This is a genomic window from Stenotrophomonas sp. FW305-C-20-S1, assembly GCF_058783335.1.
Genome location: NZ_JBYTEK010000003.1, coordinates 1 through 112,178, shown reverse-complemented (window position 1 = coordinate 112,178; position 112,178 = coordinate 1). Strand labels below are relative to the sequence as shown.

The window sequence follows — 112,178 nt, the reverse complement described above, 5'->3', positions numbered from 1 at the left end:
GGAAGCAACCTCCTTTGAAGGCCCAGCAGATATGGAAATGCGGCCATTGCTTCCCTTTTCTGGATCCGCATAAGCAACACACTGGTTCTTGTATGTAATAGCCGTCGAGCAGTCAGTGGCGCCGTATGTTGCGCAGCGACCCCGCGCCTCCTTCTCCGCCTCTGACTTGGAGCGTTTTCCAACCGACGCGCCCATGCTGCCTGTAGCGTCCGACATGGAAATTGCCCCCCAGGTCTTGATCCATCGCCCATTAGGGCGCAAATCACCACCGCCGCTACCAGCGCTCGGAATCGGCGCGCAGCCCTGCACACCCTGCCCACCGATTGGATATTGACCAGCAGGACAGCCACCTTCAGCAAAGGCAACATGCGATGCGCCGAGAAGAAGCAAGGTGAATAGTGCCTTCATCCTCATGTGACTCTCACCCATCAGACCGACAAGACAGATCATTGATCTTGATCATTTAGATGCAGAATTCAGCATTCGGAGCAGCGACCCATACTGACTGCAAACCAACCAAGACCGGCCGATCAGTTCTGCAAGATGCTCGAGAGAAGTTCGGGCAAGCGCTCCGATGATCATCGACAGCTTTGAGACCCGTTTATTCAAGGAAACAATAATCCGAAATATTGACGACAAAGGAGGAAGCAAAATCACCTCCATCCGATCATTCCTACAGCGTGGGGACGCATCAAAAACCATCAACCTACTCTCACCAAGGCATACCTCTCAATAAGAGTGGAAAAGTGGCTCCGTGCAATCGCTGTACAGAACCTCACACTGGTTTTCGTTACGAGTTGCGCAGAGCTTTAGCACTTCAGTCGAAGCCACTTCCTTTGTTGGCCCCCTCACCGCAGAAACTCGCCCTCCCCCGCTGCTTTTTTTCGGATATGCATAGGCAACACACTGATTCTTATAGGCGATCAAAGCCGTGCAGTCGCTAGCGCCGTAGGTAGTACAGCGATCCTTTGCTTCCTTCTCTGCTTCTGCTTTGGTTCGCTTCCCAACAGATGCCCCCATGGCACCCGTAGCGTCAGACTGGTAGATCGCTCCCCAGGTCTTAATCCAACGACCGTTCGGTTGCAGATCACCACCGCCACCTCCTCCCGGAATCGGGGCGCAGCCTTGAACACCTTGTCCTCCGACTGGATACTGCCCAGCCGGACACCCACCCTCCGCGTAGGCTGCACAGGACAAACCGAGAAGAGAGAGAGTAAGTAGTGCCTTCATCTTCTTCATACAATTTCCATCATCAAGCAAATCAGAAAGACCACTGGCGCTAGCGATTGAGACCACGGAGGCCGGTTTCCTGAGGAGTGACCGATGTTGACTGCGGAGTAACCAGCACAGGCGAGGGAGCACTTGCACCTCTGCTACCTGAATCAGCTCCGACCTCACCACCCTTCGATGGAGCCGACGGCGTATAGGTACCCGCCGGTCTACCATCCGAACTCGGCGCACCGGCGGCACCGCCACCTATCTGCGAATATGCCATGAAGGTACCCAGTGTGCCCTGGAAGAACATCGCGGCCATTGGGGGCGCAGTCAGGATCAAGGTTGTGAGAATCAGCCCCATACCGCCCTGTTGCATGGCCTGGCTGGTCATGCCGTCGGCCAGTGCGCCGTCAAGCAGATACTTGTCCACCAACGCTGTCGCCCAGAACGAACCTGCAACGCGGATGACCATGTCCAGCGCGATCGACACCATCGCCGCCAGAACCGCCATCGAGAACATCGTTCCGATTCCGTAGAACAACCATCGCTGGAACAGCTGCTTGGTCTGCTCGAACAGCAGGCAAAGGATGAACAGTGGTCCCAAACCGATGAAGAGTGCCATCGCGATCTGGTACAACAGCAACATCGCACCCGCAGTGATCGCCGGACCACCTGTACCCAGTCCTATGAAAATCTGTGCCTGGGTTTTCTGACCCTGCAGGCTTTCGTCCTTCAGCACCTGGATCGCGTCGATGCTGGACAGGGCAACCTGCATCCAGGCAAGGGATTGGTCGATCTGCTTTTCCGGCGGGTCGTCCTTGCCGGTCACCACGTGGGAGATCAGTCCTTTCACGTCCTTGTTGAGGAAGTCCTGCACGTTCTGACCGAACATCGCCATGGTAGTGGCAACGCTGACGATCAGCGCAGCACGCGCCATATTGGTAACCAGCACCATCATTGAATCACGGCTGCGCCCTGTGACGATGCGGAACCCCTGGATCAGCACCCACAGCGTCATGAGGGTGAGGGCCATGAAGCCAACCCACTTCATCATATTGCCCAACAGCTTGATGCCAAAGTCATTGATACGGTCCTGGAGGAACTCCAGGATCAGCCGGAAGAACATGAAGTCGCCGATTGACTGGATGCGTACCGCATATCCAAGCAACTCGTGCAGGCCTCCGGAGAAGTCAAAGCTGGCAATCAGCGCGATGTTCATTTCCACAATCCTTTGGCGATTCCACTTGCCTCCGACCGGACACCCTGCCCGGCCGGTGCTTCATAGGTCCAGCTGCGATCAATCAATGCTCAGGGCGGTCTTCAGCGCAGCCGTGCGCACCAGATCACTCGCAAGCTTCTTCTTCGGATCTCCCTTCAGCGCGGCCTGGGCGATCACGTTCTGGTTGGCCTCCATCACGGCGATGTAGGCGTCATATGCCTGCATGCGACCAACCCACTGCTGCGACATTGCCTGCAACTGGTTGCCGAGCCGCTTGGCGTCGCTGTCGGCGGCCTGCACGTTGCCAATCTTGTCGCTCTTCAGGCGCGCCATGAAATTCTCGTACAACGCCTTTTCCATTTCCTCGGACGTGGTCGTCATGAAATCGACCGAATCGTTGAACTTGCGATTCTGCATCATGCGAATGTTCACGCAGATCTGCTTCTGCTGCTCCTTGATGTCCTTGTCGGCCTTGAAGCCGACGGCATCAAAGAGATTGGTCAGACTGAGTCCAACCGCGTCCTGGCCGCACGTCTCAGCCACCAGGTAGTCCTCCTTCACGCGCTTGAGTTCCTGCGCCTGCGGCATGTTCATCAGGAAGTTCATCGCACTGAACAGTGCTCGCGCGTCATCGATCTGCTGCTTGATCTGCTTCCAGCGAGTCGCCTCCTTGCCATACTCGATGGTCTGATCAATCCATGCGCGGAACTCCTGCATGATCGAGGAGTAGTCGATCACCGGCAGACCTGCATTTGCGTTCTGCGCACTGAACAGCAAAGCACCGGAAAGCACGATCGCACCAAGACGCGAGCGGCGCGGAGTGCGGCCAGCGCTGCGAGTCTGCATCGCGTTGTTCATTTCAATCTCCATGTTCGAAATAGTCATCTGCGACCTCCCTGCTGCCGCGGTCACGCGGCGTCCGAACGGGCAGCCTTACCGGAGCCCTTTCTGTTCTTGTAGAAATCTTCCAGCCACTGTTCCGGCGTCAGCTCATCCACCGTGACCCGCGCGCGCACCGCCGCGGTCTGCAGCACACGGTGCATGATGTCGATGTTGTCGGTCGAGGCCGAGATCACCGAGAGAATGTCATCCATTCCACGCAAGTTGAGCTGGCAGACGCTGGACGCGTGGCCCTGCTTGACCAAGAAGCATCGGGAGCGCTCATCAAGGGCGGTAACCACCCTGAACTCGGCTTCAGTCAGCTTCAGGCCCTCCATGTAGTCGCTCTTGCTGGCGTTGGGGTTCGGCAGCAGGATCAACGTCGCGGTCTGTTCGATCAACGCTGCGGAGATATCGCTCTTCAGCGCATCCTCCGGGCTCTGGGTGGCGAAGATACCCATGCCGTTCTGCTTACGGATGGTCTTCTGCTTGTTCTTGGCGAATTCCTTCAGACCACCCTCACCGTCAAGGATCTTCCAGAATTCGTCCATCACGTAGATCAATGGGCGACCATCGATCAACGACTCCAAGCGGTGCAGCAGGTAGTTGATGACGGGCACGCGCACTTCAGGGTTGTCGATGATGTCGGTGTAGTCAAAACCAATGATGTTGGCCTTGCTCAGGTCCACGGTATCGACAGGGTTGTCAAACACCCAGCCCAGCGAGTTGCCGGACGTCCAGCGACGCATGCGCGCGTATAGCCCATCGTCACCCATATTGGGCAGACTCTTCTGGAAATTGGTCATGCTACGCAGGTGCATTGGCGTGTCGAGCATGCTCTCGACCGCGCGATAGATATCCTCTTCTTCGCGGGAGCTGTACTCACGCTTGCCTGCCAGCACCTTGATCAGGTCAGCCAGGAACTGCACATTGCTCTCGTTGTTCTCGCACTGGAATGGATTGAAGCCGGTCGGCGCACCGTTCTCCAGTGCCAGATAGTTGCCTCCGCAGGCGCGCACGAAAATCTCCGCGCCGCGATCCTTGTCAAAGAAGAAAATCGTGGGCGACGGTTCGTACTTCTGCACCTGGCTGAGCAGGAAGTTGATCAGGGCGGTCTTACCGGTACCTGACTTACCGATCACCATGGTGTTGGCGATCGCCTTCTCACCCAGCGAATTTTCCGACGGGTGGGTGGCATGGAAGTTGAAGTAGTACGGCTGGCCGTTGGTCGTCTGCAGCGTGGTGACGCAGTCGCCCCACGGATTGTTGTGCTGCTTGCCTGTGGCGAAGTTGTGCAACGGCGACAAGCCGAGGAAGTTCAGCGAGCTGACGTTGGCCAGACGAGTACGGAAGCGCCAGTTGGCTGGAATCTGCGAGTAGAACGATGAGGTGACCGCAAGGTCTTCCTTGGTGGAAACGAAGCCTGCATTCGACAGTTCAGCGCGGGTCGTCGCCACGTTCTGCGACAGCTTGGCCTGGCTGTCGCCATAAACCGCCATGATGAAATGGTACTCGCCCAGTACGAAATTGCCCGAGGACAACTGATCCATCGCCTGGTCGAGCTCGACGATCTGACTGACAGCCTTGTCGCCGGAGGAGATCATCATGCCCTTGGTGCGGTCCAGCACCTTCAGTGCATCCTGGCGCCCCATCGGACTGAAAGAGTGGGTGATGACGTACTCGAAGTCGAGATACTTCAGGCCATTGAGGATGCCTGGGTATGTGCCCTCGGCATACTCCTTGATGTTCAGGATCGCACCAAAGTGATTGGCACCATTCGGCGTATTGATCACGAAGTCGCCGGTCTTGGCCGAGAACATATGCCGGCTGACCGGCAGATAGTCCTTCACAGGGGCCGAAAGCACCGGCACCGGCTCATCGATACGATTGATCAGGTAGCCGAACAACTCAAGTGTTTCAGAAAACACCACGCCATTCTTTGCCTCGTACATGCCGAGGCGGTACGGCGCGTAGTCGCGGATGACGGCCTCGACATTGCCAGCCAATTCCATCAGTTTTTCGACCGCCTGCTCCTGCTCGGCGCGCAGCCTGTCCACATTTGCGGACTTTTCCACGAAGCGCTTACCGGCCACCACCGGACGATAGATCATCGTCAGGTACAGCTCGTTCTGCATGATGCGCTGGGAGGACAGCATTCCCATGTACTGATCGGATACGTCCTGGTTGAAGCGCTGTTTGAATTGGCTCTTGCCCTTGAGCGTGCGACGCCGACGGATGTCATGCACCCAGAAGGCGACATTGACGAAATCCGGCGCGCGCAGCGTCTGCAGCAGACGATTGAAAGTGTTGTGGCGATGTTCCAGCTCCCATTCCTCGCGGCCGACGAACGGCAGCCCCTCCAGATGCCAGGTCAACAGGTAGTCGCCGCCCGTGGTCTTCACCACGTTCGGAGCCACATGCGATGACAGGGGAACAAATTCGCTGATGGAGGTATCTGGGCTGAACATGCGACTGCTTCCAAAGGGGTACTGCCGACAAAAATTCGGAGTGGCTGCGGCGGGCAGCTGCTGCCCGCCGCGGCCGTTCCGGCCCTCAATCCATTCGGGCCGGCTTGTTGCGGTACTGATTCGGGTTGAACACCCACATGCCATCGTGTTCCTGGACGTTGCGGACCCTCAGCTTGAACATCAGACGTAGGCCCAACAAACGGAAGATCATCTCGTCACGCCTGGCCATCTGCCGCATGATGAAGATGGCCACCGGGATGGTCAGCAGGAACCAGAAGTTCGTGTACATGCTGAGCAGCAACAAACCACCTGCCACCATGAAAAAGGGCAGGTAGGGAACGCCCAGAAACATCGCTGGGCGCGTGCAACCCCGGAACAGAACGTTCTTATGCACTGTAGTAGAGGATGGCGTTCTGGATGTGCAGCGCCATGCCACCGCCAGTCGTGCCACCACCACACTTGCCATCGCTGCCGTCACCCAGCAGCATGCGGGCGATCTGACCGGCTGCGCCGATCAGCACGCCACCGATCAGGATCGGCGCAACATCGGCAATGCGCTTGTGCGCAAAAGCAATCTGGTAGCCGGCGAAGATGACCGCGATGGTCACCACGGCGATCGAGGCGATGTTCAACAGCCCGTTGATGTTGTTGAAGAAGCCACAGACTTTCTTGTCGGTACCGCCAAAATCGGTGGCGCCGGAGGCAAACACCTGCGGGGCGAACACGGCGCCCACGAAGACGGTGGCCATCAGCAGGGTCTTCAGCGTGCGCTGGGCCTGGACGAGGTCGATATTGATACGCTTCATGGATTGATTTCCTTGTTGATGGACTAACACAACTGAATCGACCAGCCGGGGGACTGGCCGTACCACGACTTCGTCAGAACACGAAGGCCGCATCCCCTGCGGGAATCTGTTGCGCCGGCATGGACTGCGCCGGCGCGTTATACATGTTGCCTGGGGGGGCCGAGGCGCCCTGCTGACCCCAGGGCTGCAGCATCACTGGGCTTTCGCCGCCGCCGGCCGTCGCGCCTGGCAGCTGCTGCGGCATCATCGGCGGCTGACCCGCCCGCCCTGCAGCAGCCTGCTGCGGATAGCCCTGCTGCTGCGGGTAGCCGCTCTCCGGCTGCGCCTGCGGCTGCATCATGCGGTCGACTGAGCCCAGCACGACCCGCGACAATGCCTGATCGGCAAGATTGGCCAGGCTCCCGCGTGCCATCGCGCCGGCAGACGGATAAACGGTATAGGCGCGCGCCGGGTCGTTGGACGGAACATAGACCGGACCATTGGCCTGGGCGACGATCCGCGCCTGCGCCGGGGAGGCGAGCTGCGGATGATGTTCGACCTTGACTGTACGGCGCTCTCCGCGGGCTACGACGTCAATGGGCGCCACGCCATTGGACGCAACCTGCTGCCCACGACGAATCGAGTCATAAACCTTCTGCACATAGCCGTGACGGAAACCGGTCTCGAAGTTGCCCGAGTAGTAGCAGCTGAACGACTTGCCCCAATCCTTGCCGGAACGCTTATAGCATTCGGCGAGGATGCGCGACCCGGCCTGCAGGTTCGGGCACTGCTGGAAGGCTTTCTCGTAGGAGTCCAGACCATACTTGGCCAGGTTGTAACGGTTCACCTGGGCCAGGCCAATAGAAAAGTTGTAACCCTTCTCCTCCAGCATGCGCACAGTGGCGAGCGCCTCGTCCAGTGCCTTGGGCTGACGCACCAGTGCGCCGCCAACCACGCCGATTGCGTACGGGTTGCGCGAGGATTCGACGTTGATCACGTGTTGCATCACGTCCATCGAGACGGCCATCTCCGGGCACGCCATCATTTCCAGTCCTGGCAACATAGTTCAGCCCTCCTGCCCCTGGGCGCGCCCAGGATTGAAGTCGATGCCGGTGATGTAGCGGGCACCAGCATGCGCCTTGATATGCACGACGATATCGATGGTCATCATCAACAGACGCTTGATGACGTTGAATTCCAGACCTGAGCCCTCGGTCGACGCTTTCACCATCAGCGCCAGCTGGTCCCACGTCTGCTCCGGGCTGCCGGCGTGGCAGCTGGTGATCGAACCGGGGTGACCCGAGGCGCAGTTGCGGATGAAGTAGAACGCTTCATCGCCGCGCAGCTCGGCCAGGATGATGCGCTCGGGCTTCATGCGCAGACAGGCTTCCATGCAGCTCTTGGCCGTGACGTTGCTGGCGCTCTGCCCGCCTTTCGAGTACAGCAGGTGCACCACATTGGGCTGGGTCAGGAACAGCTCGCGCGCGTCCTCGATAGTGACCAGACGCTCACTGTCCGGGATATGGTTTACCAAGGCTTTCATGAAGGTGGTTTTGCCGCTGCCGGTAGCGCCGGACACGACGATGTTCTTGCGGTACATCACCGCCCGCCGGAAGAACTCGGCGTACTCACGCTGTTGCCGCAATTCAAGCAACTCGCGATCCTGCTCACTCAGGCTGCCATCCTGCTCAAGGATCTGATTGAAGAAACCATCCTCGTGGTACTGGGTGAGCGACTTGGTGTGCTTGGAGGGTAGTCGGATCGTGATCGACACCTTGCCCGCATCGCAGGCAGGCGGGATCACGAATTGCGCACGCTGCCCAGTCGGGAAGGTCAACGACACCACCGGGTCCGCATCGGTGATGCGCTGGCCCGTGTTGCTTTCGTTGACCACCGCGGTACAGAACTGCCGCGCGCGTTCGAACGTCAGGCTTGGCACATCCATGCGCTGCCACCCTGCCCGCGTCTCCAGATACAGCTCACCCGGACGGTTGATGCAGATTTCCGTCACTTCGGGCGAAGTCATGTACTCGGCGATGCCCAGCACTTCGTACTGATAGCGCAGGAAATCGCTGGAGACGAGGGCGAGGGGTGACACTTCGGCGTCCATGGTCGTTCTACGTTTACCGGCGGGTGCGCAGCACATCGCTGAAGTCAACGTCCTTTGCGACGTAGACGTTCACGACCGTGCCCTGGTTGATGGTGACCGTCGGCGGACGGCGCTGGCTCATGGCCTCGTTGGCCAAACGCTCCATTGAACGTGCCGTGGCACTCTCATAGGGCGACTGCACCGCCATGCCGCTGTTGGTGATAGTGGTGGTCTCCGGGCCATGCTCGGCCGCAGCGTATTTGAAGGCGTCCGCAATAAGGCTGATCATCAACGCCTGCGCGATACGACTTCCCCAATGCGCGCTGTATTGACCTGGGTGCCCAGCACCGCCAAGGCCATCAACGCCGGGACTGGACATGGCCACGTCAATGCCATTGGGCGTGGTGATGCGATCCCAGATCACTTCTACGCGCTTGCCCACCGGACCACCACCATAAGCGCCATAGATCTTCGAGCCCTTCGGCAGCAACAGCGTACGGCCATTGATCGAATAGACAGGTTCGGTCAGAAGGCACGAGGTGTATCCGGCCAGATCGGTGACGATGCGGGTTTCCAGCACACAGCGCAGGTAAGTACCGCGCACCAGCAGTGCATCGGGACTGTGGATGAAACTGGCGTTGGAAATGTCCTCCACATCCGGACCACGACGAGTTTTCGTGGTGACCGGCTGCGGATTGCCTGCCTGCATCGCGGCAATCATCGCCTTGCTGTACTGGTCTGCGGAGTTCTGCGCGCCTTCTGTTTCATCGCCAGCACCCACGCCGCTCCCAGCACCGATACGTCGATCCATCAGGCTGGGACCGCGTTCCAATTCGCGCTCGGGATCGCGATCTGGCAACTGATAAACCGAACGACCAGTCTGTCCTGGATCCTGCGGCAGCTGCGGCAGCATCGGGATGGGCTCGGCCGGCCCCGAGGGCACCGACGGCGCCGGATCTACGCTCGGCAACTGCGGCGTGGCAACGCGGGCGGTGTCAGGCAGTTTGGCTGGTGCATCGCTATCGCCCTTGCTATTACGGAAAACCAGCAGCCCCATCGCCACCAAGAGCACGACGATGCCACCAAGGAACAGCAGTGCCTTGCGGTTGAGCCGCTGCTCTTCAGCCGAGCGCAACTGTGGCGCGCCAGCATCCAGGTCAGGCGTAGCCTCAGCCTGAGTGTTACCGAAATAAGGGTTGGACGGAGCCTGTGGGCTCTGGTCCGGCGTGTTGCCGTACGGGCCCGGATCCTCGCGCCCGTTGTTCGGATCGTTTCCGGGAGTGTTCTGCTGGCTCATTTCTTCACGTTCCTTCGCAGACCAACGACGTAGTCGCCGTGGCGGATGACCAGGTACGGGTAGGTCCCGTGGACGATCAAAGTGTTCCCTTCGACTGTGGTGTTCACCACGAAGTCTTCACCGTACTCCTTCTCGCGACCGAACACGGCTGGGAAGATGCCAGTCTTGTATTCGGGCGAATTGGGCAATTTCAGGTAGGTGAAACGACCATCGTCATAGGCATTGACCGGAATCAACCACCCCATCTTCTTCGCTTTGCTGGTCGAATAGGAGTAATTGAAGTTGTACTGGCGATCCTTGGCCAGCTCGGTGCTCAGCAGAGGTTGCGCTTCTTCTTCGACCGCTTCCTGGGCCAACCCGAACTCGGTGTCGCTCGGGTAGGTGAAGGCGATCTTGTATTGCACGCCCGCGCGACGGGCCTGCTCAAGCTGACGCCAATCGGTCGCCACCACCTTCAGTTCGAAGATGTACGAATGGGTCTCGGTGCGCACCATCATGTTGGTGTCAACGTCAACGTTCTTCGGCTTGATGTAGAACACGTTTTCGCGACGGGTAAGCTCCCAGCCATTGCTGAAACCAGTGCTGTAGTCGAGGATCTTCTCGTTCGGGCTCAGTTCGATCTGGGTGGTCAGGCCCAAACCTGTGCGTACCGGATAGATGCGATCCTTCTCGTACTCGTAATGGTCCACTGCCTGTGCCATCGCTGTGGTGGAAAACACCAGCGACAGCAACGACAGCAGCGCCAATGCGCTCCCCCTGACTTTTCGACTACTCATCGGTTGCTTGCTCCATCAGCATTTCCGGTGGAATTGTTCTGTACCGGCCTCATGGCCGGCTGACCAGGCATGACCTGCCCTGGCATCGGTTGGCCCTGCACCGGCTGGCCTTGGATGGGCTGCCCCTGCATCGGTGGCACCTGGCCACCCACTGGGGCTGCCACGGGTTGCCCGGTAGCCGGATCAATCATGGTGGCTGCGGCAGGGTTGTTGGGATCATAGATACCCTGCGCCTGCTGTGCAGCCTGCTGGGCCTGCGCCTGGATCGCATTGTCGTCCGGAACGGGCACACCGCGCGCGTAATCGTTGTCCACGCGGTACTCGGTGACCTGGAAGGCCAGCGGATTGAGCACACGATCCTGCTCGGACAGCGCCAGGTTCTGGTTGTACTCGAAGCGCATTGTCACCAGCTGGTTGTCCAGGAAGTTGCTAACTCCCGAACGCTTGTCCAGCAGGCTGCGTTGGATGCGCACCGACGCGCCGCGGAAGCTGCCATTCGGTTCCGCCCCCAACGGGGTGATGCTCAGGATTTTTACCCGGATGGCCTTCTCGCGACCATACATTACGAAGGGATTCTGCGGATTGTTGCCCGCGTAACGGGCACGCATGGTCTGCGACACAGGGTCCGTCGACATGACGAAGACCAGCTCCCAGTCGCGCAGTCCCATCACAGCTGAGTCATACGACTCTCGCGCCATCACATACTGGGCGACGTTGCTGCGGTTGATGGCTTCGTTGGCCGTAATCGTCTCGCCACGGAAGGTGCCACTAAGACGGGCGACCGTCGCATTGCCCGTATAGGCATCAGCCATCACCAGGAACGGCACCTTCTCCTTCAACGGCAGCATGTAGTAGTAGCCACCGGCCAGCGCCAGCGACATCAGCAACGAACCGGTGGCGACCCACCAGGCACGACGCTCGCTGCGCCGGGCCATGTCGGCCACGGTGATCTCGTAGCTGACCGCCTTGGCGACCGACTGCTCGACCTTGGGGCTGTTGCCTGCATCCTTCTTGCGGAACATGGGTTCTTCCGTACTGCTGAAACATCAATGGGCGCGACGCCCCTGCGCCAGGCGCGGGGTGCGGCACGTTCGATGATTTCGACGCGGTCTCAGCTGCCGCTGCTGGCTTCAGGATCCTGGGCCGACGCGGTCGGCGTCGATCCAGCGCTCTGCACGACGATCTGGTTGCCGACGATGGAGACGGAAACGCCCTGCGCCGCATAGGCCGCCGTGAGATCGATCACTGCCTGCTGTGCGTTGGTGGTGTCGATCTCCGACACCGCGCCATACAGGGTGAAATCCGAACTGAGGCGATAGTCCAGCGTGCGGCCGGAATCCTTGGCCCAGCGCTCGAGCATGGCCTTCAGCGTGCGATCCATCGGCGACGCCTGATAGACGTAGCTGGAGTACAGCGGAATCTCGGTCGGAGCCGTCGCGAAACGGTTGACCGGCTTCCAACGCCCTCCAAAGTCGGGTGCGGGCTTGGTAGCACAACCTGCCACCATCAACGCCGCCACTGCGGCGATGGACATTTTTGCAATAAACGCCTGATTCATACGGGCTTCACTTTGACGTACGAAAAAGCAGTCCCGATGTTGGTCCCTTGGTCGTCCGGCACTGCGCGATGCACGCCGGAAACGTAACGAATGCACTGCTTAACAGCACATGGGCACGGTTCCCCTGCAGCTCGAAAGCTGCCAACCAAGTCGCGTGAAGCAACCTCATCCGAGGCCCCTCTCACGCACCCTCACCAACGTCGGAACCATCCCTGTTCCCATGGCTGAAACTCCTGGCCACTCTGAAAGCATGACGAATCACACAGATCCGCAAGCCACGCATAGAGTCGCACAACTACGCGTCAATTCGATGTCAGACAAATCTGAATTTTGACCAACGTATGGCGTTTCTTTGACGCGCTTCACTAATTCACCTCAATGAATGCGTGCATGCGTCACACTTTCAAGTTTGCAACTTAGACATCAAGCATCGGCACGTCAACCTTTGGCAGTAGACGTGACGTGAAATAGCGGTCCTTGTAATAGCGAATCTTGTCGCACTTGACCGGATGCGGGATGCCTTCGTACAGGAAGACTTCCTTGTCCGGCCCCATCGCCTTGAGCTCCTGCGGCAGCATCAGCGCGCGACGCTCCTCGGTGAAGCTGTGGGTCTTTTCGCGCGCGTGGGTGACGTTCTTCTTGCGGATGGTGGTGTAGCCCAGCATGTCCGAATAGTCGTTGGCGTCCTGCTGCTCGCGTGGTGCGTACAGGATCTGCAGCGCGTGGTTGGTGATGATCGTGCGCGAGACCTCGCGGCCATAGGTGGCATCCAGCTGCGACATGCTCTGGATGATCGGCAGCAGGCGCACGTTGTAACCGGCCATGTAGGACACCGCCGAGGCGATGATTTCGACCTTGCCGATCGAGGTGAATTCGTCCATCAACAGCAGGCACTGGTACTTCAGGTCCGGATTGGACTTGGGCAGTTCCTTGGTGTTGAGGTTGATCAGCTGGCTGAAGAACAGGTTGATGATCAATCGGCTTTCGGCCAGCTTGTTGGGCTGGATGCCGATGTAGATGGTCATCTTCTTCTTGCGCACGTCGGTGAGCAGGAAGTCGTTGGTGCTGGTGGCCTTGTCCAGGACCGGATTGATCCAGGGATTCAGCGGTTCCTTGAAGGTACCCAGGATCGAGGCGAAGGTCTCGTCGGCCTGGGACAGCATGTTGGCAAACGCCGAGCGCGCGTTGCTGCTGAGGAATGGGCGCTCGGACAGGCCCTTGAGGAACTTCTTCAGGTCACTGCCATCGCCGGAGGACAGGCGGTACACCGCACCCAGGGTCGGCGTGCCCTGCCCGCCCGGGAAGCCGCTGCTGCGCTCGTCATCCCAGTTCTCGAACAGGTACAGGGTGAAGGCGATGAAGGCATTGCGCGCCTGGCTGATCCAGAACTTCTGGTCTTCCGAGCCATCCGGATACAGCATCGCACCGATGCTCATCAGGTCCGAGACACGGAACGCCGGGTCGTCGGAGACATAGCTGAGCGGGTTCCAGCGATGGGTGCGGCGATCTTCGGCGAAGGGGTTGAACAGGTAGATCTCCTGCCCCTGGCTGGCGCGCCAACCACTGGTCAGGTCGAAGTTTTCCTGCTTGATGTCCAGCACCACCAGCGATTCGCCGTACTCCAGCAGGTTCGGGATGACCACGCCGACGCCCTTGCCCGAACGGGTCGGGGCGGCCAGGATGACGAACTGCTGGCCATCCAGGCGCACCAGCTTGCCGCCATGGCTGCCGACCACGATGCTCTGGCCGCTCTTCTTGAACATGCCGTGCTTGGCGAGATCGGCGCCGGTGGCAAAGCGCGCGTCACCGTGCAGCGAGCGCTTGTCCTTCTTCAGCAGCACGACCAGGCCGACGATGGCCAGCACCAGCAGCGGCAGGCCGAAGCCGAGGTAGCCGGCCCATTTGATCTTGCCCACGAACGGGGCAACCTGCGGCTGGCCGATGGCGTGGAAATACTGGTAATAGGTATTCCAGGTGAGCAGCTTGGTATCCAGACCAAGCAGCAGCAGCGTCAGGTAACCGGAAAGCACGAACCCGAGCAGCAGGGTCGCCAGCGTGATGATGGCGATGAGCAGATACTTCTTACTGGACAACACCCGAATCCTCCATGATGCGCCCGAGGGCGCGACGGCTTAGCGGCGGCGTCGCTGCGACGCCTTCCTCCGCAGGTTGACTTCATTCTCCAGCCCGGGCTCCACGCCCTCTTCCCGCACCAGTTCCTCAAGGTACCGGCGCGCATCGGCCAACGACATCAGGTCGGTCAGACGTTCCCCACCGTCGACGATGACCGCATGGCCGACCACATCGCCGGGAGCGTACACCGGCTCGTGGGTCACCGCTACTAGACGGAAGCGGCCGCGTAGTTCCAGCTGATGGGTGTATTCCTGCATGTCTCATCTCCCTGATGGAATCCAGATGCCATTCCTGCAGCGTCCGATGATGCCTGCACGGCCGTGGTGGCGGCATGCAGACAGTCCGTACGACAATACACGCTTGCACCGGGGAGATCGCAATGGACTGGGTAGAACGTGCACGCATGCTGGCGCTGGAGGCCCATGCCGGCCAGGTCGACAAGGCAGGGCACCCCTACATCGGCCACGTTGGCCGGGTGGCCGCTGCCGTGCGCGGCGATGATGAAGCAGAGGTGGTGGCCTGGCTGCATGATGTGATCGAGGACTGCCCGGCCTTCGCTGGGCAGGTGCAGGCCTTTCCCGCTCCGTTGCAGGACGCGGTCCGGCTGCTGAGCCGGACGTCTGCGGCGGATGCCGACACGTACTACGCACGAATTTCGGCGGATCCGCTGGCACTGAAGGTCAAGCTGGCCGACATCGCCGACAATGCCGATGAAGCGCGGCTGGCATCGCTGGATGCCGCCACCGCCGAGCGCCTGCGTGACAAATACCGACGGGCCTTGGCGGCGCTTGGCCAGCCGGCCACGCCGGCAGCACCACCCATCGAACACTGATTTACCCTCAGCCCGGCTGATGCCTGTTGCGGTGCAGCAGTACAATGGGGCGCTTCCCCCGCCCCTTTGCGCCCCCGAATGAGCCCCAACTCTCCCCTGGCCGCTCGGCTGACGCCGCGCCAGCGCACCCTGATCATCCTCGCCCTGTCGTTGGGCGGCTTCGCCATCGGCACCAGTGAATTCGCCAGCATGGGCCTGATGCTGGAGATCAGCCGCGGCCTGTCGATCAGCGAGACGCAGGTCGGCCACCTGATCAGCGCATACGCCATCGGCGTGGTGGTGGGCGCACCGATCCTGGCCTTCGTCGGCGCCAGCTTCCCGCGCCGCAAGCTGCTACTGGCGCTGATGGGCTTCTATGCCGTCGGTAATCTGGCCAGCGCGTTGGCCCCGAACTACGGCACGATGCTGGTGGCGCGCTTCGTCGCTGGCCTGCCGCATGGCGCCTACTTTGGCGTGGCGATGCTGGTGGCCGCAGCGATCAGCCCGGCCGGCCAGCGCGGCCAAGCAATGTCGCGCGTGCTGTTGGGGCTGTCGGTGGCGATCCTGATCGGCAATCCGCTGACCACCTGGCTGGGCCAGCAGCTGAGCTGGCGCACCGCCTTCGCCTTGGTCAGCGTGCTGGCCATCGCCACGGTGGCGATGATCGCGCGCTTCCTGCTACCCGATCCGGATGAGGTGCGGACCTCGCCGATGCGCGAGCTGCGCGCATTCAACACCACCCAGGTTTGGCTGGCGCTGTCGATCGGTGCGGTGGGCTTTGCCGGCATGTTCTGCGTGTTCACCTACCTGGCACCGACCCTGGTGCAGGTGACCGGCGTGGCCGAGTCGTGGATGCCGCTGGCGGTGGGCGTATTCGGCATCGGTGCGATCATCGGCAACATCGCTGGTGGCTGGCTGGTCGACAAGTTCCACTTCAAGGCCGCTGCAGTGGTGCTGGTGTGGTCGATCATGATGCTGCTGCTGTACCCGCTGGCCGCCGAATCGGTGTGGACCATCGGCCCGATGATCATCACCGTGGGTACGATGGGCGCCCTGGCTGCGGTACTGCAGACGCGCCTGATGGACGTGGCCGGCGAGGCGCAGACCCTGGCCGCCGCCTCCAACCATGCGGCGTTCAATACCGCCAATGCGCTCGGCCCGTGGCTGGGCGGCATGGCGATCAGCGCCGGCTTCAGCCCGGCCACCACCGGTTACGTAGGTGCGGCGACGGCGGTCGGCGGCCTGCTGCTGTGGTGCGTGTCGGTGATGCTGGAGAAGCGCAGGGTTGCCATCGCCGGCAGCCGCTGAACTGCGCACGGTTCGTCAGCCGTCGCCCAGGCGACGGTGTTGCCCTGGAGGCAACAGGTAGCACCGCGCTGGCAGCGGCTGCACACCGAACCTACCGCAGGCAATAGCTGAAGCGTTCGCCCAGTGCCATGGCCTCATCCTGGCGCTGCACCCGCTCAAGCACGTCGACGATCTGCTGGAAGCGAGGCCCCAGCGCCTCTCTGGAAACCTGATGGCCGTTCCAGGTCAGCTGCAGCGGGCGCTCGACGCTGGCACTCAGCAGATCCCAGAGGGCGTCGAGATTGTTCCCATAACCGCGCTCGACACCCAGTGCGAGCGCCAGCGTCTCGTGGAATGCCCGCTCGCTGCGGATGCGGTTGCCGTCCAGTTCGATGTCCATTGCGGGCTACTCCGTTGCCAGCGGCGAGTGGAAATTCAACCTGCATGCTATCCCAGCCGCATGCGCAGTCCTGAAGCGTAGCAGCGGACCTCGTTGACTTCGCCACCGCGCTGGCCTGACAGCCTCATCACGGTGGGAAAACGAGGATGGAGACACCTGTCTGCAACCGAGAACACCATGCCGGACACCGGCCACTTCGCCATCCATGCCTTCGAGGCCGCGTTCAATATTTCCGGCGACGTGGAGCGAATCATTTCGCTTACCGTGTCATGCCGTCATTGTGCGGAAATCACCTGCGCCCAGGATGCAAACCTGTTGCACCTGCCGGGCGGTACGCTGTTCCGTTGTGATGCCTGTGGCTGCCATCAGGCCATCAGCAATGCGCGCCTTTCGGACTGGCAACTGCCGCCCCTGCTGGGCGTATGAGGGCGTACCATGCCGTTGACTGAAGACCAGCTCACCATCCTGCGCGCCATTGCCGATGCGCGCCCTGTGGGAAGCGATGCGGCGACGTGGGCCGTGAAGGAAGGCCTGGCGGTGCAGGCGGAAGATGCGGATATCGATCTGACCCCACACGGGCGCGACATGCTGGCCTCCCAACCGGTGCGCTGACCGGGCAGCACTGGCATTCAGCAAGCACATGCCGCGGTGAGCTCATCACGGCATTTGCGCGTTGGCGGTGCGACGAACACGCGGCGTAGATCCGCCTTGCTGCAGAGTTGCACACGCCAGCCCCCACGCGCGACACAGTCCTCATGCACCGCCAGCTTTCCCCCACCTGCCACGATGCGATTGCCCTGCGGGCCGGCGCGCTGGGCAGCGTGCTGGGCGTGGCGCTGTTCAAGGTCTTTGCGCTGTCTGCCGCAGCGGCCGGCTCGATGATGACGGTCGGGCTGTGGCTGCTGGGATGTGCACTGCTGGCGGCCTGGGCGTTGGCGGCCTGCCTGACCTGCCTGGCCTTGAGCCGGCGCGTGTTCGTGCTGATGCTCGCGCTGTCGACGGTGTTCCTGATCTGCATCGCCTGATTGGCAATCGCCCGCCTCTGAGCACTCCCACAATTGTTACTTAATAACAAGTGCTGCCAGTCGGATTGCGCGTGAGCCAGGTCACGGATTGAATTCGATGGCCAGACCGGCCCTCTTGAGATCCCCCCATGCGCCTGCCGCAGCCCCTGCTCCGCTCCGCTCTCTGTTTCCTTGCTCTCGCTTCGATCAGCGCCTGTGCCACTTATGACGATTCGGCCATGCACGCAGCCTGCCAGGAGTCGCCGCATGTGAAGGACCTGCCGCCTGAGGTTGCCGCCCGCGAAAGCCGATGCAGCAAGAGCGTTGAGGTCTGGTCGAGCGAGCGCAAAGGCAATGACCAGCCGCTGGACTTGAGCGGCAAGAAGAAGGATCTCTGAAAGATGGCGGCGCAGCCCTGCGCGGGCTGCGCCGGAACTCAGGCAATCGCTTCCCTGCCAGCTGAGCCCGTCCATTCCTGTACCGCCCGCGCCAGTCCTGCCGCATCGGCGCCATCACTGGCCCAGGCGACAATGCCGTCCGGACGAACCAGCAGCGCCGACAGGCCCAGCGAATCGACAGCGGGCTGCGCGATGGACAGGATGCGGGCCCGTTCAACATCAACCGCCTCGCACAACGAGGCAGCAGCATCGAACACCAGCAGCACCGCCTGCCCTGCCCGCAGTAGTTCACCCATGCGGCGACCATCGACCAGCAGGAAATCCGGCGTGCTGCGGCCCACCAGCGGATGGGTATGGCCGAGGTCCAGCTGCTGGCCCACACCCCACACGCGCTCGGCGAGATACGTGGCGCCATCACGTGTTTCTGCCAGATCGGCGACGATGGCAGCCAGTGCACGTGAGCCCGCGCTTGGGCGCATCAATGCGACCTGCGCGCGCGACCATTCCAGCACGCGCGCGCCGATCGGATGGCGTTCGGCCTGATAGGTATCCAACAGCGCATCAGCTGCCTCGCCGCGCACGACGGCGGCGAGCTTCCAGCCAAGGTTCATCGCATCGCCCAGGCCCAGATTCAGACCCTGCCCACCCAGCGGCGAATGCACATGTGCGGCATCGCCGGCCAGCAGCACGCGGCCACGACGATAGGCGGTGGCCTGCCGTGCGCCGTCGGTCCAGGTGGTGGCCAGATGCAGTGCGGTGATCGTTGCTTCGCGGCCGGAGATGCGGCGCAGCAGCGCCTGTGCCGATTCGCGATCAAGTGGCTGGCGGTGGCCCGCGCCGCCGTCGAAGTCGGCCAGGGCGATCGTGCCCGGCGGATTGAAGTTGCACATGCCCTGCGCGGTGGTGTGACGCCCCGGGCTGAGTACCGTCGGATCTTCCAGTTCAACACTGAGCGAGTGGCCGGTGAACTCTGGATCGGTACCAGCAAAGCTGAAACCACACTGCTTGCGTACGGTGCTGCGGCCTCCATCGCAGCCGACCAGCCAGCGCCCGCGGAAGGTCTGCCCACCCGCCTCGATCTGGACCTCGTCGCCCCCCATCTGCACACTCTGCACGCCCGCACCACGCAGGATCACTGCGCCCAGCGCCTGCGCGCGCTCGGCCAGCACGGCCTCCAGCGCCTGCAGTTCCACCGCCATCTGCGTGCCGACCGGGCTGTGCAGGCGCCAGGGCCAGCGACCGCTGTCGACATTGTCCAGTGCAAACGGAATACCCGCAAAGTGACCACCCAGCTTGCGTGGCTGCGAGAGCCAGTGCGCGGTTCCCGGCGGCGGCGGGCCCTTCTCCGGCTTCAGCACCTGGCCGGCTGCCACCGCGTCCAGCAGACCGCGCCGGTCGAGCGCCTCCAGCGTCGGGGCATTCAAACCGCGCAGCCCGAACGGCAGGCGCTTCAGCGGCGAATCCGGCGAGGCCGCCGCCTTCTCCAGCACCAGCACCGCGCTTCCTGCCTGACACAGTTCACAGGCCAGCAGCAGTCCCACCGGGCCAGCCCCGGCAATGACGACGTCGTACCGCATTGGAAATCCTCATGAGCACCGGGTCGGCGCTCTGGCGGTCGCAATGTTACACTCGGTGCACTTTTCCACAAGTGACCCGCCCATGCCCCCGCCACCCGGCCGCCGCGAGCAGCGCAAAGCCGAGACCCGACAGGCGATTTCCGACGTCGCCACCCGGCTGATCATCGAGCGCGGCTTCGAGGCGGCGTCAATGAGCGAGATCGCCGACGCCGCCGGGGTTTCGCGCAAAACGGTGTTCAACTACTTCGCCAGCAAGGAACAGCTGGTGTTCGACCGTGACGAGGAAGCGCGCCAGTTGCTGCGCGAGGGCATGGCCGCGCGCACGTCGATGACGCCGCTGGCCGCCTTCCAAGGACTGGTGCGGGAACTGCTGGACACCGGCCATCCGCTGCTGCGGATCAACGCCGGTGCGGCGTCGTTCTGGAAAACCGTGACCCAGAGCGCCGTACTGGTGGCCCATGCGCGGCAGCTGCAGGCGCTGCTGACCGATGACCTGGCGCAGTTGATGGCTGAGTCAGCGGGGCGACCCGCCGGCGACGCCGACGCACGACTGGGTGCGACGATGCTGATGGCGTCGATGGTGGCCGCCTACGAACAGGGGCTGCGCGCCCTGTCGTTCGGCGGTGATCCGCGGCAGGCGATGGTGCCGCTGATCGTGCGCGGCGCGACGGGGACGCTGGTGGCATTGGCCGGTACGCCGTATACGGATCCGTCCGCGCGTCCATGACGCAATCGGGGGATGGGCACCCGCTCATTGCAAATGCTAATCTTTCTCATTTGCAGACAAGCCTGATACGCCCATGCCCCACTTCCTGCCCCGCCGCAGCATTCTGTGCCTGGCGACGACACTGCCTTTTGCCACCCCCGGATACGCCGCCGACGCCCCGCCCAGCCGCGTGCAGGAGCTGGACAAGGTGGAGGTGCGTGGCCGCGCACAGACGTTGTACCGGGTGGATGACGCGGCTGTCGGCACCCGCACCGATACACCGCTGGAACTGGTGCCGCAGTCCATCCAGGTATTGCCGCGCGAGCTGATCGACGACCAGGCTGCACGCCAGGTGACCGATCTCTATCGCAGCATCAGCGGCATCAGCTACTTCAGCTATGCCGGGGTGACCCTGCGTGGTTTCCGCCAGGAGAACGTGCTGTATGACGGTCTGCGGGGCGACCCCTATGCGGGATTCTCGGTACCGCAGTTGTTCAACATCGAGCGGGTGGAGGTGCTGAAGGGACCGGCCGGCGCGCTGTACGGGGGCGGCGACGCTGGCGGCGTCATCAACTATGTGACCCGCAAGCCGAAAGCCACTGCCGAACACCGCGTTGAACTGCAGATGGGAAACAAGGATTTCCGCGCCGGCTCGATCGAAGGTACCGGGCCGTTGAATGCAGCCGGCACGGTGCGCTACCGCGCCGGCCTGTATGGCGACAACGAGCAGGGCGTGCGCTGGAACACCGACAGTGAAAGCGTGATCGGCGATGCCTCGCTGGCCTTCGACGTGGGCGACACCGGCGAGCTGGTGCTGCAGTTCACCGACATTGCCCAGAACCTGGGCGGCAATCGCCTGCGCGGTGTTCCGGTCGATGATAGGGGCAATTTCCTGACCGACCGTCGCTGGAACCACAACGAGGCCAGCGACTTCCTGGACATGCGGGCCAAGGTGGCGCTGGCACAGTACCGTTTCGCGCCGCGCGACAACCTGGACGTGGATATTGCCGCGCGCTGGTTCAGCAACAACGAACACCAGATGTACCACGAGCCGATGGGCCTGATCGACCGCGACCGCGATGGCGTGGCCGAATGGATGACCCGGCAGCTGCGCAACCAGATCCGCGACAACGAGGCGTTCACCGCCAACGCCAATGCGGTGTGGCGGGTAAGCACCGGTCCGGTGGAACACAAGGTGCTGTTCGGTGCGGACGTATACCAGCTGGATGCGGACTTCACCGCGCAGACCGCCAACAGCGCCGACCTCGCGCGCGGCGCCGGCCCGGTGCGTGGCATCGACCTGTTCAATCCGGTGTATGGCGCCAGCACCTGGCACGATTACAACCTGTCCAGCCTGCCCTGGCGCAGCACCAGCACGCGCAGCAGGCGCTATGGCGGTTACCTGCAGGACGAGCTGGCCCTGACCCCGCGCTGGCACGTGCTGGCCGGCCTGCGCTGGGACGGTTTCAAGGACGATGACCGCCTTGCCGGCAGCAGCGTGGATGGCAACGACATCAGCTGGCGCCTGGGCAGTACGTTCATCGTTCGCGATGGACTGAACCTGTATGCCAACGTGGCCAGCGGCTTCGTGCCGCAGTCGGCGGCCAACCAGAATTCCGCCGCAGGCGGCCCGTTCGATGCCGAGCGCAGCAGGCAGTGGGAAGTGGGCATGAAATCGCTGCTGGCCGAGCGCCTGAGCCTGAACCTGGCGGCCTACCGTATCGACCGCAGCAACATCGTGCAGGCCACTGGCGAGGTCATCGATGGAGTGAACCAGCTGGCGGCGTTGGGCCTGGTGCGCAGCACCGGCATGGAACTGGATCTTCTGGCCGACGTGACCGAGCGCTGGGTGCTGAACCTGACCTACGCCTACAACGACGCGCGGGTGAAGGACGCGGGCCCCAATGGCATCACCAATGCCTCCGGCGATCGCTTCGCCAATGCACCGCGCAACAAGCTGGGCCTGTGGACGCGCTACGACCTGCCGGCGATCAACTCGGCCGTTGGCTTCGGTGCCGACTACGTGGATGAGCGCATCAGCCTGGATGGCCAGCGCGTGAAGCCGTACACCGTGTTCGACATGAGCTGGAAAACCACGTGGAAGCAGTGGCAGTTCCAGGCCAACGTCAAGAACCTGTTCGACAAGGTGTATGCCGCCAGCGGATTCATCGAGCGCAACGGCCATTTCCCGGGCGAGCCGCGCCGGGTGTATGTGCAGGCCGGTTACAGCTTCTAGGCCAGCGCTGCAGAGCAACGCGACGGGGAAGTGGCATGGCCACTTCCCCGACCGGCGTCAGCCCGAGCAGGACACCAGCATCGAGCGGGTGACCATCTGGGTGGAGGTGAAGCCGTTCTTGTTGCCGACCGCGATGGCATTGCCCTCATCGCCATCCTTGCTGAAGACCACGTAGCCGCCCGGGCACATCTGCCCGGCCTTCTCGTAGCAACCGCTCCAGGAACTGGAGCCGCTGCAGTCGATGGAAACGCCGCGGCGGCCATCCGGGGTGACGGTCATCTTGGCGGTGGTGCAGCCGGTCAGCGTGGCGAGCAACAGCAGCGGAACGAACAACTTCATGGTGACTCCAGGGATGGGAACTGCGAATGGGCGCCAAGGCTGCAGCGCCTGGATTGCGTGAACCTTGCGCCGTCCCCGCGGCGTCATCGCATCCCTGCATGACCTGCCGGTGGCTGTGCAGGCACGCCATGTTCACGCAATGTTCCTGTAATACGGTGCCGGCGCGTGCCGAACCGCCCTTCTGCGGCCCCACCCTGCCCAAGCCCTGCTGATGCACATCCTGCTGATCGAAGACGAAGCCGAACTGGCCGCCACCCTCAAGTCTGCCCTGCAGCGCGAGCGCTACGTGGTGGACGTGGCCAATACCCTGGCACTGGCGCGGGAGGCGGCCCTGTGCGGCCTGCACGATCTGGTGCTGTTGGACCGCACCCTGCCTGATGGCGATGGCCTGGCGTTGATTTCCCCGCTGCGCGAGCGCAACCCCGGGGTGCCGATCATCGTGCTGAGCGCGCTGGGCCAGTTGCCGGACCGGATTGCCGGGCTGGATGAAGGCGCCGATGACTACCTGGCCAAGCCCTTCGCGCTGGAGGAGCTGTTCGCGCGGATCCGTGCTGCGGGCCGTCGCCCAAGCGGATTGCAGGTGGAGTCCATCAGCATCGGCCGATTGGTGTTCGACCCCGCCTCGGGCGAGGCCAGTGTGGGCGGCCAGCGGCTGGAGCTGCCGCGGCGCGAGATCCGGGTGCTGGCCGCCCTCGCACGGCGCCTGGGCCGCACCGTGCTGCGCGAATCCATCGAGATGGCGGTGTATGGCTTCGACGACGGCATCCATTCCAACACCCTCGATTCGCACGTCTCGCGCCTGCGCCGAAAACTCGCTGACGCCGATGCGGGCGTGGAGATCCACGCCATTCGCGGGGTTGGCTATCTGATGCGGGAAAGCAAGTGATGGCGCGTCGCCCGTCGTTGAAGCGACCGCTGATCGTCAAGACGCTGATCTACCAGTTGCTGGCCCTGCTGGTGGCCTTCTTCGCCCTGCTGATGGTGCTGGTGCGTGCCGACAGCGGTGGCTACTACACCATCCAGACCTTCGCACCGGTGGCGGCCGAGGCGGTGCACCGCGACCGCAACGGCGAACTGTACGTGCAGCACACGCCGGAGCTGGCGGAACTGCTGAAGCTCGTCCCCGGTGCCTGGTTCATCGCCGAGGACGAGCATGGGCACTACGTCACCTTCGGTCATGTGCCACCGGCCTATGCCTCGCTGGTCGGCGCCCTCGATGGCATCCCCTATGGCGACCTGCGCGGGCGTGATCGCAGCGATGGCCTGGCGGTGGTAGTGCGCCAGCACAGCGGACCGGCCGGCAAGCTGACCATCATGGCCCATGGCGAAACCGATTCGCTGACCATGCAGATGGCGTTGGCCGCGCACATCATCACCCTGCCGATCTTCCTGCTGCTGGCGCTGGTCACCATCATCCTGACGCCGATCATCGTGCGGCGGGCACTGGCCGGTGTCGAGCGCATCGCGCAGGAAGCCCGCAACATCTCGGCCAGCCGTCGTGGCATCCGCCTGACCGAGACCGCGGTGCCGGTGGAGATCGCGCCGCTGGTGACCGCCGTCAACGATGCATTGGGTCGGTTGGATGAAGGACACGAGCGGCAACGCCGTTTCATCGCCGCAGCGGCGCATGAGTTGCGCACGCCGATCGCGATCCTGCGGGTAAAGATCGATGCCGCGGATGATTCGACTTCGCGCAGCCTTGCCGTGGAAGTCGCGCGTCTGGCGACCCTGGCCGAGCAGCTGCTGGACCTTCACCGCATGGAAGAGGACGGTCCAAAGGAAACCCTCAACCTGGCCCGGGTGGCCAAACGGGTGGCCGCCGATCTTGCGCCCCTGCTGATCCAGTCGGACAAGACGGTGGCGGTGGCGGTGGAACCACACTTCCCGGTGCTGGGTGAGGCTGGCGCGGTCGAACGGGTGATCTCCAACCTGGTGTTGAATGCCGCCGAGCACGGTGGCCGCCAGATCATCGTGCGGGTGCAGGGCAGCTGCCTGGAAGTGGAAGACGATGGACCCGGCATTCCGGTGGACCAGCGCGAGCGTGTGTTCGAGCCGTTCCAGCGACTGCGCCCACGCCAGACCGGCGCGGGCCTGGGACTGAACCTGGTGCGGCAGGTGATCGACCGTCACGGTGGCCATGTCACGATTCTGGATGCCCCCGGTGGCGGCGCGCTGATCCGCGTCGAATTCCCACAGCACCCGGGCGTTGCCTCTGCGCCATCGCTAGAGCACTGAGGACGTCCGCACATCGGTGACTGCCGCCTGTCCGTGCGCTGCAGACAGCGATGACACGCAAGGTTGCGGCAATGTTCGCTGCGCAGCATCGAATCGATGGCATCTGCGGTGCCATCGCGTTCCATCCTGACAGGAAGCCTGCACGTGACCAAAGGAGTTCCTCCACCCTCCTCTTCTACCCGATCCCGCGCGACACCAGCTACATCGGGTTTGACCGCGGCTGCGTGGAATAGACGCTCGCATGCCGATCGCGCGCGCGGACTGCCGCATTGGCCACAGTGGCTGCGCGCGATCCCTGCGGCGAAGCGTCCGAACGTGCTGATGCGCCTTTTTGCCGCGCTGTTCCTGTTGCTGCCCGGCAGTGCACTGGTGGCTTCAACGCACCGCCATGCACACGCAGCCCTGACCATCGCGGTGCTGCTCTTCGTCGTCGCACATGCCGCGCTGCACGCGCTGTCCGCATGGCGATCCACCACAGAGCGAACCCTCCCCGCGCCTATGCGCACCGTCGACAGGCATGCAGCGTGGATGATGCTGGCCAGCGCGTGGGTCCCGCTGGTGATACATCGCGTGCACGCGCAGCCGACCAGCACACTCGCTGCCGCAGGGCTGGTGATCGGCACGCTGTGCCAGCTCTGCAGCCTGCGCATGACATCCGACCGTCTGCGCAGCGCATTGCTGGTGCTGGGCAGTGCCTTGCAGTTCGTCGCCGTGGCGCTGGTCATCGCCATGGAAGTGACCTGACAACCACGACAGCGCCGCAAGGTTCACGCAATCCATCACCTTGAGACTCGACGGCCATCCACGCCCGGTACCCGGCGCGTGCATCTCTCCTGCCGCGAGGACCACCGATGACCTGCCCCTTCTGGATGCTGTGCGAATGAGCACGGCACCGCGTAAACACCGCCGACTGCTGATGACCGCCGGTACCGTACTGTGCACTGCCATTGCCGTCTGGTTCTGGCTCCGACCGGCACCGCCGCCACCGCTGCAGCTCGCGTCCGTGGTGCGTGGGAACATCGAGCAGGTGGTGGAAGCCACCGGCACCATCAAGCCATCGCGGCTGGTGAGCGTGGGCGCGCAGGTTTCCGGACGCATCGAAACCCTGTACGTGAAGCTGGGCGACAAGGTGAAGGCAGGTGACCCGATTGCCGACATCGACTCCCGTACCCAGCGCAATGCACTGCTGAGTGCGCAGGCAGCGCAGCGCACCGCACGCGCCAACCGCGATGCACTGGCCACCGATCTGCGCCAGCTCGAACTGACCCTGCGGCGGCAGCAACGGCTGGTCGCATCGCAGCTGGTTGCCCGCGCCGACTTCGACGCAGCCATCGCCAAGGTGGAGGCGACACGCGAACAGATCAAAGCGCTGGATGGAGAGATCGTGCAGCGGCAGACCGAGGTGGACATCGCGCAGACCAATCTGGAATACACCCGCATCACCGCGCCTACCGATGGCACGGTGCTGGCGGTGGTCGCCCGTCAGGGGCAGACGGTGAACGCGGTACAGAGCGCACCCACCATCGTCATGCTGGGCAACCAGGACGTGATGACCGTCTATGCCGAAATCTCCGAGGCCGACGTTGTGCACACCACGGTCGGCCAGGAAGCCTTCTTCACCATCCTTGGCGATGCGGGCCGCCGCTACAGCAGCACGCTGCGCGACATTGCGCCAGCGCCCGAATCGATCACCAACGAAGATGCATCCAGCCTCACGTCACCGGCGTTGTCCGCCGGCAGCCGTACCGCCATGTACTACAACGGCCAGTTCGACGTGGACAACAGTGATGGGCGCCTGCGCAGCTACATGACCGCCCAGGTACGCATCGTGCTCGGCCGTGCCAACAACGTGCTGACCATCCCCTCCGCCGCGCTGGGTGCGCGGGCCGGCGATGGCAGCTACAGCGTGCAGGTTCGCGGTGCAGACGGGCGCGCCGTGGCGCGGCGCATCGCCATCGGGCTGGATGACCAGATCCAGGTGGAAGTACGCAGCGGCTTGAAGCAAGGCGAGCAGGTGGTTCTGGCTCAAGCCGGCGACGAAGACGCCGCCGCACCCGCGCAGCCCCGATGAGCGCCCCCATGAGCGAGCCTCTGCTGAGCGTACGTGGGCTGCGCCGTGAATTCGCCGCCGGCGAGCAGGCGCTGGTGGTACTGGACGGTGTGGACCTGGACATCCATGCCGGTGAACTGGTGGCCATTGTCGGCCAGTCCGGCTCGGGCAAGTCGACGCTGATGAACATCCTCGGCTGCCTCAATCGCCCCTCTGCCGGCGAATACCAGATTGCAGGACGCCAGACCGCGCAGATGTCGCCCGACGAACTGGCCGAACTGCGCCGCGAACACTTCGGCTTCATCTTCCAGCGTTACCACCTGCTGGCAGACCTGACCGCGCTGGGCAACGTGGAAGTGCCGGCGATCTATGCCGGCATGCCCTCCACCGCGCGCCACGCGCGGGCCGCCCAACTGCTGGCGCGGCTGGGCCTGGGTGAACGCATGCAGCATCTGCCCGGCGAGCTGTCTGGGGGCCAGCAGCAACGCGTGTCGATTGCCCGCGCACTGATGAATGGCGGTGCGGTGATTTTCGCCGACGAACCGACCGGCGCCCTGGATACACAGTCGGGCAAGGAAGTGATGAAGATCCTCGGCGAGCTGCATGCCGAAGGCCACACCGTGGTGCTGGTGACCCATGACATGGCGGTGGCCGAACACGCCCAGCGCATCATCGAGATCCGCGATGGTCGGATTGTCGATGATCGTGCCACGGGTGCTGGCTCGGCAGCGGGCATGGCGCCGACCGCGATGCCGCAACGCAACGATGGCATCGGCTGGCAGGCCGTGCGTGATCGCTTCTCCGAGGCCTTCCGCATGGCCCTGCGCGCCATGAACGCACACCGCATGCGTACCTTCCTGACCATGCTCGGCATCATCATCGGCATCGCCTCGGTGGTGTCGGTGGTCGCGCTGGGTACGGGCGCGCGTCAGGCCATCCTGTCCAACATCTCTTCGCTGGGTACCAGCACCATCGAGATCTATCCAGGCTCCGGCTTTGGCGACCTGCACGCGGCGCGGGTGGAGACCCTTACCCCAGGTGACAGCGTGGCCCTGGCCGGGCAACCGTTCGTGGACAGTGCCACCCCTGGCGTAGCCACCACGGGTACCGCGATGCGCGGCAACCGCTCCGCCAGCGTGCAGGTGCAGGGCGTCAGCGAACAGTACTTCCGCGTGCATGGATTGAAGCTGGGCGAAGGCACCTTCTTCGGCGCGCAGGGTGTGGCTGGCTATCAGCAGGTGGCGATCATCGACGCCAACACCCGCGCGCGCTTCTTCGCCGCAGCCGAGAATCCCATCGGGCAGACCCTGCTGCTGGGCACCGTGCCGGTGCGCGTGGTGGGTGTGGTGAAGAAAGATGCCGGCGCCGCCGGCGACGCCTCGCTGCTACGGGTGTGGATGCCCTACACCACCGCCATGGCGCGGGTGTTGGGCCAGAGCCATGTATCCAGCATCACCGTGCGCGTATCCGATGCGACCAGCATGGACGCGGCCGAGCAGGCCATTGCGCGGTTGCTGACCCGCCGCCACGGCAGTACCGACTTCTACATGAGCAACAACGCGCAGATCCGCCACTCGATTGAACAGACCACCGGCATCCTCACCATGATGATCAGCTCCATTGCCGCCATCGCGCTGGTGGTCGGCGGTATAGGAGTGATGAACATCATGCTGGTATCAGTGACCGAGCGCACCCGTGAGATCGGCGTACGCATGGCCGTGGGGGCGCGGCGCAGCGACATCCTGCAGCAGTTCCTGATCGAGTCGGTGCTGGTGTGCCTGCTTGGTGGTGTGCTGGGCATTGGCGTGGCGTTGCTGCTGGGCACGGTGCTGGCACTGGCCGACGTGGGCTTCAGCCTGGTGTTTTCAGCAAGTTCAATCATTGCGGCGTTCGCGTGTTCCAGCCTGATCGGCATCGGCTTCGGCTTCCTGCCGGCACGTCGCGCGGCGCAGCTGGATCCGGTGGAAGCTCTGGTCCGGTAGGCGCTGCAATTACCTGTCGTGACGGCAGGTTCGCGCAATGTCTGCGGTGTGTACTGCAGCTACCGACGATGTCCGCACAAGAGCTGGACGATGTTTCTGAAAACAGGAAGGACTGTGCTGCTGCTTGTGGCGGCCGCACAACTGCTGGTGCTGCTGCCCTACTCGGGCGATGCCCATGCGCAGCGTGGCGACCGCCACAACCCGCAGTGGAACCAGGACTATCGTGACCGCGAGCGCGATGACTGGCAGCGCCGCGAGCGCGAGCGGGAGCGTGACCGGGAACGTGAGCGCCGACACGACGCCAAGGCCACAGGCGTAGTGGTAGGCGTCGTGGGTGCGGCCGTGGTGGCGGGCGTGATTGCGGCAGCGGCGAAGCGCGAGCGGGAAACACGTGAGCGCGCCGATTACTGCATGAACCGCTACGGCAACTACGACCGCCGTACCGACAGCTATCGCGACCGCGATGGCTACACCTACCCCTGCCGCTGACTCCCTCGCTCAAGGACTACATGCAATGCATATGAACAAGACCGCCCTGCTGATCGCGCTATGCGCCGCCCCGCTGCTTGCACAGGCGGCGCCAGCCGACCCGAAACAGGCCTATATCGATTCCACCTTCACCGCGATGGACAGCAACAAGGACGGTCGCGTCGACAAGGGCGAGTTTGCTACGTATCAGCAGGCACGCTTCAGCAAGCAGGCTGACTCGATCGATGCCGCGTTCGCTGCGATGGACAAGGACAAGGACGGAAAGATCAGCAAGGAAGAAGCGACCGTGGTGCCGGAAATTGCGAAGTACTTCACGGGGCTGGATACCGACGGCGATGGCTACCTGTCGCTGAAGGAAATGCAGCAGGCGATGGTGGCGGCGCAGACTGCCGACGCACCGGGCAAGTGACGGGTGCGGGGACAATGGGAATACCCCACTGCCCCTTGCTGTGCACTATGCCAGGCGCATTGCCGGCTGCTCGCGCACCTGGTTGTCCAGTTCCTGCTGCTGACGCTGGGACTGGGCCTGTTGCCGTTCTGCACTGGCCAGCTCCAGACGCTGCAACGACTGCTCTACCGGCGTCTGCACGGCCACATCGGTGGGCATGGAAGCCCTCAGGTGTGCCGGGTCGTTCATCTCGCCCTGCACCACGAACACGTTGCGGCCAGCTGGGCTGTCCGCCGTCTGCGCGCTGAGCAGCACATGGTCGGCACGGTCCAGGTTGTTCTGCCGGGCCAGGACCATCACGCTGGCGGTCAGACGTTCACTGCTTTCATCCGGCGTGCGTCCTGCTCTGGCATCGATGCCGGCGACATGCCCGCTGACCTGCTGCAGCAGACTGTACTCGGCGTGGCCCGGGCCAATGTCCGCCAAACGCGTTGGCGAACGCTGGGGGCCTGGCATGCCATCGACCGATGCAGTGAGCGGGCTGCGGGTGATGGAGCGGTAGGGATCTTCCGGGTGGAAGTGGGTGGCCTTCTGCTGGCGCTCAAGGCGGACTTCGCGCGCGTCGTTGAGCTCGGCGATGCGGGTCGGATCGGTGACATCGCGTTTGATCAGCAGGCCATCCAGTGAGCGAAAGTGAACCCACTTGTTGTCCTGTTCGAAGTACAGCGAAAAATCGTCATGCCTGCCGATAGCATTGGGACTGACTGCGGAAAGCTCGCCAACGGCTTGGAACTCATGCCCACCGAGCTTCGTCAGATACTCCCCTCCCGCCTTCCAGCCCAACTGGGTAATGGCATCCACGCTGGTGTTCTTTACGCGCGGGATGCCAGCCCCGTCGTTGTCGAGCATGTTGCTCCAGATCTGCTCGAGCTTCTGCGGGCCACTCTTTTCCATTGCGGCCTGAAGCAGCACGCGGGGTGTCCAGCAATTGGGATCCAGATGATGCTGATCGAAGGCGCGATCATGGGCCAGCATCACGTCAGCCCCAGGCAGGTTCAGCGCCAGGTCCGGGCGGCGTTCGGCCATCCACTTCTGCCGTAGCTCCAGATCTCTATCAAGCAGTGTCTGCCCAAACGATTCCCACTGGCGCTCGGTCAATTCGGCGTTGGGGAACCGGGAACCTTCATCTTGCTGGGTCCTGGCGAAGCTCTGCGCATAGCTGTTCGCAACCCTTCCTGGCAGGCTGTCATTCCTGACGACACCCAATGCCAGCGTTCCGTATCCGTCGGCGCCCGGCAACTGCGACAGGTAGTTCCAATAGAGCTCGCGGTTGCCATCCCTGGCATAGCTGCCAAGGATCCTGAGGTCATGTTCGGTCAATCCACTCATGCCTGAATCCTTCCTTGGATCAATTGGATCGGGTGCGCGTGATGACATCTCTGATAGCGTCTTCCATACGCTTCCAGTCCTTCAGGAAGGCTCTCTTGTAGTCCAGGGTGACGGAGAGCTTGTTGTCACCATCCACGAAGTAGTGAACACAGCCGGCGGCAACCTCACCTTGCACGCTGATCACCTGATCACCCTCCAGCCGCACGCCGTCCTGACGAAAGTCCTCGGCATCACACTTGATGAACGTGCTGATACGGCCATCGGCCTGGCGTGCGACGTACCAGTCCCTTTCGTAAGCTGGATTCCGGACGGGAGCCTTCCCATATCGCGCCTCGTAGCGCTTTGCGAACTCCTTCATTGCCGCCTCGTCGATGGCGTACGGCGTCAACCCCATCGTCTCAGACAGCGGGATTCGGAGATCGAGCCTATCCCTGGGATCTCCGCGTTCCACCGAATCCGCCTCGGTAAGAGCCTCGTTGGACGCGTAGCGCTCCATCAAGCCCTCGATGGGAACGCGATCAACGTAATTGATCCGAACGGAAATTTCCTTGCGGAAGTCATTGGTCCTTGGATTAGCCCGCGCCCCCGGCAACGTCGGCGTCATGTCCGGCCATTCAATGACCAGCGAAACGCCTTCACCGGGCCAAGGCGCAATCTGGCTGTCCAGATAATTGGCAGGGATGCGGAAGGTATTCGGCCCCAGCTTCACATCCACGGGCGCGTCGGTGTAGGTGTGGCCGTTGAGGGTACGACCGGTCTGCGTTGCGCCAGGCATGGCGGGATTCCTTTCGTGTTCGGTGGATGGCGGTCGTGCGCAGGCACTGGCGCTCACAGCGACGGCGATTGCGAGTGCCAGGCACCGGCCGGAGGACATCGGGTGCATCGGGCCATTCCATTGCAGAGTTTGGCTCCACTATAGAAAGATTGAGATCGGTGGAACAGGCCCCGGGAATATCCCTTCAGGCATTTCGAACACTTCCGAAGTCGGCGTGACCTCGGTCCTCCGGTTCACAGACTGCTCAACGATCGAGCGACCCGGGATCCAGGTTCCGATGAATGAATCGACCAGCTTCATCCCACTCGGGCGGTGAAAGGTCCATTGATTCCGGATCGACAGCGTATTGATCCTCTGTCAGCGCCTGCAGGCTCTGCTGAATCGCTGTACGGAATGAGGAGACGTCAAAGTCCTTCGGCTTGCGTGACTGGCGACTCCAGTTGTCGACCGCGTACAGTAGAGTGGAGCTATAGGCAACCCATTGAGCGACTGCATCGAGATGGCAGACCTGCGTCCATTCAAGCTGACCAACCGCCAGGAACGCGTGTTTGGATCGGTAATAGCGCGTCAGATCGCGTGTCGCCGCCATGGATTGCAGAACGGCTTCATCGTCCAGCACACCGCCCATGCGATGCATCTCAAATCCGAAAATGAAACGGGTAACGGCGGTACCGAACTCCTGGGCGGCCAGATCCTTCTGCAGGTGCGCTTCTACCCGGTTGATGTCGATCCGCCAAAGTCCTTGACTGGCATCGAAACGCCATCCCTCCCTGAGGGCAGTGGCTTCGAAACATCCAGTTGACCAGGTTATCCGGTGCTGGAATTCCATCGGGGAATGTTCCTCTGCGATCCGTGCAAGGGCTACAAGAGGCAGCGCGTCGGCTTTGCCGGGAAAATGCCCCGCAACTTACTGGTCTCGGGTCAGGCGAAGATTACCGTCGGAGGGAAGCAGCACGCGGTACACCTGACGCTCGCCCGCGCCCAGCGTCAGATTCTGCGAGGTGGAAATGTTCGGGCAGAGACCACCGCCCGTTTCCAGTTTGAGGAAGTAGGCTCCCGGAACAACATGGAGCGTGGCTGCCTCGCCCTGCCTGATTGCCATCACCTTCTCGTTGTTGAGAGAGATGTCATGCGAGCAACCGGAGCCAAAGTAACCTTTGTCACGGCTGATATAGATCGTCGCCGAGCGCTCAGCAGACTTCTGCAAGTACTGCGGCAGGTAGACCCGCTCGGAAGGGATCGGTTTGGCCTGGGCCTCCGTCACTGGCACCGTAGAGCATCCGGCCAGCGAGAAAAGAGCGGCTGCAAATGTCAGCGCTACGACGTTCCTCATCCATTTCCCCAGATCGTTTTCCCGGAGTTTACCTGAGAGTCCAGCGGATCAGAGGGCGGGGAGCACGGGTTCACCGCCCTCATCCTGTCCGTGGCAATGCGCCGGCAAGTCAAGGGTCAAGACAGCGCTCTACCTGTAGTGACAGCGCCTCGCAGGCATCAAACAGACCATCGACCAGCGCTGCTGACGGATAGGAGCCCGGATCGTCGTTCTCCCGCGCTACGTGTGCGGCGTGCAACATGGCAGTGAGCGCGGTGATGCCCGATGCGCTTCGAGTGGCCAAGGCCAAGTCGAAAGCACGACCGGGCGTGAGGCGGTTTTCGGACCACGGTGTGCCGTCCGCACGATGGCCTTTGCCGTGGCCTTGCAGGAACGTGAAGAACGCAGAGGGAGGCGCGGACTCGGCGACATCGCTGAGTGCGTCTTCCATCTTTTCGGCGAGAGCATTGGGAAGATCGCGCACGGAATCGCCGAGCAGCGCGTGCAGACGGGGATAGTCGGGAAGCAGGTCAGACATGGCGGCAACCTCACGGTGTGGCCACCTGCAGATGCAAGGTGGCGGACGGTGCGGGTTGGCGTGCCGGATACGTACCACTAAAGCCGGCGGATCGAGAGATCCCCACGCACCGCCCGCCATGGACTGGCAGACGGTGCATTGTCGTGATTACAGTTGCGGCTGCAACACGATCCGTAGTGATACGTAAGTTCGGGACGCCAATCCCGGCCTAGGCAGGTGCCTTGGCGAGGCCATGGTTGACTCGTTGCGACGGCGATGAAAAGCAAGGAAAGCTTGTATCAGTGCGTACTTGCGGATGTTGCGTCATGAGATGCCGACTTGCGCATTGAATGGCGCACTTTGCATACCAGAAACCGCTGAGGATCTGGACGGGCCATACGCAGCGTGTTGTCAAAAGCGACACGTACCGCGCGAAACGCTGCGAGATACGGGCACACCTATCCTCAATGCGCAGAACGTCGCAATCTGCCCCGTCTGCGCTTGGTGTGTCGACCCGCCAAGGTGTCGTGGATACTTACAGAAAACGCTTCCACCGCAAGGGCTCAAAGGCCACCAAGTGACGCGCTTACTCCACGGCCATCAAGTCCGCTACCTCTCATGTCAGTAAGGTCGCCTGCTTCAATCGATTTGGAGCTGACCGTGAATTTCACTTCCTGGCGCAACATTCTCGTCGCCGCTGGTGTGGCTATCGCACTCTCTGTGGTGGCCTACAAAGACCATCATCGCCATGCCCTTACCGACGGGCTCGACGGGCGGGATGCCGTGGGCTTGGTCACCGAAGTCACCTGGGACGAGCGAAAGGGGCGAGAGAACAATTTCGTCCTGAATGTCGAGTTCGAAACTGAAGACGGCCAGGAGCGGGTGGAGAAGATTGCGGTATCCAACAGGCTCGGCAATCAGATGCGCGCTTCCGACGAGGCCGAGGAGATTGATATCCGCTATTACCTCCACGATCCGTCCGTGGCGGTGGCCGCCGGAGATACTGATAATTCACTGCTGATGCTATGGCTGGCCATTGCCTCAGGACTGGTCGCGCTGGGCCTGGCCACGGCGCGGCTCGTCAAGGGGCGGAAGGTTCAACGCGCCTGAACCAACGCTCTTGAATCGTCAGCGACCGCTCGTAGGTCGCTGCGACAGGTGGGCTCTACCTTGCCCCCCGGACGTCCTGTCCGAGACCGTCAAGCGCGCCAGATCTACGACAAGGCCAGGCCGCCTTCAAGCGAGGCTCAGTGCTGGTGAAGAGGCGCCGCATGACGACGGAATGGGCCAACTTCTGCGGGTACGCATTGCCGTAGACATCCGAATGGCTCCGCAGGCTCTCGCGCCTCAATCATCTGCGCCGCCATCGGAAAATAGCCATGGGGTAAGGCATTCTGAATGTGTGATCCAGCGCTCATACCTTGGCATGAAGGGTCGAGACCTTGGAGCCCAACCGATGCGGGCCGTATAGTCAGATGACGCAGAGCAATGGAGCGCCGGTGAACATCGTCTCGCAAAGCCCCGAATCATCGGGTCGGATGGATGAAGGCCATGGAAATGAACAGTCAGCGAGACTAGGGCTGTCGCGTCTGCCCCCAGGTCTGGCGCAAGGCGCCGTGTCCCACAACGGAACCCCGTGTCGGGCCCACAAGCGATCAGGCAAGCCCTGTCTGCGGTTTCACGCTTTGAGAACCACGCTCCGTAGTCGCCCTGTACAAGCCTACCCCCGTAGTACTTCAATCAGCGACATGGACCGCTCATGCTGAAATTTCTTCCAGCTCTTCCACACGTGGCATTGATCGCGTTGATCACCCTGGCCGTTCCGGGCTGCAACAAGGAACGCTCGTACCCGGTCTACCGCGAGAATCCCGCACCCAAGGATGCGCTGCCGATTGTGATCCGGGTCCATGACGCGCCTGTGGACGTCCCAACCCCAAAAGTAACCGTCTTGTACGAGATAGACCCGCTTTGCCTCCCCCCGATCAACAACTACGAGGGCGTGCATTACGAACCTAAGTGGCACTCTGTTCAATTGCAGGTACAGCGCGTCAGCCCAACCGATTTCACCACCACAGCGTTCAAAGATGGGATGGCGGTCGCTGACTATTACGGGCGTGGCCCATGCAAATGGACGCCAAACACCCTGCAAGCTGCATTCCCAATGATCATTGATGGGCGCTCAATCTACGCAACAGTCGGCGTCTCTTTCCGGAGAATTGAAGAGGAAGGAGGCTCTACTACTTACGTAGAGAAGGCACTAAAACCCCTGATCCCAGGGCAGACACCTGAACGGGCGTGGACATTGTCTAAGACTATGTTCGATAAGCGCCCACTCGCTGATCACCCGAAGTACTTCCCAATTGAGATCTCCACACGGATTCAAGGAGACGCTCCATGAACCCTATTACCAGCGCCACGCTCTCGGACCATGCCTACAATGAGCTATCTCCGGATGCTACGTCCGTCACCATTGCAGGAATCGAGTACGAGATATTGGCTAGACGGGATTCCAGCACCGGCTACCAAGGTATTGTCTATCGCAAAGTTGAAACCGACGAAGTCATCATTGCCCATCGCGGCACCGAGTTCGATCGTCAGGCACTGCTTGATGGCGGCATCGACGCTGCGATGGTTACCGCGAGAATCAACGCACAACTCGACGACGCCCTGGCACTGACCCGGCAAGCTATCAAGCTGACCGATGAAAGGGGGATTGGGGCCGTGTACGTCACCGGCCATTCACTGGGTGGCGCGCTCGCACAGATCACTGCACACCATTACAACCTCCCTGGCGATGCCTTCAATCCTTACGGTGCTGCCGGGTTGGCGTACCGCATGCCCGAAGGCCAACCCGCCAATGCGGCGCCCTTCACCAACCATGTGATGGCAGGCGACCTGGTCAGCGCTGGCGGCCCGCACTACGGCAAGGTTGAGATGTACGCGCTCCCGAAGGAACTCGAGGTTCTTCGCAATGCCGAGCAGGGCCAACGCGTCGCGTCCCTCATAGCACCCGGATTGAGGAGCGGCCACGCCATCTCCGCTGCCGTGGCGGTCCAGCTGGGTGACTCCCATCGAATGGTTCATTTCCTTGACCGCATGACCGACAAGGGGCCAGTGCAGTCCGTGTTGGATGACCCCAATGCCCGGGTTACAGATCCTGAAGACCTGCGCCGGATTGCCGACTATCGCAGTGACATCCATCAACTGCGCGCGGGAGTCACGGTGCTTGCAGGCGGTGGACCTGGCCTCCTGCGCGACGGGATCAATTACCTGCGTGGCACCGAGGATGCAGGCGCATACGCTCGCCGCGAGGCCGAAGCGGAGCAGCAGCCCCGCATTGCGCTCAAACCCGGTGAGCGAATGGCACAGGACTCAACTGAGAAGGGCTCTCCCTCTCTCAGCAATCCGGGCTTCTCTCCCAAGAGCCCGTTGCAGCAAAGCATCGAATCCACCTTGGACAAGGCAGGTTTGGATCCCAGGAAGGAAGGCCACCCCGACCATTCGCTCTACCTGCAGATTCGCGACGGCGTATCCGCCGTGGATGCCAAGCACGGGCGCAGCTTCGATGAAACCAGTGAGCGGGTAACAGCCAGCTTGCTGGCAACGGCCAAGAGCAACCGGCTGGAGCGCGTGGATCATGTGGTACTGGGCAACCCGCCCAGCAACGAGTCTGGCCCGCGCATGTTCGTCGTGCAGGGCGAACTCAACAACCCGGCACACCTGCGCGCATCGGTGGCGGTCAGCGAGGCGGTCAACACGCCCGTAGAGCATTCGCTTGCCAAGGTCGAGCAAGTTTCGCAGGCTCAGCAGGTCGCGCAGCACGACCACGCCCAGGAGCAGACGCAAGCGGCGATGCGCATGGGCTGAATGCAGTCATTCGAAGGCGGTGTGGATCGATACCCCTCCCGGCAGAATTCATCAGCGAAACACCCATCTGATAGTCAAACTCAGAGTTACTTAAGGCGACCTGCTGGCGAAAACCGACGTTCCTGTAGAGCCATGGACGACGGTACCTCAGCTTCCTGTAAAGTCGCGCCAACAGAGCGAGCTTTCGCGCTGGGACAGGTCTTTTCTACAGGGAGGGAAGCATGTATCGCAGAACCGCCAAGATCATGATGCGTACCGCGATGTGCGCCGTTCCACTACTGGCCACGAGCTGCGCCTTGCCTACTCGGCAGCCCGAGGTCGCTGACGTAAGGCCAGTGCCCGCTGAGCGGGCATTCCCCCTGGCCGATCAGGGGCCTTCAACCGGCAATGTCGTAGTGACACGCGATATAGGTGCGATCAACGGAATGTGCGCCGTGGGCGTCATGGTTGACGAAAAGATGGCCGCCCATCTCAACACTGCTGAAACGGTGACGTTTGCCTTGAAGCCAGGTCGGCATCTGATGACCGCAACGGTGCTTGAGGCCCCCGGCCTGTGCGCGCTGGGCGTGACCAAGGCTGCGATCGCCAGGCGACGCTCCATCGAGATCCTCGTGGATGTGGACACCACGCGGAAGTATCGGCTTTCCTATCCGACGGTTGATTCTTCTCCGGTGATCGAGCCTGCGTTCTGACGACATTGTGTCGTTGCTGCACAAATGCAAACGCCCCTTTCGGGGCGTTTTTGCATTCTTGGCGGAGAGAGTGGGATTCGAACCCACGGAAGGTTTAACCCTTCGCCGGTTTTCAAGACCGGTGCCTTAAACCGCTCGGCCATCTCTCCGTATCGGCCCAGCCTGCTGGCCGGGCACGCATTCTCGCACGGCCGGGCGATTTGCCCAAGACCGTTGTTCCGTCGGAGGCAGGCCTCAGCCCGCGTCCACCGCCAACGCACCCAGCGCACTGGCCTTGATCCGCTCCTTGGCCTTCTCGCAGGCGCCACCGCAATCCAGGCGCGAGGCCTCCAGCTGCGGCGGCAGGTGTTCGGCCAGGAAGTCGATGAATACCCGCACCGCCGGCAGCAGGCCGCGACGCGAGGCGAACACGGCATGGCACACGCCCTGCGGCAGCGACCAGTCCGGCAGCACCACTTCCAGCTCGCCGTTGCGCACGGCATCGGCGCAGACGGTTTCCGGCAGCATGGTGATGCCGAAACCGTCCTTCACCATGCTCTGCAGCAGCGGGAAGTCAAAACCGGCCACGCGCGGCTGCAGGTCCACCCGGCGCACCGCGCCTTCCGGCCCATGCAGTTCCCAGCGCTGGCGCGCTTCGTCCTCGCTGATGCTCAAGGTGACATGGTTCGCCAGCTCTTCCGGGTCCTTCGGGCGACCGGCGCGGTCCAGGTACTTCGGGCTGGCCACCAGCAGTTCCTGCACCTGGCCGAAGCTGCGCATCACCAGGCTGCCGTCGTCATCCAGCCGCGAGCGCACGCGCAGGGCCACGTCGTAGCCTTCGTTGATGATGTCCACGCGGCGGTTGCTGATGTTCAGCTGCAGCCGCACCTTCGGGTACTGCTCGAGGAACTTGGGCAGCAGCTTGGGCAGCTGCATCTGCGCCAGCGACACCGGCACGCTGGCGCGTACCAGGCCGCGCGGCTCGGCGCTGAGGCGGTCCACCACCTCGCGCGCGGCCTGCGCCTCGGCCAGCATGGTCTGGGCGTGGCGGTGCACGCTGGTACCGACGTCGGTGACGGCGAAGCGGCGCGTGGAGCGCTGCAGCAGGCGCACGCCCAGGTCGGTTTCCAGCTGGCTGATACGGCGGCTCAGGCGCGACTTGGGGATGCCCAGTGCGCGCTCGGCGGCGGCGAAACCGCCGTGGTCGACCACCATCGCGAAGTAGTACAGATCATTCAGGTCATGCATACCCGAGTTCCATTGGTAGAACAATACGTGGCATTCAACCACCTTTATCCCGTCGATGCAACAACCTATCGTTCTCTCCGTCGGCGGCAAGCCCGCCACCTCTCCCGAACATAGGTACTGCCATGAAGCTTCTGCACATCGACGCCAGCGTGCTTGGCGACAACTCCGTCTCCCGCCACCTGACCGCCGCCGTGGTGGCCCAGTTCAAGCAGCAGATCAACGGCCTGCAGGTTGATTATCGCGATCTTGACGCCAATCCGGTACCGCATCTGCGCAGCGGTTCGCTGGCCAAGACCGACCCGGTCGAGGCCGCTGATGCTGAACAGGTGCTCGAGCAGTTCCTGGCCGCAGACATCGTGGTGATCGGTGCGCCGATGTACAACTTCAGCGTGCCCTCCACCCTGAAGGCCTGGATCGACCGCGTGGCGGTGGCCGGGCGCACCTTCAAGTACACCGAGAACGGCCCGGTGGGCCTGGCCGGTGGCAAGCGGGTGATCGTGGTCAGCAGCCGTGGCGGCATCTATACCGATTCGCCGGCGGATTTCCAGGAGCCCTTCCTGCGCCAGACGTTTGCCTTCTGGGGCATCAACGACATCGAGTTCGTGCGTGCCGAGGGCATCGCCTATTCGCCGCAGCATCGCGAAGACGCCATTGCCGGTGCACTGGCAGCGCTGCCGTCGCATGAGACGGCGGAAGTGGCAGCGGCGTAACACGTTCCAGCGTTCGGCGCCTCTCTCCCTCGTCTGGGCGCTGAACGCGGGCCGGGATCCCCTCCCCCATCCCGGCCCACCCTGGCGGCCCTGCTTTTGCGGGGCCGCTTTTTTTTGCCACCATGGGGCAATGGACTACATCGTGATGGCTGCGCACCGCAGCGAATTTCCGCACCCGATCACCCTGCACCGTGGGCAGGCGCTGGTGGTGGGCGATCGTTATGAGGGGCCCGAGGGTTGGGAGGACTGGTTTCTGTGCGAGGCCGAGGGACAGCAGCCGGGGTTCGTGCCGGCGCCGGTGATCGGTCGCGATGCGCAGGGTGGCGCGTTTGCCACGGAGGATTACTGCGCACGGGAGCTTGATGTGGACCCGGGGCAGCACCTGCGCGGCGTGCGCACGCTCAATGGGTGGGCGTGGTGTGTGCCGGCGGCTGGCGAGGCCGGTTGGGTACCGCTGGAGAAGCTGCGCATAGCAGGTTGATGGATTGCGTCATCCACGCATGGCGTGGATCTACTGCAAAGCCCAAGCCTCCAGCGCGTGGATGCCACACCGCCTCAGTAGATCCACGCCATGCGTGGATGCAGCATCGCTTCAGTAGATCCACGCCATGCGTGGATGCAGCGTCGCGTCAGTAGATCCACGCCATGCGTGGATGCCGCACCGCCTCAGTAGATCCACGCCATGCGTGGATGCGGTGCCGACATGGCCGGCACCCATCAAAAGGCCGCCGGGCATGGCCCGGCGCTACCGGCTGATCAGCCGATGGTTTCGATGCCGCCCATGTACGGGCGCAGGGCTTCGGGCACGGTGATGCTGCCGTCGGCGTTCTGGTAGTTCTCCATCACCGCGATCATCGCGCGGCCGACGGCCACGCCCGAGCCGTTCAGGGTGTGCGCCAGCTCCGGCTTGCCGGTGGCCGGGTTGCGCCAGCGGGCCTGCATGCGACGGGCCTGGAAGTCACCACAGTTCGAGCACGAGGAAATCTCGCGGTAGGTCTCCTGCGACGGCAGCCAGACTTCCAGGTCGTAGGTCTTGATGGCCGAGAAGCCCATGTCGCCGGTGCACAGCAGCACCTTGCGGTACGGCAGGCCCAGCTTCTCCAGCACCACTTCGGCGCAGCGGGTCATGCGCTGGTGCTCGGCGTCGCTGTCTTCCGGGCGGCAGATCGAAACCAGCTCGACCTTCTCGAACTGATGCTGGCGGATCATGCCGCGCACGTCGCGGCCACCGCTGCCGGCTTCGGAACGGAAGCACAGCGAATGGGCGGTCATGCGCAGCGGCAGGCGCTCGGCGTCGAGGATCTCGTCGCGGGCGATGTTGGTCAGCGAGATTTCCGAGGTCGAGATGAGGTAACGCTTCTGCTCACCCAGCTGGGTGATGAACATGTCCTCTTCGAACTTGGGCAGCTGGCCGGTGCCGTACAGGCTGTCGGCGTTGACGATCACCGGCACGTTGGTTTCCTGGTACTCGTGCTCGCCGCTGTGCAGGTCGAGCATGAACTGGGCCAGGGCGCGATGCAGGCGGGCGATCGGGCCACGCAGCACGGTGAAGCGCGAACCGGACAGCTTGGCGGCGGTCTCGCCGTCCAGCCACTTGTTGCGGGCGCCCAGTTCGACGTGGTCGAGCACCTTGAAATCGAACTGGCGCGGCGTACCCCAGCGCGACTGCTCGACGTTCTCGCTCTCGTCGGCGCCGGCCGGTACGTCATCGGCGGGAATGTTCGGGATGCCCATGGAGATCGTGTCGATCTTCTCGCGCAGCTCGTCCAGGGCCACTTCCGAGGCCTTCAGCTCATCGGCGAACGCGGCAACCTCGGCCATGATGGCCGAAACGTCCTCGCCCCTGGCCTTGGCCTGGCCGATGGCCTTGGAGCGGCTGTTGCGCAGGCTCTGCAGCTCCTGGGTACGCACCTGGATGCGCTTGCGATCGGCCTCCAGTGACTCCAGGGCAGACACGTCGAGCTCGAAGCCGCGGCTGGTGCGCAGGCGTTCGGCGAGGTCGGCGGGCTGGTGGCGGAGCAGGGCTGGATCAAGCATGGCAGGCGTCGTGGTGGGTAACAGGAACGGGATTATCGCCTGTTATACGGAATTCTGCCGCCCGGTTCATTCCGGCCGTGGCAGAATCGAGGCATTCCGTACTGGTCTGGTCCATGTCTGCTCCCCGTCCGTCGCCTGCCAAGTCGTTCACCGTGCATATCCCGCGCAACGCCCTGAAGATCGCCGGCATCGCCTTCGGCGTGGGCATCCTGCTGTTCGTGCTGGTCTGGCTGACCGGACGCGACAAGGAATTCTTCCGTGCCGACCCGGCCGCGCAGACGCCGCAGGAAACCGCCCAGGTGGAACCACTGCCCGAACCCCTGGCCGCAGCGGCCGGTTCCAGCGACATGCCAGACGCCAAGCCGGCCCCGGTGCCGGACGAAGAAGATGCGCCGAAGCTGGTGGAAACCGCCCCGCCGCCGCCACCGGCCACGGTTGAACCCGCTCCGGCCGCGCCGGGCACTGCGGCACCGGCAACCGCCAATGCGCAGCCGATGCCGATTGCCGGCCAGTCGCCGCCGCCCGCCTACCCGGCCGCCGCCCTGCGACGCGGTGAAGCGGGCAGCGTGGTGGTGCGGGTGGAGGTGGACGCCACCGGCTACCCGAACAACGTGACGGTGATCCAGCGCAGCGGTTCGCGTGAACTGGATCGCGCGGCAACGGACGCGGTGCGTCGCTGGCGCTTCAGCCCGGCGGTCAGCAATGGCCAGCCGGTGCCGGGCAGCATTGAAGTGCCGTTCGACTTCAAGCCGCAGTAACTGAACGCTTCCCCGCAGAAAAGCTGAACCTTGCAGGTTGCGTTGACGCAATGCTGACACGCTGCGACGCCGCCTCGGGCAACACTCTGGGCGTCGTTACTGACGTGAGGAGTTTGCGATGACTGCCACCACCCACGAGAACCTTCATTCGCCGCAACTGCAGCAGGACGGCGCGCTCGAGCCGCGCTCGACCTCCCCTTGGCTGTGGCTGGCCCTGATTGTGGCGATGTTCGCCGCAGCACTGGTCTGGCTGCGCTTCTCCAGCCATGACGACGTTGCGCCTGCGCCGGTAAGCGAGCGCATGCTGCCGGCCACGGAAGCCCCGGTTGCCACCACGCCCGCCCCCGCTGCGCGGCAGGCCGCGCCCGCGCAGAGCGAGCGCAAGGCAGCCCCGGCCGTACGCAACCGTGAGGCGCGTCCGCTGGCCAGCAACAGCAAGCCGAACTATCCGGCCGCCGCGCTGCGCAGTGGCGTGCAGGGCAGCGTGGTTGCCAGCTTGAACGTGGATACGCGTGGCAACGTGACCGACGCTGCGATCGTGTCGCGCAGTGGTGAGCGCAGCCGCGACCTGGACCGTGCCGTGCTGAACACCGTGCAGGGCTGGAAGTTCGAGCCGGCCATGCATCAGGGCCGTGCGGTGGCCAGCGTGGTTCGCGTGCCGGTGGATTTCCGTACCGAACAGCGTTGATCACCGGCTGACGCCTGAAATGAAAACGGAGGCCTCGGCCTCCGTTTTTTTTCGCGCGCGTTGGGATTCCGCCGGGCATGGCCCGGCGCTACCGGAACAGGCGCCGAAGGGTAGCGCCGGGCCATGCCCGGCGCGCGCAGCGGCGCCGGGACTACCTCAGGCCAGGTTGAAGCCGGCGCTGCGAGCCAGTCCGTCGAAATCCGGGAAGGACGTTGCGACGTTGGCGATGTCGTTGATGCGCACTTCGCCGTGGCTGATCTGGCCGGCAATGGCGAAGGCCATCGCGATGCGATGATCACCGTGGCTTTCAATGGTGCCATTGCCCAGCGATACGCCGCCGTGCAGGGTGGCGCCATCTTCGGTTTCGTCCACCTGCATGCCCAGCGCGCGCAGGCCGGTCGCCATCGCGGCCAGGCGATCGGATTCCTTCACCCGCAGTTCGGCGGCGCCGGTTACCACAGTCTGGCCTTCGGCGGCAGCAGCGGCCACGAACAATGCCGGGAACTCGTCGATCATGTCCGGCACCAGCTCCTCGGGAATGCGCGCACCCTTCAGCGGCGCGTAGCGCACCAGCAGATCGGCCACCGGTTCGCCGCCCTGCTCTGCCGGGTTCTGTTCGGTGATGTCCGCGCCCATCAGGCGCAGCGCGTGCAGCAGGCCGGTACGGCGCGGATTGAGGCCGACCTGCTTCAGGCGCAGTTCGGAGCCGGGAATGATGCTGGCCGCGACCAGGAAAAACGCGGCCGAGGAGAAGTCGGCCGGCACCACGATATCGGTCGCGCGCAGGCGCTGGCCACCACGCAGGCGGGCCTTGCCCGGCGAGAACGCGATGTCCACGCCGAACGCGGACAGCATGCGCTCGGTGTAGTCCCGGGTCGGGTGCGGCTCAGTGACGCTGGTTTCGCCGTGCGCGTACAGGCCGGCCAGCAGCACGGCGGACTTGATCTGCGCACTGGCCACCGGCGAGGCAAAGTCGATGCCGTGCAGCGTCTGCCCGCCATGCACGTGCAGCGGCGGCGTGCCGTCTGCCTCGGTGTCGATCTTCGCGCCCATCTGCGACAGCGGACCGGTGACGCGGCGCATCGGACGGCCGGACAACGATTCGTCGCCGACCAGCGTGCAGTCGAATGCCTGACCGGCCAGCAGGCCGGCCAGCAGGCGCATGCCGGTGCCGGCATTGCCACAGTCGAGCGGTGCGCTGGGTGCCTGCAGGCCATCGATGCCGACGCCGTGCACGACGCGCTGCGACGCACTGGGGGTTTCGATGCGCACGCCCAGCTGGCTGAAGATGCGCGCGGTGGCGCGGGTGTCTTCGCCTTCCAGGAAGCCTTCGATATGCGAGGTGCCATCGGCCAGCGCGGCGAACATCACCGAGCGGTGCGAGACCGACTTGTCGCCGGGAATGGTCAGGCTGCCCTGCAGGGGCTGGCCCTTGCGGGCGATCCAGTGCTGCGCGTTGCTCATCGTTGAATGGTTCCGTAAACGCCGGCTCGCCGGCGGTGCATCAGGGGCGGCGGCCGCAGCCGCCGCAGCAGGGATCAGGGCACGGCTACCGGATAGGAGCCAAGCACCTTGATCTGCGCCGAGTGCGCTTCCAGTTCGGCCAGTGCGGCCTGCATCGGCGCGTCGTCGATGTGACCGGCCAGGTCGATGAAGAAGCCGTATTCCCACTTGCCGTGGTGCGAGGGACGCGACTCGATGCGGTTCATGCTGATGCCATGGCGCGCGAACGGGCTGAGCACATCGAACAGCGCGCCGGGCTTGTCATGGATGAACACCAGCACCGAGGTGCGGTCATGGCCGGAGGTCGGGAAGATGTTGCGCCCCACCACCAGGAAACGGGTGGTGTTGTCGGCATCGTTCTGGATCGGCTTGGTGACGACCTTCTTCAGGCCGTACACATGGCCGGCGCTCTCGCCGCCAATGGCCGCGGCATCGTCGGCATTGCGTGCACGGCGCGCGCCTTCGGCGTTGCTGGCCACCGGGATCTTCTCGGCCTTGGGCAGGTTGGCGCGCATCCATGCCGAGGTCTGCATGAACGACTGCGGATGGCCGTAGACGCGCTCGATGTCCTCGATGCGGCCACTGCGCGACATCAGGTACTGCTGCACGCGCAGTTCCACTTCGCCGCAGATCTTCAGGTTGGAGGTGAGGAACATGTCCAGGGTGATCTGGATGGTGCCCTGCCCCGAGTTTTCCACCGGCACCACGCCGAAATCGGCGTTGCCCGCTTCCACTTCCTGGAACACTTCTTCGATGCTGGCCATCGGCAGGCCCAGCGCCGAGCGGCCGAAGTGCTTGAGCACGGCCTGCTGGCTGAAGGTACCTTCCGGGCCGAGGTAGCCGATCTTCAACGGCTCCTGCTGGGCCAGGCAGGCCGACATGATTTCGCGGTAGACGTGCACCAGCAGCTCATCGCTGAGCGGGCCTTCGTTGCGATCCACCACCATGCGCAGCACCTGCGCCTCGCGCTCGGGGCGGTAGTAGTCGACGGCAGCGGCGAGCTTGCCCTTGGCCTTGCCGACCTGGTGGGCGAACTGTGCGCGTTCAGCGATCAGGCTCTGGATGTCACGGTCGATCTGGTCGATCTTCGAACGCACATCGGCCAGTGCCAGTGGCGCCAGGGTGGGCACTGCGGTTGCCTTCGACTTGCCCTTGGGCTTGGAAGTGGCGCTGTCCTTGGCCGGCTCGGCCTTCTTCGACGCCTTCTTGCTGGGTTTGCTTGCCATCGGAATTCCTTGTTGCGGGGCGCGCACCCGACGATGCGCGCCGTTCATTGCTCAGCCGTGACGCTGCTGGAAATCGGCCATGAAGGCGACCAGCGCCTCCGCCCCGGCCAGCGGCATGGCGTTGTAAAGCGAGGCGCGGATGCCACCGACCACCTTGTGACCCTTCAGCGCCAGCAGGCCGGCGGCCTTGGCATCGGCGACGAAACGGGCATCGAGGTCGGTGCTGGGCAGGAAGAACGGGATGTTCATCCGCGAGCGCGCCGAATGGGCGACCTCGTTGAGATAGAAGCCGCCGGAGGCATCGATGGCGCCGTACACCAGCGCGGCCTTGGCGGCGTTGCGCTTGGCGAACTCGACCACGCCACCTTCGGCCAGCATCCACTTGAACACCAGACCGGCCAGGTACCAGTTCCAGGTGGGCGGGGTGTTGAGCATGGAATCGCGGGCGACGTGCGAGCGGTAATCGAAGATGTCCGCGCGTGGCTGGCCAGTACGCTCCAGCAGGTCGCGACGGATGATCATCACCGCGATGCCGACCGGGCCCAGGTTCTTCTGCGCACCGGCATAGATGACACCGTAGCGGCGCACATCCAGCGGCTCGCTGGCGATGGATGAACTGAAGTCGGCCACCAGCGGCACGTTGCCGGTCTCGGGCACATCACGGAACTCGACGCCGTGGATGGTCTCGTTGGCAGTGATGTGCACGTACGCGGCATCGGGAGAGAGCTGCCAACCGGCGCGCTCGGGCAGCTGGCGATACCCTTCGGCCTCGCTGCTGGCGGCGATGTTGACGTCCACATAGGGGCTGGCCTGCTTGACCGCGGTCTTGCCCCAGTGGCCGGTGACCACGTAGTCGGCACGCTGGCCGGGGCTGGCGAAGTTGAGCGGGATCAACGCCTGCTGGGTGGTGGCACCACCGGGCAGGAACAGCACCGCATAGTCCTCGGGAATGTCGAGCAGGCGACGCAGGTCGGCCTCGGCCTCGGCGGCCACGGACATGAACTCCGGACCGCGATGGCTCATTTCCACGATGGAGGCACCGCTACCGTGCCAGTCCAGCATTTCCGCCTGCGCCTGGCGCAGGACCGATTCCGGCAACGTTGCAGGGCCGGCACTGAAGTTGAACGCGCGCGTCATGGCACACCTGTGGGGCAAGACCCCTAGTATGCCGCACTGCACCAGCCTTGCGGCCTTGTGGCGCAAGGGAAATTTGGTTGCATCCGTATCCATTGCCGCGGCGGCACTGGTAGTGCCGGCCGCTGGCCGGCAACTGCAATCACCTTGGTTCACCGAGGTTGCCGGCCAGCGGCCGGCACTACCCAAAGCGGGTTGGTCCGGGCGGTAGCTCCGGGCCATGCCCGGCGGAACGAGTTCAGCGCGCGCCGAACCAGAGCAGCAGGCTGAGCACGGCTGCCAGCAGCAATGCACTGCCCAGCAGCCAAGGCCAGCGCCGCACCCGACGCGGGGCGACCGGCACCACCGGTGCCTGTTCGGCTTCGTCGCTGCCTTCGTCATCGGCCAGTGGCGGTCGCCGGCGCGGGTCGTGCGGCACTTCCAGCACGAACCGGTGCTGACCGTCGAACACGACCTGGTCGCCCGCCTGCAGCCAGCAGTGGCGTACGGCAACGCCGTTGACCCGGGTGCCATCGGCACTGCCCAGGTCGCGCAGCAGTACCCGCTCGCCATGGACTTCCACCCGCGCGTGCTGTTCGGCGAAGGCGGGCTCATCGATCTCGATGTCGACATCGTTGCCACGGCCGATCACCCGCGCGCGCGACAAGGGGTAGCTGCGGCCGTGGTGCAGGCCGCCCACACCGCGCAGCAGGCGCTGCTCGTCACCGCTGCCTTCGACGTTGGCTGCCGGCGCCGGTGCCTGCAGCAGGGTGTCGACCTCGCCTTGCAGGACCATTTCCACGCCATCGACGTAGACCGCGTCGCCCGCCCTCAGCAGGGCCATGCGCCGCACCGGGCGACCATTCACATGGATGCCACGGATACCGTTGCCGACCTGCAGCCAGAGGCCGCGGTCGTCCATGCAGAACTGCGCAAGCAGCAGCGCGCCGTTGCCGGCATCACCGAGGCGCACGCTGCCGTTTGCCTGGCGCACGATGCGCTGCACCCCGGGCCGCAGCGGCTGGTCGGGCTGTTGTTGTTGACTGAAGTGAACTAGCAGGTTCTGCACGCGGCGCAGACTAGCAGGTTGGCCGCCCACGAAGAAGAACCTGCGATGAGCGCTTGGCGTGGGCGCCGTCGATGCGCACAATGCTCGCCCTCTCAATTGATCCCCGCCCTGCGCCAGGAGCCTGCATGTCCACCATCGATGTCCGCCACGCCCACACCCTGCCCGACACCCAGGCACGTGAAGCGATCGAGCAGGTTGCCGCCAAGCTGGGCGAACGCTTCGGCCTGAAGTCGTCGTGGGCCGCCGACGTGCTGAATTTCTCCGGCAGTGGCGTGGACGGTGCGATCGAACTGCAGCCGGGCGCGGTGCGGGTCACGGCCAAGCTGGGCTTCCTGCTGTCGGCAATGAAGGGCATGGTGGAAAGCGAGATCCAGCGCGTGTTGAAGGAAAAGCTGGGCTGAACCTGCGCTGCGGCCATCACGGCCCAGCAACGGCGCGCCGCGCTACTCTCGGGGATAGGCCCAACTCCCACGGGGAATGCAATGAACCGTTACGAGAATGACGATCGCCGCGACGACGATGCCGGCTTCGGCGACCAGGCAGAACGCTTTTCGCGCAAGCTGAGCGATTCGGCACAGCAGGTCTGGCTGGCTGGTCTGGGCGCCCTCGGGCGCGCGCAGGCAGAGGGAGGCCGTTTCTTCGATGGCCTGGTGAAGGAAGGCGAAGCCTGGGAGGCCCGCCGCCGTGAACGCAGCGGCGAGCAGGAACCGGGCTGGCGCGACAACGTCGAGCACTCGCTGGACGAAGCCCGCGAGAAGGCGTCCGGAACCTGGGACAAGGTCAACAAGGCCTTCGATGACCAGGTGCAGGGCGTACTCAAGCGACTGCACGTGCCGACCGCCGATCAGGTGACCGCGCTGGAAGCCCGCATCGATGCCCTGACCGCGCGCCTGGCCAAGCTCGAACACCGTGCCTCCACCGACGTGGACGCCCCCTCGCCGGGCAGCCATCAGTCGCCGGGCAGCACGCCCTGAACCGCCTTTGTTGCAACGCAATAAATTTTCGTTGACAATCGCGTAGAACCCGCCAATCGCTTCGGCTGCCGTTTGTTCCCTCCCCTCACGGCTTCAGGATTGGCGGGTTTTTTCGTGTCTGGCGCATGCAGATCTGCGGGCTGCATCACGGTTGTTGTCGGGAACACCCTGACGCAATCAACCGGTCGGCCCTTTACACTGTGGGCTTCCGTTTTCGCCCCTTCCGTCGTCGCCCTGCATGCTTCCCTGGATTCTGGCCCTGCTGTCGGCCCTGCTTACCTGCACCCTGGCCACCGTGTACCTGTGGTGGTTCAAGCGTCGACGTACCGAAATGCAACTGGGCCTGCAGGCCCTGGCGGGCATGCACTGGCGTGAGTTTTCCACGCTGATCAAGCGCATGCTGCGCGAGCAGCGCGGCCTGCGTGAACTGCAGGATCCGAGCGAGGAAAGCCGTGAGCCGAGCAGCGATTTCCTGCTCAGCGATGGACCGAACACCTGGCGGGTATCGTGCAAGCACGGCCTGGCCTATCGCATCGGCACCGCTGCGGTGAACGAACTGGGTGCTGCCGCGCGGCTGGCAGGCGCCAAGGGCGGCATGCTGATCACCGAAGGCCGGGTTGAACGCGATGGCCTGGGCGCGGCGGAAAAGCAGGCAGTGGAAGTAATCGATGGTCCGCGCCTGTGGCCACTGCTGCAGCCCTACCTGCCGGCCGATGTTGAGACCCGCGTGCGCGCGATCGCCCGCCATGAGGCGCTGCGCCGCATCGCCATTGCCGCACTGGCCTCAGTGACGCTGGGCCTGCTGGTCGGGCTTGGCCTGCAGGGCCTGCGCCCGGAACAGGCGGACTCGGTCCCAGCACCGGCCGTTGCACCTGTAGCGCCGCCGGCTGCACGTCCTGTGCCGACGCCCGCCGCGCCGGAAAGCGCCGCGAATGCGCCCGCTCCCATGGTCGCCGCAGCCGCGGCGCAGAATGGCGACGACACGCGCAGCAATCCCAACCCGGACGCTGCCACGCTGGACCGCTACCAGGCCGAACTGGCCCGCGCGCTGGCGGGGCAATCCGGTATCGCCAGCGGCGTCTGGCTGACCCGGCAGACGCTGGCCATCAACCGCACCGGTGAACTGGAAACGGTGTGGCCACGCGTGTGCCAGGAAGTGCTGCGCTACCCCGCCCTGCGCAACGTGCGCGTGCAGCTCAACGCCCGCCCCGGCGTGGATGAGCCGGTGCGCTGGCGGCAGTGCGCGACGTATTGATGGGCTGCCGGGTGTAGCGGCGGGCGCGTGCCCGGTCGCCGTATCGTCAGCCCCGTGATGCCAGGTGCGCGATGTAACTGGAGCGCGACTCGCCGGCCGCCTTGGCCTGCGCATCCAGGCGCGCAAGGACACGGCGCGGCAAGCTGATGTTGACGCGCTCAATGGTGTCATCCAGCAACGAAGGGTCGATGCAGATGTAAGCGAGGATCCACCCTGCTGCAGCTCCGGCCTCGGCTACCACCTTCTGTGGCGATGAAGGGCGTGGAATCGAGCGGCCGGCATCCAGCGCGGCGTCGATCCATGCCAGTGCCGCCTCTTCGGCAGACGTCAATGCATCGTCGAGTGTGTCGGCAGCCGAGAAGCAGCCAGGCAGGTCCGGCACGATCACGCTCCACGCGGTGCGTTCATCACCGGCCTCGATCAAGACTGGATATCGCATGAGGGCCTCCTACGTCAGTCCCGCAAGCTTCCGCAGTGCCTGCACCAACCCTCTTCCCAGATCCTTTTTGGGATGAGGAACGGTGATGATGTGAGGCCGGTACGGATGCACGAATACATGATGGGATCCGCGGATCCGGTTGCAGTACCAGCCCGCCGCTTCCAGCTCCCGGATGAGGTCCCTGCTTTTCATGCAGGAACCATACACATCGTACACACGCACCGACAGAGCGCAAGACGACAGAGCCTGCAACGCCACGGCGAATGGGATGTCCGCCCCTATCGCGCCCCAGGCGCGAAACGGGCGACCAGATCCCAGGCATCGCCCAGGAACATCTGTCGCACGCGGGTGATCGGCTGTTCGCCGCGCCAGGTCAGGCGCTCGATCACCAGGCAGGCGGTACCGGGCTTCACGTCCAGCAGCTTGGCGGTGGGCGCATCGGCGCCCCAGGCGCTGATGCGGTGCTGGGCGCGCGTCCACGACACGTTCTGCAGCAGCCAGCTGCCCGGCGCGGTGGTGCTGAAATCCACCTCCAGCACCTCGGGCACGCCGACCGGGCTGATCAGGCGATGCTCCAACGCCAGCGGCCGGCCATCGGCCAGATGCAGGCAGCGCATCGCCAGCAACTGCTCACTGCCGGCCAGTTCCACTTCGCCGGCATTGGCTGCCTCGGCCAGGCGCAGTTCACGCTGCAGCAGCCGGTAGCCGTACTGATGTCCGCGCGATCCGACCTCCATTGCGATGTCAGGGATCTCCAGCGCCACCTGCTCCAGATGCGGTGGCTGCCGAGCCACGAAGGAGCCCGCTCGGCGGCGGCGCTCGATCATGCCGCTCTCGGCCAGCGCCGTCAGCACCTTGTTCACCGTCATCCGCGAGCAACCGTACTGCTCCATCAGTTCGTGCTCGTACGGGATACGGAAGCCCGGCGCCCACTCTCCGCTGAGGATGCGGCTTTCCAGGTCGCTGCGGATGCGCTGGTTGAGCGTGGCGGACTTGCTGGCCTTCACGTGGTGGAGTCTCGATGGTGGGAGGCGATCAGCCCAGCACGCCACGCAGGGCAGCGGCGAAGGCGCTGGTGATGGCCTCGCGCTGCAGGTGGCGGCCGTCGGCCACGCACTGGCGGCCATGGCGCCAGACCGATCGCAGCGCGCCATTACGTGCGGCGAACACCCAGCTGTCAAGCCATGCGTCACCGTGTCGCGCCTGCAACGCGGGGTACGCGGCATCCAGTTCAACCATGTCTGCGCTGGCACCCACCTGCAGGCCGGCAGCCACGCCAAGCGCCTGGGCACCGCCCTGCAATGCCCCTTCAAACAGGAAGCGCCCGGTGCTGCGGCCGGCATCCGGGGCCAACACGTTGCGACCTCGCAGGGCCAGCCGCTGGCCGTATTCCAGCAGGCGCAGCTCTTCTGCGGCATCGATCAGCACGTTGGAATCGGAGCCCACGCCGAAGCGTCCGCCCTCGCGCGCGAAGGCCTGCATCGGGAACAGGCCGTCGCCCAGGTTGGCCTCGGTGATCGGGCACAGCCCGGCCACGGCCTTGCTGGCGACCATCTGCTCGCGCTCGTCGTCGGTGATGTGGGTGGCGTGCACCAGGCACCAGCGCGCATCCACCGGGGCATGCTCGTACAGCCACTGCACCGGTCGCCGGCCACTCCACGCCAGGCAGGCCTCGACCTCGCGCACCTGCTCGGCGATATGGATGTGTATCGGGCCATCGGTCAGCGGCAGCAGTGCGCTCAGCTCCTCGCCCGTCACCGCGCGCAGGCTGTGCGGGGCGATGCCCAGCACCGCATCGGGCAGCGTGGCCAGCGCGGTGCGGGCGCCATCAAGCAGCTGCGCGAACCCGTCTACGTCATGGATGAGGCGGCGCTGTGCCGGGTTCGGCGGCGCCCCACCAAAATCGGCGTGGGCGTAGAACACCGGCAGCAGGGTCAGGCCGATGCCGGTCTGCGCGGCCGCAGCAGCGATCTGCACACTCATCTCGGCGCGATTGGCGTAGGGGCGGCCATCGGCATCGTGGTGCAGGTAGTGGAATTCGCCGACACGGGTGAAGCCGCTTTCCAGCATCTCCATGTAGGCCTGGGCGGCGATGGCCTGCACTGCATCCGGGCGCAGATGGGCCAGGAAGCGGTACATCAGTTCACGCCAGCTCCAGAAACTATCGCCGTCGCCGCCACCGATCTCGGTCAGGCCGGCCATGCCGCGCTGGAAGGCGTGGCTGTGCAGGTTCGGCAGGCCCGGTACCAGAATGCCCACGCGGGTATCGCCCTGCTGCGCAGCCTGCCCACGCGTGACCTCGGCGATGCGCCCGTCCTGCACCTGCAGGCGGACGTCGGCGGCCCAGCCGTCGGACAGCAGGGCATGGGTGGCATGGAAGGAGTGCGCGGAACGCGAATCGGACATGGCTGGACAACCCGAATTGGACGCCTATATTGTATAGACATATAAGCACAGCCGCGTTCTGGATGCCATGCACGTCGATACCCTCTGGTCCAACGTCCACCTGATGACCCTCGATGGCGAGGGCCTGGGTGTCCTGCGCGATGGAGTACTGGCCGCCTCCGATGGCCGCATCGTGCACGTCGGCCCCGCCGGCAGCGATGCCGACCTGCAGCCGACCACCCGCATCGACGGCGAAGGCCGATGGATCTCGCCTGGTCTGATCGATTGCCACACCCACCTGGTCTACGCCGGCAACCGCGCCAACGAATTCGAGCAGCGCCTGCAGGGCGTGAGCTATGCCGAGATCGCCCGTGCCGGTGGCGGTATCGTCTCTACGGTGCGCGCCACCCGTGCTGCCTCGCCAGAGCAGTTGGCACGCGAGAGCCGCCCGCGCCTGCTGGCGATGCGCGCCGAAGGCGTAACCACCATCGAGATCAAGTCCGGCTACGGCCTGACCCTGCAGGACGAGCGCAAGCAGTTGCAGGTGGCACGAGCGCTGGGCGAGGAATGCCGGGTGAACGTGGTGCCGACCTTCCTCGGTGCGCACGCGGTGCCGCCCGGTCGCGAGGCGCAGGAATACACCGATGAGGTGTGCGAGGTGATGATTCCGGCCATCGCTGCAGAAGGCCTGGCCGAGGCCGTGGACATCTTCTGCGAGAACATCGCGTTCTCGCCGGCGCAGGCCCGCCAGGTATTCGACGCTGCGCGTGCGCATGGTCTGGCGATCAAGATCCACGCCGAACAACTGAGCAACCAGCATGGCGCCGAACTGGCGGCCGGTTTCGGCGCGCTGTCGGCGGACCATATCGAACACCTGGACGACGCCGGCATCGCCGCGATGGCCGCCGCCGGTACCGTCGCCGTGCTGCTGCCGGGCGCGTTCTACTTCACCCGCGATACCACCCTGCCGCCGATCGCCGCGCTGCGTGCGGCCGGCGTGCCGCTGGCACTGGCCACCGACAGCAACCCCGGCACCTCGCCGCTGACCAGCCCGCTGCTGGCAATGAACATGGGCGCCACCCTGTTCCGCCTGACCGTGGACGAGTGCATCGCCGGCTTCACCCGTGAAGCGGCGCGTGCGCTGGGCCATGGCGAGCGCATCGGCCGCCTGGCCGTCGGCATGGACTGCGACCTGGCGATCTGGGACATCGACGCCCCCGCCGACCTGGTCTATCGCATTGGATTCAACCCGCTGCACGCGCGCGTGGTGCGCGGACAGCCCGACCTGCCTGCCTCCTGGAGCAACACATGAGCAACACCCTGGTTCTTCGCCCCGGCCATGTCACCCTCGCCCAGTGGCGGCAGGCGTATCGCGGTGCGCCGCTGTCGCTTGACCCGGCCGCGTTGCCGGCGGTGCGTGCCAGTGCCGCAACGGTGGCTGCCATCGTCGCCAAGGGCGCACCGGTGTATGGCATCAACACCGGTTTCGGCAAGCTGGCCAGCGTGCGCATCGAACGCGAGGACCTGGCCACCCTGCAGCGGAACATCGTGCTCTCGCATGCCGCGGGCGTGGGCGAGCCGATGCCGGCGAATGTGGTGCGGCTGATGATGGCGTTGAAGCTGGTCAGCCTGGCCCAGGGTGCTTCCGGCGTGCGCGAGGAAACGCTGCTGCTGCTGGAAGCAATGCTGGTGAAGGGCGTGCTGCCGGTGGTGCCGGCGCAGGGCTCGGTCGGTGCCTCGGGCGACCTGGCACCGCTCTCGCATCTGGCCAGCGTGATGATCGGCGTCGGCGAGGCCTTCGTCGGCGAAGAACGCCTGCCCGCCATGGACGCACTGGCTCGCGCCGGCCTGCAGCCGGTGGAACTGGGCGCGAAGGAAGGCTTGGCCCTGCTCAACGGCACCCAGTTCTCCACCGCGTACGCACTGGCCGGTCTGTTTGAAATTGAAACGGTGTTCCAGGCCGCACTGGTCACCGGCGCGCTGTCGGTGGAAGCGGCCAAGGGCTCGGATACGCCGTTCGATCCGCGTATCCATGCGCTGCGTGGCCAGCGTGGGCAGATCGCCACCGCCGCCACCCTGCGCACGCTGATGCAGGATTCGGGCATCCGCGAATCGCACCGCGACAACGACGTGCGCGTGCAGGACCCGTACTGCCTGCGTTGCCAGCCGCAGGTGATGGGCGCGGCGCTGGACATCCTGCGCCAGGCTGCGACCACGCTGGAAATCGAAGCCAACGGCGTGTCCGACAACCCGCTGGTGTTCACCGATACCGGTGAGGCGCTGTCCGGCGGCAACTTCCACGCCGAGCCGGTGGCCTTCGCCGCCGACATGCTGGCGATGGCCGTGTGCGAGATCGGCTCGATCAGCGAGCGCCGCTTGGCGATGCTGGTCGACCCTGCGCTGTCCGGTCTGCCAGCCTTCCTGACCCCGCGCCCGGGCTTGAACTCCGGCTTCATGATTCCGCAGGTGACCGCCGCTGCGCTGGTCTCGGAAAACAAGCAGCGCGCCTACCCCGCCAGCGTCGATTCGATTCCCACCTCGGCCAACCAGGAAGACCACGTGTCGATGGCCGCGCACGGTGCGCGCCGCCTGATGCAGATGGCCGAGAACGCAGCCAACGTAATCGGTATCGAGCTGCTGGCCGCTGCGCAGGGCTGCGACTTCCATGCGCCGCTGCGCTCCAGCAAGGCACTGGAAAACGTGCGCGCCACGCTGCGTGCACAGGTGCCGATGTTGCAGGACGACCGCTATTTCCACCCGGACATGGTGATCGCAACCGATCTGGTCCGCAGCGGCGCATTGGCCAAGGGTCTGGCCGAGCTGTTGCCCACGGTGGAACCGCAGGCATGAACGGCCATCCCGAATGGCTGACCGTGCACGAAGGCGACGCGCCGCTGATCGTCAGCTTCCCGCACACCGGCAGCGAGCTGCCGCATGACCTGATCGGCGATTTCCACTCGCCGTGGCTGGCGCGCCGCGATGCCGACTGGTGGGTGCATGAGCTGTACGACTTCGCACGCGGCATGGGCGCGACCACCGTGCGCTCGGCAATCTCGCGTTCGGTGATCGACCTCAACCGCGACCCCAGCGGCGTGTCGCTGTACCCGGGGCAAAACACCACCGGCCTGTGCCCGCTGACCACCTTCGACAACCAGCCGCTGTACCACGCCGGTCGCGAGCCGGACGACGCTGAGATTGCCCGGCGCCGCGACACGTATTTCGCGCCGTACCACAACGCACTGGCCACGCAGATCGCACGCCTGCGTGCACGCCACGGCACCGTGGTGGTGTACGACGCGCATTCGATCCGTTCGCACATCCCGCACCTGTTCGAGGGCGAGTTGCCGCAGTTCAATCTCGGCACCGCCGGGCCGTCCGGTGCACCGGACACCTCCTGCGACAACGCACTGAGCGATGTGGTGGAGAACCTGCTGGCGCTCAGCGGCATGAGCCAGGTGCGCAACGGCCGCTTCAAGGGCGGCTGGATCACCCGCCACTACAGCAGCATTGCCGGTGGTGTGCACAGCCTGCAGATGGAACTGGCCTGCCGCGGCTACATGCACGAACCACTACCCGACCAGGTGGACGAGCACAGCTGGCCCACCCCGCTCGACCCCGAACACGCCGCACCGCTGCGCCACACCCTGGCGCAGGTGCTCAATGCCTGCCTTGAATTCGCTACGAACCGGAGCGCCGCATGACCCGCAACGACCCGTCCCGCACCATTGCCGCACCGACCGGCACCACGCTCACCGCCAAGAGCTGGCTCACCGAAGCGCCGCTGCGCATGCTGATGAACAACCTGCACCCGGACGTGGCCGAGCGGCCGCAGGAGCTGGTGGTGTACGGCGGCATCGGCCGTGCCGCACGCGATTGGGAGAGCTTCGACGCCATCGTCGAAACCCTCAAGCGCCTGGACGATGACCAGACGCTGCTGGTGCAGTCGGGCAAGCCGGTGGGCGTGTTCCGCACCCATGCCGATGCACCGCGCGTGCTGATCGCCAACTCCAACCTGGTGCCGCGCTGGGCCAACTGGGATCACTTCAACGAGCTGGATAAGAAAGGTCTGGCGATGTATGGGCAGATGACTGCCGGCAGCTGGATCTACATCGGCGCACAGGGCATCGTCCAGGGCACCTACGAAACCTTCGTGGAAATGGGCCGCCAGCATTACAACGGCAGCCTGGCCGGCAAGTGGCTGTTCACCGGCGGGCTGGGCGGCATGGGTGGCGCGCAGCCGCTGGCCGCGGTGATGGCCGGCGCCTCCTGCCTGGCGGTGGAATGCCGCAAGAGCAGCATCGAGATGCGCCTGCGCACCGGCTACCTGGATACCTGGACCGACGATCTGGACGAGGCCCTGCGCCTGATCGAAGAATCGTGCACCGCCAAAAAGCCGCTGTCGGTGGGCCTGCTCGGTAACGTTGCCGACGTGCTGGACGAACTGCTGATCCGCGGCGTGAAGCCGGACCTGCTGACCGACCAGACCTCCGCCCACGACCCGGTGAACGGCTACCTGCCGCAGGGCTGGACGGTGGAAGAATGGGATGCCAAGCGCGTGACCGCCCCGAAGGAAGTGGAAAAGGCCGCGCGTGCGTCGATGGCCAACCACATCCGCGCCATGCTCGGTTTCCACTCGCTGGGCGTGCCTACCGTGGATTACGGCAACAACCTGCGGCAGATGGCGCTGGAAGAAGGTGTCGAGGATGCGTTCGATTTCCCGGGTTTCGTGCCGGCCTACATCCGGCCGCTGTTCTGCCGTGGCATCGGCCCGTTCCGTTGGGCGGCGCTGAGCGGCGACCCGGAAGACATCGCCAAGACCGATGCCAAGGTGAAGGAGCTGATTCCGGACAACCCGCACCTGCACCGCTGGCTGGACATGGCCGCCGAGAAGATCAAGTTCCAGGGCCTGCCGGCGCGCATCTGCTGGGTCGGTCTGGGCGATCGTGATCGACTGGGCCTGGCCTTCAACGAGATGGTGGCCAACGGTGAACTGAAGGCGCCGGTGGTGATCGGCCGCGACCATCTGGACAGCGGCAGCGTGGCCTCGCCGAACCGCGAAACCGAAGCGATGGCCGACGGCTCCGATGCTGTGTCCGACTGGCCGCTGCTGAATGCCCTGCTCAACACCGCCAGTGGCGCGACGTGGGTGTCACTGCACCATGGCGGCGGCGTGGGTATGGGCTTCTCGCAGCACGCCGGCATGGTGATCGTCTGCGATGGCACTGAAGCGGCGGCCAAGCGCATTGCACGCGTGCTGTGGAACGACCCAGCCACCGGCGTGATGCGCCATGCCGATGCGGGGTATGAGATCGCGATTGAGTGCGCGAAGGAGAAGGGTCTGGATCTGCCGGGCATCCTCGGCTGACCCAGCACCCGGGTAGTGCCGGCCGCTGGCCGGCTCTTCCTGATGGCCATCGCTCTGGTGGATGCCGACCTTGGTCGGCACAACCCTCCTGGCTTGACCCTATCCCCCGCCGTGACCAAGATGCGCCATCGCCGCTGACGGATCACCGCGATGTACCGCACGCTCGCTGCTGCATTGCTCTGTGCCTTGGCCATCGCCCTTCCCGCCTCGGCGCGTGACGTCCCTGCCGGCCTTTCTTCCCAGCTCAACACCCAGCTCCAGGCCAACCGCGAACGCTACGGCATCGCCGGCCAGGCGGTGCTTGTCGCACACAACGGCCAGGTGCTCTACCAAGGCGCCAGCGGTGAGCGCGACCCGGCCACCCACGCGCCCACCACCGTCGATACCATCTTCGCTGCTCAGTCGATGGCCAAGCTTCTGACCAGCACGCTGGTGATGCAGCTGGTCGACCAGGGCAAGGTGGATCTGGATGCCCCCGCCAGTCGTTATGTGCCGGACCTGCCGACCGCGTGGCAGGCCATCCACGTGCGTGACTTCCTCAACCACAGCTCTGGCATCGGCGAATACTACGACCGCGTGGACAACCGCTGGGTGAGCAAAGGCTACCCGGGCGTGGCACCCGATCTTGCTGCTGCGTTGAAGGTGGCCGGTTCGGCGCCGCTGCAGTTCAGAACCGGCAGCCGCGTGCAGTACACGCAGGCCAACTACCTGGTGCTGACTGCGTTGCTGGAGGCGCAGTACCGCCAGCCCTATCCGGTCATTGCACGCGAACGCATCCTGCAGCCGCTGAAAATGACCAGCACCTCGTGGGGAGCAGCCAGCGTGCCGGCGCAGCGCGCGGCAATGCCGTACATCGGCAAGGACGGCCAGCTGCAGCCGGCCAATGAAGATCCATGGCCGAACTACGGTTGGGGCCACGCCGATCTGCAGACCACCGTGGGCGACATGAACCGTTTCCTGCAGGCACTGGCGACCGGCAAGCTGGTGCGCACTGCCACGCTGGAAGCGCTGTGGCAGCCACAGACACTGACCGGCGGTGGCAGCAACTTCTTCTCCACCGGCTGGGATACGACCCGCAGCGATGGCTACACACAGGTCGGCCACGACGGTGGCACCCGCGTGCGCGCGCGGCTGGCCTTCAAGCGCACGCTGGCCAGCGGCTACTGGGTGTTCGTGTACCTGACCAATGGCAGCGCCCGCAATGTCTGGTCGAGCACGCTGGTGGAAAGCACGATGGTAGTGGCTGCGCCAGGCGAGTTTCCGCATGCAGCACTGTCCGAACGTTTGATCGGCTATGCCTTGACCGGCGACAGCAGCAGTGAAAGCAGCCTGCGTGCGTGGCTGAGCGAAAGCAGTGGCATTGCATCCGACGAACTGGAGCGGGCCATCAATGCAACCGGCTACGCGATCCGCAACAATCTGGGCAACCGGCCCGCGCTGAAGGTCTTCGCCCTCAACACGGCCCTGTATCCCACCTCGGCCAATGCCTGGGACAGCCTTGCCGAATGCCATGCTGCGCTCGGTAACGCTGAGATGGCCAAAACGCTATACGCCAAATCAAAAGCACTGGTGAAATCCGCTTTGTAGAGTCGAGCCTCTTCTACTGGAATTTGCTGTGGGGCACACCGGAAAACCAATCGGAAGGCTCGACTGAACAATGGCGAGCACGTCGGAGAAAAATGCATGGGACGCAGGCGCAACAGTCTTCTGGATGTCATGGCCACATGGCCGTGGTACATCAACGCAGCGGTGGGCGGGCTCGGCTTCGCCACTCTGCGCTGGTTGTTACCGGCTTGGCGCCAACCTGTCACTGCCCCCACTGGCGACATCCTCCTTCAGGTTCTTGCCCAACCGGTATTTGCCTGGGCCTGGTTGGCGATCTGCATGCTTGCCACCTTGCTTTCCTTGGCTGGCGCCTATAAGCGACGCCAGCTGCTGGATACCCGAACCGGGTTGGAAAGCCTGGCCACGACGGGCTGGCGCAACTTCGAGCTTCTTGTCGGCGAAGCCTTCCGGCGCCAAGGCTATGCAGTCGAAGAAACCGGACTGGGCGGCGCGGACGGTGGCATCGACCTGATCCTGCGACGCAACGGCAAGCGCACGCTGGTGCAATGCAAGCAATGGCGACGGCAGCAGGTAGGCGTGACGGTCGTGCGCGAGCTTTACGGGCTGCTCGCGCACCACAAGGCGGACGCGGCAATGGTTGTCAGCTCGGGCAAGTTCAGCCGTGATGCCCAAGCCTTCGTGGCGGGCAAACCCGTCGCATTGGTGCCCGGCGCCGAGCTACTGCGGATGATCCGCGAAGTGCAGACTCGGCCGATCACCGAACCGTTGGAACGGCTGGAGCCAACCCTGGCAACGCCCACGCAAGCCGCAACTGCCGCGACCTGCCGGAAGTGCGCTGCGCCGCTGGTTGAGCGCAAGAACCGGACTACTGGCGAGTTGTTCATGGGATGTAGCCGATTCCCGGCCTGCCGGGGGTGACGTACGGCATCTGACCTGTTAACTTTCGCGCCTGTTTTTTGGTTTACAGACTCTCCGCATGCCCTTCCTGCCGCACCGCCCCACCCGCTCCCCGATGTCGCTGGCCATCCTGCTTGGCCTTTCCACCACCGCCCACGCCGCCCCACAGGCCACCACGCTGGACGCGGTGCAGGTCACTGCCGCCGACGCCAGCATGCAGGCGCGCGAGGCGCTGAAGCGAGTGCCGGGCGCCAGCAACGTGATCGACGTGGCCAAGGCGGACAGCCGCCTGTCCAGCAGCGCCGACGTATTGGCCTACCAGCCCGGCATCAGCGCGCAGTCGCCGGGCAACGAAGGCACCAAGGTGTCGATCCGCGGCTCGGGCATCAACCGCGGCCCGGGTGCACACGCTTCCGGCATCGCGGTGTCGATCGACGGCCTTCCACTGACTGGCCCGGGCGGCACACCTTACGAACTGCTGGAACCGTTGTGGCTGTCGCGCGTGGAAGTGCTGCGCGGTGCCAACGGCTTCGAACGCGGCACGCTGGCACTGGGCGGAGCCATCGACTACATCAGCCGCAGCGGTCGCGACTCGGCGGGCGTGCAGCTGCACTACGAAGCCGGCAGCCGCGGCTACCAGAAGCGCGGGATCAGCTGGGGCGGCGTCAGCGGCGATGTCGATTACTTCCTGGCCTATACCGATACCGAATTCGATGGCTACCAGCGCCATGCGGCCGGCGATGGCAAGGGCGCGATGGCCAACATCGGCTGGCAGATCACCCCCGATCTGCAGACCCGCTTCTTCGTGCGCTACCGCGAAACCAACCACGAGACACCCGGGCGCCTGACCCGCGAGCAGATCCGCAATGATCCGCGCGCGGCGAACGCGGCCAACCTGGCCATCGATGCGCGCCGTCCGCAGCCGGGCAGCACCTGGGTGGGCAATCTCACCACCCTGCAGATCGACGAGGATTCCTCGCTGCAGGCCGGGCTGGTCTATCACAAATACCCGATGGACTTGAACGAGAGCCTGTACCGCCAGCAGCTGGACTACGCCAACCTCAATGCCACGCTGGACTACCGTCGCCGGCACACGCTGTTCGGTTTGGACAGCGAGACCACCATCGGGCTGCGCATTACCCACGACCTGGATGCCGATGTGCGCGAGTCGCTGCGCTTTGCCAACAACGGTTATGCCGCCGGCACCCGCACGCGCGACTTCCGCCACCACGGCACCGACAGCACGCTGCACATCGGCAACAACCTGGCCGTGAATGATCGCCTGCGCGTACAGACCGGTTTTGCGCTGATCAACACCCGCCGCGATGTGCAGGTCACGTGGCCGAGCAGCGGCGGCCGCCTGCGCGACCACGACTGGGACTACGCGCCGCGGCTGGGCTTCACTTGGCAGCAGACGCCACAGACGCAGTGGTTCGGCAACCTCAGCCGCTCAGTGGAAGCGCCGCACCCGTGGTCGATGATCTGGGGCTCGAACCAGTACTTCGGCGCGGGCAATGGTCCTTCCACCGGCCGCCAGCGTGCGCCGGTGCCGATGCAGAACCAGACCGCCACCACGCTGGAACTGGGTGCACGCGGTGAAGCGGCCCTGGGCCGCTGGGAACTGACCGGCTACTACGCGCACGTGAACCACGAGCTGCTGAGCGTGGAACTGCAGCCGGTGCCGAACCTGTTCATCGCTGAGAACAACGCCAGCCCCACCGTGCACCGTGGCATCGAGGCCGGGTTGGACAGCACCTTGTGGCATGCCGCACCGGGTCGTTTGTCGCTGCGCCAGGCGTATACCTTCAGCGACTTCCGCTACCGCCACGATGCACGTTTTGGCAGCAACCGCCTGCCCGGCCTGCCGCGCCACGCTTACCAGGCCGAACTGCGCTTCGACCACGCCTCGGGCCTGTATGCCGCACTGAACACCGCGTACGCCTCACGCATCGCGGTGGACTACGCCAACAGCTATTGGGCGGACAGCCACGTCATCTTCGGTAGTCGCATTGGTTACGACGCACCGGGCGGCCGCTGGCAGCTGTGGGCGGAGATGCGCAACATCGCTGACCGCCATTACGCCGCCACCGTCACTCCCGGTTACAACGATGCCGGCAAGGACGTGGCGCGCTCGACGCCCGGCGAAGGCCGCGGCGTGTATGCAGGCGTGCGCTGGCGCTTCGACTGATTCACAAGGGGAGCGCCGGGCATCGCCCGGCGCCCCTTGGATCATGCAATGCGCCAGGACGGCAGGCGCTCGCTGCGCCGCCAGACAGTGGGCGCGAAACCAATCATCAACAGCCCTGCCAGCCACTTCGGCGACGTGCTGAGCAGTGTAGAGGCCAACGCGGCATCCAGCGGAGCGGCGTCCTCCTGCCACGGGTTATAGCCCAGGTAGATGATGCTGCCCGCCCACCACAGCAGGGCCACCCCGATGCCCACCAGCAGCAGGGCCATCGTGCGGCAGGTCCAGCGCTGCGAGGTCGTCCCCCATTCGCGGGAAATGGCCACCAGCAGGCCGACCACCAGCAGCGACACCACGGTCACCAGGCCGATGTCGACCTTGTGCCCGATGCGTTCATAGGTGCAGGCGCGGCACTGGGCTTCTTCGGCGGCCGCATCTGTTGTGGGCGGGGTGGCCGTAGGCCCGGACTGGGCCAGCACCGCGAAGGGCATCAACAGGGCGAACATCGCCACCATCAGCCAACGAACGAACTTCCTGTTCCTGCGTGCAGCGACATCCATGCGCTTCTCCTTGCGTGTGATTGATATTAAACGTCGTGGCAGATCCTGTTACAACGCCTTGAATACCTGCATCAGGCTGACCGCATCCGGCGCCAACTGCTGCGCAAGCCAGCCCAGCCCGGCGAAAAACACCAGCAGGCCCAGCAGCGGCCAGATCGTATGGGACAGGCACAGCCGCCACCACCCCTGTGCCTGCATGCCCTGCATCCGCTTGTACAGACCCCCGGCGATGGCCGCATCCACCAGCAGCTCGGCCATCAGCACCGGCGCAGACCAGACTACCCAGGCACTGGCCACGAGCACTGTAGCCACCAGCGCCATGATGCCGAGAATGGCCAGCAACGGCAGGCCTGCCTCGCCGTCGGCCACGTCCAGCAACGATGCGCTGTCGGCGCTCGCGCTGGAGGACGCTGCGGCTTCGCCCCAGGAGGCGGACGCGCCACCACCGCCGGAATGCCCGCCGCTGCCGGTCCACGGCGATGCCTGGCTGTCACCGCCGCCGGGCGCGGAGCCCAACCCATCGGCCACTGCATCCCAGCGCCACCGGATCCAGACCCACATCAGCAGCAGGAACACGCCATAGGCGATCAGCACGGCCAGCGGATAGCGCAGCAGCATCGCGTCCATGCCTGCCAGGCGCAGCACGTGCGAGGCGAGGAACCCGGCGGCACCGGTCATCACGACAATCACGGCCATCTGCAGCCGCGGCCAGCCACGATGCTGCAGCTGCCGACGTGCACGCATCGCTTCGCCGCTGCGGCTGCCCGGCATTGAAACGGGCTGGCGTGCGTGTTTCATGCCGCCGCCTTGGTCACCGCCTCGATGCGATGGCCATCTGGATCGATCACGAACGCAGCGTAGTAGCGCTCGCCGTAGTCCGGGCGCAAACCGGCAGGTCCGTTGTCCTGGCCTCCGGTGGCCAAGGCAGCACGATGGAAGGTATCAACGGCGTCGCGCGTAGTTGCCGTCAACGCCAGATGGAAGCCAGGTCCCGGCGCAACCGCATCGTCGCGCAGCTTCAGGCACAACAGGTCTTCATCCTCGACCAGGCCATAGCCGATCGCAGTGTCGTCTTCGAAAACGCGGCGGTAACCGAGTGCTGCAAGAACGGCATCGTAAAAGCGACCTGCACGCTCGAGATCGCGGACACCCAACGAGAGGTGGTGCAGCATGCAGACATCCTTGCCAGGCACGCGCGGGCTGCGCTGGCCGGATTCTACCCTGCCGTGGCGCCGCGTCTACAGGTCACGTCCCGTCCAGTTCCCGCCGGATCCACGGCAACCGCAGTCCGGTGTGGATCCTATATTCTGGGCAGCCACGGAACGGATCGGCTCCTGCATGCAAGCGTCCCAGTTCACCCGCCCTGTTGCCATCGTCATGTTCCTGCCGATGATCGGCCTGGCAGGCTGGGGGTCCTGGTTCGCGACCTATTGCATGAGTGACGGCTGCCTGGGCGTGTTTCCACTTTGGCTTGGCGCAATGGCGGCCTTGTTCCTGCAGGCCCTGCTGGTCTTGCCTGTGCATGCCTGGGCACTGAAACGGCGAGGGGCCGATGCGGCCAGCCGCTATGTACGCTGACTGGTGGCATCCAGTATCGCTGTGATGGTGCCCATGTTTGCCGGGTGGGTCTACATGTTCTTCAAGTAGGCCGCGCGCCGCTCAAGCAGGCGGTGCGGCTGCCTTCAACAGCTGCGCAGCCACCTGGTCGAACGGGGCGATGTCCTGCAGTGCGCGGCTCATCGCCACTGCGCCTTCCACACTGGCAATCACCAGGCTGGCCAGGCCGGTCGCCTGGGCAGGCGCGTGCCCATCGGCGACGAACGCCTCAGCCAGGTGCCCCTGCCAGCGGGCAAACACCTCGGCGGCCGCCGCACGTGGCTGGCTCGGCAGGGCCTCCACCGGCTCCTCGACGGCTGCCGCCAGCACCGGGCAGCCGGCACGAAAACCGGTGCGCAGCAGGCGCTCGCGCCACAGCGCCAGGAACTGCTGCAACCCCTGCACCGCGCCGCCCTTCAGCAGTTCGATCAGCAGCGCCTCCACCTTGTCGCCGGCCATCGTGGTGGCCCGTGCCAACAATTCCTGCTTGCCGCCCGGGAAGTGGTGATACGTGGACCCGAGCGGCGCATCAGCCAGTTTGGTCACTTCGCGGATGCTGGTCGCGTTGAGGCCCACACGCGCGAGCATCTGCGCTGCGGCATCGATCACACGCTGGGGGGCATCGGATGATCGCGGGCTCACGGCCGGCTCCTTGCTAAGACAGTCGTCATAGACTAGCGTATCGACCGTTCTATAACAGTCGTCATAACCATGAATCTCTGGTTCCGCCTGCTCCACCTGCTGCTGTGCAGCCTGTTCCGGCCGAAGCTGGAGGCACCGTTCGGCGTCTCCCGCCTGCAGTTCCGGGTGCTGCCCAACGACCTGGACAGCAACCTGCACATGACCAACGGCCGCTACTGGAACATCTTCGACCTGGGCCGGCTGGACCTGATCCTGCGCATGGGCCTGGGCAAGGTGGCGCTGCGTGAGAAGTGGGCGCCGATTGTTGGCGCCGGCACCATCCAGTTCCGGCGCGAGCTGAAGCCGTTCCAGCGCTTCACCCTGGAAACGCGACTGGTCGGCTGGGTCGGCACACGCGGCATCATGGAGCAGCGCGTACTGATCGGCCCGGAGCAGAAAACCGCCACGCGTGCACTGCTGATCACCGGCATCTACGACCGCCGCGCACGTCAGTTCGTCGGCATGCCACAGATGATGGAATCGATCGGCGTGGTTGCTCCGCCCTCGCCGGCCCTGAGTGCGGCAGCCGAGGCGCTGCTGGCTGCCGATCTGGCGTTGAAGCAGGACCATGATTGACCCCTGCCGCGCAGATCAGGGGGCAGACGCCTCCACCTTCATGGGGGTCACGAAGGTGATCTGCGTGCGGCCACCCACATGCAGCACATACTCGAAGGTCTGCCGCATCTGGCTGTACGCGCCACCTTCGGGCGCGCCATAGTTGGCGCCGACGCTCACGGTGTGCCGACCGGGCGTCAGTGGCTTGAGCATCAGCCAGTAGCCGTCGGCCGCAGCCAATCTCGAGTCGTCGTCATCCGGATCCATGCGGAAGCAACCTTCGCTCTTCACCCGGTGCAGGCGCACGTCACCCAACGGCTGCCCGTCCAGCAGCACCACAGCGCTGACAAGATGGTCGTTGTTGATCGCCGCGCCGGCCTGCAGCTCCTCGCAGGAGACGTCTTCCCCGGTCTGGTAGCTGGCCATGTTGATGATGGGCAGCAACAGGTGCCTGCCTTCGGGCACCACGCACTGCCTGCGTGGCTGGAAGCGGCCATTGGTTCCTGCCAGGTTCCAGACCGGCCCCTCCTGGCCCAGTTCGCACAGGCGACCATCGGGATCCAGGTAAGGCGCCACCCTCTGCTCGTCAGCCCAGCGCCACCAACGCGCGGTCCATTCGCTCAGGGAAATGCCGGCCACCGCCTCACGTGTAATCGGTGACGCTGCAGGCGCGGCAATGGCGCTCGCCTGACCTGCAAACATCAGTACCGTGGCCACGCCGGCCAAGCGCAGCCTGCTGCCGATTCCGTTCTGCATTCCCTGCCTCGTCGTCCCTGGCGGCCACCGTGCGCGGCCCGCTCGGTGGACACTCTATCGCAGCGGCGTCGCGTCCGTTGGTGATGCGTTTCTGTGAGTGGCTTCTGGCGGAACTGGCGATAGGGTAGTGCCGGCCGCTGGCCGGTAATCCGTTCGGCATGCAGATCGAGGTTGCCGGCCAGCGGCCAGCACTACCCCAATCTCAGCGCTTGGGCGCGTTCGCCTGCGCGCGCTTGATCGCCGCCTCGGCCAGCGGTGCCATCAGCGCATAGCCCTTCGCCGTCGGATGCACGCCATCGGTTGCCAACTGCGCATCAAGTCCGCCGGCACGGTTGGCCATCGGCGTGTGGTAGTCCAGATAGACCAGCCCGCGTGCATCGGCTTGCCGCTTCAACGCAGCATTCAATGCACGCACCTTGGGTGCAGGTGCTATGCCCGGCATCCACGGGTACTCGCTGACCGGCAACACCGACGCCAGCACCACCGCAATGCCATGCGCTTTGGCCAGATCCAGCATGGCGTGCAGGTTGTCCTCGATCATCGCCTGCGTGGCCGGGCCGGTGTTGCCGGCAATGTCGTTGGTGCCGGCCAGGATCACCACCACATTCGGGCGCAGCGCCAGCACATCCTGCGAAAAGCGCACCAGCATCTGTGCGGTGGTCTGCCCGCTGATGCCGCGATTGAGGTAACCCTTGCCGGGGAAGAACGTGCTGCTGCCTTCCTTGCCCCAGCCTTCGGTGATCGAATCGCCGAAGAACACCACACGTGACTGGCCGGCCCGTGGCGCGGGCAAAGCAGCATTGGCTGCGCGGTACTTCTGCAGCTGCGGCCAATCGGACAGACGCTGCTGCATGAAACGCACTTCGTCTGGCTGCACCTGCTCCACTGGCTTGGTCAGCAATGGATTGCTGGCCGCCTGCACCAACACTGGCGTGGCCAGCCCCGCCATGAGCGATCCGGCCAGCAGCCAGGCCAGTGAAGTCCTCCTGCGCATGAGCATCCTCCGTTGTCGACCTGGGCAGTCTAGCGCGGCCTGCCAATGGTCACTTGGCCGATGCAGCCGCCCTTGCCGCCACACCCGTCACCTTCGCCGGCATCCACATCCCTGGCGTCCAGCCGCTGGCCTGCAGGATCGCCTTCGGGTTGTCCTGCTGGATCAGCGCGCGCACGGCATCGCGCTTGTTGCCGGCCTGCAGGTAATACGCCTTGGCGATGCGGTAGCCCACCCAGTAACCCAGATCGTAGGGCTCCTGCGAACCCGGCGTGTAGTTGTACAGCCAGGGCGTCAGATCGGTGCTGTCCACGTCCAGCGCGAAGGCGCTTTCGATATGCACTTCCCTGCCCCGCGTCCAACCGGCATGCCGCCCGTTGCCAACGTTGCCGGAAATCAGCTCGGCGATGAACTCGGCGATCCCCTCGCCCAGCGACTCGCGCAGCACCGTCGCCCGCGGGTCGCCTGCTTCGTACTCGCTCACGCCGGTCTGCTGGATATGCACGTACTCATGCGCGATCACGTGCACGAAGCGGTCCTGCGCGTTGGCGTTCATGAAATCGGCCGCGCACAGTGCTTCCAGGCCGATCACCACGCCATCGGGGTACGTCATGCCCACCGGCTTGCCGCGCCCCACCACGATCGCCACCGGCGGAAACTTCGCCTGCGGATAGATCGCCTGCAGATTGGCGAACACCTGCACCAGTCGCTGCCGCACCGCCGGCAACTCCGCCAGGCAGGCCCGTCCATTGGCGTACAGCGCAGGGTCGCGCGCCATCGCTTCGGCCATGCGCTGGGCGGTCACCCGGCGCAGCTTGGCGAACTGGGCCAGGCTCGGCGTGCCCTGTGCCAGGTACTGCTCAAGCTGGGCCACGCTGGGCTTGCCGCCAGCGGCCTCGTACAGCGCGTAGAAACGGGTGGCATCAGCGGTCAGGATTTCCGGTCCCGGCGCGGCCGCTTGGGCAGTGCCGATCACCCCGCCGAGGGCCAGGGCAAGCAGGCAACGCAATGACACGAACATGGCTCCGTCCTTGGTGGAGTGCACGCGAAGCGCGCAATCTACCACCGCGTCGTCGCATGCGCTGCCGTATCGTGCAACGCACTCTGCGGCTGTGCCAGACTCGTGCCGACCGGCTGCCAGGGAAGCGAGGGGAATACAGGATGATGATCGTTCCAGCGTACTGGGCCGAAGCCCGCCTGCAGGACAGGTACAAGGGACGCCCGCTGGTGGTACGCCGGTTCGGCTGGTCCGACGACGACCAGGACGCCGCGCAGGCCCACGCCGATGCACGTGCACGCGAAGCGCTTGATGCCATCCTCAGTGGCCAGTCCGTGCCGCGTCGCGAGCGACGGACCAACTACGGTGTCGAAGGCATCCCGATCCGCGAGCAGATCGTGCAGCGCAGCGATGACGTCATCGTTACCCGCAACAGCTACGGCGCGCTGTGCCTGAACACCCCGGACGTACTGTTTGCGGATATCGACCACGTGTCCACTCCGTCAGGCTGCGCATTGCCGCTGCTCGGTGCGCTGGGGCTGCTGGCGGCCGGTGCGCTGATCGGCGGTGCGCTGGGCAACTTCAACATCGGCCTGGCCGCCGGCGGCATTACGATGGTGGTGGTCAACCAGGTCCTGTCGTGGCGGCGCAATCGACGGCTGGCCCGGTCCGGCGGCGTCGAAGGCATCGCACTGCAGCGCGTGCAGGCATTCGTCGAGCACCACCCCGACTGGCACCTGCGCGCTTACCGCACCCCGGCCGGGCTGCGCATATTGGCGATGCATGCCACGTTCGAACCACAGGATGCGCAGGTGCATGCCTTCTTCAAGGCATTGGGCACCGACACGTTGTATGCACGCATGTGCACGCTGCAGCATTGCTTCCGTGCGCGGCTGACACCCAAACCGTGGCGGCTTGGCATCATCGCGCACATCCGTCCGCCGGTGGCGGCCTGGTCGGCCGAGCAGGCCAGCAACCCCGACCGCCTGGCGTGGGTCGCCGAGTACGAAAGGGAAAGCGCCGGCTTCGCTGCATGCGCCTATGTCCGCAGCTTCGGCGATGAGCGCCGCGTGCATGCCAAGGCCGAACGCGTGCGCGACCTGCATGATCGGATGTCGCGTGCGCTGGAGAACCTGCCGCTGGGCTGAGTGCACGTCGTGCTCAGCGGCCGCCCTGCACGAAGGGTTGGCCCGCCAGCGTGGTTCCCACCTGCAGAGCGACCTGCTGCCCATCCTTGGCGAAAGTGCTGCTGCAATTGTTGCCGCCCTTCTGGCAACCCACTTCCGGGAAACCGTCCAATACTTCAGGTGCATCGCGTGGCGGGCTGGCCTGCCATCCCGCGGCATCAAGAAGGCGCTTGGCCTTGCTGTAGGGCATGCCGGCAGTGATGCCCAATGCTGCCAGCTCGGCCGGCAGCGGCTGGGCGAATGCAATGCCCGGGGCAACGGAAATCGACAGCGATACGGCGAGGATGAAGGCCTTCATGGAGCGAACCCGTAGCGGACATCAGATGCGCAGCGTACCGCAGCTTTGTGGCCGATCCATGCCTGCATCACAGATGGTTACGCAACACCCACAGGGGGATACCTGGACTGGATGCCTGAACCAGAAAGGCCGCCCCGGAGGGCGGCCTTGCCGGATTACTTCGCGTTCTTCACGTAGGTGTCGAACCAGTTGAGCATTTCCGACACCAGCTGCTCGTTCGATTCCAGCGCGGTATACCAGTGCGGTTCGTTGGGCAGCATCACCAGGCGGGTGGTACCACCATTGCCGCGGATCGCCTGGTACAGCTTCCGCGACTGGAACGGCTCGGTGCCCGGGTTGGCGTCGTCCTCGCCGTGGACCAGCAGCAGCGGCAGCTTGATCTTGTCGGCGTAGAAGAACGGCGAGGCCTTCAGGTACACATCCTGCGCCTGCCATACCGAGCGACGCTCGTTCTGGAAGCCGAACGGGGTGAAGGTCTTGTTGTACGAGCCACTGGTCGCCACGCCGGCCTTGAACAGGTTGGTGTGGGCGATCAGGTTGGCGGTCATCAGGCCACCATGGCTGTGGCCGGTCACGCCGATACGGTTGCGGTCGACCACGCCCAGCTCCACGGCCTTGTCCACCGCCGCCTTGGCGTCGGCTTCCAGCTGTTCCAGATAGGTGTCGTAGGCGTTCTTCGGGTCACCCACGATCGGGAACGAGGCGTTGTCGATGATCGCGTAGCCGGCCAGCAGCATCAGGCGGTACGGCTGCAGACGGGTGAACGTCTGCTGCGAACCGGAGACCTGGCCGGCCTGCGCGGCATTGGCGAAGTCGGCCGGGTAGGCATACAGGATCGCCGGCACGCGCTGGCCTTCCTTGTAGCCCGGCGGCGTGTACAGGGTGAACGACAGGTCCACGCCATCGGCGCGCTTGTAGGTCACCAGGCGCTTCTGGATCTGCCGCACTTCCGGGGTCGGGTCGACCAGCTTGGTCAACGCAGCAGGCTTGGACTGGAACTGTGCCTCGCCGGCCTTGGCATCGTTGATGCGCTCACCGAGCAGACGCACGAATGCGTTCGGCGGGTCCATCACCGACTGGTGCCAGGTCAGGAAGCGACCCGGTGTATTGCTGAACCCCAGGAACTGCTCGTACGCATCGGCATCACTGCGGAACAGGCGTTCGCTCTTCAACGTTGCAAGATCAAGCGCATCCAGGAACGGACGGTCGCCCTGCGGCGAGGCCCCCTGCCCGCGCAGGAACACGGTGTTGCCCTCCTGGCGCACCACCGGCGCACCGCTGGGCAGGCGCTTGAACACCAGGTTGCCCGGGTTGCCGTACAGCTCATCGCTGGACATGTCCCACAGCAGGCGACCTTCCTTCTTCGGCTGGTCCACATCGACGATGCGGGCCTGCATCCAGTGCCGGTTCTCGTCGTTCTCGAACTGGAACGACACGGCCGGGTCGGCCGACCACGCAAACCCCTCGAAGCGCTGTGCAGTGCGGGCGATTTCCACCGGCTTGCCGGTGAACGGGGCCTTCAGCATCAGCACGCGATCGCGATGCGGCACGCTCACCTTCCAGTCGCCCTTGTCCAGCGCTTCGGCATAGACCAGGGTGGCCGGATCGGTGGAGCGCCAGTCGTAACCCCGCGGACCTTCCGGCACACCGTGTACCGGCACGCGATCGGCCAGCGGCAGGCTCGCCAGAACCGTATTGCGGCCATTGGCCAGGTCCAGCACCGCCACATCATTGGCGAAGCGCTGGTAGGTCACCGCATGCGAGAACGGCGCCTTCAGGGTTTCGGTCAGCACATGCACGCCATCGGGCGCGGCGTTGACGTCGTTGTACAGCGCCGGCTGGCCAACCGGGCGCACGCTGCCGGCAGCGGCATCGACCACCGCCAGCTGCGAGGCACCGTAATAGGCGAACAGCTTTTCGTCGTGCACGCTGGTCAGCGTGTCGCGCGCTTCATAGGTGCTGCTCTCGCCACTGCTGCCCAGCGACTCCTGCGCGTCCGGACCGGTGGGCGTACCGCCGTTGGACGGCGCCGGCCCCTGGTTGGCCGGCACCAGCTTCACCAGCAGGTTCTGGCTGCCGCCCAGCCACTGTACCGTGCTGCCGAAGATGGGGTTCAACTGCACGTTCGGCACCTGCTTCACCTGGCCGGTGGCGGCGTCGCCCACCCACAGCTGCACGCTGGTATCGACGGCATTCTGGAAGGCGAAACGGCTGCCATCGGCTGACCACTGTGCGCCACCTGCGCACCCCTGCGGCAGGTTCACCTTGGTGCTCTTGCCGCTGACGATCTCGACCAGGGTGAAGTCGGCCACACAGGCCGGAATGCCATAGCCACCGGGGGTGTCGTGGCGGCTGCGGTTCTTCGGTTCCAGGCGCACGCCAGCCAGCTTCAGGTACGGCTGGGCGACGCGGGTGATGGACGGATAGGTCTGTGCGGTGGTCAGCAGCAGGCGCTGGCCGCTGGGGTCGATGTTCGGTGCCGGCGGCGGCGGCGCCTTGAGCACCTTGAGCAGGTGTTCCGGCGGCTTGGCGTAGTCGGCGAAGGCCGGGCCGGCGGCCAACAGGCCGAGCGTGGCAACGGCAACGGCCGCCGCCAGAGAGGTACGACGGATGAGCATCCTTTTCCCCTGGGGTGTGAGTTGGGTACCCGCACGGCGGGCATGGGCCGAATCTAACACCCCCTGCCCACCGGGAAATGGGCCGGAAGGGCTAGTCGCCCCATCCTGCAAAGCGTGGCCCTGCCTGGACCGGCCCCTCTCTGGATGCCCTTCGCCTACTGCCGCGCGTGCAGTTCCCAGGTGGACAGATAATCGGGATCGATCACCGTCACCCCGCTGGACCGCAACTGGTACTCGCCTGGCGCGGCCGGCAGATACTGGTCCAGCATGGGCGGCAGGTAGCGCTCGTGGCCGTCATCGCCATCGGCCAGCACCAGTCCTTCTTCGGCACTGACCCTCAGCACGGTGCCGGCAAACTGCTCCAGCCCCTGCACCTGGCCATCGCCACCAAAACGGGTAACGCCCACCAGCACCAGCTTGCCAATCATCTGCGCGGCCTTGGCATCATCCAGATCCAGGGGCGGCAGGGCTCCTCTCGATTCGTTGCTCATCGTGCACCTCGGAAGCCTGCGTGGACATCGTGGACGAGATGCGCGCCCAGTGCTGCGAACGAAGCAGCGCCATGGGGCGACTCGCATGCATGTAGTGGCTCTGCGCATTGCGGGATGCAGAGCCAACCATCGGTGCTCAACTCACGGAAGAATTCTGTCTGAGGCTGCATGAACCGCAGCAACGTCTTCAGCATGTCTGCCAACACCAGCGCACGCTGCCTGCGCGATAGGCTGGTTGCTGATGCGGTAGGTATACGCGTGAACAGGACTGTGCATCGCGGGCCTCCTTGCCGAGGGGAGTGGCCTCGCAGGACCACGTTCAACGCTGCGCAAACGTGCCGGAAACAAGCTGGCGGGTGTCGGTCGCGGGAAAGCGGCAGGGAGGCCTGCAATTCAAGGCCACGCCAGTGCTTGATCGACTCACGGCTGGATGCTGCCACCTCTCACGGAACGAGGAAGTGAAGAAAATTCCATGGCATCCAGAGCCGACTGCGCGCCGTCAGGGAGAGCCCGGCGCTGGCAACTTCGCTTGCAGCAAACACCTGAGGTCCGAAGCGCCCGGCCCCGGTGCCAGCAATCGTCAATCCCATTTAACCTGTGATTCACCTGGCCCACTTTAGGGTCAGCGCTCAACATGCAGGGAACGCTTATGCTTGGGTACGCATTCACACGGCCGTGGGCAATCGTCCTAAGTGCGGCCTCGCTCTGCGCCTGCGCACACGCGACTGACCATTCGTCGACCTCTCAAGGACCCGCTACCATGGCATCGACTGCCTCCGACGCCGCAACGCCGTCTGCGCTCACCGCAGATCAACTCCTGTTGCGCCTGCTGGATCTGATCAAGGACACCACCTCCACCCGTGAACTGACCCTTAAACGGGTATCGCAGGCCATGCAGGCGCCCGCGCAGAGTTTCGGCCCGGGTCATTTCGGCTACGGCGGCACGCTGACGCCGGAATGGAGCTACGGCCTGGAAATCAAGACGGCTGGCGCTGCCGATACGCGTCTCGATCTCAATTTCATCGACACCACCGCCGAGCGCAAAGCCAACGCATCGGCGATCTGCCAGGTCGACTTCGATCAGTTCGCCTCGGGTCTGCAGGCTGCGGGCTTCAAGCGTGAAACCATCCGCGGCGAGCACGGCCGCGTCATCCATGACCGTTTCGATCGCCCGAACCTGAGCATCAAGGTCGACACGATGGCTGAGAATCCGACCCCGTCTGGCGAGCCGGCGCATGCCTGCGTCCGCCTTGTCACCGTGCAGTAAGGAGCAGCGCACCATGCCTACGCTTTCAGCGGATACGGAACGCCTGCTGACCGAATTTGCAGGAAAACCCGATGTAACGACCGATCAGGTCGACAATCTTCGCAAGGCCATCGCCAACTCTCCGGCGCTGGCAACCCAGGTCGACTCGGCCATCGCTGCCGGTCATCTGCAGCGCTTTGAGCTGCTGCCTGCCGACAGCAGTGTGGGCGGCGAGTACGACGGCGGCGCAAAGACGATCAGCCTGCCGGCATCCAGTCTGTCCACACCAGCGGGGGACAGGCACGACGCGGCAGAGCTGACCTTCGTACTGGGCCATGAGCTGCAGCATGGGTTCAATGATGCAGCGACCGAACGGGCCTATAAGCAGTTTGATTCCGATATTGCAGACATTGCCGCACGCGATTCGACCCACGACTACACCCAGGCCATCGGCACCCTGCTCGCAGCCAACCGGCGCGACGAGGCATCGGCGAACATCGAGGGCTGGAATGCGCTGGTCGGCATGGTCAAGAACGCCAAACCGGACGCCACGCTGGAAGATCTCTACAAAGCAAGTACCCGTGCAGAGGAGTTCGTGCGCGTGCAGCCCGGCCCGCCGATGACCTATGCCGCGCATCCGGACCTGACGCTCAATGCAGACCTGAGCATGACCGCCACTGCCGCCAACATCGAGGGCATGGGCAAGCACTACTACGACGAAGGTGTCTCGTCGCGGCTGGGTCCCAACGGCAATTCGGATTACCAGAACTACTACGCCACCGATGCCATCGGCCGCGCCTGCAAGGAAGAAGCCAAGAACCCCGCACCCGATGGCATCAGCCGGATGTCGGTGAACATGGCACAGCTCGGCCTGCAGGAAAGCCTGCTGGAACAGAACGGCCTCTCTCTGGGTAAAGGCACGCCACCACGGCAGCCCTACTTCGACACCAGCACCTCGCCGTCCACGCTGCATTATTTCGACCACACCGAGGGCACCTACGCCCACGTGCCCATCACTGCACAGGCAACCACACCCGTGCCGACCGAAGCGCAGGCTGCGCCGTTGGCGGGTGGCAACGACCGTGCCCTGCACGATCAGATCCGCGGCAAGGTGGCAGAGCTGGATGCCGCCAACGGCCGCAGCTTCGACGCCTCCAGTGAACGACTGAGCGCAAGCCTGCTGGTACTGGCCCGCGAGAACGGCCTGGACCGCGTGGATCATGTGGTGCTCAGCCGGCAGGCAGGCGATGTCGCTGCGGCGCAGAACGTGTTCGTGGTGAAGGGCGCGCTGGATGATCCTGCGTCGCTGCGTGCATCGGCAGCCACGGCTGAAGCCGCACAGCGGCCGGTGCAGGAAAGCCTGGACAGCCTCGCTATCGTCAACCAGCGCCAGGCCGACCACGCCTCGCAGGAACAGACGCGCCAGCAGGTGCAGGAACAGCAGCGCAGCGCGTTGTCGCACTGAGGTCAGGGACGGCGCCGGGCATCGCCCGGCGCACCCAATGCATGTGCCACGCTAGAATGCACCCATGCGTACCGTCCATGCCCTTCGCTACATCACCCCCTTGCGGGAAGGTGGCTCGCTGCCCGCCGTGGTCGAGACCGACGACGACGGTATGGCGGTGCTCAAGTTCCGTGGCGCTGGCCAGGGGCCCAAGGCGCTGATCGCCGAGCTGATTGCAGGCGAGATGGCACGCGCGGTGGGCCTGCCGATTCCGGAGATCCTGTTCGTCGAGCTGGACAGCGAGTTCGCCCGCACTGAGCCGGACCCGGAGATCCAGGACCTGATCCGCGCCAGCGAAGGCCTGAACCTGGGCCTGGATTACCTGCCTGGCGCGATCAACTACGATCCGGCGGCGATGCCGGTGGACGCCGACCTGGCCTCGCGCATCGTCTGGTTTGATGCATTCACCAGCAACGTCGATCGCACCACGCGCAATCCGAACCTGATGGTCTGGCACCGCAAGCTGTACCTGATCGACCACGGTGCGGCGATGTACTTCCATCACGACTGGGCCAACGCCGGCGATGCCTGCGAGAAGCCGTTCGTACTGATCCGTGACCACGTGCTGCTGTCATTCGCCAGCCGCATCGCCGAGGTGGATGCCGAGCTGGCCGCGCGCCTGCCGGATGCGGAAATCGAGCGCATCGTCGGCCTGGTGCCGGACAGCTGGCTGGTTGATGAGCCGGCCTTCGACAGCCCGCAGGCTTACCGGCAGGGCTACATCAACTACCTGAAGCATCGCCTGAAGGTGCGTGCGGTGTTCGTGCAGGAGGCCATCCGTGCCCACGCTGCACACGTATGACTATGCCGTCATCCGCGTGGTACCGCGGGTGGAACGCGAGGAGTTCATCAACGTCGGTGTGATCGTGTCCTGCCCGGGCGCACGGCACCTGGAAGCGGCAATCGAGATCGATGCCGCGCGCCTGCACGCCTTCGCGCCGGCGCTGGATATTGAAGCGCTGCAGCCGTGGCTGGATGCCATCGTGGCGATCTGCCGGGGCGATGCCGGCGCCGGCCCGATCGCGCAGCTGCCTGCGCGCGCGCGCTTCCATTTCCTGACCGCCAAGCGCAGCTCGGTGGTGCAGATGTCCAGCACACACGTAGGCCGCACGGCGGACCCGGCGGGCGTGGTCGAACACCTGATGGCAAAGATGGTTCGGGTACCTGCCTAGCGCACTACTTGCCACCGCCCCAGCGTGCAGTCATTTCGCTGCGGATCGGCGTGCGCTCGGTGTTGCTGTCCGTTGCCGTGAAGCGCATCGCCTTGACCGCATTCAACGCCCAGCCACTGAAGGCCGTCGACGGCTTGGCCTCCACCACCTTTACGTCATACGTCCGGCCGCGCTTGTTGACCGAATAGGCCACGGTCACCTCCTCCGCGAACGGCACACGGCCGGGGTCGACATTGAGTTGTGGGCGGAAGGTTCCCTCCGCCGGCTTCCAGTACGTCAACGCTTCGGCCTGCGGCAGCTGCAGCGGCTCGGGAGATGCGGCGGCGGCGGCCTGGCTCAGTGCCAGGGCAAGCGTGATGGCAGCAAAACGGAGCAGCATCGGGGGCATGGTTGTCATTCCTTGTACGCCAGTGGTTGGTTTCAAGCGTACGCCATCAAGGGCCTTTGCGGTTCACCGCAACGGTTACCGTGAAGTAGGGAATCGCGCTCCACTGCGTGCGCGGATGGTGCAGCGATTCCACGCCCATGCCGATCTGGTACTTCACGCTGCCCGGCTGCTCATGCCAGAAATAAGGCGCGCCGCTGCTCCAGCCACAACATACATATGTCAATGACGGCATGCCAAAGGTCTGCTGCAGATAGGCTTCGATCTTCGCCGCCGAGGCACCGCTGACGCGATACCGCGCTTCCATCGGCTGGATGTAGGAATCGTCGTCCTGCGTGCAGCCTACGTATTCCAGCTCGGCTGGTTTTCGTCCCATCGCCTGCAGGAAATCCTGGCAGACGGTGTCGGGGCGGGCCAGGCCTTCGGAGCGGCCGTGCAGTTCCCATTCTGCAAGCGCGGCGTCGGGACGCTGTGCCTGTGCCGTGCCGGCAAGAAGGAAAGCCATGCACAGCGATGACCATTGCAGTCCAATCAGGCCCCTCTTGCCGCTCTGCTGTCGGTCGTTGCTGCCGGCGCCGTGCATCACAGGGGCACGCGGCGGGCGATGTAGTTGATCACATTGCCCATTGCATCCGGATCGACGTTGGCCAGGCCGATCAGTACATATCCCTGCTCAGGCATCACCACAATGGCGCTGTTCGAGCCGGGTGCCCCGCCCTCATGGCCGAACTGGCGCTGCCTGCCCTCTCCCTGCACCATGAACCCGTAGCCGTACCAGCCCTTGTTGTTCTGCGGACGCGTGGCCTGCTGTAGCCACGCCGGCGAAACCAGGGTGCCGGCACGCAGGGCCTCGGCGAACTTCAACATGTCACCCACGGTGCTGTAACCGCCACCGGCCGCAGTCCCGCGCCATGGCAGGGATCTGGTTTCGCTGAGCCACTGTCCTTTCGCCCGGGTATAGCCGGGTGCACGATGTGGAACGTCCACCAATTCCGGCTCAAAGCCGGTTGCCGTCATGCCCGCTGCGCGGAGAATATGGTCGTTGACATAGTGGTAGTACGTCTGCCCGGACACCGCCTCGATGATCCTACCGAGCACAATGAACCCGTAGTTGGAATAGCCATCCTGGCTGCCTGCGGCAAACTGCGGGGGATCCTTGGCGAAGCGTTGCACATAATCGTCGTGCGTTCTCAGTGACGCCGCGTAGTGCTCGAAATCATCACCGAAGAAATCACCGAGCCCACTGGTATGGTTGAGCAGTTGCCGGATCGTGACCGTACCTGCCACCCCTTCGTTGGGATAGTCCGCCAGGCGCTTGCCGATGGTGTCATCCAGGGTAAGACGGCCGGCCTCAGCCAGTTGCAGGATCGCCACTGCGGTGAACATCTTGTTGGAAGAGGCAAGGCGGAACTGCGTCTGCGCATCGACGGGCACGCGCTGCTCACGGTTGGCGAGCCCTCCCTGCCACTGCATCAGCACCTTGCCATCGTGCGCGACCAGCACGGCGCCAGAGAGTGCGTCGGCCGCCTGCAGCGCGTTGAGCCGTGCCGTGATTTCGCCCAGAAGTGCCGGCAGCTCCATTCGTGCGGGCTGGAACTGTTGCGGCGTCGGCACACCCTCCAACTGGAACAGCTTCACGTGGCGTGGAGCGGCAGGGTCCATTTCCGCAGTCAACAGCATCGCCCGTTCACTGCTCTCGCCCAGCACCAGCACTTCGACCTTCTCCGGCGTGCTCGAGCGGACGTCGAGCACCTTCATCGGCCCACTTGACGCACGGAACTCCAGGTAATCCTGCGGGCCGCTGCCCGCCTTCTTTGCGTACCTGTCGGCGAACGCCTGCAATCCATCGAGGCTGCCCGCATTGAAGGCAGCCAACCATTCATCCACGGCATCCTGTGCGCGCGGACCGCTCGATCCGGCAGGTACTTCGGCCGCACCAACACTGGATGACAATGCCGGCAGCAAGGCGAAAGCCAACAGCAAGGCACAGAAGCGTTGACGGTACACGGACATGGCGAATCCTTCGCAGGCAGAACGTAGCGCCATCCTAGAGGACAATCGCACAGAGTCCATGCACTGCAGCCGCACTCACACCCTTGGGCTATTCCGGCAACGCATACGCCATCACGTAATCCCCGGCCGGCGTCTCCATGAAATGGTGCCCGCCAGCCATGATGACCACGTATTGCCGCCCGCCCTGCTCGTACACCATCGGGTTGGCCTGGCCACCGGCTGGCAGCTTGGTGTGCCACAGCTCCTTGCCGGTCTTCAGGTCGATGGCACGCAGCAGGTCGTCGGTCGCTGCGGCGATGAAGATCAGGCCGCTGGCGGTCACCACCGAACCGCCATTGTTCGGCGTGCCGATTTCAATGGGCAGGCCGGAGCGGATGCCGAAGGGGCCGTTGCCACGCGCGCTGCCGAACGGCCGGTCCCACAGCAGCTTGCCGCTGCGCAGGTCGATCGCACGGATACCGCCATAGGGCGGCTGCTTGCACAGCAGGCCAGTGAACGGCAGCCGCCAACCGGCGTTGACGTCGATGCCATAGGGCGTGCCGACCTGCGGATCCCCTGCGCCTTCGGCACCGCCCTTGTCGGCGCGCATCTGCTCGCGCGGCAGCCAGCCCTTGCGGTCGGCTTCGGCGCGCGGCACCAGCCGGTTGTAGTTGGGCATGTCGTTGTAGTTGGCCACGATCACGCCACGCCGCGTATCGATGGCCACGCTGCCCCAGTCCGAGCCACCGTTGTAGCCGGGGTATTCGATGGAGTGGTGATCGCTGCTGGGCGGTGTGTAGAACCCTTCGTAATGTGCCTTGCGGAACTGGATTCGGCAGACCAGCTGGTCGATGGGGGTGATGCCCCACATGTCGCGCTCGGTCAGCGCGTCGTCGCGCCGCAGCGTGTGGTACAGCGAGAACAGCTGGGTGGCGGCGCGCTGCTCGGGCTCCACGCCGCCCTGTGGCACCTTGCGCTCCTCGGCCGGGGTGAGCAGCTGGCCGTTGCGACGGTCGAGGATGTACATGTCGCCCTGCTTGGTGGGCAGCAGGATCGCCGGCACCTTTCCCGATGCCGTCGGGTAGTCGATCAGGCTGGCCTGCGAACCCAGGTCGTAGTCCCAGACGTCCTTGCGCACGGCCTGGAAATGCCAGACCGGCTTGCCGGTAGCCACATCGATGGCGACCAGCGAGGTCGCGTACCTGTTCTGGTTTTCGGTGCGCGAGCCACTCCAGTAGTCGCCTGCGGAATTGCCCATCGGCAGGTACACCAGGCCCAGTGCTTCATCGCCGGTAGCGGTGGTCCACATGTTCGGTGTGCCACGTGTGTAGGTCTGCTCGCGCGGTGGCAGGCCGCTGCGCTCGGGGTGGTCCATGTCCCACGCCCAGCGCAGCTTGCCGCTGATCGCGTCGTAGGCCTGGATGACGCCGGAGGGCGCGTCGCGGCGCTGGCCGTCCAGTACCTGGTGGCCGGTGACGATGACACCGCGGACGATCGCCGGCGGCGAGGTGATCGATACGTAACCCGGCGGCACCTCGCCCATGCCCAGGGTGATGTCGACCTGGCCGTTGTTGCCGAAATTCGCGCAGGGGCGACCGCTGTCGGCGTCCACCGCGATCAGGCGACCGTCCAGCGTGCCTTCGATGATGCGTGCGCTGCAGGCTGAGCGGCTCCCTGGCGCCGCGCTCCGGTGGGTGCGGGTCGGCGGCGGTGCGGGCAGCGCGAGATCGGCAGCCACATCAGCGAGTGCGGCATCGGCGAGGGTCGGCGCGCTGGGCAGCTCGTAATAGGACACGCCACGGCAGGCGGCCGTGTACGGGATCGACGCATCTTTCACCTTCGGGTCGAAACGCCATAGCTCCTTGCCGCTGCCGGCATCGAGGGCGATCAACTGATTGCGTGCGGTGCACAGGTACAACCGATCACCGATCTTCAGTGGCGTGGTTTCCGCACCCCAGCGCTTCTTCGGCAGGTCGCCCGTGCGGAACTGCCACGCCAGTTGCAGGGTTCCCACGTTTTCCGGGGTGACCTGCTGCAGCGGCGAATAACGGGTGGCGGCATTGCTGCGCCCCCATGCCGGCCAGTCCCCCTCGGCCGGCTGGTCGGCAGGCTGCAGGCCGGTGGTGTCACGGGTGGGATCAAGCCCGGCGCTGACCGCCGGCTCGGGGAACGGCTGATGCCCGTCGACCACGCCATGCGGGGTGAACGCGAGGCCGAAGGCGGCCACGAAGACCAGCATCAGTACAGCGGCCACGCTGCGCGACAGCCGCCTGGGCACCGGCGCCTGCAGGGTCGGCGCCAGCAATGCCAGGACGATGCCGAGGGCGGTCACCAGGCCCAGCCGTGGTACCCAGCGCCAGTAATCGCTGCCCGACTCCCACCAGGTCCACAGCAGGCTGCCGATGAACACCAGTGCGTACAGCAGTGCACCGCTACGCCGATTGCCCCACAACAGGATGCCGCAGACCAGCAGGCCCAAGCCGGCGATGGCGTAGTACCAGGAGCCACCGAGGCTGAGCAGCCACGCACCAAGGCCGCCGATGACCAGGCCGAGCACGATCAGCAACAGGGCCAGCACGGTAACCAGAGGATGGCGGGGCGGAGGCGCGGAAGCAGACTGCGGCGTGGCGGACATCGTCGATCTCCGGGGGCAGCATGCGCCCTTATGCCACCGTCACCGTGAAGTGCGTGCGTATTTTCGACTGCAGGCACGACGACGCCGGCACAAGGCCGGCGTCGTCGGGTACCTCAGCATCGCGGCAGGATCACTCCTGCGCGGCGTCCTCGCTGCTGGCAGCAGCCGGTGCGCCGTCGGTCGCGGCCGGGGCGGCGGCGGCCACCTCGTCCTCGTCCTCGTCGATCGAGGCATCCATGCGCTCCACCGCCTGCAGCTTCTCGTCCTTGGACAGGCGGATCAGGGTCACGCCCTGGGTGTTGCGGCCGACGCGGCTGATTTCCGAGCCACGGGTACGCACCAGGGTGCCGCCGTCGGAGATCAGCAGGACTTCATCGTCGGTACCCATCAGCACCGCGGCAACCAGCTTGCCATTGCGCTCGGTGGTCTGGATGCCGATGACGCCCTGCGTGCCACGACCCTTGCGCGGGTAGTCCGGCAGCGGGGTGCGCTTGCCGTAGCCGTTTTCGGTGGCGGTGAGGATGTAACGCAGGTTGGCGTCGTCGGCACCTTCGATCAGCGCATCGCCATTGGCGACGGCCTCCTCGACACCGTTGTCGTCCTCGTTCTCGTCCTCGATGCCGCCAGCACTCTCGGCCACGATCAGGCTGACCACTTCCTCGCCGGCCGGCATCCTGATGCCGCGCACGCCGGTAGCGGTACGACCCATCGAGCGGACCTTGTCTTCACCGAAGCGCACGGTCTTGCCGTTGGAGGCGAACAGCAGGATGTCGCGCTCGCCATCGGTCAGGCCGACGCCGACCAGGGCATCGCCCTCGTCGAGGTTGATCGCGATCTTGCCGCGGGCCAGACGGAAGGCGAACTCGCCCAGCGGGGTCTTCTTGACCGTACCGTTCTTGGTGGCGAAGAACACGAACTGGCCATCGGCGTACTCGCGCACCGGCAGCACGGCCTGCACGCGTTCGCCCGGCTCCAGCGGGATCCAGTTGATGATCGGACGACCGCGGGCATTGGAACCGGCTTCAGGCAGCTGGTACACCGGCAGCCAGAACACCTTGCCCGAACTGGTGAAGGTCAGCAGCGTGTCGTGCGTGTTGACCAGCCACAGCTGCTCGATGAAATCCTCTTCCTTGGTCGACGCTGCGCTGCGGCCGCGGCCGCCTCGACGCTGGGCGCGATAGGCGCTGACCGGCTGGCGCTTCACGTAACCGGCATGCGACAGGGTGACCACCACGTCTTCCGGGGCGATCAGGTCGAGGATGTCCAGGTCTTCTTCGCTGTGGCGGATCTCGGTACGGCGCTCGTCACCGAACTCGGCCCGCACGTTGATCAGCTCTTCGCGGATCACCTGCAGCAGGCGATCGGGATCTTCTAGGATATGGATGAGCCCGGCGATCACTTCCAGCAGCTGCTTGTATTCCTCGGTCAGGCGGTCCTGCTCCAGCCCGGTCAGGCGGTGCAGGCGCATTTCCAGGATCTGCGTCGCCTGGATCTCGGTCAGCTGGTAGCCGCCTTCGATCAGGCCCACGCCCTTGGGCAGGTCATCGGGACGCGAGGCTTCGGCACCGGCGGCGCCGAGCATCGAACCGACCAGGCCCGGTTCCCACAGGCGCGCAAGCATGCGCTCGCGTGCCTCGGTGGGGTTCGGCGAGGTCTTGATCAGTTCGATCATCTCGTCGATGTTGGCCAGCGCAACGGTCAGGCCTTCCAGCACGTGGGCACGGGCGCGCGCCTTGCGCAGCTCGAACACGGTGCGGCGGGTAACCACTTCGCGACGGTGGCGGACGAAGGCCTCCAGCATCTGCTTGAGGTTCATCAACTGCGGGCGGCCGTCGACCAGCGCCACCATGTTGATGCCGAACACCGACTCCATCTGGGTCTGCTGGTAGAGGTTGTTGAGCACAACCTCGGCCGACTCGCCGCGCTTGATTTCGATGTAGATGCGCATGCCGTCCTTGTCGGACTCATCGCGCAGCTCGCTGATGCCTTCGATCTTCTTTTCCTTGACCAGCTCGGCGATCTTCTCGATCAGACGCGCCTTGTTCACCTGGTAAGGAATTTCAGTGACGATGATCGATTCGCGGCCGTTGTCGGCCACTTCGACATCCGCCTTGGCACGGATGCGCACGCGGCCACGGCCGGTGCGGTAACCGGCGATGATGCCGGCGGTGCCGTTGATGATGCCCGCAGTCGGGAAATCCGGGCCCGGGATGAACTCCATCAGGCCGTCGATATCGATTTCCGGATTGTCGATCAGCGCGATGCAGGCATTGATCGATTCGGTGAGGTTGTGCGGCGGAATGTTGGTCGCCATGCCCACCGCGATACCGGCCGAACCATTGACCAGCAGGTTCGGGAACCGGGTCGGCATGACCGTCGGCTCCAGTTCCTTTTCGTCGTAGTTGGGCTGGAAATCGACGGTTTCCTTGTCGATGTCCGCCATCAGCTCATGCGCGAGCCGCGACATGCGCGCCTCGGTGTATCGCATCGCCGCGGCGGAGTCGCCGTCGACCGAACCGAAGTTACCCTGGCCATCGACCAGCATGTAGCGCAGCGAGAACGGCTGTGCCAATCGCACCAGCGTGTCGTACACCGACTGGTCGCCATGCGGGTGGTACTTACCGATGACGTCACCGACGATACGTGCCGACTTGAAGTAGGGCTTGTTGCTGTGCGCGTTGAGTTCATTCATCGCAAACAGCACACGACGATGCACCGGCTTGAGGCCATCGCGCGCATCTGGCAGCGCGCGCCCCACGATCACGCTCATGGCGTAATCGAGGTAGCTCTTGCGCATCTCGTCTTCCAGGTTGACCTGGATGATTTCCTTGGCGGTTTCTGCCATTCGGGTTCCGTTGTCTGGTAGCGGTCCAGTCCGGCGCATCCACCCGGGGGTGGTCGTGCCGGAACCTCGATTCAACCGCTGGATTCTACCACACGGGGCCGTTTTCCGCCTGCCTTTACGGTGATTTTACCGGCACAAATCAGGAACTTAGGGGGCTGCCGGCCAACGGCCGGCACTACTGGACGCCGGGGTCGGAGCCCTTTCCAGCGGAAAGGCACCCGCCCCTGCCCGCGTCAACCGCCGAAGGCGGTACGCATGTTCTCCGCGGTCGGGTTCAGGATCACCCCCCGCTCGGTCACAATGGCATCGATCAGCTCGCCCGGGGTGACATCGAACACCGGGTTCCAGGCGGCGATGCCCTCGGCCACGGTGCGGGTGCCGCCCACGCCGTACAGTTCGCCCGGGTCGCGCTGCTCGATCTCGATCTGGCTGCCGTCCACGGTATCCATGTCCACCGTCGAGGACGGCGCCACGACCATGAACTTCACCCCGTGGTGGCGGGCCGCGATGGCCAGCTGGTAGGTGCCGATCTTGTTGGCCGTATCGCCATTGGCGCAGATGCGGTCAGCGCCTACGATCACCCACTGCACCGCACCGGTCTTCATCAGGTGCGAGGCGGCCGAGTCGGCGATCAGCGTCGCGTCGATGCCGTCCTGCTGCAGCTCCCATACAGTCAGGCGCGCACCCTGCAACCACGGCCGGGTCTCACCTGCAAACACACGGGCGATGCGGTCCTGGGCCATGCCGGCGCGGATCACGCCCAGCGCCGTACCGAAGCCGGCGGTGGCCAGCGAGCCGGTATTGCAATGGGTCAACACGCCGCTGCCGGCCTCGATCAGGCCGGCACCGAGTGCGCCCATGTGGCGGTTCGCGGCCAGGTCTTCTTCGGCGATCGCTTGCGCTTCAGCCTCCAGCAGCGCCTTCCAGTCGGCACCGGCAGCGCTCAGGCAACGTCGCATGCGTGCCAGCGCCCAGGCCAGGTTCACCGCGGTCGGGCGAGAGGCATTCAACCGCTGCAGCGCCGGTTCCAGCTGCTGCAGGGCATGCGCGCCATCGGCCGCCTGCACATCACGTGCGGCCAGCACCACACCCCAGGCGGCAGCGATTCCGATGGCCGGCGCACCGCGCACGGTCAGGGCGTGGATGGCCGCAGCCACCTCATCGCTGTCATGGCAGGCCACATGCTCGACCACGAACGGCAGCTTGCGCTGGTCGAGCAGTTGCAGGGCATCGCCGGTCCACAGGATCGGGCGGATGTGGTCGTAACGGGCGTAGTCGAGGTCGGTGGCGGTATTCATGGCCCCATTGTAGGGCCACGCCACGCACGGATGGACCCCGTCCGGGGTCAGTTCACCGAGAATTCTGCGCGGCAGCCGCCGTCGACCCAGATGCCGTTGCGGTTCCAGCCCCAGGTGCTGCCTTCCTCGCACGGGGTGCTGGAAAGCTGGTTGGACAGGGTGGCGCTGGTGGAGATGCTGGCGCCACAGAAGCGGCGCTTTTTGGACTTGGATTCGCAGGTCAGCCGGCGCGGCATGTCGACGAAACGGCCCTGCTCGTCGGCCACCTCGAAATCACCCTGGCACCCCCGGGTGGTCCACACCTCATTGCGCTTGTAGCCCCAGCCCTGCCCTTCCCGGCACGGCAGCACCGACAGCTGCCGCAGCAACCGTACCGGCGCACCGTCCAGGCGTACCGGGCAGCTCTGCGGGCGGCCATTGGACTCACAGCGCACTACCCGCCGCACCAGTCGCTTGCGGCCCTCGGCCGAGGGCACGGCATCAGTCTCTGCACCGCGCGCGCGGAACTCGGCGCGGCAGCCCAAGGTCACCCACACGCCACTGCGGTCGGTGCCCCACTCGCTGCCACGGATGCAGCTGTTGCTGGACAACTGGCGGATCAGGTCAACGCCGTTGCTGACATCGATGTCGCAATGCACCCAACCCATGTCGCGGGATTCGCAGGTCACCACTTCGCTGTCATAGCCAAGCGACTGCGCCGATGCGGTCGACGGAAGCAGGGCACCCCATATCGCCACGGAGTACATCGGTGCCGCTACGACCGCAAACCACTTGACCAAAGCCTTCCCCATGAATGGATGAACCACGACGCAAGTGTGCGGTATCGGCTGTGATAAGAGCATCATCGTACTTGCTGAATCAAGCGCGCAGACGCGTGTTTTCGTTCAGCCTGCCAGGTCCAGGGGAAATCGGCTCATGCGTGGGCGAAATCGAATGCAAGCACGTCGGCGATGCGCGGTGTGCGGTGCATCGCCATCAGCAGGCGATCAACGCCAACGGCAACACCGGCACAGGCGGGCATTGCAGGCAGTGCATGCAACAACGCTTCATCCAGCGCGGGCTGTACCTGCCCCCGTGCATGGCGACGCTGCAGGTCATGCTGGAAACGCGCGCGCTGTTCAGCCGCATCGTTCAGTTCGTTATAGCCATTGGCCAGTTCCACCGCGCCCAGGTACAGCTCGAAACGCTCGGCCAGCGGCGGTGTGCCGGGGCGGATGCGCGCCAGTGCCGCCTGGCTGGCGGGCCAGTCGTGGACCACGGTCATGACCGTGTCATCGAAGTGCGGTTGGATACGGTGGGTCATCAACAGATCCAGCCAATCATCGCGGGTCAGGCCTACCGGATCGATGTGCACCTCGCCCAGCGCGGCGCGCAGTTGGCCCTCATCGGCATCAAACGGGTCCACGCCGGCCTGTTGCTGGAACAGTTCGCGATAGCTCAGCACGCGCAGCGTCGCGCTGCGGCCAACCAGCGCCAACGCCTGCCCCACCAGTTCGGCGGTTTCCTGCAGCAACCGATGGTGGTCCCAGCCAACCCGATACCACTCCAGCATGGTGAACTCGGGATTGTGGCGGCCACCGGCTTCGCCATTGCGGAACACCCGGCCCAGCTCATAGCAGTCGCCCACGCCGGCAGCGAGCAGGCGCTTGAGCGGGAACTCCGGCGAGGTGCGCAGCCAGCGGCGGCGTCCGCCCGCATCGACGTGGCCGCTGAAATCGGTGTGGAAGCTGTCGATGTTCGGCTCGGTGTTGCCGGCCACGGAAAGGATCGGCGTTTCCACTTCCAGCACGCCACGCTCGGCAAAGAAGCGTCGCACCAGCGCATTGAGGCTGGCACGCTGTTGCAGGCTGCGCAGCAGTGCCTCGCTCACAGGATGCCCTCCGGGCGCGGATGGTCCAGCGGCAGGGTCAGCAGATCGCGCGTGTCATCGATGTAGCCACTGGCCAGGTACAGGCGGCGCGCCAGTTCGTTGTGATGGTTGACCTCCAGCCGCAGCCGGCTGACACCGCGCCCGCGCGCGCGTTGTTCGCAGATGGCCAGCGCCCGCTTGCCACGGCCACGGCCACGCGCGCGGTGGCTGAGGTAGAGCTCGTCGAGCAGCATGAAATGGCCGCCCTGCTCCAGGCTGAAGCCCATCGCGATCACCGCATAGCCAACGACGGCCGCGGCCTCGTCCAGCCACAGCAGCACTTCCCCGTTGCGCGGATCGGCCAGCAGCGCATCGACACCACGGCGCACGCGCGCATCGTCGAATTCGATCTTGTCTTCGGCGTAGAAATCGCGCATCAGCGCGATCAGCAGTTCCTCGTCGGCACGGGTGGCCAGGCGGAAATCCAGCGGAGCGGTCTGCATCAGTGTTCCTTTGCGGTTGCGTGCCGGGTGCCTGCGCACCCGGCCGGTTCATCACTCGTGTTCGGCCAGGTAGGCCAGCAGGCGCTCTTCATCCCACACCGGAACGCCCAGCGATTGCGCCTTGTCCAGCTTTGAACCCGCCTCGGTGCCTGCCACCACGAAACTGGTCTTCTTCGACACGCTGCCGGATACCTTGGCGCCCAGCGCCTCCAGGCGCTCCTTGGCGGTATCGCGATTGAGCTGGGCCAGCGTGCCGGTAAGCACCACCGTCTGCCCGTCCAGCGGGCCGGCCACCACTTCGGCCAGGGCCGGTGCGCTAGCCAGGATGTGCTTCATCTCCACTTCGGCGGCCAGCAACATCGCGCCATGGCCCTCGCTGTCCAGCCAGTCAGCGACGCCGCGCGCGGTGTCATCGGGCAGGCCGGCGTTGACGAACTGGCCGTGCTCGGCGTCCAGCACCGCCTGCGCGCTGGGCAGTGCGGCCACCAGCTTCTCCGCGCGCAGGCGGGTAATGCCGGGAATCTCCGCCTCGACCAGCAGCTGGGCAAGGTCCAGCCCCTCGCGCAGCTTCGCACTTGGCGGGTGCACGTCGCTGATGCGCACCTGCCCCACCTGCAGCAGCGCGTCGATGGCCTGTTGGTTGCCTTCCTGTTCGAAGAAGTGGCCCAGCGAGCGCGCCACTTCGCCACCGATGTCGGGCACGCGCTTGAACAACGGCCACGGCAGGCGGCGGATCAACGCCAGATCGCCAAACCACTGTGCCAGTGCCTTGGCGGTACTCTCGCCGACGTGCTCGATGCCCAGTGCGAACAACAGTCGCTCCAGCGTCGCATCACGGCTGGCATCGATCGCAGCGATCAGGTTGTCAGCCCATTTGGTCGCGATCTTCTTTGTGTTCCATTCGAACGCTGCCGGCTGCGCCAGTGCCTGCGCGCGCCACCCCGCGTCGTTGCCATCCAGCTTCAACACAGCGTTGAGCACCGCGCCGCTGCCTTCGGCCGGTAGGTGCAGTTTCAGGCTGGCCGCGAGCGCGGAAGGATCTTCAGCATCCAGCACCAGCTTCAGGTGCAGCAGCTGGTCGCGGGTGAGGCGGTACAGATCAGCCACGCTCCTGACGATGCCGGCGTCCACCAGGGTTTCGATGTACTTGTCGCCAAGACCGTCGATATCCATCGCCCGTCGCGAGGCGAAGTGGGCGATGGCCTCCTTGCGCTGCGCCGGGCAGGACAGCTCGCCCGAGCAGCGCCAGGCAGCAGCCCCTTCCTCGCGCACGATCTCCGAGCCGCACACCGGGCAGGTGGTCGGCATCTGCCAGGGCGTGGTGCCGGCGGGACGACGGTCGAGAATGACACTAACCACTTCCGGAATCACATCGCCGGCGCGGCGCACGATCACGCTGTCGCCCACGCGCACATCCAGGCGCGCGATCTGGTCGGCGTTGTGCAGGGTGGCATTGGAGACGATCACACCGGCCACCGCGACCGGCGCAAGGCGCGCCACCGGAGTGGCGGCACCGGTACGGCCGATCTGGATTTCGATGGCCTCCAGCGTAGTGCTCTGTTCCTGCGCAGGGAACTTGTGCGCGATGGCCCAGCGTGGTGCGCGCGACACGAAGCCCATGGCCTGCTGGCCGGCGCGGTCATCGAGCTTGTAGACCACGCCATCAATGTCGAATGCCAGACCGTCGCGACGCTCGCCGATGTCACGGTAGTACGCCAGCAGGCCGTCGCTGCCTTCCACCACCTTGCACAGGTCGCTGACCGGGAAACCCCAGTCGCGCAGCTGCGCCAGCGTGCCCGAGTGGGTATCGGGCAACTCACCGCCCTGCACTTCACCGGTACCGTAGGTGAAGAAACTGAGCCTGCGCTGCGCGCTGATCTTCGGGTCAAGCTGGCGCAGCGAACCGGCCGCGGCATTGCGCGGATTGGCCAGCACCTTGCCACCGTGCAGGCGCGCGCGCTCGTTGTAGGCCTCGAAGTCGGCGCGGGCCATGTAGACCTCACCGCGCACTTCCAGCACATCCGGCCAGTCCCTGCCTTTCAGGCGCTTGGGAATGTCGCCGATCTCGCGCAGGTTGGCAGTCACGTCCTCACCGGTGCTGCCATCGCCCCGGGTGGCGCCCAGCACGAAATGACCGTCCTCGTAACGCAGGCTGATCGCCAGGCCGTCCATCTTCGGTTCGGCTGAAAAACGCAGGGTGCCGCGGCGCAGGCGCTCATCGATGCGGCGCACGAAGTCGGCCACTTCCTCATCACTGAAAGCATTGGAAAGCGACAGCATCGGTACTGCATGGGTGACTTCGGCGAAGCGGCCGGACGGGCGTGCCCCGACCTGCTGGGTCGGGCTGTCGGCACGGGCGAGATCAGGATGCTCGCGCTCCAGCGCCTCCAGCTCGCGCACCAGGCGGTCGTAGTCGACGTCGGGGATCTCCGGCGCATCCAGCTCGTGATAGGCGCGATTGGCCTGGGCGATCTGCCGGCGCAGGTCTTCGGCACGTTCGGCGGGGCTGGGGCTCATCGGAATCCGCGGGTTCTGGGATGGCCGTGAATTCTACCGCGCCTGCGCGCAGCACCTTGTAGAGCCGGGCCATGCGGGACTGGCGGCGAGCAACGGTCGCGCATGATTGGAGACGCTGCGCACCCCCTTGCCCGCGCTGACCACCAGCGCTAGCGTGCGTCGGTCGCCCTTCCGGAACCGCCCCCTGTGACCTTGCCTGCCTCCCGTCGCCACTTCCTGCAGCTGGCCGGTGCCGGTCTCGCCCTCGCCAGCAGCGGCCTGCCCCGGTCGGCCCAGGCACAGCCGGCGACCGTTGCGCCGCCACCCGCCGATGCGGGCCCGGTGCTGCTGAACTTCAACGAATGCCCCTATGGCCCCTCGCCGGCCGCCCAGCAGGCGGCGCGCGACAGCATCGCCAGCTGCGGCCGTTACCGCTTCGCCCTGGCCGGTGAGGTGCGCGACGCATTCATCGCCCAGGCCGGTATTCCCGCCGACCACGTGCGCCTGTATCCGGGCTCCAGCGAACCGCTGAACCGTGCGGCGACACTGTGGACCGGCCCGCAGGCGGGCCTGGTGGTGGCCGACCCGACCTTCGAGACGCTGGGCGAGATGGCAGCTGCGCGTGGCGCCCACGTGCAGAAGGTGCCGCTGCGCAGCGATGGCGCGCACGACCTGCGCGCGATGGTGGCCGCCGCGCACGCGCGGCCGACCGGCCTGCTGTACGTGTGCAATCCCAACAACCCCACCGGCTCGATCAGTCCGGCCAACGAGCTGGCCTGGCTGATGGCCAACAAGCCCGCAGATACCCGCGTGCTGCTGGACGAGGCCTATCTGCAGTACAGCGAACAGCCCAGCCTGATTGCACAGGTGGCCCAGCGCGATGACCTGATCGTGCTGCGCACCTTCTCCAAGCTGTACGGCATGGCCGGCCTGCGTCTTGGCGTGGCTGCAGCGCATCCGGAGCGCCTGCGCGAGCTGGCGAGCCTGGGCGAGAACCCGCTGCCGGTGCCCGCCCTTGCAGCGGCACTGGCCAGCCTGCGCGACCCGCAGTTGATCCCGCAGCGACGTCTGCAGAACGCCAAGGTCCGGCAGGCCACCATCGCCTGGCTGGGCAAGCGTGGCTTTGACTGCCTGCCGACCGAAGCGAACTGCTTCGTGGTGGATGTGCAGCGCGACGGCGCGGCCTTTGCCAAGGCGATGGCGGACAACGGCGTGGTGATCGGCCGCAGCTGGCCGATCTGGCCGCAGCGCGTGCGCGTGACCGTGGGCACCGAAGAGGAAATGGCCGCATTCCGCAACGCGTTCGCGAAAGTGGCTGGGGTACCGGTCTGACCCTATCCACGCATGGCGTGGATCTACTGGTCTGGTGGGGGGCGAACCCTGGTTCGCCGCATCCACGCATGGCTTGGATCTACTGTTGTGGGTGCCGACCGTTGGTCGGCACGCCAGGACCTGCCGCGCTTACCAGCGCGGGGTCTTGGTCAGCGGCGGCGCCTGGTGCTGGCGATCATAGGCGCGCAGCTCATCACGGATGTGGGCGATGCGCTGGCGGCCGAGCGCGTTGCGGCTGTCATCCAGCACCACGCCATCGAGCAGTTCAGCCATGCGCTGCACGGTCGGCAGCATCTTTTCCCAGGCGTCCAGCGCGGTCAGCGGTGCCGGCAGGGTCAGGAAGAAGGCGATGGCCGGGGTTTCCATGGCGCGGATGTTGCCCATGTCGAAGCTGCCCGGCTTCATGATGCTGGCCATCGAGAAAATCGGGCCTCGCTCGGGATGCCCCTCCACCAGCCGGTGGAAGACATTCATGTGGCCAAACACCAGGCCGGTCTTCTCCGCTGCCACGACGATGTCTTCGCCGCGCAGCTGCTCACCGGCGCGGGCGGCCACGAACAGCGAAACGATCTTGTCGAAATCCTGCGTCGCGCGCTTGCCCAGGTCGCTGGCCGCGCCATCGACATCGGGCAACCCCAGTTCGGCCTGCTCGACCGTCTCGCCCATGCCAGGCTCGACGCGGTCGCCGGCCACAGGCACGCCATCCTCGCCCAGCACCGGCTCGCGACGCTCGCCGCTGATCGGTTCGGCGCTATCGAGGCGACGGCCCTGGGGCTTCTTTTTCGGGCGGCCAAACAGGAAGATCGCAGCGACCAACAGCAGGCCGGCGGCCAGGATGCCGATGCGCAACAGTGCCGTGTCGGACATTCGTTAGGTTCTCCGGCTAGTTCATTCAGGTAACTAGGATGGCACGTCAGGCCGCGCCCGCCAATCGCGCGGCTTCTTCCAGGTCCACGCTGACCAGGCGGCTGACTCCCGGCTCGCGCATCGTCACGCCCGACAACTGGTGCGCCGCTTCCATCGTGGCCTTGTTGTGGCTGACGAACAGGAACTGCACCTTCTCGCTCATTTCCTTGACCATGTTGGCCAGGCGGCCGACGTTGGCTTCATCCAGCGGCGCGTCCACCTCGTCCAGCAGGCAGAACGGTGCCGGGTTGAGCTGGAAGATCGCAAACACCAGCGCCACGGCGGTCATCGCCTTTTCGCCGCCGGACAGCAGCGAGATGCTCGACACGCGCTTGCCCGGCGGACGCGCCATGATGGTCACGCCGGTATCGAGAAGATCTTCGCCGGTCAGCTCCAGGTAGGCGTGGCCGCCACCGAACAGGCGCGGATACAGCGCCTGCACACCAGCGTTGACACGGTCGAAGGTGTCCTTGAAGCGGCCCCGGGTTTCGCGGTCGATCTTGCGGATCGCATCTTCCAGGGTCTCCAGCGCGGTGGTCAGGTCCACGTGCTGGGCATCCAGATACTCCGAGCGCTGCGAGGCTTCGCCATACTCGTGGATCGCGGCCAGGTTGACCGGCTCCAGCCGGCGCATGCGACCGTCGATCTGGTGCACCGCCTGCTCCCAGTCGCCCAGGCGGGCCTCTTCGGGCAGCGCGTTGATCACATCCTGCAGCACGAAACCGGCCTTCTCCACTGCGCCCTGCAGGGTTTCAGCACTGAGTACCAGCGCCTGCTGGTCCAGCTTGCGCTGCGAGATGCGCTCGCGCTGGGACAGCGCCTGCTCGTCGCGCTGGTGGCGGGTCTGCTCGTAGTTGCGCAGTTCGGCATCGATGCCATCCAGCAACGTGCGCGCTTCGGTCAGCACGCGATCGGCACGGACACGCTCTTCCAGCGCGTTCTGGTGCTCGGCCTGCAGCGATTCGACCGGGGTATCGCCTTCGTCCAGCTGCGAATGCAGTTCGCCCAGGCGTGCATCAAGCTGGCCACGCTGCGTACTCATGCGTTCCAGCGCCTGGCTCAACGACGCCACCTGGGCGCGCTGTGATTCCAGGGTCAGGGCCAACGCGTGCGACCGCTCGCGCACCGCACGGGCGGCGTCGCGGGCCAGATCACGCGCCTCGGTCAACTGACGGCGTTCGCCCTCCAGGCCCTGCCGGTTCGACTCCAGGTCACCCATGCTGTTGACCGCATTCTCCAACCGCGCACGCGCTTCACGCGCCTGCTCGCGATTGATGTCCAGGGTCTCCAGCAACTGGCTGAGCTCGCCTTCGATACGGTCGATGCGCGTACGTGCCGCCTCGACCTTGCCCTGCTGGCCCTGCAGCTGGCCGGCCAGTTCGGACACCGCGCGGTGCGCCAGGTACAGCGCACGCTGCGCATCCTCGCGCTGCTGTTCGGCGGCCAACAGGTGCTCGCGGAAACCGGCCAGCTGTTCTTCCAGTTCGGCTTCGCGCGATTGCAGCTGCTCGATCTGCTCGCGCAGTTCGTTGATTTCGCGTTCGCGCAGCAGCGCGCCCTGCTTGGCGGCGCCGGAGCGCGACACGCGCACCCAGCCTTCGCCCAAGCGTTCGCCGCCCTGGGTGATGATGGAATCGCCCTCGGGCAGGCTGGCCTGCAGTGCATTGGCTTCGGCAAGGTCACGCGCGCCGTGCAGGCGTGCAAGCAGGCGCCGGATCGACGCTGGTCCACGCACACGTGCAGCCAGCGAGGTCGGCGCAACCTTCAGGTCCGCACCATCATTGGCAACCAGCGCGATGCGGCCTTCGCCCAGCTCACCCAACGCATCGACCAGGCTGGCCGGGTCGTCGACCAGCACGCCTTCGATCAATTGACCGAGCGCGCTTTCCACTGCGTTTTCCCAACCCGCATCAACATCCAGGCGCTCACCTACGCGCGCGGCCGAATCCAGCCCACGCGACTTCAGCCACGCCACCGCCGCGCCCTGCTCCTGGCCGAGTGCAGCCTGCTGCAGGGTTTCCAGCGAAGACAGGCGCCCGCGCAGGCCATTGACCTGCTTGCGCAGCTCGGCCAGCTCGTTCTGCCCGTTGCGCTGCTGCTCTTGCACGGCGGCGACACCGTGCTTGCGCTCCTCGACCTGCTCGGTCAGCTCATCCAGCGCGGTCTTCTGCGTATCGTGCTGCAGGTGCAGCTGCTCGAAGACTTCATCCAGTGCATCCACGTCCAGCCCGGCACGTTCGGCCGCCAGCGCTTCGCGGCGACGATCGGCATCAAGGATCTGCTTGTCCAGGTAGTCCACGCGGGTGCGCTCGACCTCGCCGGCGCGCGAGGCTTCCGAGCTCTGCGAGGTGTGCTGCTCCCAACGCTGCTGCCAATCGGACAACCGCGCTTCGGCCTCACGCAGGCCTTCCTGCTTGATCTCGTTTTCTTCCTGCAGCGCTTCCAGCTGCGGGGTAGCCGCATCGACCGCTTCGCGCAGCACCATCAGCTTGGCCTCGTCGCCGCTGATGTGCTGGCCCAGTTCGGCCAATGCCTGGCGGGTTTCATCGCGCGCCTTGTGCAGGCGCTGCGACAGTTCGCGCTGGTGCTGGATCTGCTGTTCGAGGCGGGCCAGCGTGCTGCCCACCTGGTAGACCTCGGCCTGCGCGGCATTGAGCGCGTCGGCAGCCTCCTCGCGGCGCACGCGGGAAGTCTCGATCCGCGCCTCAGCGTCGCGCTGGTCGGCAATCAGCTGCTGCAGCTTGGTTTCTTCCTGCGACAGCCCTTCGCGCAGCTTGGACAGGCGACCATCCAGGCCACGGTATTCCAGCGCCTTCCACTCCGCATCCTTGACCCGGCGTTCTTCCTGCAACGCCTGGTACTGCTCGGCCTGCTTGGCCTGCCGCTTGAGGTGCTCGAGCTGCTTGGTGATTTCCTCGCGCAGGTCGCCAAGGCGGTCCAGGTTCTCGCGGGTGTGGCGGATGCGGGTCTCGGTTTCCTTGCGGCGCTCCTTGTACTTGGAGATGCCGGCGGCCTCTTCCAGGTACACGCGCAGGTCTTCCGGGCGCGCTTCGATGATCTGGCTGATCATGCCCTGCTCGATGATCGAGTAGCTGCGCGGGCCCAGGCCAGTGCCGAGGAACAGGTCGGTGATGTCGCGACGGCGGCACTTGGTGCCGTTGAGGTAATAGTTGCTGCTGCCGTCGCGGCTGACGGTGCGCTTGACCGAGATCTCGTTGAACGAGGCGTACTCGCCGGAGATCGTGTGGTCGGAGTTGTCGAAGATCAGCTCGACGGTGGCCTGCGAGACCGGCTTGCGGGCATTGGAACCGGAGAAGATCACGTCGGTGAGCGAGTCACCACGCAGGCGGCTGGCCGAACTTTCGCCCATGACCCAACGCACCGCGTCGATGATGTTCGACTTGCCGCAGCCATTGGGGCCCACCACGCCGGTCATGTTGGTCGGCAGGTGCAGGGTGGTCGGATCGACGAAGGACTTGAAGCCGGACAGCTTGATCGTGGAAAGACGCATGGCGTGATTGGGTTCCGGGCAAGGGCCTTACGGCCGCCACCATAGTGGATGTCAGGTCAGCCAGCACCTCAAGCCCTTGATTTCAAAAGAATTCAACAAGGCCAAGGGTGACGCAATGGAATGAGTATAGCGGGGCCAATGTTCCACGGGCGGGATGACCGTGGGAGGAGGCTCAGCGCTCACGCCCGCTCGTGCTTCCCGGCTCTGCCGGGGGCCGCCCCGTAAACCGACCCGGGTCCGGAAAATGAGACCAACGCATTGATCTTCATGGATTCATCCAGGATCTATCGGCACGGGCGTCGCACGCCAAGCACCGACCCGGCCGGACGGGCCGCCCCAAAACAAAACGGGCACCCTTGCGGGCGCCCGTTCTGGTGATACCAGGCCTTGCGGCGTGGGATCAGGCCTTTTCGGCTTCAACCACGACCTTGACGGTGGTCTCGACGTCCGCGTGCAGGTGCACCAGGACTTCGTACTCGCCAATGTTGCGGAAGGCGCCTTCGCCCAGGATGACTTCGCTCTTGCTCAGCGCCAGGCCGGCAGCGGTGAAGGCATCGGCGATTTCGCGCGCGCCGACCGAGCCGTACAGCTTGCCTTCGGTCGAAGCGTTGGCGGCGACGGTCACGCTCGCGCCTTCCAGCTTGGCCTTGCGGGCTTCGGCTTCAGCGTGGATGGACTGGGCCTTGGCTTCGTAATCAGCGCGCTTGGCTTCGAACTCGGCCTTGTTGCTCTCGGTGGCCGGAACGGCCTTGCCCTGCGGCACGAGGAAGTTACGGCCGTAGCCCGGCTTCACGTCGACCAGGTCGCCCAGGTTGCCGAGGTTGGTGACTTTCTGCAGGAGGATCAGCTGCATGGTATTGCTCCAGATAAGTTATTCGTTAGCGAGGCGCGGGCCCCGCAACAAAGGCTGTCCGAATAGCTGGCACAGCGGGGGCAGCGCGAAGCTGCCCCGCCGGCATCAGACGTCGTGGTTGTCGGTGTACGGAATCAGGGCCAGGAAGCGAGCGCGCTTGACGGCGGTCGCCAGCTGACGCTGGTACTTCGACTTGGTACCGGTGACGCGGCTCGGCACGATCTTGCCGTTCTCGGTCAGGTACTGGCGCAGGGTGTTGAGATCCTTGTAGTCGATCTCCTTGACACCTTCGGCCGTGAACTTGCAGAACTTGCGGCGACGGAAGAACTTGGACATGTCAGTGCTCCTTAGGCGGCCGAAGCGGCGTCGTCGCCGGCATCGTTGTCAGCGGCGGGGGTGGTTTCGCCTTCTTCGTCATCACGACGACGACGCTCACCACGCTCGGGCTTGTCGCCCTTCTCGTCCTTGCTCTTCATGATCAGCGACTGCTCGGTGTCAGCCTCGTCACGCTTGATGACCAGGTTGCGCAGGACGGCGTCGTTGAAGCGGAAGCTTTCGGTCAGCTCGGTCAGCACGGCCTGGTCGACTTCGATGTTCAGCAGCACGTAGTGCGCCTTCACCAGGTTCTGGATCGGGTACGCCAGCTGGCGGCGGCCCCAGTCTTCCAGACGGTGGATGGTGCCGTTGCCGTTCTCGACCAGCGACTTGTAGCGCTCGATCATGGCCGGGACCTGCTCGCTCTGGTCCGGGTGGACCATGAACACGATTTCGTAATGACGACTCATGTTTTTCTACCTTTCGGATGTGGCCTTGCGGCCGGACAGCCCCCCGCCGTTGATACCGCGGTGGGGCAAGGGATCCTGCCAGGGAGGCAGGAAGCCGCGCATTATGGCGCAGATGGGGCTGCCGGGCAACCGGCGAGCCGCAGAGCGACCTGAACCTGGTAGCGCCGGGCCATGCCCGGCGAACGCGGAAACCGCCCCGGGCTACCCCAGGTCCACATGCAGGCGGTGCTGGCCGCATTGCAGGCACTGGAACAGGCAGCCAACCATCTCCCCGTCACGGCTCAGGTGTTCCAGCAACCACTCGGCGTCGCGCGGGTTGACCTCGGCCACGTCCGGCCGGACCTGGTCGAGGATGGGCAGGAGGTCCTCGCTGCCGGCAAAGCCGAGGAAGGCGCAGGGCCGTTCACAATGGCTCAGCCAGACCGATTGCTGCCAGGACGAGTAGCCCGGGGTGCGCTCGCAGATCTCCAGCAGCAGCTCACGGGCGATGGTTGGCGGCGGGTCGGCTGGATCCGGGGATACCCCCTCGATATCGCTCCAGCCGGTGAATTCACCCTCGTAACTGGCCGCTGCCCTGCCATCGGCGATACACCAGGGGCACAGGTAATCGGGACGCAGAGGTGTGTAGAACGGCCCACAGTAACGAAGCGTCCGGGACTGACCGCAGCAGTCACAGATCCCGTCGACCTCTTCGAAGGAGAGGGCGTAGGCGTTGGGGTGATAAATGAAAAGCGGTCGTTCCATCCGTGGATCCCTTCCCTGCCGACCAAGGTCGGCATCTACCAGAGCAGGTTCCGATAGCGCCGGACCACGGCCGGCGGACGCCAGAACCGGCCGTCAGGCCTTGTCGGCGTCGGTGGTGAAGCTCTCGCCGCAGCCGCACTCGGCGGTGGCATTCGGGTTGCTGAACGTGAAGGTCTCGCTCAGGCCGTGCTTGCCGAAGTCGATCACGGTGCCGTCCACCAGGGCCAGGCTCTTGGCGTCGACATAGATCTTCACCCCGTCCTGGTCGAACACGGTGTCGTCCGCGCGCTCCTCGCGGGCCAGGTCCGTGATGTGGCCCCAGCCCGAGCAGCCGGTCTTGGTCACGCCAAAACGCAGGCCCAGCGCGCCGGGGGTCTGGGCGACAAAGCGCTGCACGCGCTCGAAGGCAATAGGGGTCAGGCTGACAGCCATGGTCGATCACTCCAGAGGTACCGGGACATTATAGGGAGCCGATGACCGCAGAAATGCCTCGCAAGCAGAACGCTGCAACCGGTAAACTCCCGTGTTCATAGATCGAGTCGATCAGCAGAGGATTCAAGTCATGACGGTGGTCAGCGTTGAACATGCGCTTGCCGGGAAGATCCCGGAAGGTGGCGAAGTCACGGTACGCGGTTGGGTGCGCACGGTGCGCGGTTCAGCAAATCTGGCTTTCGTGAATGTGACCGACGGCTCCTGCTTCGCCCCGATCCAGGTCGTGGCCGGCGACGCGCTGGCCAACTTCGACGAGATCAAGCGCCTGACCACCGGCTGCTCGCTGGTGGCCACCGGCACGCTGGTGAAGTCGCAGGGCAAGGGCCAGTCGTTCGAGATCCAGGCCAGCGCGGTCGAGGTGGTCGGCTGGGTCGAAGACCCGCTCACCTACCCGATCCAGCCCAAGCCGATGACGCCGGAGTTCCTGCGTGAAGTGGCGCACCTGCGCCCGCGCACCAACCTGTTCGGCGCGGTCACCCGCATCCGCAACTGCCTGGCCCAGGCCGTGCACCGCTTCTTCCACGAGAACGGCTTCAACTGGATCAGCACCCCGATCATCACCACCTCCGACGCCGAAGGTGCCGGCCAGATGTTCCGCGTATCCACCCTGGACATGGTGAACCTGCCGCGTGACGCCCAGGGCGGGATCGACTTCAGCCGCGACTTCTTCGGCAAGGAAACCTTCCTGACCGTGTCCGGCCAGCTGAACGTCGAGGCCTACTGCCTGGCGCTGAGCAAGGTGTACACCTTCGGCCCGACCTTCCGCGCCGAGAACAGCCACACCACCCGCCACCTGGCGGAGTTCTGGATGATCGAGCCGGAAATCGCCTTCGCCGACCTGGCCGAAGACGCACGCCTGGCCGAGGAATTCCTGAAGTACCTGTTCCGCGCGGTGCTCAACGAGCGCGGCGACGACCTGGCCTTCATCGCCGAGCGCGTGGACAAGAACGCGATCACCAAGCTGGAAGACTTCATCAACGCGCCGTTCGAACGCATCGATTACACCGATGCGGTCAGCCTGCTGCAGAAGTCCGGAAAGAAGTTCGACTTCCCGGTCGAATGGGGCCTGGACCTGCAGACCGAGCACGAGCGCTGGCTGACCGAGGAACACGTCGGTCGCCCGGTGGTGGTGACCAACTACCCCGAGCACATCAAGGCCTTCTACATGCGCCTGAACGATGACGGCAAGACCGTCGCGGCGATGGACGTGCTGGCCCCGGGCATCGGCGAGATCATCGGTGGCAGCCAGCGCGAAGAGCGCCTGGACGTGCTGGATGCACGCATGGCGCAGTTCGGCCTGGATCGCGAGCACTACAGCTGGTACCGCGATTTCCGCCGCTACGGCTCGGTACCGCACGCTGGCTTCGGCCTGGGCTTCGAGCGCCTGGTGGTGTACGTCTGCGGTCTGTCCAACATCCGCGATGCGATCCCCTACCCGCGCGCCCCGGGCAGCGCGGACTTCTAAGCCCACACGCACGACCACGGAGGTACTGCCCCCATGACCCTGTTCTTCGCCCTGTGTTTCGTCGGCGTTGCAGTGGCCGGGTTCAGTGCCTTCGTGATTTTCTGGCCGCTGACCCTGGTGCATGTGCGCGATCGCCATCCGGCGCTGGCGCAGCGCTTCGGCAGTGGCGCCTTCCTCAAGCCCGATGCGCTGGGCTGGCTGCTGCGGCGCGAATACCGCACCCAGCCGGACCGCTCGCTGTCCGGGCTGGCGACGCCCGCCTGGGTATCGCTGCTGACCCTGCTGGCCGGACTGGGCATGGCTGCCCTGCTCTGGCTGGCCTCGCTCTGGTAAGACACACATGAACGACCTTTCCCACGTCCGCGACAGCTGGTGGCTGGCCAGCCTCGGCAACACCCTGATCTGGGCGCGCCTGCGCATCCGCGAGGCCGGCACTGCCGAAGTGCTGGACAGCGATGGCAATACGCTGAGCTACGACAGCGAAGACACTGCACGCTCGCAGCTGTTCGATGCCGAGTTCGTCGAGTACGACGGCCTGGATGAAGAAGATGCGCTGGTGCGCGGCTTCTCGCTGCATGAAGTGCAGCCACCGCAGGCAGGCAGCGACGAAGGCCTGCGCGGGCGCATGGTGCAGTCGCTTGGCAGCCGCGCCTGAGGCCAACCGATGTTCACCCCGCGCGCTTTCGCCGAGACCGACCTGCTGTGGCTGGATCGCCTGCTGGCGCGTGATCCGTTCGTCACCGTGCTGACCGCCGGTGGCGATGGCCTGCCGGAACTGACCCGGCTGCCGGTGCTGTACCAGCGCAACGGCGACCACATCGAGCTGCGCGGCCACTGGGCCCGTGCCAACCCGCAGGCACGCCACAGCGGTGCGGCCAAGGTGCTGGTGGACGGGCCGCATGGCTATGTATCGGCCAGCTGGTACCCGGACAAGGAACCGATGGCACGGGTGCCCACCTGGAACTACGCCGCCGCCGAGCTGCGCGGCCAGTTGCAGCCCTTCGACGATACCGATGCCCTGGCCCAGCTGGTCAGCGATACCGGCGACCACTTCGAAGCCAGCGTCGGCCAGGACTGGCGGTTCGAACCCGAGCGTGACGACCACCGCCGCCAGCTGCGCGGCATCGTCGGCTTCCGTTTTACCGTCGAACAGGTGCAGCTGACGCTGAAGCTGAGCCAGAACCACCCCGAGGCCAACCAGCAGGCGGTGATGGCCGAACTGGAACGCCTGGACAATCCCCATTCCACCGAACTGGCGCAGTGGATGCGCCGGTATCGCGACGAAGCCGCCGCAGGCAGCTGAGCGCTCTGTTTCCCGCGACGACGCGACCAGAACGGCCGCGCCTTGCCCCCACCCGACGTCAGGGACCCCGAACATGAAAGACATCCACAAGCTGCTGCAGAACAACCGCGAATGGGCTGACCGGATCGAGAAGGAAGATCCTGACTTCTTCCATCAGCTGGCCAAGCAGCAGCATCCGGAATACCTGTGGATCGGCTGTTCCGACTCGCGCGTGCCGGCCAACCAGATCATCGGCATGGCCCCGGGTGAGGTGTTCGTGCATCGCAATGTGGCCAACGTGGTGGTGCATACCGACCTGAACTGCCTCAGCGTGATCCAGTACGCCGTGGACCAGCTGAAGGTGAAGCACATCCTGATCGTTGGCCATTACGGCTGCGGCGGCGTGCACGCCAGCCTGAACAACACGCGGGTGGGCCTGGCCGACAACTGGCTGCGCCATGTCGGTGACGTGGCACAGAAGCACGCCGCGATCATGGATGCGATCGAGGAGCCGGAGCTGAAGCATGCCCGCCTGTGCGAACTGAACGTGATCGAGCAGGTGGTCAACGCCTGCCGCTCGACGATCGTGCAGGACGCCTGGGCCCGCGGCCAGAAGCTGATGGTGCACGGCTGGGTGTACAGCCTGAAGGACGGCCGCGTGCGCGAAATGGGCATCGACGTGGGCGCACCTGAAGAACTGCAGCCGGCCTACGAGAAGGCCCTGTCCTACGTTCCGCGCCGCGGTCGGCGCGACTGACCCTCCCTTACGGACACCCCCATGCTTGCCTCCCCCATCAACCTGCTGGGCTGGATCGAGGAAAACCGGCATCTGTTGAAGCCGCCGGTCGGCAACAAGATGATCGACAACGGCGATTTCATCGTGATGGTGGTCGGCGGGCCGAACAGCCGCACCGATTTCCACTACGACGAAGGCCCGGAGTGGTTCTACCAGCTGGAAGGCGAGATGGTGCTGAAGGTGCAGGAGGATGGCGCGGTGCGCGATATCCCGATCCGTGCCGGCGAAATCTTCCTGCTGCCGGGCAAGGTGCCGCACTCACCGCGGCGCCCGCCCGGTGGCATCGGCCTGGTGGTCGAGCGCAAGCGCCTGCCGCATGAACGTGACGGCGTGATCTGGCATTGCGAGCGCTGCAACCACAAGCTGTACGAAGAGTACTTCACGCTGCAGAACATCGAGACCGACCTGCCGAAGGTGTTCGCGCACTACCAGGCCAGCCTGGAACTGCGCACCTGCAGCGCGTGCGGCCACGTGGATCCGTTGCCGGCGCCAGTGGATTGAACGTTCGCCGGGCATGGCCCGGCGCTACCCAAGCACGCGACCTCCGGGTAGCGCCGGGCCATGCCCGGCGAGCGCACCGCGAGGCATCATGCATGCCCCAGGCGCTACACTGGCAACCCCGTTGCAGCCTGTTGCCCGACCATGTCCGACCTGCTCAGCCGCACCCACGCCATTGCCCTTGATGCCGCCGATCCGCTGCGGCCGTTGCGGCAGGAATTCCTGATTCCGCGCCACGGTGGCGGTGAGCAGACCTACTTCGTCGGCAACTCGTTGGGCCTGCAGCCGCGCGGCGCACAGGCTGCAGTGCAGGAAGTGATGAAGCAGTGGGGCGAACTGGCGGTGGAAGGCCACTTCACCGGGCCGACCCAATGGCTGTCATACCACCGCCTGGTCAGCGCACAGCTGGCCCGCGTGGTCGGTGCGCTGCCCAGCGAAGTGGTGGCAATGAACACGCTGAGCGTGAACCTGCACCTGATGATGGTCAGCTTCTACCGGCCCACGGCCGAACGCCCGGTGATCCTGATGGAAGCCGGCGCGTTCCCGACCGACCGCCATGCGGTGGAAGCACAGATCCGCTTCCATGGCTTCGACCCGGCCGACTGCCTGGTGGAAGTGCAGCCGGATGAAGCCAACGGCACGATCTCGATGGCCGCCATCGAACGCGCGATCGCCGCGCACGGTCCGCGCCTGGCGCTGGTGCTGTGGCCCGGCGTGCAATACCGCAGCGGCCAGGCCTTCGACCTCGATGCGATCACCCGCGCCGCTCGCCTGCAAGGTGCGCGCATCGGCTTCGACCTGGCGCACTCGGTCGGCAACCTGCCGCTGCGCCTGCATGACATCGCGCCGGATTTTGCCGTGTGGTGCCACTACAAGTACCTCAACAGCGGCCCCGGCGCAGTGGCCGGTGCCTTCGTGCACGAGCGCCATCATCGCGACACCACGCTGCCACGCTTTGCCGGCTGGTGGGGCCACGACGAAGCCACCCGCTTCCAGATGGCACCGCAGTTCACGCCGGCGGTCGGTGCCGAGGGCTGGCAGCTGAGCAACCCGCCGATCCTCGGCCTGGCACCGCTGCGGGCATCGCTGGACCTGTTCGAACGTGCCGGCATGGAATCGCTGCGCAGCAAGTCGCTGGCACTGACCGGCATGCTCGACGCACTGGTACGCGCGCGCCTGCCGCAGGTGCTGGAGATCGTCACCCCGGCCGAGCCGGAGCGCCGCGGCTGCCAGCTGTCGCTGCGGGTGATCGGTGGCCGCGAGCGTGGACGCGCCCTGTTCGAACACCTGCGCGCCATCGGCGTGCTGGGTGACTGGCGCGAACCGGACGTGATCCGCATCTCGCCCACCCCGCTCTACAACCGCTACCTCGACGTGCACCACTTCGTCGAGGAAGTGGAAGCCTGGGCTGGCCTGTAAGCCGCCCTCCCCTACTGCTGGACAGTTCGTTGATCGCACATGCATCCCGCTCGCTGAGCATTGTCGGCGCCGGCCTGGCCGGATCCCTGCTGGCCATCCTGCTGTCACGGCAGGGCTGGCGCATCACCCTGTACGAACGCCGTGGCGATCCGCGCATCGCCGATTACGAAAGCGGCCGTTCGATCAACCTGGCCCTGGCCGAGCGCGGGCGCAACGCGTTGCGCCAGGCCGGCGTGGAAGACGAAGTGATGGCGCGGGCGGTGATGATGCGCGGGCGCATGGTGCATCCGCGCGAGGGCGAGCCGCAGTTGCAGCGTTATGGTCGCGACGACAGCGAAGTGATCTGGTCGATCCATCGCAGCGACCTGAATACCACGCTGCTGGAACTGGCCGAGCAGGCCGGCGCCACCGTGCATTTCCACCGCCGCCTGCACACCGTCGATTTCGATGCCGGCTACGCACGCTTCATCGATGATCGTGACGACAGCCCGCACGATATCCGCTTCGATACGCTGGTGGGTGCCGATGGCGCCGGCTCGGCGCTGCGTGCGGCGATGAACCGGCGCGAACCGCTGGGCGAGGACATTGCCTTCCTCGACCATTCCTACAAGGAACTGGAGATTCCGCCGAGCGACGATGGCGGCTTCCGCATCGAGCGCAATGCCCTGCATATCTGGCCGCGTGGCCACTACATGTGCATCGCCCTGCCCAACCACGAGGGCACCTTCACCGTCACCCTGTTCCTGCCCAACGATGGCGATCCGAGCTTCGCCACGGTCACCACCGGCGCCCAGGCCGAAGCGCTGTTCGCGCGTGAGTTCGCCGATACCCTGCCGCTGATTCCCAACCTGCGTGCAGACTGGGAGCAGCATCCGCCCGGCCTGCTCGGCACCCTCACCCTGCAACGCTGGCACCAGCAGGCACGTGCCGTGCTGATCGGTGACGCCGCGCATGCGATGGTGCCGTTCCACGGCCAGGGCATGAACTGCGCGTTCGAGGACTGCGTGGCGCTGGCCCGCCATCTGATGGAGGCGGACGACCTGCAGAGTGCGTTCGCCGCATTCGAAGCCGAGCGCAAGCCGAACGCGCGTGCGATCCAGCAGATGGCGCTGGAAAACTATCTGGAGATGCGTGACAGGGTGGCCGATCCGGCCTTCCTGCTGCAGCGTGAGCTGGAACAGGAACTGCAGCGGCGCTGGCCCACGCGTTTCGTCCCGCACTACACGATGGTGACGTTCCTGCACACGCCCTATGCCGAGGCACTGCGCCGCACCGACCTCCAGCGCGCGATGCTGATCGCCGCCACCGCAGGCCACGACACCCTGGACAACATCGACTGGAACGCACTGGAAGCGCAGATCCATGCGCAGCTGCCGGTGCTGGAGGGCGCGCACTGATGGCCGACAGCTTCCTGTTCTACGACCTGGAAACCTTCGGCCAGGATCCACGTCGTACCCGCATCTCCCAGTACGCGGCAATCCGTACCGACAGCGACCTCAATGAGATCGACACGCCGGTCAGCTTCTTCGTTCGCCCGGCCGATGATCTGCTGCCCTCGCCGATGGCGACGATGGTCACCGGCATCACTCCGCAGCAGGCGCTGGCTGAAGGCATCAGCGAAGCCGAGGCGTTCGATCGGATCAACGAGCAGCTCTCGCGTCCCGGTACCTGCGCACTGGGCTACAACACCCTGCGCTTCGACGACGAGTTCATCCGCTACGGCCTGTTCCGCAACTTCCACGACCCGTACGAACGCGAGTGGCGCAACGGCAACTCGCGCTGGGACCTGCTGGACATGCTGCGTCTGATGCACGCCATCCGCCCGGACGGCATCCACTGGCCCAAGCGCGAGGACGGCGCCACCTCGTTCAAGCTGGAGCATCTGGCCGAGGCCAACGGCGTGCGCGAGGGCGATGCCCACGAAGCGCTGTCGGACGTGCGCGCGACGATCGGCATGGCGCGCCTGTTCAAGCAGTCGCAGCCGCGCCTGTGGGACTACGCGCTGAAGCTGCGCGACAAGCGTTTCGTCGGCAGCCTGCTCGACATCACTGCATTGAAGCCGGTGCTGCATATCTCGATGCGCTACCCGGCCAGCCGCCTGTGCGCGGCACCGGTGTTGCCGCTGGCGGTACATCCGACCATCAACAACCGGGTGATCGTGTTCGATCTCGACGGCGACATCGATGACCTGCTGGAACTGCCCGCCGACGTGATCGCCCAGCGCCTGTACCTGCGCGCCAGCGAACTGCCCGAAGGCGTGGCCCGAGTGCCGTTGAAGGAAGTGCACCTGAACAAGGTGCCGGCGCTGGTGGCCTGGAACCACCTGCGCGCTGATGACCACGCACGACTCGGGCTGGACGTGGCGGCGATCGAAGCCAAGGCCGAACGCCTGCGCGCGTTCGCGCCGCAGTTGGCCGAGAAGGCGCGCCAGGTCTACAACCAGCCGCGCGCGGCGAGCGTTTCCGATGTGGATGCATCGCTGTACGACGGCTTCCTCGGCGCCGGCGACAAGCCGCTGCTGGCACTGGCACGGACCACGCCCGCCGAGCAGCTGGCCGCACTGGAAGGCCGCTTCCGCGATCCGCGCCTGCCGGAACTGCTGTTCCGCTATCGCGCCCGCAATCATCCCGACAGCCTCGCGCCGGAAGAACGCGAGCGCTGGAAAGCCTATCGCCGCCAGCGCCTTTTCGGCGAGGAAGGCATGGGCGAACTCAACCTGGCCCAGTTCCAGCAGCAGCTCGACGCGCTGGCAGCCGAGGCGCCCGACGATGCCCGCCGCGCCGCGCTGCTGCAATCGCTGCGTGACTGGGGCCAGCACCTGCAGGAGGACCTGTGAGCACCTATTTCTCCGATGCCAGTTTCAAGTTCCTGCGCAGCCTGGCGCTGCACAACGACAAGACCTGGTTCAACGACCATCGCCAGCAGTACGAAGACCACGTGCGGCAGCCGTTCCTGCGCCTGCTGGGCGACCTGCAGCCGGCCCTGGCCGAGGTCAGCGGACACTTCCGCGCAGACACGCGTGGCGTGGGCGGCTCGCTGTTCCGCATCCACCGCGACGCGCGGTTCTCCAACGATAAATCGCCCTACAAGACCTGGCAGGGTGCGCGCCTGTTCCATGAGCGTCGCCGCGAAGTGGCCGCACCCTCGTTCTACGTGCACCTGCAGCCGGGCGAGAGCTTCGTCGGCGCCGGGCTGTGGCATCCCGAACCGGAAACCCAGCGCCGCGTCCGCCACTTCATCCTCGACAACCCGGGCAGCTGGAAGGCGGCTGCGCACGCACCGGCGCTGCGCAGGCGTTTCGACTTCGAGGAAACCGAGAAGCTGGTGCGCCCACCGCGCGGCTTCCCGGCTGACTTCGAGTTCATTGATGACCTCAAGCACCGCAACTGGGTGATGTGGCGTTCGCTGGACGATGCCACGATGACCGGCCCGCGCCTGCTGTCCACGCTCGGCAAGGACCTGGCGGCGCTCGGCCCGTTCGTGGACTACCTGTGCGCTGCACTGGATCTGGAGTTCTGATGGCACTGGCGCGACAACGCCGCACGCTGGGCCGCACGAACCTGGCCGTTTCGCCGATCGGTCTGGGCTGTTCCGGTTTCTGGGGACACCACCGTTTCCCCGAGGCAGCGGCGGCCGAGGTGGTCGAGCACGCCCTGGCGCATGGCGTGAACCTGCTCGATACGGGCCATAACTACTCGGGCTTCCACGCCGAACCACGTCTGGGCCGGATCCTGCGTCCCCTGCTCGCGCGCTACCCGCGGCATTCACTGGTCATCTCCAGCAAGGGCGGCACGCTGACCGGCCAGGCCGGCATCAGCGGCGCCGAGCAGCGCAACTTCTCGGCCGCAGCGATCACCACCAGTTGCGAAGCCTCGCTGCGCAATCTCGGCCTGGACTACCTCGATATCTACCAGTTGCACGGCGCCAGCGAGCACGACATCAACGATGACCTGCTGGCCGCCCTGCAGCGCCTGCGGCAACGCGGCCTGATCCGACACACTGGCATCAATACGCATTCCGCATCGACATTGCGCTGGATGATCGCCAATCCGACGCTCTTCGACGTGGTTCTACTGGACTACAACGCTCTCCAGCAGGACCGCGAGCCTCTGATCGACCAGCTGCAGGCAGCCGGCATCGGTGTGCTGGCTGGCACGGTACTGGCACAGGGCCATCTGCTGCCCGCGCGACCACGGCTGCCGCGCCTGGCCGACGCCTGGTACCTGGCCCGCGCCTGGCTCAAGCCGAGCAGCCGGCAATTGATGCGCAGCGCACGCCAGATGCGCAGGGCTGTCGCCGCCATCCACAGCCAGCGTCCCGCCCAGACCGCCTTCGCCTATGCACTGGGCCACCCTGGCGTGGCCAGCGGCATTCTCGGCACCACCCGCACCCAGAGCCTGGACGAAGTGCTGGCGACGCGACTGGACGCATTGACCGTAGCAGAGCGCCAGCTGCTGATCGACGCATTCGGAGATGGCCGCGGCTCGCCCAGTCATTGAGCCTTCACCCCGTACTGCGGCGGTTGCGGCAGTCTGGGCCTCATGAAGAAACTTACTGCACTCGCAATCCTGCTGGTCATGGCCTTGGCCGCCTGGTGGTTCGGCGGCCCCTACCTGACCGTGCATGGCCTGTCCAAGGCCATCGAACAACGGGACACCGCCCGTCTGGAGCGCTACGTGGATTTCCCACGCGTGCGCAGCAGCCTGCGCGCCCAGCTCAATGACTACCTGGTACGCCAGGCCGGTCCCGAGGTGGCTGCCAGTCCCTTCGGTGCCCTGCTGTACGGGCTGGGTGATCAGTTGGGTGGCGCCGCAGTGGACACGATGGTCACCCCCACCGGCATCGGTGCGATGTTGCAGGGCCACGTCCTGTGGAAGCGCGGCCGCAACGAACTGCAGGGCGGCGAGGCCTTGGGTGCAACCGAGCCGGCGCGACCGCTGAAGAACGCCGAACACCACTTCGAAGCCCTGGACCGCTTCGTGGTCGACGTCGATCGCGGCCCCGGCCAGCCTCCGTTGAAGGTAGTGCTGGAACCGCAGGGCCTGCGCTGGAAGGTGGTGGACCTGCAGCTGGGGATGTCAGGCAGCCCGTAACCGGTAGCGGGGGGGGGGGGGGGGGGGGGGGGGGGGGGGGGGGGGGGGGGGGGGGGGGGGGGGGGGGGGGGGGGGGG

Annotated in this window: 113 protein-coding genes and 1 tRNA gene (1 of these 114 running past the window's edge); 53 read left to right on the top strand and 61 right to left on the bottom strand. The window is 65.0% G+C overall.

Features of this window, described 5'->3' with window-relative positions; genetic code table 11:
* The 15 genes from AC3WTC_RS03400 to AC3WTC_RS03330 all read right to left on the bottom strand — a co-directional run.
* A protein-coding gene (locus AC3WTC_RS03400; RefSeq protein WP_492710582.1) for a DUF4189 domain-containing protein crosses the window boundary here: on the bottom strand, positions 1–450 show its 5' portion. It extends 93 nt beyond the left edge of the window; only the first 450 of its 543 coding nucleotides appear in the window; the start codon lies at positions 448–450; its stop codon lies beyond the left edge, outside the window.
* Between the two features lie 279 nt (positions 451–729).
* Positions 730–1,230, bottom strand: coding sequence for a DUF4189 domain-containing protein (locus tag AC3WTC_RS03395; protein ID WP_492710661.1), 501 nt, complete (start codon positions 1,228–1,230; stop codon positions 730–732).
* A 49-nt stretch (positions 1,231–1,279) separates the two neighbouring features.
* Positions 1,280–2,434, bottom strand: coding sequence for a TrbL/VirB6 family protein (locus tag AC3WTC_RS03390; protein WP_312401133.1), 1,155 nt, complete (start codon positions 2,432–2,434; stop codon positions 1,280–1,282).
* 78 nt (positions 2,435–2,512) lie between these two features.
* On the bottom strand, positions 2,513–3,319 hold the full coding sequence (locus tag AC3WTC_RS03385; protein WP_333856181.1) for a hypothetical protein: 807 nt from the start codon (positions 3,317–3,319) through the stop codon (positions 2,513–2,515).
* 23 nt (positions 3,320–3,342) lie between these two features.
* Complete coding sequence (locus tag AC3WTC_RS03380) at positions 3,343–5,781, bottom strand: VirB4 family type IV secretion/conjugal transfer ATPase (protein WP_312401135.1); 2,439 nt, start codon at positions 5,779–5,781, stop codon at positions 3,343–3,345.
* A gap of 85 nt (positions 5,782–5,866) precedes the next feature.
* Positions 5,867–6,175, bottom strand: a complete 309-nt coding sequence (locus AC3WTC_RS03375) for a VirB3 family type IV secretion system protein (RefSeq protein ID WP_100552882.1) — start codon at positions 6,173–6,175, stop codon at positions 5,867–5,869.
* A complete protein-coding gene (locus tag AC3WTC_RS03370; RefSeq protein ID WP_301864647.1) occupies positions 6,168–6,587 on the bottom strand; it encodes a TrbC/VirB2 family protein in 420 nt (139 codons plus the stop codon). The genes AC3WTC_RS03375 and AC3WTC_RS03370 overlap by 8 nt, the downstream gene beginning before the upstream one ends.
* Before the next feature lie 73 nt (positions 6,588–6,660).
* Positions 6,661–7,629 (bottom strand): lytic transglycosylase domain-containing protein, encoded by a 969-nt coding sequence (locus tag AC3WTC_RS03365; RefSeq protein ID WP_492710578.1) that lies wholly within the window; start codon positions 7,627–7,629, stop codon positions 6,661–6,663.
* Between the two features lie 3 nt (positions 7,630–7,632).
* The gene (gene virB11 / locus AC3WTC_RS03360; protein WP_492710576.1) at positions 7,633–8,676 is read right to left on the bottom strand and encodes a P-type DNA transfer ATPase VirB11; all 1,044 of its coding nucleotides are present in this window, start codon (positions 8,674–8,676) and stop codon (positions 7,633–7,635) included.
* Positions 8,677–8,689: 13 nt separating this feature from the next.
* Positions 8,690–9,952 carry a TrbI/VirB10 family protein gene (locus AC3WTC_RS03355; protein ID WP_333622068.1) on the bottom strand — a complete coding sequence of 421 codons (1,263 nt, stop codon included), beginning with the start codon at positions 9,950–9,952 and terminating at the stop codon, positions 8,690–8,692.
* Positions 9,949–10,728, bottom strand: coding sequence for a TrbG/VirB9 family P-type conjugative transfer protein (locus AC3WTC_RS03350; protein ID WP_301864653.1), 780 nt, complete (start codon positions 10,726–10,728; stop codon positions 9,949–9,951). The genes AC3WTC_RS03355 and AC3WTC_RS03350 overlap by 4 nt, the downstream gene beginning before the upstream one ends.
* Positions 10,725–11,750 (bottom strand): VirB8 family type IV secretion system protein, encoded by a 1,026-nt coding sequence (locus AC3WTC_RS03345; RefSeq protein WP_301864656.1) that lies wholly within the window; start codon positions 11,748–11,750, stop codon positions 10,725–10,727. Before AC3WTC_RS03345 ends, AC3WTC_RS03350 begins: the two co-directional genes overlap by 4 nt.
* A gap of 89 nt (positions 11,751–11,839) precedes the next feature.
* The gene (locus AC3WTC_RS03340; RefSeq protein ID WP_025878721.1) at positions 11,840–12,286 is read right to left on the bottom strand and encodes a hypothetical protein; all 447 of its coding nucleotides are present in this window, start codon (positions 12,284–12,286) and stop codon (positions 11,840–11,842) included.
* Between the two features lie 416 nt (positions 12,287–12,702).
* Positions 12,703–14,382: a type IV secretory system conjugative DNA transfer family protein gene (locus AC3WTC_RS03335; protein WP_033831430.1), complete on the bottom strand. Its 1,680-nt coding sequence runs from the start codon at positions 14,380–14,382 to the stop codon at positions 12,703–12,705.
* Between the two features lie 36 nt (positions 14,383–14,418).
* Positions 14,419–14,676: a hypothetical protein gene (locus AC3WTC_RS03330; RefSeq protein ID WP_025878723.1), complete on the bottom strand. Its 258-nt coding sequence runs from the start codon at positions 14,674–14,676 to the stop codon at positions 14,419–14,421.
* A gap of 122 nt (positions 14,677–14,798) precedes the next feature.
* On the opposite strand from AC3WTC_RS03330, the gene AC3WTC_RS03325 reads away from it, so the two are divergent.
* Positions 14,799–15,251 carry a phosphohydrolase gene (locus tag AC3WTC_RS03325; RefSeq protein WP_492710571.1) on the top strand — a complete coding sequence of 151 codons (453 nt, stop codon included), beginning with the start codon at positions 14,799–14,801 and terminating at the stop codon, positions 15,249–15,251.
* A 78-nt stretch (positions 15,252–15,329) separates the two neighbouring features.
* Positions 15,330–16,538 (top strand): MFS transporter, encoded by a 1,209-nt coding sequence (locus AC3WTC_RS03320; protein WP_492710569.1) that lies wholly within the window; start codon positions 15,330–15,332, stop codon positions 16,536–16,538.
* 91 nt (positions 16,539–16,629) lie between these two features.
* Here the strand turns inward: AC3WTC_RS03320 and AC3WTC_RS03315 are convergent, their stop codons facing one another.
* A complete protein-coding gene (locus AC3WTC_RS03315; protein WP_080148511.1) occupies positions 16,630–16,917 on the bottom strand; it encodes a barstar family protein in 288 nt (95 codons plus the stop codon).
* A gap of 177 nt (positions 16,918–17,094) precedes the next feature.
* Here AC3WTC_RS03315 and AC3WTC_RS03310 point away from each other — a divergent pair, with 177 nt between their 5' ends.
* The 4 genes from AC3WTC_RS03310 to AC3WTC_RS03295 all read left to right on the top strand — a co-directional run bounded on the left by AC3WTC_RS03310 (position 17,095) and on the right by AC3WTC_RS03295 (position 18,319).
* On the top strand, positions 17,095–17,343 hold the full coding sequence (locus AC3WTC_RS03310) for a hypothetical protein (protein ID WP_025878727.1): 249 nt from the start codon (positions 17,095–17,097) through the stop codon (positions 17,341–17,343).
* A 9-nt stretch (positions 17,344–17,352) separates the two neighbouring features.
* On the top strand, positions 17,353–17,529 hold the full coding sequence (locus tag AC3WTC_RS03305; protein ID WP_170919576.1) for a hypothetical protein: 177 nt from the start codon (positions 17,353–17,355) through the stop codon (positions 17,527–17,529).
* 143 nt (positions 17,530–17,672) lie between these two features.
* The gene (locus tag AC3WTC_RS03300) at positions 17,673–17,942 is read left to right on the top strand and encodes a hypothetical protein (RefSeq protein WP_025878728.1); all 270 of its coding nucleotides are present in this window, start codon (positions 17,673–17,675) and stop codon (positions 17,940–17,942) included.
* A gap of 128 nt (positions 17,943–18,070) precedes the next feature.
* Complete coding sequence (locus AC3WTC_RS03295) at positions 18,071–18,319, top strand: hypothetical protein (RefSeq protein WP_080148510.1); 249 nt, start codon at positions 18,071–18,073, stop codon at positions 18,317–18,319.
* Between the two features lie 38 nt (positions 18,320–18,357).
* Here AC3WTC_RS03295 and AC3WTC_RS03290 read toward each other — a convergent pair whose 3' ends face one another.
* Positions 18,358–19,896, bottom strand: a complete 1,539-nt coding sequence (locus AC3WTC_RS03290; RefSeq protein WP_080148509.1) for an FAD-dependent monooxygenase — start codon at positions 19,894–19,896, stop codon at positions 18,358–18,360.
* Between the two features lie 82 nt (positions 19,897–19,978).
* Between AC3WTC_RS03290 and AC3WTC_RS03285 the strand changes: the two genes are divergently transcribed.
* Both AC3WTC_RS03285 and AC3WTC_RS03280 read left to right on the top strand, forming a co-directional pair.
* Positions 19,979–20,623: a TetR/AcrR family transcriptional regulator gene (locus AC3WTC_RS03285; RefSeq protein ID WP_492710565.1), complete on the top strand. Its 645-nt coding sequence runs from the start codon at positions 19,979–19,981 to the stop codon at positions 20,621–20,623.
* A gap of 73 nt (positions 20,624–20,696) precedes the next feature.
* Positions 20,697–22,838, top strand: coding sequence for a TonB-dependent siderophore receptor (locus AC3WTC_RS03280; protein WP_492710563.1), 2,142 nt, complete (start codon positions 20,697–20,699; stop codon positions 22,836–22,838).
* Between the two features lie 57 nt (positions 22,839–22,895).
* Here AC3WTC_RS03280 and AC3WTC_RS03275 read toward each other — a convergent pair whose 3' ends face one another.
* Entirely contained in the window at positions 22,896–23,177 is a 282-nt protein-coding gene (locus AC3WTC_RS03275; RefSeq protein WP_080148506.1) for a hypothetical protein, read from the bottom strand.
* Between the two features lie 211 nt (positions 23,178–23,388).
* Here AC3WTC_RS03275 and AC3WTC_RS03270 point away from each other — a divergent pair, with 211 nt between their 5' ends.
* The 7 genes from AC3WTC_RS03270 to AC3WTC_RS03240 all read left to right on the top strand — a co-directional run bounded on the left by AC3WTC_RS03270 (position 23,389) and on the right by AC3WTC_RS03240 (position 30,342).
* Entirely contained in the window at positions 23,389–24,063 is a 675-nt protein-coding gene (locus AC3WTC_RS03270) for a response regulator transcription factor (RefSeq protein WP_140227295.1), read from the top strand.
* Positions 24,063–25,412, top strand: a complete 1,350-nt coding sequence (locus tag AC3WTC_RS03265; RefSeq protein WP_492710560.1) for a sensor histidine kinase — start codon at positions 24,063–24,065, stop codon at positions 25,410–25,412. Before AC3WTC_RS03270 ends, AC3WTC_RS03265 begins: the two co-directional genes overlap by 1 nt.
* Positions 25,413–25,508: 96 nt before the next feature.
* The gene (locus tag AC3WTC_RS03260; protein WP_492710558.1) at positions 25,509–26,156 is read left to right on the top strand and encodes a hypothetical protein; all 648 of its coding nucleotides are present in this window, start codon (positions 25,509–25,511) and stop codon (positions 26,154–26,156) included.
* Between the two features lie 136 nt (positions 26,157–26,292).
* Positions 26,293–27,483: an efflux RND transporter periplasmic adaptor subunit gene (locus AC3WTC_RS03255; protein ID WP_492710556.1), complete on the top strand. Its 1,191-nt coding sequence runs from the start codon at positions 26,293–26,295 to the stop codon at positions 27,481–27,483.
* Positions 27,480–29,444 (top strand): MacB family efflux pump subunit, encoded by a 1,965-nt coding sequence (locus AC3WTC_RS03250; RefSeq protein WP_492710554.1) that lies wholly within the window; start codon positions 27,480–27,482, stop codon positions 29,442–29,444. Before AC3WTC_RS03255 ends, AC3WTC_RS03250 begins: the two co-directional genes overlap by 4 nt.
* A 90-nt stretch (positions 29,445–29,534) precedes the next feature.
* The gene (locus tag AC3WTC_RS03245; RefSeq protein ID WP_223482912.1) at positions 29,535–29,933 is read left to right on the top strand and encodes a hypothetical protein; all 399 of its coding nucleotides are present in this window, start codon (positions 29,535–29,537) and stop codon (positions 29,931–29,933) included.
* 31 nt (positions 29,934–29,964) lie between these two features.
* Positions 29,965–30,342 (top strand): EF-hand domain-containing protein, encoded by a 378-nt coding sequence (locus tag AC3WTC_RS03240; RefSeq protein WP_492710552.1) that lies wholly within the window; start codon positions 29,965–29,967, stop codon positions 30,340–30,342.
* Between the two features lie 45 nt (positions 30,343–30,387).
* On the opposite strand, the gene AC3WTC_RS03235 is transcribed toward AC3WTC_RS03240, so the two are convergent.
* The 5 genes from AC3WTC_RS03235 to AC3WTC_RS03215 all read right to left on the bottom strand — a co-directional run bounded on the left by AC3WTC_RS03235 (position 30,388) and on the right by AC3WTC_RS03215 (position 34,335).
* Complete coding sequence (locus AC3WTC_RS03235; RefSeq protein WP_492710550.1) at positions 30,388–31,710, bottom strand: Smlt3024 family type IV secretion system effector; 1,323 nt, start codon at positions 31,708–31,710, stop codon at positions 30,388–30,390.
* 19 nt (positions 31,711–31,729) lie between these two features.
* Complete coding sequence (locus AC3WTC_RS03230) at positions 31,730–32,593, bottom strand: Smlt3025 familytype IV secretion system inhibitor (protein ID WP_492710549.1); 864 nt, start codon at positions 32,591–32,593, stop codon at positions 31,730–31,732.
* Between the two features lie 136 nt (positions 32,594–32,729).
* A complete protein-coding gene (locus AC3WTC_RS03225; RefSeq protein WP_025878743.1) occupies positions 32,730–33,314 on the bottom strand; it encodes a hypothetical protein in 585 nt (194 codons plus the stop codon).
* A gap of 78 nt (positions 33,315–33,392) precedes the next feature.
* On the bottom strand, positions 33,393–33,818 hold the full coding sequence (locus AC3WTC_RS03220) for a hypothetical protein (protein ID WP_025878744.1): 426 nt from the start codon (positions 33,816–33,818) through the stop codon (positions 33,393–33,395).
* Positions 33,819–33,927: 109 nt separating this feature from the next.
* A complete protein-coding gene (locus tag AC3WTC_RS03215) occupies positions 33,928–34,335 on the bottom strand; it encodes a hypothetical protein (RefSeq protein WP_492710546.1) in 408 nt (135 codons plus the stop codon).
* Positions 34,336–34,974: 639 nt separating this feature from the next.
* Between AC3WTC_RS03215 and AC3WTC_RS03210 the strand changes: the two genes are divergently transcribed.
* From AC3WTC_RS03210 to AC3WTC_RS03195, 4 genes are all read left to right on the top strand, one after another.
* The gene (locus AC3WTC_RS03210) at positions 34,975–35,424 is read left to right on the top strand and encodes a hypothetical protein (protein ID WP_492710544.1); all 450 of its coding nucleotides are present in this window, start codon (positions 34,975–34,977) and stop codon (positions 35,422–35,424) included.
* Between the two features lie 649 nt (positions 35,425–36,073).
* Complete coding sequence (locus AC3WTC_RS03205) at positions 36,074–36,712, top strand: hypothetical protein (RefSeq protein WP_088100247.1); 639 nt, start codon at positions 36,074–36,076, stop codon at positions 36,710–36,712.
* Entirely contained in the window at positions 36,709–38,181 is a 1,473-nt protein-coding gene (locus AC3WTC_RS03200) for an XVIPCD domain-containing protein (protein WP_140227305.1), read from the top strand. The genes AC3WTC_RS03205 and AC3WTC_RS03200 overlap by 4 nt, the downstream gene beginning before the upstream one ends.
* A 221-nt stretch (positions 38,182–38,402) precedes the next feature.
* The gene (locus tag AC3WTC_RS03195; protein WP_140227306.1) at positions 38,403–38,873 is read left to right on the top strand and encodes a hypothetical protein; all 471 of its coding nucleotides are present in this window, start codon (positions 38,403–38,405) and stop codon (positions 38,871–38,873) included.
* Between the two features lie 59 nt (positions 38,874–38,932).
* Here the strand turns inward: AC3WTC_RS03195 and AC3WTC_RS03190 are convergent.
* Together AC3WTC_RS03190 and AC3WTC_RS03185 are read right to left on the bottom strand one after the other, a co-directional pair.
* A tRNA-Ser gene (locus AC3WTC_RS03190) sits at positions 38,933–39,022 on the bottom strand.
* 85 nt (positions 39,023–39,107) lie between these two features.
* Positions 39,108–40,100, bottom strand: coding sequence for a LysR family transcriptional regulator (locus AC3WTC_RS03185; protein ID WP_025878750.1), 993 nt, complete (start codon positions 40,098–40,100; stop codon positions 39,108–39,110).
* Positions 40,101–40,222: 122 nt separating this feature from the next.
* Between AC3WTC_RS03185 and AC3WTC_RS03180 the strand changes: the two genes are divergently transcribed.
* Together AC3WTC_RS03180 and AC3WTC_RS03175 are read left to right on the top strand one after the other, a co-directional pair.
* On the top strand, positions 40,223–40,810 hold the full coding sequence (locus AC3WTC_RS03180) for an FMN-dependent NADH-azoreductase (protein WP_492710540.1): 588 nt from the start codon (positions 40,223–40,225) through the stop codon (positions 40,808–40,810).
* A gap of 130 nt (positions 40,811–40,940) precedes the next feature.
* On the top strand, positions 40,941–41,291 hold the full coding sequence (locus AC3WTC_RS03175) for an SH3 domain-containing protein (protein WP_492710538.1): 351 nt from the start codon (positions 40,941–40,943) through the stop codon (positions 41,289–41,291).
* Positions 41,292–41,566: 275 nt separating this feature from the next.
* Here the strand turns inward: AC3WTC_RS03175 and serS are convergent, their stop codons facing one another.
* Positions 41,567–42,847 carry a serine--tRNA ligase gene (serS, locus tag AC3WTC_RS03170; RefSeq protein ID WP_140227344.1) on the bottom strand — a complete coding sequence of 427 codons (1,281 nt, stop codon included), beginning with the start codon at positions 42,845–42,847 and terminating at the stop codon, positions 41,567–41,569.
* 113 nt (positions 42,848–42,960) lie between these two features.
* Here serS and AC3WTC_RS03165 point away from each other — a divergent pair, with 113 nt between their 5' ends.
* Entirely contained in the window at positions 42,961–43,605 is a 645-nt protein-coding gene (locus tag AC3WTC_RS03165) for an energy transducer TonB (RefSeq protein ID WP_025878754.1), read from the top strand.
* 118 nt (positions 43,606–43,723) lie between these two features.
* Positions 43,724–44,293: an energy transducer TonB gene (locus AC3WTC_RS03160; protein WP_059064579.1), complete on the top strand. Its 570-nt coding sequence runs from the start codon at positions 43,724–43,726 to the stop codon at positions 44,291–44,293.
* Positions 44,294–44,449: 156 nt separating this feature from the next.
* Here the strand turns inward: AC3WTC_RS03160 and aroA are convergent, their stop codons facing one another.
* The 4 genes from aroA to AC3WTC_RS03140 form a co-directional block, all read right to left on the bottom strand.
* Positions 44,450–45,757, bottom strand: coding sequence for a 3-phosphoshikimate 1-carboxyvinyltransferase (gene aroA / locus AC3WTC_RS03155; RefSeq protein ID WP_492710535.1), 1,308 nt, complete (start codon positions 45,755–45,757; stop codon positions 44,450–44,452).
* Positions 45,758–45,831: 74 nt separating this feature from the next.
* Positions 45,832–47,022 (bottom strand): prephenate dehydratase, encoded by a 1,191-nt coding sequence (gene pheA / locus AC3WTC_RS03150; RefSeq protein WP_025878757.1) that lies wholly within the window; start codon positions 47,020–47,022, stop codon positions 45,832–45,834.
* A gap of 51 nt (positions 47,023–47,073) precedes the next feature.
* Positions 47,074–48,159: a 3-phosphoserine/phosphohydroxythreonine transaminase gene (gene serC / locus AC3WTC_RS03145; RefSeq protein WP_492710533.1), complete on the bottom strand. Its 1,086-nt coding sequence runs from the start codon at positions 48,157–48,159 to the stop codon at positions 47,074–47,076.
* A gap of 235 nt (positions 48,160–48,394) precedes the next feature.
* Complete coding sequence (locus tag AC3WTC_RS03140) at positions 48,395–49,204, bottom strand: FHA domain-containing protein (RefSeq protein ID WP_481446295.1); 810 nt, start codon at positions 49,202–49,204, stop codon at positions 48,395–48,397.
* 125 nt (positions 49,205–49,329) lie between these two features.
* Between AC3WTC_RS03140 and AC3WTC_RS03135 the strand changes: the two genes are divergently transcribed.
* From AC3WTC_RS03135 to AC3WTC_RS03125, 3 genes are all read left to right on the top strand, one after another.
* On the top strand, positions 49,330–49,605 hold the full coding sequence (locus AC3WTC_RS03135) for a polyhydroxyalkanoic acid system family protein (protein WP_025876985.1): 276 nt from the start codon (positions 49,330–49,332) through the stop codon (positions 49,603–49,605).
* A gap of 81 nt (positions 49,606–49,686) precedes the next feature.
* Positions 49,687–50,178 carry a phasin family protein gene (locus AC3WTC_RS03130; RefSeq protein WP_025876984.1) on the top strand — a complete coding sequence of 164 codons (492 nt, stop codon included), beginning with the start codon at positions 49,687–49,689 and terminating at the stop codon, positions 50,176–50,178.
* Between the two features lie 238 nt (positions 50,179–50,416).
* Positions 50,417–51,433 carry a restriction endonuclease gene (locus AC3WTC_RS03125; protein ID WP_025876983.1) on the top strand — a complete coding sequence of 339 codons (1,017 nt, stop codon included), beginning with the start codon at positions 50,417–50,419 and terminating at the stop codon, positions 51,431–51,433.
* 46 nt (positions 51,434–51,479) lie between these two features.
* Here the strand turns inward: AC3WTC_RS03125 and AC3WTC_RS03120 are convergent, their stop codons facing one another.
* The 4 genes from AC3WTC_RS03120 to AC3WTC_RS03105 form a co-directional block, all read right to left on the bottom strand.
* Complete coding sequence (locus AC3WTC_RS03120; RefSeq protein WP_100436547.1) at positions 51,480–51,872, bottom strand: type II toxin-antitoxin system HicB family antitoxin; 393 nt, start codon at positions 51,870–51,872, stop codon at positions 51,480–51,482.
* Between the two features lie 9 nt (positions 51,873–51,881).
* Positions 51,882–52,064 (bottom strand): type II toxin-antitoxin system HicA family toxin, encoded by a 183-nt coding sequence (locus AC3WTC_RS03115; protein WP_080278327.1) that lies wholly within the window; start codon positions 52,062–52,064, stop codon positions 51,882–51,884.
* 86 nt (positions 52,065–52,150) lie between these two features.
* Complete coding sequence (gene hutC, locus AC3WTC_RS03110) at positions 52,151–52,879, bottom strand: histidine utilization transcriptional repressor HutC (protein ID WP_059064582.1); 729 nt, start codon at positions 52,877–52,879, stop codon at positions 52,151–52,153.
* A 28-nt stretch (positions 52,880–52,907) separates the two neighbouring features.
* A complete protein-coding gene (locus AC3WTC_RS03105; protein WP_492710528.1) occupies positions 52,908–54,278 on the bottom strand; it encodes a formimidoylglutamate deiminase in 1,371 nt (456 codons plus the stop codon).
* Positions 54,279–54,345: 67 nt separating this feature from the next.
* Here AC3WTC_RS03105 and hutI point away from each other — a divergent pair, with 67 nt between their 5' ends.
* The 7 genes from hutI to AC3WTC_RS03070 all read left to right on the top strand — a co-directional run bounded on the left by hutI (position 54,346) and on the right by AC3WTC_RS03070 (position 64,273).
* Entirely contained in the window at positions 54,346–55,569 is a 1,224-nt protein-coding gene (gene hutI, locus AC3WTC_RS03100; RefSeq protein ID WP_431602117.1) for an imidazolonepropionase, read from the top strand.
* Entirely contained in the window at positions 55,566–57,107 is a 1,542-nt protein-coding gene (gene hutH, locus AC3WTC_RS03095) for a histidine ammonia-lyase (protein ID WP_032976261.1), read from the top strand. Before hutI ends, hutH begins: the two co-directional genes overlap by 4 nt.
* Positions 57,104–57,958: an N-formylglutamate deformylase gene (hutG, locus tag AC3WTC_RS03090; RefSeq protein ID WP_032976262.1), complete on the top strand. Its 855-nt coding sequence runs from the start codon at positions 57,104–57,106 to the stop codon at positions 57,956–57,958. Before hutH ends, hutG begins: the two co-directional genes overlap by 4 nt.
* Positions 57,955–59,622, top strand: coding sequence for a urocanate hydratase (gene hutU / locus AC3WTC_RS03085; protein WP_033831466.1), 1,668 nt, complete (start codon positions 57,955–57,957; stop codon positions 59,620–59,622). The genes hutG and hutU overlap by 4 nt, the downstream gene beginning before the upstream one ends.
* Positions 59,623–59,772: 150 nt before the next feature.
* Entirely contained in the window at positions 59,773–61,209 is a 1,437-nt protein-coding gene (locus AC3WTC_RS03080) for a serine hydrolase domain-containing protein (RefSeq protein WP_492710524.1), read from the top strand.
* Between the two features lie 96 nt (positions 61,210–61,305).
* Positions 61,306–62,106, top strand: a complete 801-nt coding sequence (locus tag AC3WTC_RS03075) for a restriction endonuclease (RefSeq protein WP_492710522.1) — start codon at positions 61,306–61,308, stop codon at positions 62,104–62,106.
* Between the two features lie 58 nt (positions 62,107–62,164).
* Positions 62,165–64,273, top strand: coding sequence for a TonB-dependent receptor family protein (locus AC3WTC_RS03070; RefSeq protein WP_492710521.1), 2,109 nt, complete (start codon positions 62,165–62,167; stop codon positions 64,271–64,273).
* Positions 64,274–64,314: 41 nt separating this feature from the next.
* Here the strand turns inward: AC3WTC_RS03070 and AC3WTC_RS03065 are convergent, their stop codons facing one another.
* Genes AC3WTC_RS03065 through AC3WTC_RS03055 form a run of 3 tightly spaced genes read right to left on the bottom strand, consistent with a single transcriptional unit; the run spans position 64,315 to position 66,002 of the window.
* The gene (locus tag AC3WTC_RS03065) at positions 64,315–64,830 is read right to left on the bottom strand and encodes a hypothetical protein (RefSeq protein WP_088101663.1); all 516 of its coding nucleotides are present in this window, start codon (positions 64,828–64,830) and stop codon (positions 64,315–64,317) included.
* Positions 64,831–64,878: 48 nt separating this feature from the next.
* Complete coding sequence (locus AC3WTC_RS03060; RefSeq protein ID WP_492710518.1) at positions 64,879–65,628, bottom strand: hypothetical protein; 750 nt, start codon at positions 65,626–65,628, stop codon at positions 64,879–64,881.
* The gene (locus AC3WTC_RS03055) at positions 65,625–66,002 is read right to left on the bottom strand and encodes a VOC family protein (RefSeq protein ID WP_059064590.1); all 378 of its coding nucleotides are present in this window, start codon (positions 66,000–66,002) and stop codon (positions 65,625–65,627) included. The genes AC3WTC_RS03060 and AC3WTC_RS03055 overlap by 4 nt, the downstream gene beginning before the upstream one ends.
* Here AC3WTC_RS03055 and AC3WTC_RS03050 point away from each other — a divergent pair.
* Positions 66,001–66,408: a hypothetical protein gene (locus tag AC3WTC_RS03050; protein ID WP_492710516.1), complete on the top strand. Its 408-nt coding sequence runs from the start codon at positions 66,001–66,003 to the stop codon at positions 66,406–66,408. The two genes, AC3WTC_RS03055 and AC3WTC_RS03050, sit on opposite strands and share 2 nt — an antisense overlap.
* A gap of 81 nt (positions 66,409–66,489) precedes the next feature.
* On the opposite strand, the gene AC3WTC_RS03045 is transcribed toward AC3WTC_RS03050, so the two are convergent.
* The gene (locus AC3WTC_RS03045; protein ID WP_032976272.1) at positions 66,490–67,068 is read right to left on the bottom strand and encodes a TetR/AcrR family transcriptional regulator; all 579 of its coding nucleotides are present in this window, start codon (positions 67,066–67,068) and stop codon (positions 66,490–66,492) included.
* Positions 67,069–67,137: 69 nt separating this feature from the next.
* Between AC3WTC_RS03045 and AC3WTC_RS03040 the strand changes: the two genes are divergently transcribed.
* The gene (locus AC3WTC_RS03040; RefSeq protein ID WP_080148474.1) at positions 67,138–67,683 is read left to right on the top strand and encodes a thioesterase family protein; all 546 of its coding nucleotides are present in this window, start codon (positions 67,138–67,140) and stop codon (positions 67,681–67,683) included.
* Positions 67,684–67,698: 15 nt separating this feature from the next.
* Here AC3WTC_RS03040 and AC3WTC_RS03035 read toward each other — a convergent pair whose 3' ends face one another.
* The 3 genes from AC3WTC_RS03035 to AC3WTC_RS03025 form a co-directional block, all read right to left on the bottom strand.
* Positions 67,699–68,418: a hypothetical protein gene (locus tag AC3WTC_RS03035; RefSeq protein WP_492710513.1), complete on the bottom strand. Its 720-nt coding sequence runs from the start codon at positions 68,416–68,418 to the stop codon at positions 67,699–67,701.
* Between the two features lie 202 nt (positions 68,419–68,620).
* On the bottom strand, positions 68,621–69,367 hold the full coding sequence (locus AC3WTC_RS03030; protein ID WP_492710659.1) for an SGNH/GDSL hydrolase family protein: 747 nt from the start codon (positions 69,365–69,367) through the stop codon (positions 68,621–68,623).
* A 94-nt stretch (positions 69,368–69,461) separates the two neighbouring features.
* Positions 69,462–70,430 carry a DUF2268 domain-containing putative Zn-dependent protease gene (locus tag AC3WTC_RS03025; protein ID WP_025876954.1) on the bottom strand — a complete coding sequence of 323 codons (969 nt, stop codon included), beginning with the start codon at positions 70,428–70,430 and terminating at the stop codon, positions 69,462–69,464.
* Between the two features lie 140 nt (positions 70,431–70,570).
* On the opposite strand from AC3WTC_RS03025, the gene AC3WTC_RS03020 reads away from it, so the two are divergent.
* Positions 70,571–71,554, top strand: a complete 984-nt coding sequence (locus tag AC3WTC_RS03020; protein WP_080148471.1) for a hypothetical protein — start codon at positions 70,571–70,573, stop codon at positions 71,552–71,554.
* A gap of 13 nt (positions 71,555–71,567) precedes the next feature.
* Here the strand turns inward: AC3WTC_RS03020 and AC3WTC_RS03015 are convergent, their stop codons facing one another.
* The 3 genes from AC3WTC_RS03015 to AC3WTC_RS03005 all read right to left on the bottom strand — a co-directional run bounded on the left by AC3WTC_RS03015 (position 71,568) and on the right by AC3WTC_RS03005 (position 75,000).
* The gene (locus AC3WTC_RS03015) at positions 71,568–71,891 is read right to left on the bottom strand and encodes a hypothetical protein (RefSeq protein WP_080148470.1); all 324 of its coding nucleotides are present in this window, start codon (positions 71,889–71,891) and stop codon (positions 71,568–71,570) included.
* A gap of 155 nt (positions 71,892–72,046) precedes the next feature.
* Positions 72,047–74,509 carry a S9 family peptidase gene (locus AC3WTC_RS03010; protein WP_032976283.1) on the bottom strand — a complete coding sequence of 821 codons (2,463 nt, stop codon included), beginning with the start codon at positions 74,507–74,509 and terminating at the stop codon, positions 72,047–72,049.
* 155 nt (positions 74,510–74,664) lie between these two features.
* Positions 74,665–75,000 (bottom strand): hypothetical protein, encoded by a 336-nt coding sequence (locus AC3WTC_RS03005; protein WP_025876944.1) that lies wholly within the window; start codon positions 74,998–75,000, stop codon positions 74,665–74,667.
* Positions 75,001–75,760: 760 nt separating this feature from the next.
* On the opposite strand from AC3WTC_RS03005, the gene AC3WTC_RS03000 reads away from it, so the two are divergent.
* The 4 genes from AC3WTC_RS03000 (at position 75,761) to AC3WTC_RS02985 (ending at position 78,922) form a co-directional block, all read left to right on the top strand.
* Positions 75,761–76,267 carry a hypothetical protein gene (locus tag AC3WTC_RS03000; protein ID WP_492710510.1) on the top strand — a complete coding sequence of 169 codons (507 nt, stop codon included), beginning with the start codon at positions 75,761–75,763 and terminating at the stop codon, positions 76,265–76,267.
* Positions 76,268–76,280: 13 nt separating this feature from the next.
* Positions 76,281–77,711, top strand: coding sequence for an XVIPCD domain-containing protein (locus AC3WTC_RS02995; protein ID WP_492710508.1), 1,431 nt, complete (start codon positions 76,281–76,283; stop codon positions 77,709–77,711).
* 64 nt (positions 77,712–77,775) lie between these two features.
* Complete coding sequence (locus AC3WTC_RS02990; protein WP_032976287.1) at positions 77,776–78,552, top strand: HipA family kinase; 777 nt, start codon at positions 77,776–77,778, stop codon at positions 78,550–78,552.
* Positions 78,530–78,922, top strand: coding sequence for a DUF3037 domain-containing protein (locus tag AC3WTC_RS02985; protein WP_025876936.1), 393 nt, complete (start codon positions 78,530–78,532; stop codon positions 78,920–78,922). The genes AC3WTC_RS02990 and AC3WTC_RS02985 overlap by 23 nt, the downstream gene beginning before the upstream one ends.
* Positions 78,923–78,926: 4 nt before the next feature.
* Here AC3WTC_RS02985 and AC3WTC_RS02980 read toward each other — a convergent pair whose 3' ends face one another.
* The 10 genes from AC3WTC_RS02980 to ligA form a co-directional block, all read right to left on the bottom strand.
* Positions 78,927–79,310, bottom strand: a complete 384-nt coding sequence (locus tag AC3WTC_RS02980) for an energy transducer TonB (protein ID WP_492710505.1) — start codon at positions 79,308–79,310, stop codon at positions 78,927–78,929.
* Positions 79,311–79,356: 46 nt separating this feature from the next.
* Entirely contained in the window at positions 79,357–79,812 is a 456-nt protein-coding gene (locus tag AC3WTC_RS02975) for a DUF4952 domain-containing protein (protein ID WP_105165028.1), read from the bottom strand.
* A 77-nt stretch (positions 79,813–79,889) separates the two neighbouring features.
* Positions 79,890–81,320 carry a serine hydrolase domain-containing protein gene (locus tag AC3WTC_RS02970; RefSeq protein WP_248149140.1) on the bottom strand — a complete coding sequence of 477 codons (1,431 nt, stop codon included), beginning with the start codon at positions 81,318–81,320 and terminating at the stop codon, positions 79,890–79,892.
* Between the two features lie 88 nt (positions 81,321–81,408).
* Positions 81,409–83,934 (bottom strand): membrane-bound PQQ-dependent dehydrogenase, glucose/quinate/shikimate family, encoded by a 2,526-nt coding sequence (locus tag AC3WTC_RS02965; protein ID WP_492710503.1) that lies wholly within the window; start codon positions 83,932–83,934, stop codon positions 81,409–81,411.
* Positions 83,935–84,064: 130 nt separating this feature from the next.
* The gene (gene gyrA / locus AC3WTC_RS02960; protein ID WP_025876925.1) at positions 84,065–86,779 is read right to left on the bottom strand and encodes a DNA gyrase subunit A; all 2,715 of its coding nucleotides are present in this window, start codon (positions 86,777–86,779) and stop codon (positions 84,065–84,067) included.
* 233 nt (positions 86,780–87,012) lie between these two features.
* Positions 87,013–88,077, bottom strand: a complete 1,065-nt coding sequence (gene mtnA / locus AC3WTC_RS02955) for an S-methyl-5-thioribose-1-phosphate isomerase (RefSeq protein WP_059064602.1) — start codon at positions 88,075–88,077, stop codon at positions 87,013–87,015.
* 47 nt (positions 88,078–88,124) lie between these two features.
* Complete coding sequence (locus AC3WTC_RS02950; RefSeq protein WP_431601842.1) at positions 88,125–88,856, bottom strand: DUF3011 domain-containing protein; 732 nt, start codon at positions 88,854–88,856, stop codon at positions 88,125–88,127.
* A 134-nt stretch (positions 88,857–88,990) separates the two neighbouring features.
* Positions 88,991–89,947, bottom strand: a complete 957-nt coding sequence (epmA, locus tag AC3WTC_RS02945; protein ID WP_313281719.1) for an EF-P lysine aminoacylase EpmA — start codon at positions 89,945–89,947, stop codon at positions 88,991–88,993.
* Positions 89,944–90,429 (bottom strand): GNAT family N-acetyltransferase, encoded by a 486-nt coding sequence (locus AC3WTC_RS02940; RefSeq protein WP_025876917.1) that lies wholly within the window; start codon positions 90,427–90,429, stop codon positions 89,944–89,946. Before AC3WTC_RS02940 ends, epmA begins: the two co-directional genes overlap by 4 nt.
* Positions 90,430–90,480: 51 nt before the next feature.
* Positions 90,481–92,952, bottom strand: coding sequence for an NAD-dependent DNA ligase LigA (ligA, locus tag AC3WTC_RS02935; protein ID WP_025876915.1), 2,472 nt, complete (start codon positions 92,950–92,952; stop codon positions 90,481–90,483).
* A 180-nt stretch (positions 92,953–93,132) separates the two neighbouring features.
* On the opposite strand from ligA, the gene AC3WTC_RS02930 reads away from it, so the two are divergent.
* A complete protein-coding gene (locus AC3WTC_RS02930; protein WP_492710498.1) occupies positions 93,133–94,257 on the top strand; it encodes a pyridoxal phosphate-dependent aminotransferase in 1,125 nt (374 codons plus the stop codon).
* Positions 94,258–94,386: 129 nt separating this feature from the next.
* Here AC3WTC_RS02930 and zipA read toward each other — a convergent pair whose 3' ends face one another.
* From zipA to AC3WTC_RS02895, 7 genes are all read right to left on the bottom strand, one after another.
* Positions 94,387–95,124 carry a cell division protein ZipA gene (zipA, locus tag AC3WTC_RS02925; protein WP_032976300.1) on the bottom strand — a complete coding sequence of 246 codons (738 nt, stop codon included), beginning with the start codon at positions 95,122–95,124 and terminating at the stop codon, positions 94,387–94,389.
* A 46-nt stretch (positions 95,125–95,170) separates the two neighbouring features.
* Entirely contained in the window at positions 95,171–98,674 is a 3,504-nt protein-coding gene (gene smc, locus AC3WTC_RS02920; RefSeq protein WP_492710496.1) for a chromosome segregation protein SMC, read from the bottom strand.
* A 400-nt stretch (positions 98,675–99,074) separates the two neighbouring features.
* On the bottom strand, positions 99,075–99,527 hold the full coding sequence (gene rplI / locus AC3WTC_RS02915; RefSeq protein ID WP_025876905.1) for a 50S ribosomal protein L9: 453 nt from the start codon (positions 99,525–99,527) through the stop codon (positions 99,075–99,077).
* Positions 99,528–99,632: 105 nt separating this feature from the next.
* The gene (gene rpsR, locus AC3WTC_RS02910) at positions 99,633–99,863 is read right to left on the bottom strand and encodes a 30S ribosomal protein S18 (RefSeq protein ID WP_002804494.1); all 231 of its coding nucleotides are present in this window, start codon (positions 99,861–99,863) and stop codon (positions 99,633–99,635) included.
* A gap of 11 nt (positions 99,864–99,874) precedes the next feature.
* Positions 99,875–100,312: a 30S ribosomal protein S6 gene (gene rpsF / locus AC3WTC_RS02905; protein WP_025876882.1), complete on the bottom strand. Its 438-nt coding sequence runs from the start codon at positions 100,310–100,312 to the stop codon at positions 99,875–99,877.
* A gap of 201 nt (positions 100,313–100,513) precedes the next feature.
* Positions 100,514–101,056 (bottom strand): CbrC family protein, encoded by a 543-nt coding sequence (locus AC3WTC_RS02900; RefSeq protein ID WP_080148457.1) that lies wholly within the window; start codon positions 101,054–101,056, stop codon positions 100,514–100,516.
* 93 nt (positions 101,057–101,149) lie between these two features.
* Complete coding sequence (locus tag AC3WTC_RS02895; RefSeq protein WP_025876879.1) at positions 101,150–101,488, bottom strand: HesB/IscA family protein; 339 nt, start codon at positions 101,486–101,488, stop codon at positions 101,150–101,152.
* 130 nt (positions 101,489–101,618) lie between these two features.
* Between AC3WTC_RS02895 and asnS the strand changes: the two genes are divergently transcribed.
* From asnS to AC3WTC_RS02835, 12 genes are all read left to right on the top strand, one after another.
* The gene (gene asnS, locus AC3WTC_RS02890) at positions 101,619–103,013 is read left to right on the top strand and encodes an asparagine--tRNA ligase (protein ID WP_012511556.1); all 1,395 of its coding nucleotides are present in this window, start codon (positions 101,619–101,621) and stop codon (positions 103,011–103,013) included.
* A gap of 33 nt (positions 103,014–103,046) precedes the next feature.
* Positions 103,047–103,346 carry a hypothetical protein gene (locus AC3WTC_RS02885; RefSeq protein WP_006376524.1) on the top strand — a complete coding sequence of 100 codons (300 nt, stop codon included), beginning with the start codon at positions 103,047–103,049 and terminating at the stop codon, positions 103,344–103,346.
* Between the two features lie 7 nt (positions 103,347–103,353).
* A complete protein-coding gene (locus AC3WTC_RS02880; protein ID WP_025876872.1) occupies positions 103,354–103,668 on the top strand; it encodes a hypothetical protein in 315 nt (104 codons plus the stop codon).
* 9 nt (positions 103,669–103,677) lie between these two features.
* Positions 103,678–104,316 carry an FMN-binding negative transcriptional regulator gene (locus AC3WTC_RS02875; protein WP_492710455.1) on the top strand — a complete coding sequence of 213 codons (639 nt, stop codon included), beginning with the start codon at positions 103,678–103,680 and terminating at the stop codon, positions 104,314–104,316.
* Positions 104,317–104,389: 73 nt separating this feature from the next.
* Positions 104,390–105,052 (top strand): carbonate dehydratase, encoded by a 663-nt coding sequence (gene can / locus AC3WTC_RS02870; protein WP_006376530.1) that lies wholly within the window; start codon positions 104,390–104,392, stop codon positions 105,050–105,052.
* A gap of 21 nt (positions 105,053–105,073) precedes the next feature.
* Positions 105,074–105,592, top strand: a complete 519-nt coding sequence (locus AC3WTC_RS02865) for a 3-hydroxyanthranilate 3,4-dioxygenase (protein WP_033831501.1) — start codon at positions 105,074–105,076, stop codon at positions 105,590–105,592.
* A gap of 141 nt (positions 105,593–105,733) precedes the next feature.
* Positions 105,734–107,008, top strand: a complete 1,275-nt coding sequence (gene kynU / locus AC3WTC_RS02860; RefSeq protein WP_059064610.1) for a kynureninase — start codon at positions 105,734–105,736, stop codon at positions 107,006–107,008.
* Between the two features lie 29 nt (positions 107,009–107,037).
* Positions 107,038–108,405: an FAD-dependent oxidoreductase gene (locus AC3WTC_RS02855; protein WP_032976306.1), complete on the top strand. Its 1,368-nt coding sequence runs from the start codon at positions 107,038–107,040 to the stop codon at positions 108,403–108,405.
* Positions 108,405–109,844 carry an exodeoxyribonuclease I gene (sbcB, locus tag AC3WTC_RS02850; protein WP_025876860.1) on the top strand — a complete coding sequence of 480 codons (1,440 nt, stop codon included), beginning with the start codon at positions 108,405–108,407 and terminating at the stop codon, positions 109,842–109,844. The genes AC3WTC_RS02855 and sbcB overlap by 1 nt, the downstream gene beginning before the upstream one ends.
* Positions 109,841–110,527, top strand: coding sequence for a DUF2461 domain-containing protein (locus AC3WTC_RS02845; RefSeq protein WP_025876858.1), 687 nt, complete (start codon positions 109,841–109,843; stop codon positions 110,525–110,527). Before sbcB ends, AC3WTC_RS02845 begins: the two co-directional genes overlap by 4 nt.
* A complete protein-coding gene (locus tag AC3WTC_RS02840) occupies positions 110,527–111,507 on the top strand; it encodes an aldo/keto reductase (RefSeq protein WP_025876856.1) in 981 nt (326 codons plus the stop codon). The genes AC3WTC_RS02845 and AC3WTC_RS02840 overlap by 1 nt, the downstream gene beginning before the upstream one ends.
* A 42-nt stretch (positions 111,508–111,549) precedes the next feature.
* Positions 111,550–112,101: a DUF2939 domain-containing protein gene (locus AC3WTC_RS02835; RefSeq protein WP_088101688.1), complete on the top strand. Its 552-nt coding sequence runs from the start codon at positions 111,550–111,552 to the stop codon at positions 112,099–112,101.
* Positions 112,102–112,178: the final 77 nt, after the last annotated feature.

Bases quoted from the DNA above. Each gene is read 5' to 3' on its own strand.
- AC3WTC_RS03395 (WP_492710661.1), bottom strand. From the start codon at position 1,230: ATGAAGGCACTACTTACTCTCTCTCTTCTCGGTTTGTCCTGTGCAGCC.
- AC3WTC_RS03390 (WP_312401133.1), bottom strand. From the start codon at position 2,434: ATGAACATCGCGCTGATTGCCAGCTTTGACTTCTCCGGAGGCCTGCAC.
- AC3WTC_RS03385 (WP_333856181.1), bottom strand. From the start codon at position 3,319: ATGACTATTTCGAACATGGAGATTGAAATGAACAACGCGATGCAGACT.
- AC3WTC_RS03380 (WP_312401135.1), bottom strand. From the start codon at position 5,781: ATGTTCAGCCCAGATACCTCCATCAGCGAATTTGTTCCCCTGTCATCG.
- AC3WTC_RS03370 (WP_301864647.1), bottom strand. From the start codon at position 6,587: ATGAAGCGTATCAATATCGACCTCGTCCAGGCCCAGCGCACGCTGAAG.
- AC3WTC_RS03365 (WP_492710578.1), bottom strand. From the start codon at position 7,629: ATGTTGCCAGGACTGGAAATGATGGCGTGCCCGGAGATGGCCGTCTCG.
- virB11 (WP_492710576.1), bottom strand. From the start codon at position 8,676: ATGGACGCCGAAGTGTCACCCCTCGCCCTCGTCTCCAGCGATTTCCTG.
- AC3WTC_RS03355 (WP_333622068.1), bottom strand. From the start codon at position 9,952: ATGAGCCAGCAGAACACTCCCGGAAACGATCCGAACAACGGGCGCGAG.
- AC3WTC_RS03350 (WP_301864653.1), bottom strand. From the start codon at position 10,728: ATGAGTAGTCGAAAAGTCAGGGGGAGCGCATTGGCGCTGCTGTCGTTG.
- AC3WTC_RS03345 (WP_301864656.1), bottom strand. From the start codon at position 11,750: ATGTTCCGCAAGAAGGATGCAGGCAACAGCCCCAAGGTCGAGCAGTCG.
- AC3WTC_RS03340 (WP_025878721.1), bottom strand. From the start codon at position 12,286: ATGAATCAGGCGTTTATTGCAAAAATGTCCATCGCCGCAGTGGCGGCG.
- AC3WTC_RS03330 (WP_025878723.1), bottom strand. From the start codon at position 14,676: ATGCAGGAATACACCCATCAGCTGGAACTACGCGGCCGCTTCCGTCTA.
- AC3WTC_RS03325 (WP_492710571.1), top strand. From the start codon at position 14,799: ATGGACTGGGTAGAACGTGCACGCATGCTGGCGCTGGAGGCCCATGCC.
- AC3WTC_RS03320 (WP_492710569.1), top strand. From the start codon at position 15,330: ATGAGCCCCAACTCTCCCCTGGCCGCTCGGCTGACGCCGCGCCAGCGC.
- AC3WTC_RS03315 (WP_080148511.1), bottom strand. From the start codon at position 16,917: ATGGACATCGAACTGGACGGCAACCGCATCCGCAGCGAGCGGGCATTC.
- AC3WTC_RS03310 (WP_025878727.1), top strand. From the start codon at position 17,095: ATGCCGGACACCGGCCACTTCGCCATCCATGCCTTCGAGGCCGCGTTC.
- AC3WTC_RS03305 (WP_170919576.1), top strand. From the start codon at position 17,353: ATGCCGTTGACTGAAGACCAGCTCACCATCCTGCGCGCCATTGCCGAT.
- AC3WTC_RS03300 (WP_025878728.1), top strand. From the start codon at position 17,673: ATGCACCGCCAGCTTTCCCCCACCTGCCACGATGCGATTGCCCTGCGG.
- AC3WTC_RS03295 (WP_080148510.1), top strand. From the start codon at position 18,071: ATGCGCCTGCCGCAGCCCCTGCTCCGCTCCGCTCTCTGTTTCCTTGCT.
- AC3WTC_RS03290 (WP_080148509.1), bottom strand. From the start codon at position 19,896: ATGCGGTACGACGTCGTCATTGCCGGGGCTGGCCCGGTGGGACTGCTG.
- AC3WTC_RS03285 (WP_492710565.1), top strand. From the start codon at position 19,979: ATGCCCCCGCCACCCGGCCGCCGCGAGCAGCGCAAAGCCGAGACCCGA.
- AC3WTC_RS03280 (WP_492710563.1), top strand. From the start codon at position 20,697: ATGCCCCACTTCCTGCCCCGCCGCAGCATTCTGTGCCTGGCGACGACA.
- AC3WTC_RS03275 (WP_080148506.1), bottom strand. From the start codon at position 23,177: ATGAAGTTGTTCGTTCCGCTGCTGTTGCTCGCCACGCTGACCGGCTGC.
- AC3WTC_RS03270 (WP_140227295.1), top strand. From the start codon at position 23,389: ATGCACATCCTGCTGATCGAAGACGAAGCCGAACTGGCCGCCACCCTC.
- AC3WTC_RS03265 (WP_492710560.1), top strand. From the start codon at position 24,063: ATGGCGCGTCGCCCGTCGTTGAAGCGACCGCTGATCGTCAAGACGCTG.
- AC3WTC_RS03260 (WP_492710558.1), top strand. From the start codon at position 25,509: ATGGCATCTGCGGTGCCATCGCGTTCCATCCTGACAGGAAGCCTGCAC.
- AC3WTC_RS03255 (WP_492710556.1), top strand. From the start codon at position 26,293: ATGAGCACGGCACCGCGTAAACACCGCCGACTGCTGATGACCGCCGGT.
- AC3WTC_RS03250 (WP_492710554.1), top strand. From the start codon at position 27,480: ATGAGCGCCCCCATGAGCGAGCCTCTGCTGAGCGTACGTGGGCTGCGC.
- AC3WTC_RS03245 (WP_223482912.1), top strand. From the start codon at position 29,535: ATGTTTCTGAAAACAGGAAGGACTGTGCTGCTGCTTGTGGCGGCCGCA.
- AC3WTC_RS03240 (WP_492710552.1), top strand. From the start codon at position 29,965: ATGAACAAGACCGCCCTGCTGATCGCGCTATGCGCCGCCCCGCTGCTT.
- AC3WTC_RS03235 (WP_492710550.1), bottom strand. From the start codon at position 31,710: ATGAGTGGATTGACCGAACATGACCTCAGGATCCTTGGCAGCTATGCC.
- AC3WTC_RS03230 (WP_492710549.1), bottom strand. From the start codon at position 32,593: ATGCACCCGATGTCCTCCGGCCGGTGCCTGGCACTCGCAATCGCCGTC.
- AC3WTC_RS03225 (WP_025878743.1), bottom strand. From the start codon at position 33,314: ATGGAATTCCAGCACCGGATAACCTGGTCAACTGGATGTTTCGAAGCC.
- AC3WTC_RS03220 (WP_025878744.1), bottom strand. From the start codon at position 33,818: ATGAGGAACGTCGTAGCGCTGACATTTGCAGCCGCTCTTTTCTCGCTG.
- AC3WTC_RS03215 (WP_492710546.1), bottom strand. From the start codon at position 34,335: ATGTCTGACCTGCTTCCCGACTATCCCCGTCTGCACGCGCTGCTCGGC.
- AC3WTC_RS03205 (WP_088100247.1), top strand. From the start codon at position 36,074: ATGCTGAAATTTCTTCCAGCTCTTCCACACGTGGCATTGATCGCGTTG.
- AC3WTC_RS03200 (WP_140227305.1), top strand. From the start codon at position 36,709: ATGAACCCTATTACCAGCGCCACGCTCTCGGACCATGCCTACAATGAG.
- AC3WTC_RS03195 (WP_140227306.1), top strand. From the start codon at position 38,403: ATGTATCGCAGAACCGCCAAGATCATGATGCGTACCGCGATGTGCGCC.
- AC3WTC_RS03185 (WP_025878750.1), bottom strand. From the start codon at position 40,100: ATGCATGACCTGAATGATCTGTACTACTTCGCGATGGTGGTCGACCAC.
- AC3WTC_RS03180 (WP_492710540.1), top strand. From the start codon at position 40,223: ATGAAGCTTCTGCACATCGACGCCAGCGTGCTTGGCGACAACTCCGTC.
- AC3WTC_RS03175 (WP_492710538.1), top strand. From the start codon at position 40,941: ATGGACTACATCGTGATGGCTGCGCACCGCAGCGAATTTCCGCACCCG.
- serS (WP_140227344.1), bottom strand. From the start codon at position 42,847: ATGCTTGATCCAGCCCTGCTCCGCCACCAGCCCGCCGACCTCGCCGAA.
- AC3WTC_RS03165 (WP_025878754.1), top strand. From the start codon at position 42,961: ATGTCTGCTCCCCGTCCGTCGCCTGCCAAGTCGTTCACCGTGCATATC.
- AC3WTC_RS03160 (WP_059064579.1), top strand. From the start codon at position 43,724: ATGACTGCCACCACCCACGAGAACCTTCATTCGCCGCAACTGCAGCAG.
- aroA (WP_492710535.1), bottom strand. From the start codon at position 45,757: ATGAGCAACGCGCAGCACTGGATCGCCCGCAAGGGCCAGCCCCTGCAG.
- pheA (WP_025878757.1), bottom strand. From the start codon at position 47,022: ATGGCAAGCAAACCCAGCAAGAAGGCGTCGAAGAAGGCCGAGCCGGCC.
- serC (WP_492710533.1), bottom strand. From the start codon at position 48,159: ATGACGCGCGCGTTCAACTTCAGTGCCGGCCCTGCAACGTTGCCGGAA.
- AC3WTC_RS03135 (WP_025876985.1), top strand. From the start codon at position 49,330: ATGTCCACCATCGATGTCCGCCACGCCCACACCCTGCCCGACACCCAG.
- AC3WTC_RS03130 (WP_025876984.1), top strand. From the start codon at position 49,687: ATGAACCGTTACGAGAATGACGATCGCCGCGACGACGATGCCGGCTTC.
- AC3WTC_RS03125 (WP_025876983.1), top strand. From the start codon at position 50,417: ATGCTTCCCTGGATTCTGGCCCTGCTGTCGGCCCTGCTTACCTGCACC.
- AC3WTC_RS03120 (WP_100436547.1), bottom strand. From the start codon at position 51,872: ATGCGATATCCAGTCTTGATCGAGGCCGGTGATGAACGCACCGCGTGG.
- AC3WTC_RS03115 (WP_080278327.1), bottom strand. From the start codon at position 52,064: ATGAAAAGCAGGGACCTCATCCGGGAGCTGGAAGCGGCGGGCTGGTAC.
- AC3WTC_RS03105 (WP_492710528.1), bottom strand. From the start codon at position 54,278: ATGTCCGATTCGCGTTCCGCGCACTCCTTCCATGCCACCCATGCCCTG.
- hutI (WP_431602117.1), top strand. From the start codon at position 54,346: ATGCACGTCGATACCCTCTGGTCCAACGTCCACCTGATGACCCTCGAT.
- hutH (WP_032976261.1), top strand. From the start codon at position 55,566: ATGAGCAACACCCTGGTTCTTCGCCCCGGCCATGTCACCCTCGCCCAG.
- hutG (WP_032976262.1), top strand. From the start codon at position 57,104: ATGAACGGCCATCCCGAATGGCTGACCGTGCACGAAGGCGACGCGCCG.
- hutU (WP_033831466.1), top strand. From the start codon at position 57,955: ATGACCCGCAACGACCCGTCCCGCACCATTGCCGCACCGACCGGCACC.
- AC3WTC_RS03080 (WP_492710524.1), top strand. From the start codon at position 59,773: ATGTACCGCACGCTCGCTGCTGCATTGCTCTGTGCCTTGGCCATCGCC.
- AC3WTC_RS03075 (WP_492710522.1), top strand. From the start codon at position 61,306: ATGGGACGCAGGCGCAACAGTCTTCTGGATGTCATGGCCACATGGCCG.
- AC3WTC_RS03070 (WP_492710521.1), top strand. From the start codon at position 62,165: ATGCCCTTCCTGCCGCACCGCCCCACCCGCTCCCCGATGTCGCTGGCC.
- AC3WTC_RS03065 (WP_088101663.1), bottom strand. From the start codon at position 64,830: ATGGATGTCGCTGCACGCAGGAACAGGAAGTTCGTTCGTTGGCTGATG.
- AC3WTC_RS03060 (WP_492710518.1), bottom strand. From the start codon at position 65,628: ATGAAACACGCACGCCAGCCCGTTTCAATGCCGGGCAGCCGCAGCGGC.
- AC3WTC_RS03050 (WP_492710516.1), top strand. From the start codon at position 66,001: ATGCAGACATCCTTGCCAGGCACGCGCGGGCTGCGCTGGCCGGATTCT.
- AC3WTC_RS03055 (WP_059064590.1), bottom strand. From the start codon at position 66,002: ATGCTGCACCACCTCTCGTTGGGTGTCCGCGATCTCGAGCGTGCAGGT.
- AC3WTC_RS03040 (WP_080148474.1), top strand. From the start codon at position 67,138: ATGAATCTCTGGTTCCGCCTGCTCCACCTGCTGCTGTGCAGCCTGTTC.
- AC3WTC_RS03035 (WP_492710513.1), bottom strand. From the start codon at position 68,418: ATGCAGAACGGAATCGGCAGCAGGCTGCGCTTGGCCGGCGTGGCCACG.
- AC3WTC_RS03030 (WP_492710659.1), bottom strand. From the start codon at position 69,367: ATGGCGGGGCTGGCCACGCCAGTGTTGGTGCAGGCGGCCAGCAATCCA.
- AC3WTC_RS03025 (WP_025876954.1), bottom strand. From the start codon at position 70,430: ATGTTCGTGTCATTGCGTTGCCTGCTTGCCCTGGCCCTCGGCGGGGTG.
- AC3WTC_RS03020 (WP_080148471.1), top strand. From the start codon at position 70,571: ATGATGATCGTTCCAGCGTACTGGGCCGAAGCCCGCCTGCAGGACAGG.
- AC3WTC_RS03015 (WP_080148470.1), bottom strand. From the start codon at position 71,891: ATGAAGGCCTTCATCCTCGCCGTATCGCTGTCGATTTCCGTTGCCCCG.
- AC3WTC_RS03010 (WP_032976283.1), bottom strand. From the start codon at position 74,509: ATGCTCATCCGTCGTACCTCTCTGGCGGCGGCCGTTGCCGTTGCCACG.
- AC3WTC_RS03005 (WP_025876944.1), bottom strand. From the start codon at position 75,000: ATGAGCAACGAATCGAGAGGAGCCCTGCCGCCCCTGGATCTGGATGAT.
- AC3WTC_RS03000 (WP_492710510.1), top strand. From the start codon at position 75,761: ATGGCATCGACTGCCTCCGACGCCGCAACGCCGTCTGCGCTCACCGCA.
- AC3WTC_RS02995 (WP_492710508.1), top strand. From the start codon at position 76,281: ATGCCTACGCTTTCAGCGGATACGGAACGCCTGCTGACCGAATTTGCA.
- AC3WTC_RS02990 (WP_032976287.1), top strand. From the start codon at position 77,776: ATGCGTACCGTCCATGCCCTTCGCTACATCACCCCCTTGCGGGAAGGT.
- AC3WTC_RS02980 (WP_492710505.1), bottom strand. From the start codon at position 79,310: ATGCCCCCGATGCTGCTCCGTTTTGCTGCCATCACGCTTGCCCTGGCA.
- AC3WTC_RS02975 (WP_105165028.1), bottom strand. From the start codon at position 79,812: ATGGCTTTCCTTCTTGCCGGCACGGCACAGGCACAGCGTCCCGACGCC.
- AC3WTC_RS02970 (WP_248149140.1), bottom strand. From the start codon at position 81,320: ATGTCCGTGTACCGTCAACGCTTCTGTGCCTTGCTGTTGGCTTTCGCC.
- AC3WTC_RS02965 (WP_492710503.1), bottom strand. From the start codon at position 83,934: ATGTCCGCCACGCCGCAGTCTGCTTCCGCGCCTCCGCCCCGCCATCCT.
- gyrA (WP_025876925.1), bottom strand. From the start codon at position 86,779: ATGGCAGAAACCGCCAAGGAAATCATCCAGGTCAACCTGGAAGACGAG.
- mtnA (WP_059064602.1), bottom strand. From the start codon at position 88,077: ATGAATACCGCCACCGACCTCGACTACGCCCGTTACGACCACATCCGC.
- AC3WTC_RS02940 (WP_025876917.1), bottom strand. From the start codon at position 90,429: ATGCAGACCGCTCCGCTGGATTTCCGCCTGGCCACCCGTGCCGACGAG.
- zipA (WP_032976300.1), bottom strand. From the start codon at position 95,124: ATGTCCGACACGGCACTGTTGCGCATCGGCATCCTGGCCGCCGGCCTG.
- smc (WP_492710496.1), bottom strand. From the start codon at position 98,674: ATGCGTCTTTCCACGATCAAGCTGTCCGGCTTCAAGTCCTTCGTCGAT.
- rplI (WP_025876905.1), bottom strand. From the start codon at position 99,527: ATGCAGCTGATCCTCCTGCAGAAAGTCACCAACCTCGGCAACCTGGGC.
- rpsR (WP_002804494.1), bottom strand. From the start codon at position 99,863: ATGTCCAAGTTCTTCCGTCGCCGCAAGTTCTGCAAGTTCACGGCCGAA.
- rpsF (WP_025876882.1), bottom strand. From the start codon at position 100,312: ATGAGTCGTCATTACGAAATCGTGTTCATGGTCCACCCGGACCAGAGC.
- AC3WTC_RS02900 (WP_080148457.1), bottom strand. From the start codon at position 101,056: ATGGAACGACCGCTTTTCATTTATCACCCCAACGCCTACGCCCTCTCC.
- AC3WTC_RS02895 (WP_025876879.1), bottom strand. From the start codon at position 101,488: ATGGCTGTCAGCCTGACCCCTATTGCCTTCGAGCGCGTGCAGCGCTTT.
- asnS (WP_012511556.1), top strand. From the start codon at position 101,619: ATGACGGTGGTCAGCGTTGAACATGCGCTTGCCGGGAAGATCCCGGAA.
- AC3WTC_RS02885 (WP_006376524.1), top strand. From the start codon at position 103,047: ATGACCCTGTTCTTCGCCCTGTGTTTCGTCGGCGTTGCAGTGGCCGGG.
- AC3WTC_RS02880 (WP_025876872.1), top strand. From the start codon at position 103,354: ATGAACGACCTTTCCCACGTCCGCGACAGCTGGTGGCTGGCCAGCCTC.
- AC3WTC_RS02875 (WP_492710455.1), top strand. From the start codon at position 103,678: ATGTTCACCCCGCGCGCTTTCGCCGAGACCGACCTGCTGTGGCTGGAT.
- can (WP_006376530.1), top strand. From the start codon at position 104,390: ATGAAAGACATCCACAAGCTGCTGCAGAACAACCGCGAATGGGCTGAC.
- AC3WTC_RS02865 (WP_033831501.1), top strand. From the start codon at position 105,074: ATGCTTGCCTCCCCCATCAACCTGCTGGGCTGGATCGAGGAAAACCGG.
- kynU (WP_059064610.1), top strand. From the start codon at position 105,734: ATGTCCGACCTGCTCAGCCGCACCCACGCCATTGCCCTTGATGCCGCC.
- sbcB (WP_025876860.1), top strand. From the start codon at position 108,405: ATGGCCGACAGCTTCCTGTTCTACGACCTGGAAACCTTCGGCCAGGAT.
- AC3WTC_RS02840 (WP_025876856.1), top strand. From the start codon at position 110,527: ATGGCACTGGCGCGACAACGCCGCACGCTGGGCCGCACGAACCTGGCC.
- AC3WTC_RS02835 (WP_088101688.1), top strand. From the start codon at position 111,550: ATGAAGAAACTTACTGCACTCGCAATCCTGCTGGTCATGGCCTTGGCC.